Genomic DNA, 115,343 nt, shown 5'->3' with positions numbered 1-115,343 from the left:
CACATGCCGACACGAATGCCGCCCCGCGGCGCTCGTCGGGCGTGTCCGTCAACTGAGCCAGCACCAGCGTGGTGTTGGCCTCGTCCTGCCCGTGTGTACCCGACCAGCGAGCCGACAGCACCCCGGGCATCGCGTTGAGTGCATCGATCTCGATTCCGGAATCGTCTGCAACACAAGGCAATCCGGTGGCCGCGGCTCCGTCGCGAGCCTTGGCCAGCGCGTTGTCCTCGAAGGTCGCTCCGGTCTCGGGTGCCTCAGGGAAGGGAGGCACCTCGTCGAGACCGATCAACTCGATGCCGACGAGGCCGGCAGCGTCGAGAACTCGCCGCAGTTCACGCAACTTCTTCGCGTTGCGACTCGCGACCAGGAGCTTGGTATCAGGCACCGAATTTCTTCTTCGATCCCGCGGCGGCCGGCTCGGGCAGATCCCCCGGGTACGGCAGCGCCAGAGCTTCCTTCTGAACCTCGAACAACTTCTCGATGCCGACGAACGCGGAGTCGAGCAACTTGTCGAGTGTGGTGCGCGGGAAGGTCGCGCCTTCTCCGGTGCCTTGGATTTCCACCAGGGTGCCGGTGTCGGTGGCGACCACGTTCATGTCGACCTCGGCGCGCGAATCCTCTTCGTACGGCAGGTCGAGACGTACCCGTCCGTCGACGACGCCGACGCTGACCGCGGCGATCATGCACGAAATCGGCTGCGGATCGGCCAGGCGCCCCGCTGCCCGTAGGTAGGTGACGGCGTCGTTGAGCGCGACGAACGCTCCGGTGACGGCAGCAGTTCGGGTGCCGCCGTCCGCCTGGAGTACGTCGCAGTCGAGTGCGATGGTGTTCTCACCGATGGCGGCCAGATCGATGCAGGCACGCAGTGAACGTCCGACCAAGCGAGAGATCTCCTGGGTACGGCCGCCGACCTTGCCCTTGACGGACTCGCGGCCGTTGCGGGTATGCGTCGCCGCCGGCAGCATCGCGTATTCGGCGGTGAGCCAACCGAGGCCGGATCCCTTTCGCCAACGCGGCACGCCCTCCTCGACGCTGGCCGTGCACATCACCCTCGTATTGCCGAACTCGACCAGCACCGACCCTGCCGGATGGCTGGTGAATCCACGGGTGATCTTGATGTTGCGGAGCTCGTCGTCCGCCCTGCCGTCTTCTCGTCTGGACACGACTCGAAGCCTAGCGCGTCCTCAGACGGTGAATACGTCCCCCGGAAGAACGGCATGCACCGGTCCACTGAACTCCGCTTTGGCCTCGGCTATGACGTCCTCGCGAGACGTCCACGGCGGAATGTGAGTGAGCAGCAATTCTCCGACCCCGGCCTCGCGAGCGATTCGGCCGGCCTCGGTTCCGGACAGATGCACGCCCTCGGGTCGCTCGGGACTGTCGGTCCACGAAGCCTCGCACAGGAACACATCGGCTCCGTGCGCCAGATCCCGCACCGCCTGACACATTCCCGTGTCGCCGCTGTACGTGAAGGTGCGGCCCTCCCCGGTGGTGATCCGCATGCCGTACGACTCCGGCGGATGGAACACCTGCCGCGTCAGAATCGACAGCTTGCCGAACTCCACGGTGCGGCCGTCCACCCAGCGTCGCAGGTCGATCGTGTCGGACATGTCGTCGATCTGCCCGCCGCACTCGGCCGAGGCGACTCCGAGTCGAAACGCCGTGTCCTTAGGCCCGTAGACGATCGCTCGACCTTCCGGCGGGTTCGGATGGTAGCGACGCCACACCAGCAGACCAGGAACATCGAGGCAGTGATCGGCGTGCAGATGTGAGAGCAGAACACTCACATCCCCCGGGTCGGCGTAACGCTGCAACGCCCCGAGCACGCCGGGACCGAAGTCGAGAACGACCGGAGCGGTCTCCTCTTCTTCCAGCAAGTAGCCCGACGCGGGTGAATCGGGTCCGGACACGCTGCCCGAACATCCCAGGACGGTAATTCGCATGAAAGCCATGCTGCCACGCCGAGAGCATCACCAGAAACGTTCGGGCAGTATTCACAGCGCGAGTCGGCGAAATTCACCAGCGACGACAGGTGTGTCAGCAGTTACCTCGCACCTACGGAGTGAGCCGATCGAGCGATTTCGCGCGCGACCTCTCGGCGCGCGCATCGGCCGACAACAGTCGAGCGGCGATGACTCCGCCCACCGCACCGAACAGATGTCCCTGCCACGAGATGTTCGGATCACTCGGGAGCACGCCCCACAGGGCGCTGCCGTACAGCACGAACACCACCACACCGATCGCGAGTTGCCCGAGCTTGCGCGTGAAGAAGCCGCGCACCAACAGGTACGCGATGAACCCGAAGATCAGAATCGACGCGCCGATCGTGTTCGTGTACGAGCCAGCGGTGAGCCAGGTACCGAAGCCGCCGACCACCCAGATGATCCCGGTGGCAGCCAGACCGCGCGCCATACCGGACAGCAACACCAGAAACCCGAGCACGACGATCGGCACGGTGTTCGCGATCAGATGCTGCCAGTCGTCGTGCAGCACGGGCGCGAACAGAATGCCCCACAACCCCTCTACCGAGCGGGCCTGGATCCCACTGCGTTCGAGCCTCGACCCGCTGGCCACATCGATGATCTCGATGATCCACAGCAGAGCGGTGAATGCCCCGACGTAGACGGCGGCCTGCATCCAGACCGGCCGCTCACGCTTGCCGGGAAGCTTGCCGATATCACTCATGATCGCCTCCAACCTCGGTTCCTCCACGGTACCGGTCAGGGACGGGTCGAGACCTGCCCTCAGGTGCGCGACGCGGCGAACGCCGACGGGAAGATCTGGCGGTAGGTAGGGATGCCGGCCACCGAGGTGGCGTCGAGCAGAGCACGCACGATGGCCCGCTCGACGACGATCGCCGCGGCTTCGGTGACCGCGGCCAGCACCGGAAGCTCCGCCGAGAACGCGGCGGGGACCGAGGACTCGGCAGTGACGGCTCTGGTGCCCGTGGACACGGCAAAGATCGTGTCGCCGTCGAGGGGCGAGTGCGCAGGCCGGATGGCCCGAGCAAGACCGTCGTGACCCGCGACGGCAATCCTCTTGCACGACGCCGACGACAGTGTCGCGTCGGTGGCGACCACACCGATCGTGGTGTTCAGGGCAGTGCCCTTGGGTTCGAGCGCCGAGGCGGTCCACACCTCGTTGACGTCGGGCTTGCGCATGCCGAACGCTGCGGGCCCGAGTGTGCCGGTGCCCCACAACAATCCGGTGCGGGGGTCGAATCCCGCGCCTACAGGATTGGCGACCATCAGCGCCGCGACCGTCACCCCGTCGGCCGGACCGCCTTCGATCACCGTGCTCGCTGTGCCCACGCCGCCCTTGAGCACTCCAGCACGAGCACCGACTCCTGCTCCGACCGATCCCGTCGCGAATTCGGCCGCCGCTGCTGCCGCCGCGAGATAGCCGAACTCCGAGGTCGGACGCACCGTCCACTCACCGACCGGAAGATCGAAGATCACCGCAGCCGGCACGATCGGAACGACGTGATCGGGACTGCCCATCGGAATGCCCTGACCGTGCTCTTCCAGCCATCGCATGACGCCGTCTGCGGCCGCGAGCCCGTACGCACTGCCCGCGGTCAGCAGGATCGCGTTGACGTGCTGAACGGAATGGCTCGGATCGAGCAGGTCGGTCTCGCGCGTTCCCGGCCCGCCGCCGCGGACGTCGACTGCGGCCGTCGCTCCACCGAGTGCACGCACCACGGTGGCACCGGTAGCCGAGCCGGATCCCATCGTGACGTCGTCGTCGAGTTCGTGATGGTGACCGACCAGAAGACCTGCCACGTCGGTCAGAGAGTCCCGCGGTCCGGGGTTGGAGAAGGCTGCGGTCACGCGCGCGTCCTAGGGAATGAGGACCTGTACGAGTGAATCCTGCATCCAGGTCAGCCAGTGGTACACATCGAGATGCGGAGCGCGAGGATCACCCTCGTCGAGGACGTCCGGTGTGTCCGCACTGATCCCCAGCGTCGTGCCGAGCGCCAGCCTCACGTCGTTGAGGCCGGTCAACCACGCATCCGCTTGCTCCTGGGTCAGCACGATCTTGCCACCGGATTCGGGAAGCGTGGCCAGGATGATCGATCCGGCCGCCAACTTCTCGTCGATGATCTCGGGCTCGTGGAGGCCACGCAGAGCGCCGTTGAGGTCGGTCGGATCCTCCTCGTCGCGGCTGGGATCGGCGCGGTGGAAGTCGGGAAGCAGCCGTGCCAGCGCGGCATCGTCGGGCGGAGTGTTGTGGCCGGTACGCAGACCGGTCAGCGCGGCCAGCTCGTCGGTGGGGGCAGCGGCGGATCGGTCGCGCAGCAGTCCCAGTACCGAGCCGACGAGAGACCGAAGCACTGCCGCCTCACGCGCGTCGATCTCGGATTTGATCTTGACCCCGGACAGCGAATTCCGTCTCGTCCACGTGCGCACTGTTGCTGATGTCCTTCTCTGACGTAGAGGTGGTGAGCTACTACTTGTCCTGCTGCATCGTGGCCCACAGACCAGCCGCATGCAGGCGTCGAACATCGTTCTCCATCGCGTCGCGCTCGCCGCTCGACACAACGGCTTTGCCCTCGGAGTGCACCTGCATCATCAGCTCGGTGGCCTTGGCCTTGCTGTAGCCGAAGAGCTTCTGGAACACGTAGGTCACGTAGTGCATCAGGTTGACCGGGTCGTCCCACACGATCGTGACCCATGGAGTGTCGTGTGACTCGTCGGCAGCAACGGCCTCGGTCTGGGCCGGAACCGCCTGCGGTGACGCTGCGACAACATCACCTGCCGAGACGCCGTCCACGGGCAGAAGCGTTCCATCCACCGTCAACCAAGGCATGTCCACAGGGTACGGCGTGTCGGGCCAGCGTCACACGCTCGCCCCTGCGCTCGTAGTGTGGGCGAGGTGAGCAACGACGCGACCACAGATCACGCGATTTTCACCGACGACGTCAGTACCGCGCTGCTGACCGATCAGTACGAGTACACGATGCTGTCGGCCGCTCTGGCCAGCGGTAACGCAGATCGTGTCTGCAGCTTCGAGGTCTTTGCGCGACGGCTGCCTGCGGGCCGCCGGTACGGAGTTCTCGCGGGAACCGGCCGCATCCTCGACGCCATCGCGCGCTTTCGTTTCGGCCCGGACGAGCTACGCATCGTGGCCGAATTTCTCGACGCCGACACAGTCGAGTGGCTGCGCAACTACCGATTCACCGGCGATATCGACGGCTACCGCGAGGGCGAGCTGTACTTCCCCGGCTCCCCCGTTCTGACCGTCCGCGGCACCTTCGCCGAGTGCGTCGTCCTCGAAACGCTCGTGCTCTCGATCCTCAATCACGACAGTGCGATCGCCTCCGCGGCTGCACGGATGGTGGCGTCAGCGAAGTCCAGGCCGATCATCGAGATGGGATCGCGTCGAACCCACGAGGAAGCGGCCGTCGCCGCATCGCGCGCGGCGTACCTCGCCGGGTTCACCGCGACGTCCAATCTCGAAGCCGTCCGCCGGCACGGCGTCCCCGGAGCCGGCACATCGGCTCACGCATTCACCCTGCTGCACACCACCGTCGACGGCCCGGACGAACGATCCGCGTTCGCGGCTCAGGTTCGCGCACTGGGCGTGAGCACCACCCTGCTCGTCGACACCTACGACATCACTCAGGGCGTTGCCAACGCCATCGAGGTGGCCGGGCCCGAACTCGGCGGTGTGCGCATCGACTCCGGCGACCTCGGTGTGCTCGCCCGGCAGGTGCGCGACCAACTGGACGCCCTGGGAGCGCCGAAGACCAGGATCGTCGTCTCGGGTGACCTCGACGAGTACGCCATCGCCGCACTGCGGGCCGAACCAGTGGACTCCTACGGCGTCGGCACGTCTCTGGTCACCGGTTCCGGTGCCCCGACTGCCGGCATGGTCTACAAGCTAGTCACCGTCGACGGCATCCCTGTCGCCAAGCGCAGCAGTCACAAGGAATCGCGTGGTGGCACCAAGGCGGCGGTACGAACGGCGCGCAGCACCGGCACCGCCGTCGAGGAGATCGTGCACCCCTTCGACTCTCCCCCGACCATCGGCGACGATCTGACGGTGGAGACGTTGACCACGCCGTTGGTCCGCGGCGGCGAGCGCGTCCCCGGCCTGCCGACGCTGGCCGACGGCCGTGAACTACTGGCCGGGCGCCTGGTCAGCCTCCCGTGGGAGGGCCTGAAACTGTCCCAGGGCGAACCGGCGATACCCACCCGCTTCGTCGAAGGTTAGGGGCGGTGTCGATGCCGAACCCGGTGGGCAATCGGCAGTAGTCTTCTTCGGTGCCGTCGAAGACCGAGTTGCCAACCGTTCCCGCTCTATTGCAGGTCGCGGTGCACTCACTGGGCGGCAAGGAACGCAGCAATCAGCTGACGATGGCCTCGGCGGTGGCGCACTCGATCGATACCGGTGAGCATCTCGCGGTGCAGGCAGGCACCGGTACCGGAAAGTCCCTCGCCTATCTGGTCCCGAGCATCAGGCACGCGGTCGAATCCGGAAAGACCGTCATCGTTTCCACGGCCACCATCGCGCTGCAGCGGCAGTTGGTCGATCGCGACCTGCCGCGCCTGTCCGACGCACTGACCGAGGCTCTGGGCCGACGACCGAAGTTCGCGATCCTCAAGGGACGCAACAACTATTTGTGCATGAACAAGATCCACACCGGTGCCGCGCAGGAGGCACCGGATGCAGAACTGTTCGACCCGTTCGCGGTCTCGCGGATGGGCCGAGAGGTGGTGCGGCTGACCAAGTGGTCGTCCGAGACCGAGACCGGCGACCGCGACGACGTCGTGCCCGGAGTCAGCGATCAGGCTTGGCGCCAGGTCAGCGTCACCGCGCGCGAATGCCTCGGCAAGTCCCGCTGCCCCGTCGGCGAGGATTGCTTCGCCGAGCGCGCCCGCACCGAGGCTGCCCAGGTCGACGTCGTGGTGACCAATCACGCGCTGCTCGCGATCGATGCGATCACCGGCATCCAGATCCTGCCCGAGCACGACGTCGTGGTCGTCGACGAGGCTCACGAACTGGTCGATCGAGTGACGGGCGTTGCAACAGAGGAGCTGTCGGCAGCAACCGTCACCGCTGCCGCTCGCCGGAGCGCGAAGTTGATCGAAGAAGAGACGGTGGACCAGCTCGAAGGTGCAGCCGAGAACTGGGCCGCGATTCTCGACGAGCTGCCCCCGGGTCGCTGGCAATCTCTGCCCGACGGCGTCGGGCCGGCCCTCGCATCCATCCGCGACGCCGCCTGGGCAGTGCGCACCGCGATCGGCCCCAACAAGCAGGGCATGGCGGCCAGCGATCCCGAGGCTGCCGCGGCTCGCAGCGCCGCACTCGTCGCGGTCGACGAGGTGCACGACAGCGCCGTTCGAGTTCTCACGGCCTTCGACGAACCCGATCCGGCCAAACGCAGGGACGTCGTCTGGCACGCGGTCGACGATTTCCGCGGCAACGTCAAACGCACGGTCCGTATCGCCCCGCTCTCGGTCGGCGGACTGCTCCGAGCGCGCCTGTTCGCCGAGTCCACCGTGGTACTGACGTCGGCAACCTTGACCGTCGGCGGGTCGTTCGACGGGTTGGCCGTCAACTGGGGCCTGCCTGCGGAGACGCCGTCCCGCAGCGATACCGCGATGGCCTCGGGAGTGGAACCGCCGTCCGATACCGGGTCGATCCGGTGGAACTCGCTCGACGTCGGGTCGCCGTTCGATCATGCCCGCGCCGGCATCATGTACATCGCCAAGCATCTGTCTCCGCCCGGACGCGACGGCCTCTCCAAGTCCTACCTCGACGAAATCGAGTCTCTGGTCAGCGCCGCCGGAGGACGCACACTCGGACTCTTCTCGTCGATGCGTGCCGCCAAGGCCGCCGCGGAGGAAATGCGCGAGCGACTCGATACGCCGATCCTGTGCCAGGGCGACGATTCCACCGGCGCACTGGTGCAGAAGTTCGCCGACGACGAGGCCACCTCCCTGTTCGGGACGTTGTCGCTGTGGCAGGGAGTGGATGTGCCGGGCCCGTCGCTCAGTCTGGTGATTCTGGATCGGATTCCGTTTCCGCGGCCCGACGATCCGCTGCTCGTAGCCCGTCAGCAGGCCGTCGAATCCCGCGGCGGCAACGGGTTTCTCGCTGTCGCCGCCAACCATGCCGCCCTGCTGCTCGCGCAGGGCGTCGGCCGGTTGCTCCGCAGCGTGGACGACAAAGGCGTTGTCGCCGTACTCGATTCACGTCTCGCCACCGCCCGCTACGGCGGTTACCTCCGAGCCTCGTTGCCTCCGTTCTGGGAGACCTCGGACCCGGAGGTGGTGCGCAAGGCGCTCACCCGGCTGGCGGGAAAGTAGCGCCACTACCGCTACGGAGTCGAGACCAATCCGAGCTCGGCATCCGAGGCCAGGCCGTCGTGATGCGGCAGCACCCGCACGGTGTATCCCACTGCGCCGCTGTGCGGCAGCGTGCTCTCGCCGGCATAGACGTGCTCGCCGCCCTCCGTGCCCACGTGTGTCATGGGCGTCGCCGAGATGTCGGTGAGGTTCTCCTCGTCATCGGCGCGACCGACCACCGCCTGCACCACGACGTCCGCCGCGTCCAAGCCGCCGAGATCGACGTTCGCGCGCAACGACAGTTCCGCACCGATCACCGGAGTATCCGGTAGCCCTTCACTGTCGACGCGGGTGACTTTCACTGCGCCCCAAGCTTGTTCTACGCGGCGACGGTACGACGCCACGTCCGTGGCACCGCGGTGACCGTCGGCCGACGCCGCGCGAGCGGACTCGGCAGCAGGCGCGTAGTAGCCGAGCGTGTAGTCCTGAACCATCCTCGACGCCAACACCTTCGGGCCCAGCTGCTCGAGGGTGTGCCGCACCATTTCGATCCATCGACCGGGCACGCCGTCCTCGCCGCGGTCGTAGAACTTGGGCAGCACAGCCTGTTCGAGCAGCTCGTACAGAGCAGCTGCTTCGAGATCGTCCCGTCGATTGTCGTCGGTGACACCATCGGCCGTCGGGATGGCCCAGCCGTTCTCGCCGTCGTACATCTCGTCCCACCAGCCGTCGCGGATCGAGAGGTTGAGGCCGCCGTTGAGTGCCGATTTCATGCCAGAGGTGCCACACGCTTCGAGCGGCCGCAGCGGATTGTTCAGCCATACATCGCATCCCCAGTACAGGAAGCGCGCCATGGACATGTCGTAGTCGGGCAGGAACACGATGCGGTGCCGCACGTCGGCTTGATCGGCGAATCTGACGATCTGCTGAATGAGCGCCTTTCCGCCGTCGTCGGCGGGATGCGACTTGCCTGCGACCACGAGTTGGACCGGTCGTTCCGGGTCCAGCAACATCGCCCGCAGTCGCTCGGGTTCGCGCAGCATCAGAGTCAGTCGCTTGTACGTCGGTACGCGTCGAGCGAACCCGACGGTCAGCACGTTCGGATCGAAAACACTTGCAGTCCAATTGATCTCGGCTTGCGTGGAACCGCGTTCGAGTGCCGACCGCCGCACTCGGCGGCGTACCTCGTCCACCAACTGCGCACGCAGAGCGTTACGTGTGGACCACACGCGCTCCGAGGACATCTCCCCCTCCTGTGCCCATTCCCGAGCAGACCACGTCGGGGCATGGACGCCGTTGGTGACCGATCCGATCGGCACCTCGGACGCATCGAATCCCGGCCACAGACCGTTGAACATCTCGCGGCTGACGATGCCGTGGAGTTTCGACACACCGTTGGCTCGTTGGCCGAGCCGCAATCCCATGTGCGCCATGTTGAACACCGAGGCGTCGCTCTCGCCGCCGAGGGCGAGGATTCGATCCATCGGCAATCCCGGTAGCAGCGCCGAGTCCGCACCGCCGTCCGCACTTCCGAAGTAGTGCCGCACCAGATCGGCCGGAAACCGGTCGATTCCGGCGGGGACAGGGGTGTGGGTGGTGAAGACGGTGCCGGCCCGCACCGCAGCCAGCGCCGCGTCGAAATCCAGGGTTCCCGAGGTGACGAGTTCGCGGATGCGTTCGACGCCCAAGAAGCCGGCGTGGCCCTCGTTCATGTGGAACACCTCGGGGTCGGGCAGTCCGTGTGCACGGGTGTAGGCCCGGATCGCTCGTACTCCGCCGATACCGGCGAGGATCTCCTGCTTGATGCGGTGATCCTGGTCGCCGCCGTACAACCGGTCGGTCACCCCGCGCAGCTCGGGATCGTTGTCGGCGATGTCGGAGTCGAGCAACAACAGCGGGACGCGCCCCACCTGGGCGATCCACACACGCGCCCGAAGAACGCGAGATCCCGGCATCGACACGTGGATCAGCACCGGAGAATCGCCGTCGTCGGTGAGCAACCGCAGCGGCAGACCGTGCGGGTCGAGGGACGGATAGCGTTCGGCCTGCCAGCCGTCGGCAGTCAGCGACTGGCGGAAATACCCCGAGCGATAGAGCAGGCCGACACCGATCAACGGCAGGCCCAGGTCGGAGGCCTCCTTGAGGTGGTCCCCGGCCAAGATGCCGAGCCCGCCCGAGTAGTTCGGCAGCACTTCGGTGACACCGAACTCCATGGAGAAATACCCTATGCCCGACGGCAGAGCCCGCCCCTTCGACAGCGCGTTCTGGTACCAGAGCGGACGGGCGAGGTAGTCGTGCAGATCCGCCTCGGCGGCGTCCAGCTCGGCCAGAAAACGCTCGTCGGCCGCGAGTTCCTCGAGCCGCGCGGGTGCGACGGCTCCCAGTACGGCCACCGGATCACGCTCGAGTTCGGTCCACAACAGTGGATCGATGTGCTCGAACAGATCCTGCGTCGCCGAGTGCCACGACCACCTGAGGTTTGTCGAGAGCTCGGCGAGGGCATTCAAGCGGGCGGGAAGATGGGCTCGGACGGTGAATCGGCGCAAAGCTTTCACAGGATCGAACCCTACCCACGGACACCTGTGTCGATGGGCGGCTTACACGAAATCTGCACCGCGGTGCCCGTCGCGGGCAGTATGCGTCGGCGCACGCGCCATCTGCATTGCTGCATTACGGTTGACGAATAGAAGCACACCAATATCAGTTCGATCAGAGGTTGCGCCCGCGCAGCCATACCTCTAGCGAAGAATGGAGTGTGAAGTGACAGGTCGACTTGGTATCGACAATGTCCTTCCAGATACGACGACCGGGAAGTACCCCGCGAAAGCGGTGGTGGGCGAGACGTTTCCAGTCTCCGCCGACGTCTGGCGCGAGGGTCACGACGCGGTGGCCGCGACACTGTCGGTGCGCGGACCGGGAGGCAAACTCGAACGCATCCCGATGACACCGGGCCGCGAACCCGACACGTTCGACGCGGTGTTCGTCCCCTCTCGGCCGGGCTACTGGATCTGCCGCATCGAAGCGTGGAGCGATCCGATCAGCACCTGGCGGCATGCCGTGGAAGCCAAGCTCGGAGTGGGCCAGAGCGCGCACGAACTCGCGAACGATCTGGAGATCGGGGCGCGCCTGTTCCTGCGCGCCGCCACCGGGGTTCCTGCCGAAAGCAGGCAACTGTTGGCCGACGTCGCTGCCGCGCTTCGCGACACCGACCGACCGCTACCGGCCCGAGTGTCGTCGGCGTTCGCGTCGTCGGTCGCCGAACTGCTGTTCGCGCACCCGCTGCGCGAGCTGGTGACCCGCTCGCGCGCGGTCAACATCTGGGTCGATCGCAATCTCGCTCTCAACGGTGCCTGGTACGAGTTCTTCCCTCGATCGACCGGCGGGTGGAACGAGGACGGATCGCCGCGGCACGGCACGTTCGCAACGTCGATCGAGCAGTTGCCCCGCATCCAGCGGATGGGATTCGACATCGTCTATCTGCCGCCGATCCACCCGATCGGCACGATCAATCGCAAGGGTCCGAACAACACGTTGACTCCGGGCCCCGAGGACGTCGGGTCGCCGTGGGCGATCGGATCCAAGGACGGCGGGCACGACGCCATTCATCCCGAATTGGGAACCGAGGACGACTTCCGCGCCTTCGTCGCCGCCGCACAGGAGCACAACTTGGAAGTGGCACTCGACCTCGCCCTCCAGGCCGCACCCGATCATCCTTGGGCTGCAACACATTCCGAGTGGTTCACCGTGCTGCCGGACGGCACGATCGCGTATGCCGAAAACCCTCCGAAGAAGTATCAGGACATCTACCCGGTCAACTTCGACAACGACCGACGCGGCATCTACGAAGAGGTACTGCGCGTGGTCCGGTATTGGATCTCGCTGGGGGTCAAGGTCTTCCGAGTCGACAACCCACACACCAAGCCACCGGACTTCTGGGAATGGCTCATCGCCGAGGTCAAGAAGACCGACCCGGACGTGCTGTTCCTCGCCGAGGCCTTCACCCGTCCGGTTCGCATGTACGGGTTGGCGCAGCGCGGGTTCACCCAGTCGTACACGTACTTCACCTGGCGTACCGCCAAGTGGGAGCTGACCGAGTTCGCGGAGGAACATGCCCGGCGCGCCGACGACGCGCGGCCCAACCTGTTCGTCAACACCCCGGACATCCTGCACGAGAGCCTGCAGCACGGCGGACCCGGAATGTTCGCTCTGCGAGCAGCTCTCGCGGCGACGATGGCTCCCACCTGGGGCGTCTACTCCGGCTACGAGCTGTTCGAGCACCAGGCCGTGCGTGAGGGCAGCGAGGAGTACCTGGACTCGGAGAAGTACCAGTTGCGTCCGCGCGACTTCGAGGGTGCACTCGCCCGAGGCGAGTCGCTCGAGCCCTGGATCACCACGCTGAACGCGATCAGGCGTGCGCATCCGGCGCTGCAGCAACTTCGCAACATCCACTTCCACACGATCGACAACGAAGCGTTGATCGGGTACTCGAAGTTCGACCCGCAGACCGGCGACTCGGTTCTGGTGGTGATCAACCTCAACCCGTTCGGAGCCGAGGAAGGCACCATCCATCTGGACATGCCTGCCCTCGGCCACGACTGGCAGGACACCCTCACGATCAAGGACGAGGTGAGCGGCGTTCATTACGACTGGGGCCACACCAACTTCGTCCGACTCGAGCCCTGGACGTCGGTGGCGCACATCTTCACGCTCCCCCACATTCCCTACCCGGCACGAATCGAACTGGCCTACCGCGGCAACCGAAAGTGAGTGGATTCAACGTGACCAAGAATCCGACGACGCCCGAAGACACCGTCGCAGCCCCGTCCGACAACGATCTGGAACTCATCGCGGCGGGTCGGCACTACAACCCGCATTCCGTTCTCGGTGCCCATCCGGTACCCGGCGGAACGGCCATCCGAGCGCTCAAGCCCGACGCCGAGAAGGTCGTCGCCCGAGTCGGCGGTGTCGACCACGAGCTGACTCACGTCGCGCACGGGGTCTTCTCGGCGCTGCTGCCGTTCGAGGACCTGATCGACTATCGGCTCGTCGTGACGTGGCCCGGCGGGCACGTCTCCGAATCCGCCGACGGATACCGGTTCCTCCCCACTCTCGGCGAGCTCGACCTACATCTGTTCGGTGAGGGTCGGCACGAGCGGCTGTGGGACATCCTCGGCGCGCATCAGCAGTCGTACGCGACACCGGACGGTCCAGTGGTCGGCACCTCGTTCGCAGTGTGGGCCCCCGCAGCGCAGGGCGTCACCCTCGTCGGCGACTTCGACGGCTGGACCGGCCGCAGCTGGCCCATGCGAGTACTTGGCTCGACCGGTGTGTGGGAGCTCTTCGTTCCCGACATCGCGCCGGGTGCGTTGTACAAGTTCCGCGTTCACGGTGCCGACGGTTCGGTCAAGGACAAGGCAGACCCGATGGCCTTTGCCACCGAGGTTCCGCCGTCGACCGCATCGGTCGTCACCGCGTCGTCGTACACGTGGAACGACGAGAAGTGGCTCGACACCAGGGCCGGAATCGAGCCAACGCAGGCACCGATGAGTGTCTACGAGATCCACCTGGCGTCGTGGCGACCGGGCCTGGGTTACCGCGAACTGGCCGAGCAATTGGCCGAGTACATCACCGAAACCGGCTTCACCCACGTCGAGCTCCTCCCGGTCGCCGAGCACCCCTTCGGCGGGTCCTGGGGCTACCAGGTGACGTCCTACTACGCACCCACATCACGGTTCGGCAGCCCCGACGATTTCCGCTACTTCGTCGACCACCTGCACAGCGCCGGAATCGGCGTCATCGTCGACTGGGTGCCTGCGCACTTCCCCAAGGACGAGTGGGCCCTCGCTCGATTCGACGGCGGCCCGCTCTACGAACACGGCGACCCACAGCGCGGCGAGCAACTCGACTGGGGCACACTTGTTTTCGACTTCGGCCGCCGAGAGGTGCGCAACTTCCTGGTCGCGAACGCGCTGTACTGGATCGACGAGTTCCACATCGACGGCCTCCGTGTCGACGCCGTGGCATCGATGCTGTACCTGGATTACTCCCGCCCCGAGGGCGGTTGGTCGCCGAACATCTACGGCGGCCGGGAGAACCTCGAGGCCGTCACGTTCCTGCAGGAGATGAACGCGACGGTGCACAAGAAGCACCGCGGCGTCGTCACCGTGGCCGAGGAGTCGACGGCGTGGCCCGGCGTCACCCGCCCGACGAACGTCGGCGGACTCGGCTTCAACATGAAGTGGAACATGGGCTGGATGCACGACACCCTGGGATTCCTCGGGCGTGATCCGATCCATCGCAGCTACCACCACCACGAGATCACCTTCTCCCTCGTCTACGCGTGGAGCGAGAACTACCTGCTCCCCATCAGCCACGACGAGGTGGTGCACGGCAAGGGGACGCTGTGGACTCGGATGCCCGGTGACGACTACACCAAGGCTGCAGGGCTGCGCGGCATGCTCGCCTACATGTGGGCGCACCCGGGCAAGCAACTGCTGTTCATGGGCCAGGAGTTCGGCCAGACCCGTGAATGGTCCGAAGAACGCGGCCTCGACTGGTACCAGATCGACGAGGAGCCCCTGCACAACGGCATCAAATCCCTTGTCTCCGATCTGAACTCGACGTACAAGTCGCATCCGGCACTGTGGACACTCGACACCTCGCCGAGCGGGTACTCGTGGATCGACGCCAACGACACCGAGAACAACGTGCTGAGCTTTCTGCGGTACGGGTCCGACGGTTCGGTCATCGCGTGTATTTTCAACTTCTCCGGTTCCGAGCACGGCAGCTATCGTGTGGGACTACCGGAACCCGGCCGTTGGATCGAGATCCTGAACACCGATGCAACGGAATACGGCGGCTCCGGAATGGGCAACCTGGGTGAAGTGACGGCAACATCGCACTCGTGGCACGGTCGACCGGCGTCAGGCCAGGTTGCACTTCCCGCCAACGGGGCGATCTGGATAAAACTGGAGCGATAGATGAGTGGCGGCCGCACACCCCGACTACTGGCCGCGGCCGCCACTGCAGGACTCCTTCTCCTCGCCTCGTGCGCGCAGACTGTCGGCGGTAACGCCGTGTCCATCTACGAGAACCCGTTCACTGTCGCCGGACTCCCGGTCACGAGCGGACCGAGCGGGCCACGACCGGGTGTCCCCGATTCGACGATCGAGGTCGAGAACGCCGAGGGCACCGACTCCGATATCCTCGCCACCAACGCGATCGACGACATTCAACAGTTCTGGGCCCAGCAATACCCGGCCCTCTTCAAGGGCTCGTTCACACCGATCTCGAACGTGGTCTCGTGGGACGCGTCCGAGGACGAGGGATCCGGCGTCAGGTTCTGCGGAGACCGAACCGGTGGTGTCCCCAATGCCGCGTATTGCACGCGCGACGACTCGATCGGGTGGGATCGCACCATTCTGCTTCCTGCTCTGGTCGACGCATTCGGACCGATGTCGGTGGTGATGGTGATCGCCCACGAATACGGTCATGCCATCCAGCATCAATCGGGACTTGTCGGTGACGACACACCGACTATCGTGGCCGAGCAACAGGCCGACTGTTTTGCCGGCGCGTTCATTCGCCATGTCGCAGAGGACGATTCGCCGCACTTCACCATCAATACCTCCGACGGACTCAACGGCGTTCTCGCCGCGACCGTCGCCGTGCGCGATGTCGATCCCAACGATCCGGAATCGGTGCACGGCTCTGCCTTCGAGCGCGTCACGGCTGTGCAGATCGGCTTCACCGACGGTGCCGGGGCATGCACGAGCATCGACGAGGCCGAAATCGACTCGCGTCGAGCATCGTTGCCGCAGAAGTTCGATGATCCCGATGACTCGGGTGAACTACCGGTCACCGAGGACTCCCTCGACGCCTTCACTCGATCCTTCGAGCAGGTGCTGCCCGTCGCAGCTCCCCCGGCCGTCGACTACTCCGGTTCGGACGTCGGATGCGCCGACGCCGAAGCCACTGCGCCGGTGTCGTACTGCCCCTCGACCAATACCATCGGCGTCGACGTCGAGGCCCTGGCCGAAGTCGGCCAGCCCGAGACCCCGCAGCGCGGAGACATATTGCCGCTCAACGTCTCCGGTGACTACAGCGCGTACATGCTGTTCGCCTCCCGCTACACGCTCGCGGTGCAGAAGGAAGCCGGCCAGACCCTCGACGACCCGCAGACCGCTCTGCGTTCGGCGTGCCTGTCCGGGGTCATCACCTCGGCGATGAGCGCCGAGAACGGTTCGACGGGCCTCGAAGTCTTTCTTTCCCCCGGCGATCTCGACGAGGCGGTGTCTGGCCTACTCAGCGACGGACTCGCAGCCAGCGACGTCAACGGAACGACGCTGCCATCCGGATTCTCCCGAGTCGACGCCTTCCGCTCGGGAGTTCTCGGCGGCAAGGAGCTGTGCGACTCGCGCTACAGCTGAGGAACTCAGTACAGAGCGGACGCGAGCTTGCGCCGCGCGGACACCACCAGCGGATCGGCCGCGTCGAACAACTCGAACAGCTCGAGAAGTCGAGTGCGCAGTGCGGTCCGGTCGTCGCCCGCACTGATCTTGATGCCGTCGATCAATCGAGCGAAAGCCTGTTCCGGCTGCTGAGCAGCCATCTCGGCGTCCGCGGCCTCGATCCGGGCCTGCACGTTCGCGGGATCGGCGTCGGCGATCTCGATGGCGTCAGGTGCAATATTCTGCACCCGAGCCAAGAACCTGACCTGACGCAGCGCCGCGACGGCGTCGGTGTTCTTCGGTTCGGCGTCGATGATCGCCTGGTATGCGGCCGCCGCCTTGTCGAAGTCGCCCTCGTCGATGGCTTCCTCGGCAGCGACGATTCTGGGGTCCTCGATCTCGGGTTCCGGTTCTGCAGCAGCCGCCCCGGGAGGCCCGGTGAGCTTTCCTGCAGTCGCCTGCTCGACGGCCTGCAGCCACTGACGCAGCTGCTCGTCCGACTGAGTTCCTTGGAAGTCGGCCAGCGGCTGACCGGCCGCAACGGCAACCACCGTCGGAATCGCTTGCACACCGAACGCTTGCGCGATCTGTGGATTGGAATCGACGTCGACGCGGGCCAGCACCCACGTGCCGCCTGCCTCGACGGCCAGTTGGCCGAGCTGTCGCGTCAACGCCTGCGATTGCGGGGAGCGGGCCGAACCGAGATCGACGATCACCGGGACCTGAGTGGATCGTTGCAGAACCTCGGCCTCGAATGTCGCCGCGGTCACGTCCACGATCGGTGCGAGTCCCCCGGATTCACCGGCGGGCTGGGCCGCGGGAGCAGGTGCCGGACGGTCCTTGAGAACGGACAGGTCGACAGCACCGGCGATCGAGGCGGGGACGGCAGCTGACGGGCGGACGGGAGGACGGGAACCGGGTCGAGTCACGTCCTACAGTTTGTCACTAACCCGATGCGCCATCCACTGGCGGGACGTTCGTTGTCGACGCGTTCACTCGGGCCGTCGGTACGCTGAGCTCCCCCAGACGTCCTGTGCGCACAGCCCAGCGCTCGAAGATCACACTTCCCAACGGCGGGATGCTGGCCAACAGCCCCAAGACGATGGTCTTCGGTTCCCATTTGAACTCACGTGCTGCAACAATGACCATGACCAGAAAGAGCACGAATACCGCGCCGTGGGCCATACCCGGGTATCGAACCGCCCCGTCGTTCGTGGGCGTGGGGATCCATTTGAATCCCATCGAGATCAGCAAAGCGATCCACGTCACAGCCTCGACGAACGCAATAAAGCGGAAGCGTTTTGCTGTGCTGCTCAGGTCGAAGAAGTTGGTCATGCCAACCATTGTGCCCGGTTTGCTACGACAGAACGTAGTGGCTCTGGTCTCACTCCCGACCAGAGCCACCGCGGTCCTACTTCTTCGGTACTCGAACGATGAGGGCGTCGCCCTGTCCACCGCCGCCGCACAGTGCGGCTGCGCCGACTCCGCCGCCGCGTCGCTGCAGCTCGAGGGCCAAGTGCAATGCGATGCGGGCACCGGACATGCCGAGGGGATGTCCGATGGAGATCGCGCCACCGTTGACGTTCACGATCTCCGGATCGATGCCGAGCTCGCGTGTCGAGGCGATTCCGACCGCCGCGAACGCCTCGTTGATCTCGACGACGTCGAGGTCCTTCGGATCGATGCCGTCCTTCTCGCACGCCTTCGCGATCGCCCGGGCCGGCTGCGACTGCAGCGTGGAGTCGGGACCGGCCACCACTCCGTGGGCACCGATCTCGGCGAGCCAGGTCAAACCGAGCGACTCGGCCTTTTCCTTGCTCATCACGACGACGGCGGCAGCACCGTCGGAAATCTGCGACGCCGATCCCGCGGTGACGGTTCCGGCCTTGTCGAAGGCGGGTCGAAGTTTGCCGAGTGAATCGACCGTGGTGTCGGCGCGGATGCCTTCGTCTTCCGTGACTTGGATCGGATCGCCCTTGCGCTGCGGAACGGACACGGCGACAACCTCGTTGTCGAATACGCCGTTCTTCCAGGCGGCTGCGGCTTTCTGATGCGACGCAGCAGCGAAAGCGTCTTGCTCCTCGCGGCTGATGGCCTCGGCACTCTGGTTCCGCTGCTCGGTGAGTGCGCCCATGGCCTGGTCGGTGAAGATGTCGTACAAACCGTCGTACGCGAGGTGATCACGCATCGTGACATCGCCGTACTTGAACCCGGCGCGCGACTTCTCGAGCATGTGCGGAGCCTGGGTCATCGACTCCTGCCCACCGGCGACGACGATCTCGAACTCGCCTGCGCGAATGAGCTGATCGGCCAGCGCGATGGCGTCGACGCCGGACAGACACACTTTGTTGATCGTCAGTGCAGGCACGGTCATCGGAATGCCGGCGGCAACGGCGGCCTGACGGGCCGGAATCTGGCCGGCTCCGGCGGTCAGAACCTGTCCCATGATGACGTAGTCGACCTGATCCGGCGCAACACCGGCCTTCTCGAGGGCACCCTTGATGGCGATTCCGCCGAGGTCCGATCCCGAGAAGTCCTTGAGTGCGCCCGAGAAGCGCCCGACGGGCGTACGAGCACCGGCAACGATGACTGTTGTGGTCACGATTTCCTCCGAAAGTGTGAAGACGGCCTTGTCGAGATCAACGCTCCGACGCCCCCTACCGATACCGGCCGGGCGGAGCACCGAAACGCAGCTGGCGCTAACGTCATGGCCATGACCTCCAGCACGCAGTCTTACACGGGAGCCCCGCTGCGCTCCGACCTGGTGACGGCTATCGACCACGTGGGTGTTGCGGTGCCCGATCTCGACGCCGCCATCGCCTGGTACACCGACCACCTCGGCATGGTCGCCGTGCACGAGGAGATCAACGAAGAACAGGGCGTTCGCGAGGCGATGCTCTCGTTCCCCGGTGCCGGAGAGAAGTCCGCTGCACTGCAGTTGCTCGCCCCGATCGACGAGTCGTCCACCATCGCCAAGTTCATCGGACGCAACGGACCGGGACTTCAGCAGTTGGCGTACCGCGTCACCGATATCGAGGAGATCTCGACCGAGTTGCGCGCCCGCGGCGTTCGGCTGCTGTACGACGCCCCGCGCCGGGGCACTGCCAATTCTCGGATCAACTTCGTCCATCCCAAGGACGCCGGTGGCGTGCTCATCGAACTTGTCGAGCCGAATCCCGACGCGCACTGATCGAACTCTGTGAACGAGCCGTATGGCTCTCTACTTGACTCACCGGTAAATTGACGGCCATGGCCATCGATCATGAGCGCACTTCCACGGTGCAACTTCCCTTTTCCATCGTCCGGAAGGGGTTCGATCGCGACGAAGTCACCAACTACTTCGAGCGGTTCGACGCCGAGCTCCGGCTGACGACCGCTGATCGTGATGCGGCCGCAGCCCAGGCTCGTGATCTGGCCAAGCAACTCGACGACGCGCGTGACGAGATCGACGAACTGCGCAAGGACATCGATCGCCTGTCGGTTCCTCCCACCACAGCGGAGGGTATGAGTGATCGCATCTCGCGCATGCTGAGGTTGGCCTCGGACGAGGCATCCGAGGTACGCGCCAAGGCGCACTCGGAGTCCGAGGAAATGATTTCGGTTGCGCAGCAAGAGAGTGCGCGACTGCGAGGACGGCATGAGTCACTGGTGGCCGAACTCGAAGAGCGCCGGACGGCGCTCGAGACCGAGCACCAGCAGACCATGGCGCAGGCGCGCACCGAGGCGGCCCGGGTGGTCGAGGCCGCGCAGGCCGAGCGCGACAAGCTGGCCGCCGAGTCCGAGGCCAAGCGCGCCAAGGTTCAGGAAGATTTCGAGATCACGATGGCCGAGCGCCGCACCAAGGTGCTGACCGCGCTCGAAGAACTCGAAGCGTCGAGCAAGGCCGATGCTGCCCGCCGCATCGAGGAGGCAACCACCGAGGCTGCTCGACGGCTTCAATCCGCCAGCGAACAAGCCGAACGGCGGATCGCCCACTCCAAGGAACTGGCCGAGGAGTTGCGTGTGCTGCGCAGCCGCGTACTCGCCCAGCTGCTCGGAATCCGTGGACAGCTCGATTCGGTTCCGGCCATGCTCGCCTCGGTCAACCGCGAGAGCGAACTGCTCGACAATCCCGACCCGACGGCAATCCTCAAGAAGGAAGAAGAGAAGGCAGCCGCGAAGGCCGAGGACGAGAAGGAATCGGCCGACTCGGCGTCCTGACTTCGCAATACACGCTGGGCCTCCCCCGCTACGACCACCTGCGGGTGAGGCCTCGCGTGTTTCGGCCGCTCCAACATCCGGTGTGCCAATGTCTACGGTTGTCCGCGCCCCCGAAATCGTCCGACGGCCACGCGACGATATGCGCGACGCCCGGCCGCACCTCGTGATCGCAGCCGGGACAGCGATACGTCTTGACCGCCTTGGCACCCGGGATCATCCGCGTCGTGTATGTGTCTCCATCCGGACCGACCTCGACCCGGTTGCCACCCAGTACCGAGTCGGTTGCCGGACCGAGATCACTCGGGCCGCTCCGATTCGGTCGGCGGGGTTGGTTACGACGGGGCACCCGTCCAGTGTAGAGAACAGGCCGATTCGTGCCGACAGTCGTCAGAAAAGACGGAACTCGGTGCTGTCGGTTCCCCGTAGGACGTCGTAGTCGAGTGTGAGACAACGAATGCCGCGGTCGGTGGCCAGCGTCTTCGCCTGCGGCTTGATGACCTGGGCAGCGAAGACTCCGCTCACCGGGGCCAGCAGCGGATCACGATTGAGAAGCTCCAGGTACCGGGTCAACTGCTCGACGCCGTCGATCTCACCACGTCGCTTGATCTCGACGGCCACTGTTCCGCCATCAGCGTTGCGGCACAGCAGATCCACCGGTCCGATAGCCGTCATGTATTCGCGTCGGACGAGGGTGTATCCGTCCCCCAAGGTGCTGACGTGCTCGGCCAACAACTCCTGAAGATGGGCCTCCACACCGTCTTTCACCAAACCTGGGTCTATGCCCAGCTCGTGACTCGAGTCGAGCTCGACGTCGTCGATGGTGATCCGAAGTTCTTCGCCCGCCTTGTTGGTGACGACCCATTTGATCGTCTCGTCTTCGGTGGTCTCGACCATCCAACACGGCGGAGACATCCAGTTGAGCGGCTTGTACGCGCGGTCGTCCGCATGCACGCTGACCGATCCGTCGGACTTCACGAGCAACAGACGGCGAGCCGACGGAAGGTGTGCGGTGAGACGGCCGACGTAGTCGACTTGGCAACGAGCAATAACTAAACGCACTCGACCACCATAAGGCAGGCTCCCCGTTAGTCTGTGACGACCATGCCGCAATTGAGACGATCTGCCGCTCCCCTGGGTTCCCGACTGCTCGGCGACACCTCCGAGTCCCCGCGCCGACGACGGGTTCGCATCCAGCTGTTGTTGACGGTCTTCCTCATCCTGTCGAACCTGATCGGCGCCGTCATCGTCGGTGTGTTGATCAGCGTTGTCGTGCCGGGACCGAACGTGCTCGATCCGAGCAAGTACTGGTGGGTCAACTACATCGTCGTACCGGTCTACGTGTTCGTGGCATTCGTCGTCGGTGCCGTCTGGGGCACCACGCACGCACTGCGAAGCTTGCGGTGGGCAATCGAAGACCGTCAACCCAGCCGCGAGGAGCAGGTCGCGACACTCGCAATGCCCTGGCGACTGACGCGAATCCAGATTCTGCTCTGGATCGGAGCCTTGCTGCTGCTCCCCACGATCGACGGGATCATCGACTCGGCGTCGATTCCCAAGGTTGCGTTCACCATCGCCGCAGGTGGCACCGTCGTCTGTGCGTTCAGCTACCTACTCAGTGAGTTTGCGCTTCGTCCCGCTGCCGCTCGGGCCCTCGAAGCCGGTGATCCTCGACGAATTCGTATTGCAGGCGTCATGGGCCGCTCCATCCTGTCGTGGCTACTGGGAACGGGCGTCCCGGTCAGCGGCTTGATGATCATCGCGATCTTCCGCTTCATCAACCCCGAAACCACATCGACTCAGTTGGCCATCTCCATCCTCGCGTTGGGTGGCATCACCATCGTGTTCGGACTCGCGTTGACCGTGCTGGGCGGCTTCGCGACCACATCCCCCATCAACAACGTGCGTGCGGGTATGGCCGAGGTGGAGAAGGGCAACATGGACGTCCGCCTTGCGGTGTACGACGGCACCGAACTCGGCGAGCTGCAGAGTGGCTTCAACCGCATGGCCGACGGTGTGCGCGATCGAGAGAAGATCCGTGATCTGTTCGGCAGACACGTCGGACACGAAGTTGCCGAGAAGGCGTTGCAGTCCGAGAGCGAACTCGGCGGCCAAGAACGCGATATCGCAGTGTTCTTCATCGACCTCGTGGGATCGACGGAGCTGGCGGCATCCCGGCCCCCTACCGAGGTCGTGGACCTACTCAACCGATTCTTCGCAGTCGTGGTCGACGAGGTGGACGAGCACGGCGGCTTCATCAACAAGTTCGAGGGAGACGCAGCGCTCGCTATCTTCGGGGCCCCGAACGAAATTTCCGACCACTGCGGCTCGGCACTGGCTGCAGCACGGGCAATTGCTCGACGGTTGTTGGTGGAAGTGCCCGAATGCAGCGCCGCTGTCGGCGTCGCTGCCGGACGGGCGGTTGCCGGCAACGTCGGTGCAAAGTCCAGATTCGAGTACACCGTTATCGGAGACCCGGTGAACGAAGCCGCTCGTCTCTCCGAACTGGCAAAGAATTCGCCCGGAGCCATCCTCGCGTCCAAGACTGCCGTCGACGGCGCTGCTGACGAGGAAGCACATCGTTGGGAATTCGGTGATGCAGTCACCCTTCGCGGACGGTCTGCGGAAACAGTTCTCGCAAATCCGAAGGACGTCAAGGTCGCGGAGGATCAGCCCGAAGCCGTTCGCGCCTGACCCGATCGTTGGGCTCAGTAGGTGTAGTGCCCTGCGTCCCTGCCGTTTTCATCACTGACGACTCGGCCGTCTTTTGCCCGGTCCCCCTCGCAAACGCGCTCGCGTTTGTCGAACGCTCACGAAATCGCTGACGATTCTGCGCGCGCCTCGCCAAGGCGAGCGCGTCTGCAGAATCCAGGTGTTGCGTAAGCCCGCGAACCTCGATCGCCACGCTTCGATAGCAGGACTCGACTTGTTGGGGTTCAGTCCGGTTCGGCGGCCCGCAAACGCGCGCGCATTTGTCAGGTGCGCGCAGTCTGGTGACGCTGTTCTGCTCGCGTCTCGCAAACGCGCACGCGTTTGTGACCAGGGTTGGCACCGACAAGTCAGCCGGCCGACCCGGCTGGGCATCGCCGATTCCCTTTGTCTACGGGAAATGCGCTTGCGTGTGCGAGGGAGGTGACAGTAAAAGGTCGGCGGCCGGCACTATTGGAGGCAACCAGCGGTGCTGACACCTCTGGATTATGCGAATGCGCGTGCGTTTGTCAGGTGCGCGCAGTCTGGTGTCGCTGTTCTGCTCGCGTCTGGCGAGTGCGCTCGCGTGTGCGACCCGGGTGGGGGCGAGACGCGCGGCCGCATCGCAATGATGGGACCTGCGGTGCAGATGTCGGAGCCCTGGAATTCAGGAATACCGACGACGGGCAAGGCCACGAATACTGTTGTGACAGTAGGTGGTTTCGAATGCAGACAACCCCCGACCGTGATGGTCGGGGGTTGTCTGATTCAAGTTGTGTTCGGCGGTGTCCTACTCTCCCACACCCTGTCGAGTGCAGTACCATCGGCGCTGGAGGGCTTAGCTTCCGGGTTCGGAATGGGACCGGGCGTTTCCCCTCCGCTATGGCCGCCGTAACTCTGCGAAACAGTTACACACGGAACACAACGGTCGTCACTGATGTCCACTGATCGCGGTTCGGTGAACGATGTTGGTTCATTCAATTGTGGGTACATCCTGAAACGTGTGTTGTTTCAGATATTGCACAGTGGACGCGTAGCTTCTTCGTGGTAAGTCCTCGGCCTATTAGTACCAGTCACCTGCATACATTGCTGTACTTCCAGTTCTGGCCTATCAACCCGGTGGTCTGCCGGGGGCCTTACCCCCTCGAGGGGGTGAGAAACCTCATCTTGGAACAGGCTTCCCGCTTAGATGCTTTCAGCGGTTATCCCTTCCGAACGTAGCCAACCAGCGGTGCTCCTGGTGGAACAACTGGCACACCAGAGGTTCGTCCGTCCCGGTCCTCTCGTACTAGGGACAGCCTTCCTCAAGTTTCTTACGCGCGCGGCGGATAGAGACCGAACTGTCTCACGACGTTCTAAACCCAGCTCGCGTGCCGCTTTAATGGGCGAACAGCCCAACCCTTGGGACCTACTCCAGCCCCAGGATGCGACGAGCCGACATCGAGGTGCCAAACCATCCCGTCGATATGGACTCTTGGGGAAGATCAGCCTGTTATCCCCGGGGTACCTTTTATCCGTTGAGCGACACCGCTTCCACTTGCCGGTGCCGGATCACTAGTCCCGACTTTCGTCCCTGCTCGACTTGTCAGTCTCACAGTCAAGCTCCCTTGTGCACTTGCACTCGACACCTGATTGCCAACCAGGCTGAGGGAACCTTTGGGCGCCTCCGTTACATTTTAGGAGGCAACCGCCCCAGTTAAACTACCCACCAGGCACTGTCCCTGAACCAGATCATGGTCCGAGGTTGAGGTATCCAATACGATCAGAGTGGTATTTCAACAACGACTCCACAGTAACTGGCGTCACCGCTTCACAGTCTCCCACCTATCCTACACAAACCGAACCGAACACCAATACCAAGCTGTAGTGAAGGTCCCGGGGTCTTTTCGTCCTGCCGCGCGTAACGAGCATCTTTACTCGTAATGCAATTTCGCCGAGTCTATGGTTGAGACAGCTGAGAAGTCGTTACGCCATTCGTGCAGGTCGGAACTTACCCGACAAGGAATTTCGCTACCTTAGGATGGTTATAGTTACCACCGCCGTTTACTGGGGCTTAAATTCTCAGCTTCGCCATTGCTGGCTAACCGGTCCTCTTAACCTTCCAGCACCGGGCAGGCGTCAGTCCGTATACATCGTCTTACGACTTCGCACGGACCTGTGTTTTTAGTAAACAGTCGCTTCTCACTGGTCTCTGCGGCCCACACCAGCTCAGGAAGCAAGTTCCATCACCGGCAGGGGCCCCCCTTCTCCCGAAGTTACGGGGGCATTTTGCCGAGTTCCTTAACCATAGTTATCTCGATCGCCTTAGTATTCTCTACCTGACCACCTGTGTCGGTTTGGGGTACGGGCCGTGTAACAACTCACTAGAGGCTTTTCTCGGCAGCATAGGATCACTGAATTCGCCTCAATCGGCTACGCATCACCTCTCAGGCTGTGTGAACGGCGGATTTGCCTACCGTTCGCCCTACAGGCTTACACCAGTACAACCACTGACTGGCCCAGCTACCTTCCTGCGTCACCCCATCGCTTGGCTACTACCAGATCAGGTCCCACGCATCCACCACACCCCTCACTCTCGAAAGAGATCGGTAACGTGGATTCAGGGTGGTTAGTATCACTGATTCACCATGGGCGCGGTTACACGGGTACGGGAATATCAACCCGTTGTCCATCGGCTACGCCTGTCGGCCTCGTCTTAGGTCCCGACTCACCCTGGGCGGATTAACCTGGCCCAGGAACCCTTGGTCATTCGGCGGACGAGTTTCTCACTCGTCTTTCGCTACTCATGCCTGCATTCTCACTCGCGCAGCCTCCACACCTGGATCACTCCGATGCTTCCATGGCTGCACGACGCTCCCCTACCCACCCACACACCTGGCTGAACCCTCGCAAGGATTCAGCGGGCTATTGTGTGAGTGCCGCAGCTTCGGTGGTGTACTTGAGCCCCGCTACATTGTCGGCGCAGGATCACTTGACCAGTGAGCTATTACGCACTCTTTCAAGGGTGGCTGCTTCTAAGCCAACCTCCTGGTTGTCTTCGCGACCCCACATCCTTTTCCACTTAGTACACGCTTAGGGACCTTAGCTGGCGATCTGGGCTGTTTCCCTCTCGACTACGAACCTTATCGCCCGCAGTCTCACTGCCACGCTCTCACTCACCGGCATTCGGAGTTTGGCTGATTTCGGTAAGCTTGTAGGCCCCCTAGACCATCCAGTAGCTCTACCTCCGGTGAGAAACACGTGACGCTGCACCTAAATGCATTTCGGGGAGAACCAGCTATCACGGAGTTTGATTGGCCTTTCACCCCTACCCACAACTCATCCCCTCAGTTTTCAACCTAAGTGGGTTCGGTCCTCCACGACGTCTTACCGTCGCTTCAACCTGGCCATGGGTAGATCACTCCGCTTCGGGTCTAGAACACGCCACTACACCACTAACGTGGATACGCCCTATTCGGACTCGCTTTCGCTACGGCTACCCCACACGGGTTAACCTCGCGACATGCCACTAACTCGCAGGCTCATTCTTCAAAAGGCACGCCATCACCAGCAACAGTAAACTGTTCACCAGCTTTGACGGATTGTAAGCGCACGGTTTCAGGTACTATTTCACTCCCCTCCCGGGGTACTTTTCACCTTTCCCTCACGGTACTAGTCCGCTATCGGTCACCAGGGAGTATTCAGGCTTATCGGGTGGTCCCGACAGATTCACAGCAGATTTCACGGGCCCGCTGCTACTTGGGTATCCACAACGACAGTTGCAATGTTTTCGTCTACGGGACTCTCACCCTCTACGACAGGCCGTTCCAGACCACTTCGACTAACACCACAATTTCTCACTGTCGGCCGATCCGGCAGAATCGACAATGCAAACCCCACAACCCTCCATACGCAACCCCTGCCGGGTATCACACGCACAAAGTTTGGCCTCATCCGCTTTCGCTCGCCACTACTCACGGAATCACTATTGTTTTCTCTTCCTGTGGGTACTGAGATGTTTCACTTCCCCACGTTCCCTCCACACACCCTATATATTCAGGTGCAGGTAACACGACATCACTCGTGCTGGGTTTCCCCATTCGGACACCCTCGGATCACAGCTCGGTTGACAGCTCCCCGAGGCTTATCGCAGCCTCCTACGTCCTTCATCGGCTCCTGGTGCCAAGGCATCCACCGTACGCTCTTCATTACTTACAACAAAGATGCTCGCGTCCACTGTGCAATTCTCAAACAACACACACACCCTCACGTCAACGCCGCCACCAAACAGTCACCACCACAAGCGAACTCGCAGCAACAACCCGGTATGAACAACCGTGAAAGCCTGTATATGTCTTGCCTAGAAAGAAACACTCGCGTGTTCTCTCAGGACCCAACAGTGCATCGATATAGTCCCTGCCGGCGAAACATGGTTTCGCGTTCTACAGGATCTGATTGTCAGTGTTCCACCCGTGAGCACCGCCGGATGACGTATGCATCCGAAACGGTTTCTGTCTCACTCCCCCGCTACCTGTGTAGCGGTCCGAGCGAGAAGAGGCTCCTTAGAAAGGAGGTGATCCAGCCGCACCTTCCGGTACGGCTACCTTGTTACGACTTCGTCCCAATCGCCGATCCCACCTTCGACGGCTCCCTCCACAAGGGTTAGGCCACCGGCTTCGGGTGTTACCGACTTTCATGACGTGACGGGCGGTGTGTACAAGGCCCGGGAACGTATTCACCGCAGCGTTGCTGATCTGCGATTACTAGCGACTCCGACTTCACGGGGTCGAGTTGCAGACCCCGATCCGAACTGAGACCAGCTTTAAGGGATTCGCTCCACCTCACGGTCTCGCAGCCCTCTGTACTGGCCATTGTAGCATGTGTGAAGCCCTGGACATAAGGGGCATGATGACTTGACGTCGTCCCCACCTTCCTCCGAGTTGACCCCGGCAGTCTCTTACGAGTCCCCGCCATAACGCGCTGGCAACATAAGACAAGGGTTGCGCTCGTTGCGGGACTTAACCCAACATCTCACGACACGAGCTGACGACAGCCATGCACCACCTGTACACCGACCACAAGGGGGACCGTATCTCTACGGTTTTCCGGTGTATGTCAAACCCAGGTAAGGTTCTTCGCGTTGCATCGAATTAATCCACATGCTCCGCCGCTTGTGCGGGCCCCCGTCAATTCCTTTGAGTTTTAGCCTTGCGGCCGTACTCCCCAGGCGGGGCGCTTAATGCGTTAGCTACGGCACAGATCCCGTGGAAGGAACCCACACCTAGCGCCCACCGTTTACGGCGTGGACTACCAGGGTATCTAATCCTGTTTGCTACCCACGCTTTCGTTCCTCAGCGTCAGTTGTTTCCCAGAGACCCGCCTTCGCCACCGGTGTTCCTCCTGATATCTGCGCATTTCACCGCTACACCAGGAATTCCAGTCTCCCCTGAAACACTCAAGTCTGCCCGTATCGCCTGCAAGCCCGAAGTTGAGCCCCGGGTTTTCACAAACGACGCGACAAACCGCCTACGAACTCTTTACGCCCAGTAATTCCGGACAACGCTCGCACCCTACGTATTACCGCGGCTGCTGGCACGTAGTTAGCCGGTGCTTCTTCTGCAGGTACCGTCACTCACGCTTCGTCCCTGCTGAAAGAGGTTTACAACCCGAAGGCCTTCATCCCTCACGCGGCGTCGCTGCATCAGGCTTCCGCCCATTGTGCAATATTCCCCACTGCTGCCTCCCGTAGGAGTCTGGGCCGTGTCTCAGTCCCAGTGTGGCCGGTCACCCTCTCAGGTCGGCTACCCGTCGTCGCCTTGGTAGGCCATTACCCCACCAACAAGCTGATAGGCCGCGGGCCCATCCTGCACCGATAAATCTTTCCACCACAACACATGCATGCTGTGGTCATATCCGGTATTAGACCCAGTTTCCCAAGCTTATCCCAGAGTGCAGGGCAGATCACCCACGTGTTACTCACCCGTTCGCCGCTCGTGTACCCCGAAAGGCCTTACCGCTCGACTTGCATGTGTTAAGCACGCCGCCAGCGTTCGTCCTGAGCCAGGATCAAACTCTCCGTAAAAGACCTGCGAAACAATAACCCCCGAAGAGGCTGCGAATCAGTCAAAGACATCAAGTCAAATCACTAGCAAATAAACTCAACTAGCATTTTCAAACAACACCCGACAACAACCACCACAAGCGGATAATTGATACATCGAATGCTTTCACCAAACAAAAATTCGGCACTGACATTCATCGACACACTGTTGAGTTCTCAAAGAACACGCACACACTCGAACCCCACGAACACACAGTCCGAAGGCCTCAAGGGCAACTGTTCCAGCCTATCCCAGCTTGGTCTCGGACACAAGGCCCGACTCTTGGGGGATGAAACCTGCCGAGCCACACGTCCAACCTCGTATCCCTGTCCGTGAAGACCGGGTCGGTGTCCGTCGCTCTGACTCGACAAAAGTTACGCCACCAACCCCACGCGTGCAAATCGGCTGGTGGATCGAGGTGTTGCGGACATCTGTGCAGGTCCGAGCCCATGCGCGCTCCACCCTGCTCGTTACGGCCGCCATACCTTGCCGTGTGACGCCCACCATATTTGCAGGAAATACCGGTAATGCGGGTTTCAGGGCCGACACAACGCGAAGACATGATCGGGCAGCGCAAGGAGTGGTTCCACGTCTTCGGCACGTACTGCACGCCCGACGCTTTCACCGATGGGAACGACACCCGCCCACACTCCCCCGGCTGCAATGTCGGAGTCGTCGTCGACCGGTCCGCCGGCACGTGCCTTCACCGAGGCCTCGTACAGCGGAAGCGCCAGCACGCTGGTCGCTGCGAGTTCTTTTTTCGTATGCGCACGCAGGTGTGCACTTCTACCGGGAACGACCTGATCGACTATTGCGTCCAAAGCGCGGATTCGCTCCTGCTCGTCCTCCACTCGACGCGGCCGCCCAACCACGACCGCACTTCGATAGTTCATCGAGTGGTGGAACGCAGATCGAGCCAGAACCAACCCGTCGACGACGGTGACCGTCACGCAGATGTCCTGCGCCGAAGCCTCGATCAGGCTGCGAGAGGCCACCGAGCCGTGCAGGTACAGAGTTCCGGCCCTGTCCGGGCCGTCCGGATCCACGCCGAACACGGTCGGAAGCACACGCGGCACGCTGTCCACCACCACTCCCAGATGGCAGAGCCGAGCCGAGCTGAGAACGTCCAGCAGTGCCGATCGCTCAGCTCGAGCGCGCTGCCGACCACGGATCACCGTGGTTCTGTGCGTCGGGGACAGGAGTGCGTCGTCGGTTGTCATGATTACAGGATTCCGCTCGGTTGGCTCACTGTCATGGTCCAATAGATAGTGACTTTGCTAGGCCACTTATCTCCCTGGGCAGGTGACGCACGATGACATTGCCGCCGAATTCGCTGTCGATCACGGTCGATCGCGCCGACCGTCGTACGTTGCCCGTTCAGGTAGCCGACGGTATCCGCGCGGCCATCGATCGCGGCGAGCTTGGGCCGGGCGCCCGATTGCCCAGTACCAGAGCGCTTTCCGCCGAAGTGGGCTTGGCTCGCGCAGTGGTGGAGAAGGCGTACGAGCAGCTCGTGGCCGAAGGTTGGCTCGATGCACGTCGCGGATCCGGCAATTACGTCCGAGATGTTCCGCATGCCGTCAGATCACGCCGAAGCCCGCGCCGAGCACAAGAAGACCCACCGGTTGCTCAGCACATTTCACTCCGACCCGGAATACCGTGGACTCCTCCTCGTGCGTCCGAAGCGTGGAAGCGGGCCTGGCGAGATGTGGGCGCGTCGCCCCCGCCCGGCGACTACCCCGATCCGGCCGGTTTGCTCGACCTGAGAACACGCATCGCGGATCTGCTGGGCCGTGCACGCGGACTGCACACCGGCGCGGATTCGATCGTCGTGACCACGGGAAGCATTCACGGCCTCGACCTTGCACTGGGTGCCCTCTCAGCGAACGTAGGTGTCGAACATGTTCTTGCACTGGAGAATCCGGGATACCGATCTGCCGCCGCCCTCGCGACGCATCGCGGGTGGTCCGTTCACGATGTCTCCGTCGACCGTGAGGGCCTAGTGGTCGAAGAACTCGAATCTGTACCTCCGAGGGCCCCTGCCGTTTACGTCACCCCCTCACACCAATACCCCACCGGCGGGCTCATGCCCATCGGTCGCAGGCGCGCACTGGCGGACTGGGCACGGAGCACCGGATCGACCATCATCGAAGACGACTACGATTCCGAATTCCGTTACGGCATAGCGCCTTTGCCTACAGTCACCGAGCTCGTTCCGGACCGCGCCGTCTACTTGGGAACCGTATCGAAGACGTTGGGCGCCGGCGTGCGACTCGGATGGATGGTGGCTCCCCCGTCGATGGTCGAGCGCATCACCGAAACACGTCGCGCAATCGGCGACTACCCATCGGTGCCCATCCAGCACGCCATGAGCTCACTGTTACGCGACGGCGAATGGGACCGATCCGTACGCACCGCCCGTCGGATCTATCGGGCACGTGACCGCGTCGTGGCCGCCGCGCTCTCTCGATTCGGCGAGCTTCGGGGTGTCGGTGCCGGGCTGCATACAGTTCTCGTGCTCGACACCGAGGTGGCGCGCGACGTCGCGGCCGACTGCGCAGCGAACGGGGTCGACCTGCCCACCCTCGAGCACTCGACGCGGTCGCCGACCACCGAGGGTGGGATCGTCGTCGGCTACGGCTCGGTGGCGGACGATCGATTCGATCGGGCGCTGCGTGTGCTGGTCAACGCCCTCGACAAGAGACTGGTCAGCTGACCCGCTCGATGCTCCCTCCGAGAGCAGTCAGATTTTCCACGAATCGTGGATAGCCCCTGTCGATGTGGTAAACGTCGTGCACCTCGGTCGTTCCATCGGCTACCAGACCGGCAAGCACCAGCCCGGCCCCGGCCCGAATGTCGGACGACCACACCGGTGCACTGGACAGCTGCGGCACACCGCGCACCACAGCATGGTGGCCATCGGTACGAGCGTCAGCGCCCAGTCGGATCATTTCCTCGACGAACCGGAAGCGCGCCTCGAACACGTTCTCGGTGATCATCGACGTCCCGTCGGCGACGGTCGCAAGCCCGATTGCCATCGGTTGTAGATCCGTGGGAAACCCGGGGTACGGCAACGTCGCGAAGTTCACCGCTCGTGGCCGTTCGCGCTGGACGACGCGAAAGCCGTCCGGCTCGCTGGTCACCTCGGCACCGGCAGACCGCAGCTTGTCCAACACGAGTGACAGGTGCTTGGGGTTGACGCCCCGCACGCGGACATCCCCTCGCGTCATGGCAGCGGCAATCCCCCACGTAGCAGCCACGATCCGATCGCCGATGACCCGATGAGTGGTCGGCTTCAGCGCGCTGACTCCGCGAATGGTGAGCGTCGACGTGCCGGCACCCCGGACGTCGGCCCCCATCTCGTTGAGCATGTTGCACACATCGACGATGTCCGGTTCGCGTGCCGCGTTGTCGATCACGGTCTCACCGGTGGCGAGCACTGCCGCCATCAAGATGTTCTCGGTCGCTCCTACGGACGGGAAAGCCAACCGGATATTCGCGCCGCGCAACTCATCGGCTTCGGCGACGACGCATCCGTGCTGAATTTCGCTGCGTGCTCCCAGCAGCTGCAGGCCGGACTGGTGCATGTCGAGGGGTCGTGAACCGATGGCGTCACCACCCGGCAGGGCTACGACAGCCCTTTTACATCGCGCCACCAGCGGGCCCAACACGCACACCGATGCTCGGAATTGACGAACGGCAGCAAAATCGGCGTGATACTTGGGCATGGCCGGGGTGGTGATGTGAACGACCGAACCCTCGAGGTCGACCTCACAGCCGAGCCCACGCAGCACCTCTGCCATCAACGGCACATCCAGGATGTCGGGGCAATTGGTGATCGTGCTGGTGCCTTCGGCAAGCAGCGCGGCCGCCATCAGTTTGAGGACGCTGTTCTTCGCGCCGCCGACCGCCACCTCACCGACGAGGCGGTTACCACCGTTGACCAAGAAACGTTCGCTCACTTCGACAGCGTAGCCAGCGGCACCGACCGACACCCGCGCGGTACCGTAGCCGGCATGGCCGTCCATCTCACCCGCATTTACACCAGAACCGGCGACGACGGGACCACTGGACTGAGTGACTTTTCCCGGGTCTCCAAGAACGACGAACGCCTGATTGCGTACGCAGACTGCGACGAGACCAACGCGAGCCTCGGAGTGGTTCTGGCACTGGGCAACCCGTCCGAATCTGTGCATGCGGTGATCCGAACCATCCAGAGCGACCTGTTCGACGCCGGGGCCGACCTCTCGACGCCCGTCGTCGACGATCCGGAATATCCACCGTTGAGGATCGATCAGAGTTATGTCGACCGCCTCGAGGCCTGGTGCGACGAATTCAACGACGAATTGCCCGCGTTGACGTCGTTCATCCTGCCGGGCGGAACACCATTGGGCGCACTGCTCCACGTGTCGCGAACAGTGGCCCGACGCGCTGAACGATCGGCATGGGCTGCAGTGCAGGCAAGCCCGGAGTCGACCAGCGCGCTCCCGGCGAAATACCTCAATCGGCTCTCGGACCTGTTGTTCATTCTGAGTCGGTACGCCAATCCCGAGGGCGACGTTCAGTGGGTACCGGGGTCGAGTCGGACGACCAGCGAACCTGCTACCGACGAGAGCTGATCACGCCGCCGGCCGTCTGCGACGCGAGCGGCCGGACGGTCGGGATTCGACCCAGGACAGAAATGCGGTCAAAGCGCTTCTGTCGAGCGCGATCTCGAAATTCTTGCCGCTGTCCGTCAATTCCAGAACAGCGATGTCCGGAGTCATGATGTCGAACTCGGTGTCCTGCGGTGCACGCCGATCACCCACGTGAATATCTTGTCTGCCCAGACGGTGATCAGGTCCCGGGCGCAGACTCGACAGCTTGAAGAACACCAGAGTGTTGTCGCCGTACCGAATGATGCCGTGGCGCCATCCGCTACCACCATCGGACGGGAGCACCCGCATGATCGCCGCCGTACCTCCGCGGCGAAGAACCATCAGACGATACGCAAAAGCCGCGACGAGCCCTGCGAGCAGCACAACCAGAATGATCAGAGCAATCAGTCCGGTGTGCATCGCAGGTCTCGTCGCGGCTTCTCGTGAACCTAGGACCGCTCGACAGCGCGGATACGTCCCTTGGCCACCGCAATGGCCTCGAGGTCGTCGCCGTTCTCTGCCACTACGGACCGTGCCGCTTCCACATCGATGTCGTCGGCGAAATCAGCCGACTCCGCCAGCACGGTCACCGTCTTGCCCGTCACCGACAGAAATCCACCGTGGACGGCGGCGATGATCTTTTCGCCGTCGGTCGTCGTGATCGACACCGTGCCCGCCTCGACCAACTGGCCGAGGACAGGCTCGTGGCCGGCCATGATGCCGATTTCACCTTCGGTGGTCTGAGCACTGACGATGGTCGCGGTGCCGGACCAGAGTTTCTGCTCCACAGCGACCAGAGAGACCTCCATGCCGCTCTTCTCGGAAGAAGTCACGTCGGTCTACTTTCCGGCCATCTTCTTCGCGGCTGCCTCGACATCGTCGAGACCGCCACAGCTGTTGAAGGCCTGCTCGGGAAGGTGGTCGTACTCACCCTTGGTGACCTTGTCGAACGCCTCGATGGTGTCGGAGAGCGACACGACCGAACCGGCCTCACCGGTGAACTTCTCGGCGACGATGAAGTTCTGGCCGAGGAACTTCTGGAGGCGGCGTGCGCGACCGACCAGAACCTTGTCCTCTTCCTGAAGCTCGTCCATACCGAGGATGGCGATGATGTCCTGCAGTTCCTTGTACTTCTGCAGAATCCGCTTGACCTCGTTGGCGACGCGGAAGTGCTCCGCACCGACGATGCCGGGCTCGAGGATGCGGGAGGTGGAGCTCAGCGGGTCCACAGCGGGGTAGATACCCATCTGCGAGATCGGACGCGAGAGCTCGGTCGTCGCATCGAGGTGCGCGAACGTCGTTGCCGGTGCCGGGTCGGTGTAGTCGTCGGCGGGAACGTAGATCGCCTGCAGCGAGGTGATCGAGCGTCCGCGGGTCGAGGTGATGCGCTCCTGGAGCTCACCCATCTCGTCCGCCAGCGTGGGCTGGTAGCCCACGGCCGAGGGCATACGACCGAGAAGGGTCGACACCTCCGAACCTGCCTGCGTGAACCGGAAGATGTTGTCGATGAAGAGCAACACGTCCTGGCCCTGCACATCGCGGAAGTACTCCGCCATGGTCAGTGCAGACAGAGCGACGCGCATACGCGTGCCCGGCGGCTCGTCCATCTGGCCGAAGACGAGGGCGGTGTCCTGGAGGACGCCCATCTCTTCCATCTCGAGGTGAAGGTCGGTGCCCTCACGAGTGCGCTCGCCGACGCCTGCGAACACCGAGGTGCCCGAGAACTCACGTGCGATACGGGTGATCATTTCCTGGATCAGCACGGTCTTGCCAACACCGGCACCACCGAACAGTCCGATCTTGCCGCCCTTGACGTACGGGGTGAGAAGGTCGATGACCTTGATACCGGTCTCGAGGATCTCGGTCTTGCCCTCGAGCTGGTCGAAGGCTGGGGGCTTGCGGTGGATGCCCCACTGCTCGCCGTCGCGGCCGAGTCCGGGGGTGTCCAAGCAGTCACCGAGGGCGTTGAAGACGTGGCCCTTGACGACGTCGCCGACGGGAACCGAGATCGGCTTGCCCGAGTCGACGACAGCGGTGCCGCGGACGAGGCCGTCGGTCGGCTGCATCGAAATGGTGCGAACCAAGTTGTCGCCGAGGTGCTGTGCCACCTCGAGCGTCAGGGTCTTGGCCACGGTCGGCAGAGTGATCTCTGCGTTGAGGGCGTTGAACAGTGCGGGAATCGAGCCGCGCGGGAACTCGACGTCCACAACGGGGCCGATGACCCGAACGACACGGCCGGACTGAGTGTCCGCTCCGCTCGCGTTCTCTTGGGCTACTGCTGCGGTCATTGCTTAGTCACTTCCTGCGCTGTCGGCCAACGCGTTGGCGCCACCGACGATTTCGCTGATTTCCTGGGTGATCTGGGCCTGCCGAGCCTGGTTGGCCTGACGGCTCAGGGTCTCGACCAATTCGTTCGCGTTGTCCGTCGCTGCCTTCATGGCGGTACGACGCGCCGCGGACTCCGACGCTGCTGCATCGAGCAACGACGCGTAGATCCTGGTGCTGATGTACTTGGGCAGCAGCGCCGAGAGCAGAGTGCCTGCCTCCGGCTCGAACTCGTACTGTGCCTGCACATCTGCGGTCGGCGAGTCGGTCAATGCGTCCGCACCCATCTCGAATTCCTCGTCTGTGTACGAGATTTCGAGTGGTGCCATCCGGCGAACCTCGGGCTTCTGCGTCAGCATCGACACGAAGCGGGTGTAGACGATGTGCAACTCGTCCACGCCCTCGACGGTGCCTTCGCCGTTGGGAGCGTCGACCTCGGTGCCCGAGCCCGCCATGAACAGCTCGACCAGATGCTTACTGGCCTTCGCCGCGTCGGCGTAGCCGGGTTCCTGGGAGAAGCCGGTCCAGGCACCCTTCACGTCCCGCTCGCGGAATGTGTAGTAGCCCAGGCCTTTTGCGCCGAGCACGTAGATGACCGGATCCTTGCCCTCGGAGCGGAGGAGCTGGAACAGCTCCTCCGCTTCCTTGAGGACGTTGGAGTTGTAGCCACCGCACATACCGCGGTCACTGGTCACGACCAGAACTGCGGCACGCTTGGGCTCGGGTCGCTCGTTGAGCAACGGGTGATCGAGCGAACTCGATGCACTGGCCAATGCGGAGAGCACCTTGGTGATCTCTTCCGCGTACGGCTTCGATGCGGCAACGCGGGCCTGCGCCTTGGTGATTCGCGATGTTGCGATCAACTCTTGTGCTTTGGTGATCTTCTTCGTCGAGTTGACCGACTTGATGCGGGAGCGAAGCTCGAGAATGCTTGCCATCTAGCTGTTCACGCTCCCTTCTGTGCTCGTCTTGTCACCTGTCATCGCCGGCCTACTTGCTGACTGTCTTGCGGGTGACGTTGACCTGCTCCTGGCTGACCTCGTCGGCATTCAGAGTGTCTGCCTCGGCCTCGTTGACGACGCGGTTGCCGTCCGAGTCCACGAAGCCGGCCTTGAACTTCTCGGTCGCTTCGGTCAGTGCCTTCTGGTTGTCGTCGTCGAGAGCCTTGCCACCGGCAATGCTGTCGTAGACGCCGCTGGCGTTGCGGTGCAGATCCTCGAGCAGCTCGGTCTCGAAGCGGCGAACGTCGCCGACCGGGACGGAGTCGTACGTGCCCTGTCCGGCGAGCCAGATCGACACGATCTGATCCTCGACGGCGACCGGTGCGTACTGATCCTGCTTGAGCAGCTCCACCAGGCGAGCGCCGCGCTCGAGCTGAGCCTTGGAGGCCGCATCGAGGTCGGAAGCGAACGCGGAGAAGGCTTCGAGCTCACGGAACTGAGCGAGCTCGAGGCGAAGGGATCCGGAGACCTTCTTCATGCCCTTGGTCTGCGCAGCACCGCCGACTCGGGAAACCGAGATACCCACGTTGATAGCGGGACGGACACCCTTGTTGAAGAGGTCCGACTCCAGGAAGACCTGGCCGTCGGTGATGGAGATGACGTTGGTCGGGATGTACGCCGAGACGTCGTTGGCCTTGGTCTCGATGATCGGCAGAGCCGTCAACGATCCGCCACCGAGCTCGTCGGACAGCTTTGCCGAGCGCTCCAGCAGACGGGAGTGCAAGTAGAAGACGTCACCGGGGTATGCCTCGCGGCCCGGCGGACGACGCAGCAGCAGTGAGATGGCGCGGTATGCCTCGGCCTGCTTGGTCAGATCGTCGAACACGATGAGGACGTGCTTGCCCTGGTACATCCAGTGCTGGCCGATGGCCGAGCCGGTGTACGGAGCGAGCCACTTGAAGCCGGCCGAATCGGACGCGGGGGCCGCGACGATGGTTGTGTATTCGAGTGCGCCCTGCTCTTCGAGCGCAGCCTTGACGCCTGCGATCGTGGAGCCCTTCTGGCCGATGGCGACGTAGATGCAGCGAACCTGCTTCTTCTCGTCGCCGCTCTCCCAGTTGGCCTTCTGGTTCAGGATCGCGTCGATGCAGACGGCCGTCTTGCCGGTCTTGCGGTCGCCGATGATGAGCTGGCGCTGGCCACGGCCGATCGGGGTCATGGCGTCGATGGCCTTGATGCCGGTCTGCAGCGGCTCCTCGACGGGCTGACGCTCGAGCACCGAGGCAGCCTGCAGCTCGAGGGCGCGGGTCTCGGAGGACTCGATGTCGCCGAGGCCGTCGATGGGCTTGCCCAGGGGGTCCACGACGCGGCCGAGGTAGCCGTCGCCCACGGGGACCGACAGCACGTCTCCGGTGCGCTTGACTTCCTGGCCTTCTTCGATGTGCTCGTAGTCACCGAGGATGACGGCACCGATTTCGGTGGCATCCAGGTTCAGCGCGACACCGAGGACTCCGCCGGGGAATTCCAGGAGTTCGTTGGACATCGCCGACGGCAATCCGGACACGTGAGCGATTCCGTCGCTCGTGTCCGTAACCGTGCCGACCTCCTCGCGGGAAGACTCCGGTGAGTAGCTCGCGGTGAAGTTATCGATCGCGCTACGGATCTCGTCGGAGGAGATCGTCAGCTCCGCCATAGTGTTTCCTGCTCTTCCTTCGAATGATCGCGGTATGAAAAGCCTCGAATGCCGAGGCGATTCGTCTCGTTACTGTGTCCGTGTCGGACTATTTGAGCGTCTTTCGCAATGCAGCGAGGCGGCCTGCCCCGCTACCGTCGATGACCTCGTCGCCGATACGAACGACAAGTCCGCTGAGCAGTTCGGTATCGACCTCTACGTGCACCGTGACCTGCTTGCCGTACGTGCGGGTCAAGGTTGCGGTCAGCTTCTCGAGCTGACTGTCGCTCAGTGGGGCTGCGCTGCGTACGTGTGCAACCGCACGGTCACGCTGTTCGGCGGCCAGATCTGCCAGTCCGTTCAGCACGTCCGCGGGGGCCGCCTTGCGGGGACGCGTCACAGCCTGAACTGCGAGCGCCTCGGTGACTGCCGTGACCTTGCCGTACAGCAGACGACCGAGCAGTTCGCGCTTGGCCTGCGACGGCTTCGAGCGATCCGACAGGGCCTGCTCGAGCTGCGGGTTGCCGGCCACGATGCGTCCCAGTCGGAACAACTCGTCCTCGACCGTGTCCAGCTGATCCTGATCGGCCGCAGCGCGGAGCAGAGCTTCGCGTCCCAGCTCGACCAGAGAGTTCAGCAGGTCGCGGGCGTTGGACCAACTTTCGCCGGCAGCGGCCTTGACGATCGTTGCCGTTGCACTCGACACCTGGCCGGAGAAGACCTCTCCGGCCAGATCGCTTCGCCGAACGCCCTCGACCGACGAGTCGGCAAGAGCGGTACGCAACGTGCGCTGCGCGTCGAGAGTCTCGACGACGGCGAACAACTCGGCACCGGTCTGAGCAGCGACAGCTGTTGCCTCGCCATCCGACGCGGACCCCAGAGCTTCGTGGGCAACCGACCGCGTACGGGCGAGTGACTCACGAGAAGTTGCGTACATGGTTCGACTCACTTTCCGGATGCGGAGTCCGCGGTGACGGAATCCAGCTCGTTGAGGAAGCGATCGATCGAACTGGAACGCTTCGCGTCGTCGGACAGCTGCTCTCCGATGACCTTCTCCGCGAGTTCGACGGCCGTGCGTCCCAGATCTCCACGAAGTTCGGTGACGATCTGCTGACGCTGAGCAACGAGCTGATTGTGGCCTGCGGCCACGATCCGGTCGCTTTCCTCCTGCGCCTTTTCCTTCATCTCGGCAAGAATGGCCTGCCCCTGGGTACGCGCTTCCTCGCGGATCTGCGCGGCCTCGGAACGTGCGTCGGCCAGCTGAGCGTGGTACTGCTCGAGAGCAGCCTTGGCCTCGGCCTGCGCCTGCTCGGCCTTCTTGATTCCGCCTTCGATGAGCTCGGAACGCTCGGCGAGGACCGTCTGGAAACGCGGTACGACGTACTTCCAGAACAGGAAGCCGATGATCACGACACAGACGATCGACCAAACGATGTCGTATGTTGCGGGCAACAGTGGGTTCGGGGATTCCTCCCCTTCAGCCCCTGCTGCGAGCAGCGTTATCGCGTTTGTCATCGCGCTCTCAGAGAATGAAGCCGGCGACGAGGCCGATCAGGGCGAGGGACTCGGTGAATGCAATGCCGAGGAACATCGTCGTACGGAGCTGACCGGCCAGCTCGGGCTGGCGAGCGGTGGCTTCCATGTTCTTGGCGACGACCAGGCCGAGGCCGATGCCACCACCGATCGCTGCGAGGCCGTAGCCGATGGCGCCGTATCCGCTGGCGGTGATTTCCTGCGCCTGGGCCAGAACTTCAAGGCTCATTCGGTTTTCCGTTCCCTTTCTTCGGTCCACATCCGGGTGTCGGAGGTGGCGGTGTAGCTAGTTCGGTCTGTTGGTCGGTCAGTGCGAGTCGGCGTGCAGCGACAGATCGATGTAGATCGCCGTCAGCAGCGCGAAGATGTACGCCTGCAGGAAGATCACCAGCATCTCGAACATCGTGAACAAGAAGCCCATGATGAGCGAGGGTGCGGCGAAGATCTTCAGGCCAGCGGAGGCCTCGAAGAGGAAGAACTGCGTGGCGCTGAAGAACAGCACGAGCATGATGTGGCCGGCGAGCATATTGGCCAGCAGACGCACGGTCAGCGTGAACGGGCGGAGCACGAAGTTCGAGATGAACTCGAGCGGAATCAGCAGCACGTGCATGGCCGGCGGGATGCCGGGGATGACGATCGTGCCCTTGACGAACTTGCCGACGCCGAACTTCTTCACACCGGCGTAGACGAACGCGATGTACGCGACCGCGGCCAGCACGATGGGCAGGCCGATCCTGGCGTTGGACGAGATGTTCAGGAACGGAATGACCGCACTGGCGTTCACCGCCAGCACCGTGAAGAAGATCGTCATGATGACGGGCAGGAAGCGACGTCCCTGTTCCTTGCCGAGCACGTCCTCCGCGACGTGGATCCGAACGAAGTCGAGAGCGATCTCGGCAACGTTCTGAATTCCACGAGGCACGATCTTGGGGCTGCGCAGAGCGATCAGCATGAACACGATCAGCAGCGCCGACATCAGGATGCGGATGAGCATCAGTCGGTCGAGCTCGAACGGGGTTCCCTCGAACAGCACCGCGGGAGGAAAGAAATCGGATAGTGACGGCGGATGGAACTCCGCAGCCAGGTTGGTGACGCTCAGCGGTCTCTCCCGTGTTCGGGCCGCAGCCGGGTGACGACTGCGGTTCGATCGGACAATGACGATCTATCAAGTCGACGAAAATCGGCTCGCAATCGTCAGAGGCTGAGGCCCGGTCTTCATCGGCCAAGCGTCTGTCGGGTGTCGGCGACTCACGTCGACTCGGCAACTCTCAGGGCGGAACCTTACGTTGCCGAAGTCGGTGACTCCGGGCCTACTGTAAGGAAGCTCACGCTGACTGCTACCTGCGGGGGTCCAGTCCGGGGAAAAAGTCTCTTTTGTCCCGGTCTTGCCCACCGCTTGATGCAAACTTTATCAACAGAACTACGACGTTGTGTAGGCGGGCCTCAGCTTAACCGATTACGACAGCTTGTCGTACTACCGGTTGTCGGTGTGGTCGGCGGCGGGAACACTGTCGACGTAGGCGACTTTGGTCTTGACGACCCCGAATACCTCGGCCCCGAGCACGACCACCAGCGCCCCCAGGATCGTCAGCCCCAACGAGTAGCGGTTGTAGAACTCGGCATCCTTGAGCGCGACCAGCACAATCAGCGCGATGACCATCTTGACCAGCCAGCCACCGAGCAACAGCGCCCCGACGGCCGAGGCCGGAAAACGTGTGGTGAGAGCAACCGACAGCGCCGTCGTGATGACAAAACCCCCGCCGATGGCCACTCCGATCAATGATCCCCACAGGCCGGGCGTGCCGGCCGCAGCCACCGAGATCCCGACGCTCACCACCGTCAGCACCACCAGGCCGATCAGTCCGTATCGGACGGCGGCGCGAAGCGGCGCGAATTGATCGGGCATGGACTGCGGAGTGAAGGTCACAGTTGTCGAGAGTAGCCGGGGCACGACGGGAAACAGAGGACGGGATCAGCTGCCTCGTCGTGCGCTTCGACGTACCGGCCCACGCGATCGATCCACCCGCAAGGTAGGGACAGCAGTGACCACCAGTGCGAACACCAGACCGGCGGCGACCAGAAGCACCACGATCCGCCGATCGAGCAGGGAAGATCCGACCGCCCCGAAGGCGAGCACACCGACCCACAGGTAGATCACCAGCACCACCCGTCGATGCGAGTGACCGATTTGCAGAAGTCGATGATGCAAATGCATCTTGTCGGGACTGAACGGGCTTCGTCCGGCCCGGGTGCGACGGATGACGGCCAACAGCAGATCGAGTATCGGGATGAGCATCACGGCACCGACCAACAGAAGTGGCGACAACAGGCCCAGCAGATCGCGCGGACCGTAAGCCGTCAACGGGATCCGCCCCGAGGCACTCGTCGAGATCGTGGCCAGCGTCAGCCCGATGAGCATGGAGCCCGAATCACCCATGAAGATGCGCGCGGGCTGGAAGTTGTGCGGCAGAAATCCCAGGCATGCACCGGCCAGCGCGGCGGCGATCAGCGCCGGCGGGTAGACGCCCACATCGCCGCCCTGCTCTTGCAACAGCCCCACCGAGAAAATGCAGATCGCCACCGAGGAAATGAGCCCGAGACCGGCGGCCAACCCGTCGAGACCGTCGACGAAATTCATGGCGTTGACGATCACGACGGTGATCAGAACCGTCACGAGTCCGGCTTGCAGTTGATCGAGAACCAGGGTGCTGCCCGGCTGACCGGGTTCGCCTCCCCAGGGCTGATACAGCACGACCCAGCTGACACCCATGATCACCAGCACGCCTGCTGCCGTCACCTGCCCGACGAACTTGGTCAGGGCATCCAGGCCCCAGCGGTCGTCGATGACACCGACCAGCACGATCACGAACCCGGCAACAAGCGCGGCCGGTATGTCGCGGTTGTAGGCCACGTCGAAACCCCGGGCCAGGGCCGGCAGCTGCGACGCGAACAGCAGGGCGGCGAGCATGCCCACGTAGATGCCCACTCCCCCGAGCCTCGGGGTGGCCTGCACGTGGACGTCACGATCGCGGGGAATGGCAACCGCACCGAATTTGATCGCCGCCACTCGTACTCCACCGGTGGCGAAGAACGTGACGACGGCAGCAGTGAGAAAGACCAGCAGTAGCTCCCGAATGGGAACGCCTGCCCCCAGATTCGACTGAGCCAGCAACTCGACGCTCATGCGGCACGGACGGGCATGTCAGGACGCTCCCGGGACCAGGCTTTCGGCGGTGACACCGAGAACCTCGGCAATCTTCTCGGTGGGAATGGCACCGACCCGCAGAATTCGTGCGCGGTCGCTCGTCAGATCCACGATGGTCGACGCCACCGCGTGATCTGCCGGTCCCCCGTCGAGGTAGACCGCCGCCGACCCACCCAGCTGCTCCCGTGCCTCTGTCACCGTGGTGGCAGGCGGGCTTCCCGAGATGTTGGCACTGGACACCGCGAGCGGGCCGACCTCACGCAGCAACTCGAGCGCGACCGGATGCAGCGGCATACGCAACATGACCGTGCCCTGGGCATCGCCCAGATCCCACGCCAGCGACGGCGCCTGCTGGACGACGATGCTCAACGCGCCGGGCCAGAACGCGCGAATCAGATCTCGGGTGCGCGGCCGGACACTCTGGACCAGGCCGTCGATGGTGTTCCACGAGCCGACGAGCACGGGCACGGGCATATCGCGTCCCCTGCCCTTGGCGCGCAGCAGATCTGTGACTGCGCTGCCGTCGAACGCATCGGCGGCGATCCCGTACAGGGTGTCGGTGGGCATCACCACGAGTCGGCCGGACTTGAGGGCACCGCGGGCCGCGGTCAATCCCGCAGCGCGCGCATCGGCTTCACTGCAGTCGTAAACGGTACTCACGGTGCCCATCCTTCCACTTGCGGCAACGAAGTGATGTCAGGTGCCGCTCCAGCCGTCAGGCAGAGGCAGGGTGCGCCCGTGTGGCGACGACGAACCTGGGTCTTCCTGCCAGGTCCGGATGCGCGATGACCTCGGTGAACACCCGTCTCCGGGACAGCAGAGCCGCCACCTCGTCGCCGTTGGAGTCGTCGTGCTCGATCGCGACGCCGCCGCCGACTCGAAGCCAACGGGCGATGTTGCCGACCATCGGCTCGATCACCGACAGTCCGTCGGCACCGCCGAAAAGGGCCATGTGCGGATCGTGATCGATCACTTCGGGATCGAGTTGTGCGCCTTCCGGGACGTAGGGCGGGTTCGCGACGATCATGTCGACCGTGCCGTCGAGTTCGATCAACACATCACGTGCCGTGACGTCGCCGTGGTGCAGGGTGATCGGGGTATCACCCTCACCGCTGCGCAGATCGGCATTACGCCTCGCCCACGCCAAGGCCGACGGATCCAGCTCGACGGCATGCACGACGGCGTCCGGCCGAGCGTTGGCGATCGCCAGCGCCAGCGCACCCGAACCCGTGCAGAGGTCGAGAATCACAGGCGGATGGCGGTCCACATTTTCGAGGAACGCGAGAGCCCAAGCCAACAGCAGCTCGGTCTCCGGACGCGGCACGAAGACACCCGGGCCCACTTCCACGTCGATGTTGCCCAGCGAGGTCTTACCCGTGATGTATTGCAGCGGAATACGTTTCGCGCGCTGCTCGATGGTCCGGAAGTACGCCTCGACGAGCTCTGGTTCGACGAGGGGAACAAGACCGAGACGGCCACGTTCCACACCGACGAGGTGCGCGGCAAGGAGTTCTGCATCGACACGTGGACTCGGCACACCGGCCGCCTCCAGCATCGATGTTGCTTCGAGGATGGCTAGGCGTAGCGGCTTGCGGCTCACCCGTTCAGACTGCCACGAAGCTCCGACCACTCACTCACACGCGTCCCAGTAACTCCGACTTCTTGGAGAAGAACTCGTCGTCGGTGAGGAAGCCCTTCGCGTGCAATCCGGCGAGAGCCTCGATCGCAGCGGTGATCTCGGAGATGTCGACGCCGACCTGGTTACCCCCGGACCCGGACTGGTTCGAGGCCTGCGGAGCCGAAGACTGCGGTGACGAAGACTGCTGTGACGAGGACTGTTGCGGGTAGGCCTGCGGTGCGGACTGGTTCTGCGAGTTCGTTCCGCTCGATTGCTGGTCCACTCGAGGCAGACTTCCTGCACTGAACGTGCCGTACTGGCTGGTGAATTCCAGCGACCCCGGTCCGCCGCCCTGCTGTTGCTGCACTCCCCCGATGGAGTGGTCCAGCGTGTCGTACACAGCCAGTTCCCCGCCCACGAGCACCGCGAGACGTCGGGAGCCCGGAAACACCGCGTACTGCGACCCGTTCTGGCCGCCGCTCGAACTCGGTGAACCCAGATCCGATGGCCACCACGAACCGGACCCGAACGAGTTACCACCGAACGAACCACCCGCGGCCTCTCGCGGCGGATACACCTGATGCTGCGACAACACCGCAGACAGATCACGACACAGGCCGTCGACCCGGCTCTTTAGCCCGTGATCGAACATGTTGCCCACCATGGTCATTCCGCCGCGCATCCACTGTCCGCTGCCACCGAGCTCGGGAATGTTGAATTGCGCCATGGAGCCGCGGCCGTTGTTGACGGCGTCGAGCATGGTGCGGACCGCGTCGGTCGAGATGCCGTAGCGAGACGACAGTTCGGTGACGGCGTTCTCGCCTGCGGGTGTCAAGGCCTGGTTCATTCTGCTGTGCCTCTCGGGGCTCTCGTGCGGGGTCGAACCTGGAAGCAAGGGTATCGCACCGAGCGATGGACCGGCCGATCGAAATCCGAAAGGCTTTGTGCCCCAACTACTCTGCTTGCATACGAGCGTCGCGGTCCGCCTTGGCCAGCGCGTCGAGCAACGCATCCATCTCTCCGTCGAGCAGGGCGTCGAGGTTGTGCGCCTTGAAGCCGATGCGGTGATCGGTGATGCGGTTCTCGGGGTAGTTGTAGGTTCTGATCCGCTCCGAGCGGTCGACGGTACGCACCTGGCTGGCTCGTCCGGCCGAGGCCTCTTCGTTGGCTGCTTCCTCTGCGGCCGCCTGGAGGCGAGCTGCGAGAACCTGCATGGCACGTGCCTTGTTCTGCAGCTGCGAACGTTCGTTCTGGCAGGTCACGACGATGCCGGTCGGAAGGTGCGTGAGCCGAACCGCGGAGTCGGTGGTGTTGACGCCCTGGCCGCCCTTGCCGGACGAGCGGTAGACATCGATACGCAGATCGGTTTCGTCGATCTGGACTTCTTCGACCTCGTCGGGTTCGGGATAGACCAGGATCCCGGCCGCGGAAGTATGCACGCGTCCCTGAGATTCGGTGACCGGCACTCGCTGCACCCGGTGCACGCCACCCTCGAATTTCAGACGCGCCCACACGCCGTCGAGCGGGTCCTTGGTCTTGATCGACAGGGTCGCGTCCTTGTATCCACCCAGGTCGGATACGTTCGCGTCGAGTACCTCCACCCGCCAGCCACGGCGTTCTGCGTAGCGCACGTACATCCGCGCGAGATCGGCTGCGAAGAGCGCCGATTCCTCGCCGCCCTCACCCGACTTGACCTCCATCACGATGTCGTCGCCGTCGTGCGGGTCGCGTGGCGCGAGCAGGTCGGTGAGGGTCTGCTCCAGGTGCAGCACTGTCGCCTCGAGCTCGGGGATCTCTGCTGCGAACGACGAATCGTCGGCAGCGAGCTCACGTGCGGCTTCGAGGTCGTCCTGAGCGGCGGTCAACTTGGTGTGCGCAGACATGATCGGTGCCAGTTCGGCGAACCTCTTGCCGGCTCTACGTGCCGCCGACGGGTCGTTGTGCAGCGCTGGGTCGGCGAGTTGCTGCTCGAGCCCGGAGTGTTCGGCAAGGATGTCGTCGATGGCCGAAGGCTTCACTGTTCTCGCCATGGGGATGACTCACTCTCGAACGCGGGTGCAACTGGGTGTGGACACAAAAAAGCCGACGCCCGTCCTGTGAATCACAGGACGGGCGTCGGCGGAACAGCTAGCTGTCTGCGTCGGCCTTCTTGCCGGCGCGCTTGCCGTAACGAGCCTCGAAGCGTGCGACGCGGCCGCCGGTGTCGAGAATCTTCTGCTTGCCGGTGTAGAAGGGGTGGCACTGCGAGCAGACCTCGACGCTGATGCGCTCTTTGTCGGTGGTGCTTCGGGTCTCGAAAGTATTTCCGCAACCACAGACGACTGTCGTCAGTGTGTAGTCGGGGTGAATTCCTGCCTTCATGGTGTCCTTACCGTTCTTTGTAATGGTCGCCGGGTCGCCTTCGCCGATCGAAGACGTGAACCGGAACCGGACTCGGCCGTTGATTATGCCAGAGCGTGCATCCGCCCTGCTAATCGTCGGTACTTCTGCGCCGACAGATGCTTACAACGCACGCACCTGCCGGCTTGTTCCCCGGGTGAAAGATCCGGGGAACAACCGATCAGTCGTTGTTGCCGCCGGGTGCCGTCTTCGAGACTTCCATCAGGAACTCGAGGTTGTTCTTACTCTTCTTCAGTCGATCGACCAGCAGGTCGATGGCCTGGTGGGAGTCGAGTCCGGACAACACGCGTCGCAACTTGTGCACCACTGCCGCCTCGTCGGGAGCAAGAAGCAGTTCGTCGTGGCGGGTGCTGGACGGGTTGATGTCGACGGCCGGGAACACGCGCCGCTCCGCGATCTTTCGATCGAGCTTGAGCTCGGCGTTACCGGTGCCCTTGAACTCCTCGAAGATCACGGTGTCGCCGGTGGATCCGGTCTCGACCATGGCCGTGGCGATGATCGTCAGCGATCCACCGTGCTCGATGTTTCGAGCCGCACCGAGGAACCGCTTCGGCGGATACAGCGCGGTCGAGTCGACACCACCGGACAGGATTCGTCCCGAAGCCGGCGAGCTGTTGTTGTACGCACGTCCCAGACGGGTGATCGAGTCGAGCAGAACCACCACGTCCTGTCCGGCTTCGACCAGGCGCTTGGCCCGTTCGATCGCCAACTCCGCAACGGCGGTGTGATCGCCCGGCGGCCGGTCGAACGTCGATGCGATGACCTCGCCCTTGACGCTGCGCTGCATGTCCGTAACTTCTTCGGGACGCTCGTCGACGAGGATGACCATCAGGTAGCACTCGGGATTGTTGATGGCGATCGCGTTGGCAATAGCCTGCAGAACGCTGGTTTTGCCTGCCTTCGGCGGGCTGACGATGAGCGCACGCTGGCCCTTGCCGATCGGCATCACCAGGTCGATGATGCGCGTGGTGAGGATGTTCTGCTGGGTCTCGAGACGCAGACGCTGGTTGGGGTACAGCGGGGTGAGTTTGCCGAATTCCGGACGCTTGCGGGCAGCCTCGACCTCTCCCCCGTTGACGGTGTCCAATCGCACGAGCGGGTTGAACTTCTGCCGCTGGCTCGACTGCTCGCCTTCGCGTGCCACTCGAACTGCGCCGGTGACGGCATCGCCGCGACGAAGACCGTTCTTGCGGACGAGGTTCATCGACACGTAGACGTCGTTCGGTCCGGCCAGGTAGCCCGAGGTGCGGACGAACGCGTAGTTGTCGAGAACGTCGAGGATGCCGGCTACCGGCTGAAGAACATCGTCCTCACGAATCTCGGTGTCGCGCTCGCGTCCGCCGCCGCCGCCGTCGTTGCCCTCGCCACGATCGCGTCCACGACGCCGCTCACGGAACCGACGACCCCGACGACCCCGGCCTTCGCCCTCGTCGTCCTGATTGTTGTCGCGGTTGTCGCGAGGACCGTTGTTTCGCTCCTCGTTGCGGCCATCGTTGCGGTTGTCGTTGCGACCATCGCCCTGATTGCGGTTACGGCCGTTGCGATCGGACTGATTGCGACCACCGTTGTCACGGTTGGAGTTGTCCCGATCACCCTGGTTGCGATCACCCTGGTTGCGGTCGTTCTGGTTGCGGTCGTTCTGGTTGCGGTTGCCGTTGTCCCGGCTGCCGTTCTCGCGGGTGGCCGTGTCGCGGTCGCCCTGATTACGGCTTCCGTTGTCACGGGCCCCGTTGTCTCGGTTGCCGTCGGCGTCACGCTGTTCCCGGTCGGATCCGTCCTGACGGTTCCGCTCGCCGCGACTGCGTCGCGGCCGCTCGGGGGCGGCGTTGTCGCCCTCGTCCTGCTTTTCGCTCGACGCGGTGTCCGCGGAGGAAGTGGTTGCTGCGGTCTCGGATCCAGCCGAGTTGTCGCTGTCATCCAGCGGGAGCTGATCGGGTGCACCTGCGCGGCGACCTGCTGCTCGACGGCCACGTGCGCGACGACCGGTTTCGGGCGCCGAGTCTGCCGCGTCGACCGACTGCGTCGCCGAGGCGTCGGCAGTCGACACCTCGGGTGCCGGTGCGGCCTCTGCTGCAGGTCGATCTTCGACGGTGGGTGTCGACGCAGCGGCGCGGCGCGTCTTGGGTGCGTCGGACTTGGGTGCGTCGGACTTGGCCGACTTCGCCGAAGCAGCACCCGATTGATGCTCGGAAATGGCTGCGATCAGGTCGCCCTTGCGCATACCGGAGATGCTCTTGATGCCGAGTTCGCCAGCGAGGCTGCGTAGCTCGGTGAGAACCATTCCGGACAGGCCTGCACGTCGGCGTGACGTTTCGGGCGCAGAGATAAGTTCCGTATCGGTCACGGAGGTCCTTTCCTTCCCTCGCTCGCTCGATGCGCAGCCGAGGGTTCGTTCCGCAGTTCGACGTTCTGCCGAACTCGGATATTGCCGTTCATGTTCGACGCACTCCGTCGACGACACCATCGATCCGAGACCGCAGAGAACCACGGGAAGGATCGAGTCAGGAGCGTCACATCACTCGGACGTTTGAATCCCCCGAATACAGCGACCTGATTGCCCTGACGAAACCGGCGTCTGAAGCGCACGATGTACGGACAGGGTTCACCATAGCGCCGTTGTCCCCACTCGGCAAGAACCCTACCCGGCGTTTGTCACGCGACGGTCACTCCGTCGGCTACCTCCAGGTCGAGTACCCGCCACCCCTCGGCGGTTGCGGCGTCGCGCAGATCCGTCGGAAACTCTTCGGTGCACAACGCCATGACGGTCGGTCCCGCCCCTGAGACCACGGCCGCGATCGATCGGGCGCGCAGAGTCGCGATCCAGCGCGTGGTGTCGGGCAGCGCTTGGGCCCGCTGTCCTTGATGAAGCAGATCTTCCGTCGCCGACATCAGCAGATCCGGACGCTGAGTCAGCGCCACCACCACGAGAGCACTCCGACTCACGTTGAAGGCCGCATCACGATGGGGCACCAACTCGGGCAACAGACCCCGCGTGTGCGAGGTCGACGAGCGCTCCGACGGCACGAGCACGACGACCCTGATGGTCGGATGCACATCGAGCCTCACGGCCGCGTACTTCCGCGCCGTCACACTGGCATTGGGCGGTTCGCTCCACGACACGACGGCTCCGCCGAGGCAGCTCGCCGACGCGTTGTCGGGATGCCCCTCGAATTCCGACGACAACTGAACGAGCTGGCTCTCCGACAGTGCGCTGGACGGATCGACTTTCGCAGCGAGCGCGTTGGCCGCTGCGAGGCCCCCGACCACAGCCGACGCCGACGAACCGAGACCTCTCGAATGAGGAATTGCGTTGCGGCAGTGGACATCCAGACCGTCGGCCCACACTCCGGCAGCTTCGAGCCCTCGCTCGATGGCGCGCACCACCAGATGCGTCGGCCCCCACGGGACATCCGCCGAGCCCTCGCCGTCGACATGAATCCTCAGCCCCGACGCCGTGGTCGTGACCTCGATTTCATCGTAGAGCCCCAGAGCGATTCCGAGAGTGTCGAATCCGGGTCCGATGTTGGCACTGGACGCCGGAACGCGCGCGGTCACCGTGAGCCCGATCGGAAGTGTCGTCGTCATAGCCGGAGATTCCGTCAACTCAGGCCAGCTCGAGCGCAGCCGCGACAGCGACGGGATCGACCGAAATCGGTTCTACGACAGGCATACCCGACAACGCGGTGTCGGGATCCTTGAGACCGTTACCGGTCACCGTGCAGACGACGGTCAGGCCCGGCTCCAGCCAGCCTTCTTTTCGAGCCGCCAACAGTCCGGCGACGCTGGCCGCGGAGGCCGGTTCGACGAACACGCCCTCTGTCTTCGCGATCAAGCGGTATGCCTCGAGGATCTCCTCGTCGGTCGCTGCGCGGAATGCTCCGTTCGATTCCTCCTTGGCATTGACGGCACCGTTCCAGGATGCGGGTGAGCCGATCCGGATTGCGGTGGCGATCGTTTCCGGGTCCTTCACCGGCGCACCGTGAACCAGAGGAGCGGCACCCGCGGCCTGGACTCCGAGCATCCGCGGCTTGCGCGTGGTGAGACCGTCACGGAAGTACTCCGAGTAACCGCGCCAGTACGCGGTGATGTTGCCTGCGTTGCCGACCGGCAGAGCGTGGATGTCCGGCGCGTCGCCGAGGGCGTCGCAGATCTCGAAGGCCGCGGTCTTCTGGCCTTCGATGCGGACGGGATTGACGGAGTTGACCAGACCGATGGTCGGGAACTCGGCCGTGGTCTTGCGGGCCAGTTCGAGGCAATCGTCGAAGTTGCCCTGTACCTGAATGATCTTGGCTCCGTGCATGACTGCCTGAGCGAGCTTGCCCATGGCGATCTTGCCCTGCGGAACCAGTACGGCACAGCTCATTCCGGCCTTTGCCGCATAGGCCGCAGCAGAAGCAGAGGTGTTGCCGGTCGAGGCGCAGAGCACGGCCTCTTGGCCCCTTGCGAGCGCGTCGGTGACGGCCATGGTCATTCCGCGGTCTTTGAAGGAGCCGGTGGGATTGAGCCCTTCGACCTTGAGATGCACTGTGCAGCCGGTCAATTCGGACAGATGTCCGGCGGGCAGCAGCGGAGTTCCGCCCTCGCGCAACGTGACGGTCTTCCAGTCCGGACCGATCGCCAGACGCGAGCGGTATGCCTCGATCAGACCGGGCCAGGGGGTGTGGACGCTCATACGGTGGTGCCTTCCAATCGGAGAACGCTTGCGACGTGGACGACCACATCGAGCTGCTCGAGCGATGCAACGGTTTCGGACAATGCGGAGTCGGCCGCGAGGTGGGTGACGACGACGAGCCTGGCTCCGTCACCCGAGCCCTGCTGACGCACGGTGGAGATGCTGACGTCCCGCTTGGAGAACTCGGCCGCCACGGTGGCCAGGACGCCGGGCTTGTCCGCGACCTGCATGCTGACGTAGTAACGAGTGAGGATGTCACCCATCGGGGCCACCTTGAGCTTGGCGTACTTGGATTCGAGTGGGCCCCGCCCCCCGTAGAACTTGTTGCGCGCGGCCATCACCAGATCGCCCAGCACTGCGGACGCAGTCGGTGCACCGCCTGCGCCCTGCCCGTAGAACATCAGGCGGCCGGCAGCCTCGGCTTCGACGACCACGGCGTTGAACGCACCGTTGACCGATGCCAACGGGTGGTTCAGCGGAACGAGCGCGGGGTAGACCCGAGCGGAGATTCGCTCCTTGCCCTTGGGCGTGACGATCCGCTCGCAGATGGCCAGCAGCTTGATGGTGCAGTCCAGGGATTTTGCGGTTTCGAGATCGTCCGAGGTGATCTTGCTGATGCCCTCGCGGTAGACGTCACCGGCCGTGACCCGGGTGTGGAATGCGATGGACGCCAGGATGGCGGCCTTCGAGGCCGCGTCGTAGCCCTCGACGTCGGCGGTCGGGTCGGCTTCGGCGTAGCCCAAACGCCCCGCCTCGGCAAGGGTTTCGGCGTAGTCCGCTCCCGTCTCGTCCATAGCGGAGAGAATGAAGTTGGTCGTACCGTTGACGATGCCGGCAACCTTGTTCACGCGGTCGCCCGCAAGGGACTGCATCAGTGGACGAACCACCGGGATTGCTCCGGCCACGGCCGCCTCGAAATACAGGTCGGCACGCGACTTCTCGGCAGCGTCCGCGAGTTCGCCGGTGTACTCGGCCAGGAGGGCCTTGTTCGCAGTGATGACGGACTTGCCCTTCTCGAGGGCAGAGAGCACGAGCTTGCGGGGAATGTCGATGCCGCCGAGCACCTCGACGACGATGTCGACATCGTCGCGGCCGACCAGCTCCGCCGGATCGTCGGTGAGCAGCTCGGTGGGCACTCCACGATCGCCGTCTACCCGACGCACCGCGATGCCCCGAATCTCCAGCGGCGCACCGATTCTCGCTTCGAAGTCCTCGGCATTCTCGGTGAGGATCCGAACGACCTCGCTGCCGACGTTTCCGAGTCCGAGTACGGCGACGCCTATCGGCTTCGATGTCATGGCTGAACCTCCAAGCTGAGCAGATCTTCGATGGTTTCCCGCCGTAGGACCAGGCGCGCTCGCCCGTCCTTGACTGCGACCACTGCGGGCCGCGTCAGCAGGTTGTAGCGACTGGACATGGAGTAGCAGTAGGCCCCGGTGGCCGCTACCGCGAGCAGGTCACCGGGCCCGACGTCCGCCGGCATCCATGTGTTCTTGATGACGATGTCGCCGCTCTCGCAATGCTTTCCGACCACTCGCGCCAGAACGGCTGGAGCCTCGCTGGTTCGCGAAACCAATCGGCAGTCGTACTCCGCCTGATACAGCGAGGTGCGAATGTTGTCGCTCATTCCTCCGTCGACGCTGATGTAGCGTCTGCGCGTCGCCTTGTCGACGGTGACATCCTTGATGGTGCCCACCTCGTACAGCGTGACGGTGCCCGGTCCGGCAATGGCACGGCCGGGTTCGACGGCGATCGTCGGAACCGGCAATCCCACCGCGGCAGATTCGGTCTCCACGATGGCGGTCAACTTCGCTGCGAGCTGCTCCACCGGTGGCGGGTCGTCACTGGCGACGTACGAAATGCCCATGCCGCCACCGAGATCCAGAGTCGAGATCTGTGCGGTTTTTTCGACACCGAACTCCGAGACGATGTCTCGGAGCAGGCCGATGACCTTGTGCGCGGCCAGCTCGAAGCCGTCGACCTCGAAGATCTGCGATCCGATGTGGCTGTGCAGTCCCACGAGGCGAAGGTTGTCGGCAGCGAACACGCGGCGAACCGCGTCGAGTGCCGAACCGTCGGCGAGCGAGAAGCCGAACTTCTGGTCCTCGTGCGCCGTGGCGATGAACTCGTGCGTATGCGCTTCCACGCCGACGGTGATGCGGATCAGAACGTCCTGGACCACACCGGCCGCGCCGGCAACGTCGTCGAGACGGTCGATCTCGATGTTGGAGTCGAGAACCACGTGCTCGACGCCCGCGCGCACGCCCGCCTCGAGCTCGGCGACCGATTTGTTGTTGCCGTGCATGGCAATTCGGTTCGCCGGAAAACCTGCGGCCAGCGCGATAGCCAACTCCCCGCCGGAACAGATGTCAAGCGACAGCCCTTCGTCGGCGACCCAACGCGCGATCTCGCCGCAGAGAAATGCCTTGGAGGCGTAGTGCACTCGTTCGGGCGCTCCGAAAGCGGCTGCCATTTCGCGGCAACGCGAACGGAAGTCGTCCTCGTCGATGACGAACAGTGGCGTCCCGTACTGCTCCGCGAGTTCGGTGACCGATACTCCGGCGAGACGAACCGTTCCGTCGTCACCGCGCTCGGCATTACGGGGCCACACCTGATCGGGCAACGTGGTCATCTCGGACGCGTCTACCGGGCGATGGGATGTCGACTGTTTCGCCGGTGCATCGGCATGCTTGGGCCCGGCCGGATGTGCGCTCACATGCGCTCCGGTGCGCTGACCCCGAGCAGTTCGAGGCCGTTGGCCAGGACCTGCCGGGTCGCGTTCCCCAACGCCAGTCGTGCGGTGTTCACAGGTCCGGGCTCCTCGTCTCCTTGTGGAAGTACTCGACACGCACCGTAGAAACGGTGATAAGCACCCGCCAACTCTTCGAGGTAGCGGGCAATCCGGTGTGGCTCACGCAGTTCGGCGGCGCTGGCCACCACTCGGGGGTACTCGCCGATCGTCCTGATCAGCTCGCCTTCCTGCTCGTGCGTGAGCAGGCTCAGATCCGGTTGGTCCGCAACGATTCCCAGTTCGGCGGCATTTCGCGCGAGCGAGGCCAGCCGGGCATGGGCGTACTGGACGTAGTACACCGGGTTCTCGTTGCTGGCGCTCGCCCACAGGGCCAGATCGATGTCGATGCTGGAGTCGACGGACGACCGAATCATCACGTACCGGGAGGCGTCGACGCCGATGGCGTCGACCAGGTCGTCGAGCGTGATGACGGTACCGGCTCGCTTGCTCATCTTCACGGCAACGCCGTCGCGAACGAGGTTGACCATCTGTCCGATGAGGACCTCGACGGTCGCGGGGTCGTCTCCGAACGCCGCCGCGGCGGCCTTGAGCCGTCCGATGTATCCGTGGTGGTCTGCTCCGAGCATGTAGATGCACAGGTCGAAGCCGCGCTGCCGCTTGTTCTGGAAGTAGGCGATGTCGCCGGCGATGTAGGCAGCGTTGCCGTCGCTCTTGATGACGACGCGATCCTTGTCGTCACCGAAGTCGGTGGACCGGAGCCACCAGGCCCCGTCCTCCTCGTAGAGGCTCCCCGAGGTCTTGAGGTACTCGACCGACTTGTCGACGGCTCCGGACTCGAACAGCGAGTTCTCGTGGAAGTAGACGTCGAAATCGACACCGAACTCGTGCAGGTTCGCCTTGATCCGATCGAACATCAACTCGGTGCCGATGGACCGGAACGCCTCTTCCTGCGCCTCGGTGTCCAGCGCGAGCGCATCGGGTCGCTCGGCGAGCACGTGCGCTGCGATCTCGGCGATGTATTCGCCCGCGTAGCCGTTGTCGGGTGCAGGCTCACCCTTCGCAGCGGCGATGAGCGAGTGCGTGAAGCGCGCGATCTGAGCGCCGTGGTCGTTGAAGAAGTACTCGCGGGTGACCTCCGCGCCGTGGGCGGTCAAGATCCGACCGAGCGCGTCGCCGACGGCGGCCCACCGGGTTCCACCGAGGTGCACCGGACCTGTCGGGTTGGCCGAGACGAACTCGAGGTCGACCTTCTTGCCTGCCATCGACGATCCGTTGCCGAACGACGCGCCTGCCGCGAGTACCCGGGCAACGATCTCGCCCTGCGCGGCGGCGGCCAGCCTGATGTTCAGGAATCCGGGGCCTGCAACGTCGGCGCTGTCGATCGCGGCCTCGGCCGCGAGAGCTTCGGCGAGCCAGCCGGCGAAGTCGCGTGGATTGGCACCGGCCTTCTTCGCGACCTGCAGAGCCACGTTGGTCGCGTAGTCGCCGTGCTCGGGGTTACGGGGACGCTCGACGGTCAGCTTCGCAGGTAGAACGGATGCGTCCAGGCCGCGGTCGGCGAGCACCTTCGCGGCGGTCGCGTGGAGCAGTTCGGCAAGATCGGCAGGAGTCACAGGTAGCTATCCTATTGGCTGGTGTGCGGCGTACTCGCATCCACTGCCCGTCCGATCGCGGGCCCACCCGGCCGAAGCGCTCGTTGCAGGCCCTGAGCACGCTCTCAGGCAGAGAACGTACAGTAAGGGCGCTCTGCGCGGACGGTCCTTGGTCACCGCCGTCACCAGCAGATACGCACGACCAGCGACACCGACCACCACCTTTCCTCGACTGAGAGAGCAACTACAGCGATGCCAACGGGTCCCGACAAAGGCAGTCAGAACAAGTCGGCTGCGAAGGCAGACAAAGCCATCAACGCAGCCAACAAGAAGTCAGCTCGCAAGAAGAAGGGCGGCGTGCCTGCTGCCAAGGGCAGGCAGATTCCCTGGCTGACGGTTGCCGGTGTCGTAGTGGTTGTCGGCCTCGTCGCAGGACTGGGAATCAATCTGTATCCGAAGTACCAGGATCGAGCCGAGGCGCAGAAGTTTGCGCCCAGCGAGTCCAACCAGGATCCGTCGACGGGCATCGAGGGCGTGACGGTCCAGGAATATCCCGCAGCTCTGCACGTCGCGCGCACGCAGCGGGTCGCCTACGACCAGTCGCCGCCGTTCGGCGGGCCGCACGACGCCGTGTGGGCCACCTGCACGGGAATCGTCTATCCCGAGGCCATTCGCACCGAGAATGCCGTGCACTCCCTCGAACACGGAGCCGTCTGGGTCACCTACAACCCCGACGACCTGAACGAAGACCAGGTCCAGTCGCTGGCCGATCGCGTCGACGGTGAAACCCAGATGATGATGTCGCCCTACCCCGGTCTGGACACCCCTGTTTCGCTGCAGTCCTGGGGCCACCAGCTCAAGCTGGACAGCGTGGACGACGCACGCATCGGCCAGTTCATCTCTGCGCTGCGCCTGAACCGCTTCGCCTACCCGGAGGTCGGTGCCAGCTGCGCATCGGTGCCCACCACCTCGGGCGACGGCAGCGACGGCTTCGATCCGGACAACCCGCCACTGTTCGACGCCTCGGCACCCGGAGCGGACGCCGTTCCGATGGACGGTGCAGGTATCACCCCCGACACCAGTGAGACCAGTGGGACCGGCGGACTGCCCGGTGGAGCGCAGCTACCCAGCGAACTTCAGGTTCCCGCGAGCTGATGACCGAATCGACAGTCGACTCGACCACCGGCCCATCCGCGACCAAGCCGAGCCAGCGCACTGCGCTGGTTGTCTTGGCGCTGATCGCCGTTCTCGCGATCGGTTTCGCGCTGGGCTTTCTGGTGCAGAGTCCGTTCCGTGACGGTGACAACTCGCCTGCCGCGGACTCGGTCGATGTCGGTTTCGCACAGGACATGACCGTGCACCACAACCAGGCAATCGAGATGGCCGCGGTGGCATTGACCAATGCTCCCGATCAGGCCGTCAAGAACCTGGCGTTCGACATGCTCACCTCGCAGCAGAATCAGGTCGGCCAGATGCAGGGCTGGTTGGCTCTGTGGGACCGCGCACCGATATCGACCGACGGCTACATGACCTGGATGACGGCCGACGACTCGGACGGCCACTCCATGGGTGGGATGTCGATGGAACCGGGGTCCTCCGATCCCACCAAGGCAATGCCCGGCATGGCCAGTTCCGCGGAGCTCGCAGCGCTTCGGCAGGCAACGGGCACGGACGTCGACGTGATGTTTCTTCAGCTCATGCTGCGCCACCACGAGGGCGGTCTGGCCATGATGGAATACGCCCAGACTCATGCGCAGTCGCCTGCCGTGATCAACCTGGCGAAATCCATGGTGGCTACCCAGACCAGCGAATCGACGTTGATGAAGCAGATGCTTGCCGCGAAGGGTGCGCAGCCGCTGCCCGAGGGGTGATTTCGGCTCCGGTCACGTATGCGCTAGTCTTTCGTACAGCCCAACAGGCACGCCGGCCGAAGCCGGTGCGCCCCCGTAGCTCAGGGGATAGAGCGTTCGCCTCCGGAGCGAAAGGCCGCAGGTTCGAATCCTGCCGGGGGCACACATCTTTCACGCATGTCACCGCAGCCCTGTGACTGCTCGAACGAGACGGTGGACTTCGATGTCCGAGGATCTCCCCCACATCGACACGGTCGTCGACGACCTGTACTCGCTGGCTCCTGCCGATTTCGTGTCGCACCGTTCGGCGTACGTCGCCCGGTTCAAGAAGGCCGGAGACAAGTCCGGAGCCACTCGCATCGGCGGACTCCGTAAGCCCACTGTCGTGGCCTGGTTGGTGAACACACTCGCTCGTCAGGACGAATCGGCCCTCGCGGAACTGTTCGAGCTCGGCGAGCAGCTCGAACGAGCTCAGCAGCGGGGCGATGGCCACCGACTGCGCGAGTTGTCCACTGCTCGAAGCACTTCGATACGCGCACTGACAGAACAAGCCATCTCTTCGGGACACGAACTCGGAGTGACCGTCGGTGACAATGCTGCTCGCGAGATCGCCAACACCCTGAACGCGGCGATGGCCGATCCCGAGATTCGCGACCGCGTGCGGGCGGGCCGAACCGTCACGGCCGAAACCTACAGCGGCTTCGGGCCGGCGCTGCTTTCTCTCGTTCCCGACCCACCCGACCCACCCGACGACGAGACCGAGACCGAGACCGAGACCGACGGTGTTTCGGACACTGCCGATGACGCACCCGAGTCCGATCCCGAGGACTCCTCCGAAGCCGATCAGCTGCGCGAGGCCGAACACGATCGACTGGTCGCCGAACTGGACGCTGCCGAAACCGCGTTCGATGCCGCGCGCGATGCGGCCGAAACTGCTGACTCCGATACAGAACGTGCCGCGTCCGAACGACGCAGCGCCACAAAGGAAGTCGAGAGGCTCGAAGCCGAGCTGGACGCCGCCAGAGCCGAAGCGAAGGCGGCGCGGGCAGCGGAGAGAACAAGCGTCGAGCAGGCCGAATCGACAGCGGAGGCTCTCGAGGCGGCCCGGGCACGCGTGGCCGAAGCCCGGGCGGCCCTCGAAGCACAGAGCTGACCTACCCTGGCGGCATGACCACACGCTGGCAAGCCGAGAATTCAGCCGACGATTCCAAGCGGTACATCGAGCGCTTCGACCGCCTGGCCGAACGCGGCGTGGATCTGCACGGTGAGGCCCGTATGGTCGACGCGTTGGTCTCCCCCGCGTCGAGCATTCTCGATGCCGGATGCGGTACCGGCCGACTCGGTGCCGAACTGGCTCGCCGCGGACACCGGGTGACCGCAGTGGATCTAGACCCTGTTCTCGCCGAGGCCGCGCGAGCACACCCCGAACTCGACGTCCACGTCGCCGACCTGACGACGCTGAATCTCGGACGAACATTCGACGCAGCAGTCGCGGCAGGCAACGTACTCGTCTACATGGATCCGGGCACCGAACGGGAAGCGCTGGAACGTATCTGGGCTCACCTGGCCGACGGCGGGGTGTTCGTCACAGGCTTCGCCACCGATCGGGAGTACACGGTCGACATGCTCGACGAGGATCTGGCGGCGGTCGGCTTCGTCGTCGAGCATCGTTTCGCGACCTGGGACCTACGGCCCTGGCGCGACGACGCGGACTGGGCTGTGACCGTGGCTCGAAAGCCAGCGCTGCTGGCCTGACACGACATCGATCGGGACCGACCGTTGCCGGCCGGTCCCGATCTTCGAGCGAGCGACGGGATTCGAACCCGTGTGAACGGCTTTGCAGACCGGTGCCTAGCCACTCGGCCACACCCGCATCACCGATGACGATGCCGTATCGGCCGACCGACAACCACGGTTGCGATCATCGTGATTCGAACGCCGAAGGGTTGATTCGGATGCGCCGGGGAAGACTGTCGCTCATGAAGGAACACATGGCCAAGTTGCGGGAGTCGTTCTGGTTCATTCCCGCAGTCCTGGGAGTCTTTGCGCTCCTACTCGCGCAAGCACTCGTCAGCCTCGACCGCTACCTACTCGACGCCCGAGTGGATCTGACGGGTTCGCTGCTCTATCACGTCGGGGCCAGTGGCAGCCGGGATATTCTCGGCGCGATCGGCGGCTCGATGTTGGGTGTGGCCGCGACGTCGTTCTCCATCACCATCTCCGTACTCGCCACTGCCAGTTCGTCGTACGGCCCCCGCCTGGTGCGCAACTTCATGGCCGACCGGGGAAATCAGGTGGTACTCGGCATCTTCGGGGCAACGTTCCTGTACTCGCTGATGGTCCTGCGCTCGATCCGATCGATCGAATCCGATGGTTCGGTGTTCGTCCCCGACATTGCCGTCAACGTTGCCGTGGCGCTCGCGGTCGTCGACGTCGGTGTACTCGTCTACTTCATCCATCACATCGCCCAGTCCATCCAGGTTGCGACGCTGTCCGCCCGGGTCCGCGACGAGCTTTCCGAGTCCGTCGACTCGCTGTATCCACTGGAGCAACCCGACGACGCGGCGTCGGCAGACGGAATTTCCAAGCCACCCGTCTACACAACGGTTCTCGCCGAGGAATCCGGAGTGATCATCGACATCGACGAGGACGCACTGCTGGGCATCGCGGCCGACAGCAGCACCATGGTCGAGATTCATCGAGCACCCGGTGATCATGTCGTCGCCGGTGAACCGCTCGCAGACATCCTCGCCGATCGATCGGCCGACATATCCGAGGACGCGATCGGACGAGTACGAGGATCGTTCGACATCGGCACCAGCCGAACACCCCGGCACGACATAGCCTTCGCCGTCGAGCAGATGACCGAAATGGCGGTGCGCGCGCTGTCCACCGGGGTCAACGACCCGTACACGGCACGCAACGCCATCGACGATCTCTCGGTCGGACTCGTGGCGGTAGTTCAGCGCCCAGTGCCCTGCCGTGCACGGCGCGACTCCGACGGCACCGTGCGACTGATCATTCGCCGCGTGGCCGTCTCGTCGCTGATCGACCACGCGCTCGATGCAGTGCGCATCTACGGGACCGGCAGTCCCATGGTGGTCCAGGCCGGAATCCGCCTCGCCGAAAGAGTCGGCCGTGCCGCGCGCTCCACCGACGATGTCGACTCCGTGTTGGCGCAACTGAGTCTGCTGGACGCAGCCCTGACCGCCGACGAGACCGACAACGCGCGCACAGCCGATGCCCGCGAGCAGATTTCACGGACCCGAGCAGCGATCACCGATCGAGTGCCACTCGCCGTACTTCGCACCGTCATTCGGTAGACGCACGAACCGGACACCGTGGGAGGATGGTATGTATGCCAGCACCTTCGCCGCTTCCCCTCGACCCCATTGCAGAGGCCCACCGTCAGTGGACCAAGCACGGGTGGTCCGATGCCGCCGACGGTATGGCCGCTGTCACCTCGCTCATGCGCGCTCAGCAGATCATGCTGGCCCGGGTCGAGGAAGCGTTGAAGCCGACGGGACTGACCTTTTCACGGTACGAACTGCTGACGTTGTTGACGTTCACCAAGAACGGCGCGCTACCGATGGCGAAAGCCAGTGCTCGACTGCAGGTGCACCCCACCAGTGTGACCAATGCGGTGGACCGCCTCGAATCCGTCGGATACGTGCGCCGCATTCCCCACCCCAGCGATCGACGCACCACCTTGGTCGAAATCACCGAGCAGGGGCGCACGTTGGCGGTCGAAGCCACCGAGCGCCTGAACACGCTGGTATTCGCCAAGCCCGGGCTCGCGCGTGACAAGCTGATGGCCCTGGTCCGGATCCTTGCGGAACTGCGTTCGGATGCAGGCGATTTCGACAGTGATGACATCACCACATCGTTTCGACAATGATCGTGACTCGTCACAAGTAAATGGAACACCCGTACCGTTCGTGGTGAAATGGCACTGCGCGCAGGGCGAGGCGGATCTGTCGAAGGGCGGGGCGGGTGCTGGTGTTGGGGGTCGGAGCGGGTGCACACGGTGCACGTGCAATTCTGACGTATCTGGACAGTCCACATCGCACACCGATCGTGTCGAGAACGGTGCGCCGCGCGCCCGGCCAGCCCTTGGCCACGACGATCGCCACCGGAGTCGACGCTATCCATTCCATCGCAGCGACAATGTCGCTGCCAGTGCAGTTCTCGGCCATCGCGTACCGGGTGGCCACCGATCCCGGCTCGGTCGCAACCCGCGGCACCGCCCGCACGGCGTCACTCGTACCGGAAACCGCTGCGCAAGTGCGCTATCTGCGTTTCATCGGGCTGGTACCGAACCACGGGGTCACCGCCCTGTGCGACATCGGTAGCACCGGAACCACAGTCACCGTCGTCGATCTCGCGTCGTCCCGGACCCTGATGACGCGGCGTACCGCCACGTTCTGCGGAGACGATCTCGATCACTCGGTTCGTCGATTGCTCTCCGCCAACGGGGTTCGCCTCGGAATCGATGCCAGCCGATCCATCAAGGAGCAACTGAGCGTCGACTCCGTCGTCAGCACGGCGGATCCGTCCGGAACCGCGCGCCACGTGCTGACGCGGCGCGACTTCGACGATCTGATTGCCGGCCCCGTACGGTATGCGGGCATGCTCGTCGAGCAGACGATCCAATTGTCCGGGGCCAGACCGCAGTCCATCGTCGTGGTCGGCGGCGGCGCGAACATCACCTCGATTGCGCGGTCGCTGGAGCTGCGGACCGGTCTGCCCACCCTGGTGCCGTCGATGCCCGAATTGGTGTCGGCCCGCGGTGCCGCCCTCCTGTCTCCCGACAGGTAGGGCGGACCTGGGAGTGGAGCCTGCGGAACGACCCAGAAGATGAGCTAGCGGTGCCGGAAACTGGGCGTGCGCTTCTCGATGAAAGCCGACATGCCTTCCTTCTGGTCCTCGGTTGCGAAGGCAGAATGGAACACCCGGCGCTCGAACAGAACGCCTTCGCTCAAACTCGACTCGAACGATCGGTTCACCGCTTCCTTTGCCATCATGGCGATCGGGAGCGACATTTCGGCGATGGTGGTCGCGGTCGCGATGGCGTCGTCGAGGAGGCCCGCGGCCGGCACGATGCGCGAGACCAGCCCCGCGCGCTCGGCTTCGTCGACCTTCATGTTGCGACCGGTCAGACACATCTCCATGGCCTTGGCCTTGCCCACCGCACGCGTCAACCGCTGTGACCCGCCGATCCCCGGAATGACGCCCAGTTTGATCTCGGGTTGCCCGAATACCGCTGTGTCCGAAGCAATCAGCACATCGCACAGCATGGCGAGCTCGCATCCACCGCCGAGTGCATAGCCGGACACCGCCGCGATCAACGGCGTCCGCGCCGATGCCAATCGGTCCCACGCCGCGAAGAAGTCGTCGAGGTAGACGTCCATGTACGACTTCGGCTGCATCTCCTTGATGTCGGCGCCGGCCGCGAAAGCTCGCTCGGATCCGGTGATCAGAATGGCACCGATCCCGGAGTCTGCATCGAGTTCCTCGACCACCGAGACGACCTCACGCATCAACTGGGAGTTGAGCGCGTTCAACGCCTTCGGGCGGTTGAGCGTGATGATGCCGACGCGTCCTCGACGCTCGAGCAGGATGGTCTCGTACTCGGTCACTGGCCGGCTCCGTTCGAGCGTTCGCGGATGTCGTTGATGATGCCGGAGAAGTCCACGTCGGTTCCCCCGCCGGACGTTTCCTTGAACCGCGCGTAGAGTTCGGCTGCGCGCAGGCCGAGCACTCCCTCGACCCCGTTGTCGCGCAGTGCATTCGCAGCCAGACCCAGGTCCTTGTCCATGAGCGCCGCAGCGAATCCGGGCTTGTACTCGTTGTTTGCCGGGCTCGTCGGAACAGGCCCGGGCACCGGGCAGTTGGTGGTGAGCGCCCAACATTGACCGGACGCAGTCGACGCCACGTCGAACAGTGCCTGGTTGCTCAGGCCGAGCTTCTCCCCCAGCACGAAGGCCTCGCTGATCGCGATCATCGACACTCCGAGGATCATGTTGTTGCAGATCTTGGCGGCCTGGCCGTTGCCCGCTGCGCCGCAGTGCACCACTTTACGGCCCATGACGTCGAGAACTGCTGCGGCAGAGGAGAAGTCTTCCTCCGAACCGCCCACCATGAAGGTCAACGTTCCCGCGGCCGCTCCCCCGACACCGCCGGACACCGGCGCGTCGAGACTGCGATGACCGGCCTCGCGCACCAGCGTGTGCGCGGCGTGGGCGTCGGCGACGTCGATGGTCGAGGAATCGATGAACAACGTTCCCGGTGCGGCCGCGGGCAGCAGGTCGGCATACAGCCCGAGGACGAGCCTGCCGTTGGGCAGCATCGTGATGACGATGTCGGCATCTGCGACCGCAGCGACTGCCGACTCCACCACAGTGACGCCGTCTTTCGCTGCTTGTTCGAGCGCCGCAGGCACCAGGTCGAAGCCTTGCACGGTGTAGCCGGCCGCAGCCAGATTGGCGGCCATCGGTCCGCCCATGTGCCCGAGACCGATGAAGCCGATCGTTTTCTCGCTCATGACTGCTCACCTTCTGTGTGTGCTCGGGCCAGGCCGAGTTCGGCGTCCCCCAGGGGCGCGAAGTATCGGTCTATGTCCTCGGCTGTGACGTCCGCCGATGTGGCCGGCTGCCACTGCGGATTGCGATCCTTCTCGACTACCTGCGCACGGATGCCCTCCACCAGATCGTGACTGCTCAGCGACGCGACCGACACGCGGTACTCCTCGTTCAGCACGGCCTCGAGCGAGGGCAGCGTCGCAGCCCGACGCAGAGACCGCAGTGTCACCGCGAGCGACACCGGCGACTTGGACGCGATGTCCTTGCTTGCCTGCTGCGCCTCCGGTACCGGGCTGGCGGCCAGGGCGTCGACGATGCCTTGCACATCGTCGCCCGCATAGCATTCGTCGATCCAGTCCTGTTGAGCGGCGATTGCAGACTCCGGCGCAGGCTCGCTGAACGTCGCAACGGCCTCGCCGACGCTGACGGATTCGAGAGCCGCGTAGAACTTCTCGAGGTTCTCCGACGGAACGTAATGGTCGGCGAATCCAACCGCGATGGCGTCGGCCGCGTTCATTCGTGCCGTGGTGAGCGCGAAGTGGGTGCCGATCTCGCCGGGTGCGCGCGAGAGCAGGTACGTGCCACCGACATCGGGGACGAAGCCGATGCCCACTTCGGGCATCGCGATCTTGGAACGCTCGGTCACGATGCGAGTGTTCGCGTGCGCCGACAGTCCTACTCCTCCGCCCATGACGATGCCGTCCATGATCGCGACGAAGGGCTTCGGGAATCGGGCGATCGCGGCATTGAGCACGTACTCGTCGCGCCAGAAGTCCTTACTGCCGCTACCGCCGTCTTTGGCGTCGTGGTAGATCGAGACGATATCGCCACCGGCGCACAGCCCCCGTTCACCGGCACCGGTCAACAGGACGGTGTCGACGGTGTCGTCGGTTGCCCACTGCGCCAGCGTCGGAGCGATCTGTTGCACCATCGCGTGCGAGAGGGCGTTGATGGCTTTCGGGCGATTGAGAGTGATGCGACCGATCCCGCCGGACACCTCGAGGAGAACGTCACTCATGCCGCACCCACGATCGAACGAGCAACGACGACGCGCATGATCTCGTTGGTACCTTCCAGAATCTGGTGGACCCGGAGGTCGCGGACGATTTTCTCGACACCGTACTCGGCGAGGTAACCGTATCCGCCGAGCAGCTGCAGCGCGCCGTTGGCGACCTCGAATCCGGTATCGGTGCCGAAACGCTTGGCCATCGCGCACATTTCGACCTTGTCGGCTGCGTCGTTCTGCAACCCGTCCGCAGCTCGCCACAGCAGGGTTCTGGCGGCTTCGAGCTCGGTCTTGAAATCCGCCAACCGAAACTGCAGGGCCTGCGAGTCGAGCAACCTGGCACCGAATGCATTGCGGTCGGCGAGGTAGGCCACGGCCTTGTCGAGAGCGGACTGTGCGCCGCCGATCGAGCACGCGGCGATGTTGATGCGTCCGCCGTTGAGCCCGTTCATCGCGATACGAAATCCGTCGCCCTCCCCGCCGAGCAGATTCTCGGCCGGAACGCGGGCACCCTCGAAGATCACCTGGCGGGTGGGTTGAGCGTTCCACCCCATCTTCTTCTCGTTCGCTCCGAACGACAGTCCTGCAGTGTCCTTCGGCACGATGAACGCCGAGATGCCGCGGGGACCCGGCTCTCCGGTGCGGGCCATGACGACGTACACCTCGGAAGTGCCTGCGCCGGAGATGAACTGCTTGACGCCGTCCAGCACGTACTCGTCACCGTCGCGGACGGCTTTGGTACCGAGCTTTGCCGCATCGGATCCAGCGCCGGGTTCGGTGAGGCAGTAACTACCCAATCGATCCATCGAGCACAGTCCCGGGAGCCAGCGCTGCCGTTGCTCGTCGTTTCCGTAGGTGTCGACCATCCACGCAACCATGTTGTGGATGGAGATGTACGCCGCGATGGACGGGTCACCGGTGGCGAGTTGCTCGAAAATTCGTACGGCGTCGACTCGGGTCAAGCCCGATCCACCCACATCCTCGCGAATGTAGATGCCACCCATCCCGAGTCCGGCGGCCTTACGCAGAACGTCCACCGGGAAATGCTTCTGCTGATCCCACTCGACGGCGTTCGGTGCGAGGAACTCGTCCGCGAAGTCGCGAGCTGTGTCGTTGATGGCACGCTCGTCCTCGTTCAACGTGAACATGGCCGATCAGTCCATGTTCGGAATGACGAAGTGATTCTGCGCAGCTGCTTCCTTGGTGCCCGACGGCCAACGCTGGGTGACGGTCTTGGTCTTGGTGTAGAAGCGGATCGAGTCCGGTCCGTGCTGGTTCAGATCGCCGAATCCCGAACGCTTCCAACCACCGAACGTGTGGTACGCGATCGGCACCGGAATCGGCACGTTGACGCCGACCATGCCGACCTGGACGCGGGAGCAGAAGTCGCGAGCGGTGTCGCCGTCGCGGGTGAAGATCGAGACGCCGTTGCCGTACTCGTGCTCGGTGGGCAGGCGCAGCGCATCCTCGTAGTCCTTCGCGCGGACGACGATCAGTACGGGTCCGAAGATCTCTTCCTTGTAGATCCGCATGTCGGTGGTCACCTTGTCGAACAGTGTTGCGCCCGCGAAGAATCCGTTCTCGTGTCCGGCCAGGCTGAAACCGCGCCCGTCCACGACCAGTTCGGCACCCTCGTCCACGCCGATCTGGGTGTAGTCGTTGACTCGCTTCAAGGCATCGCTGCCCACGAGCGGGCCGAAATCCGCGTTCTCGTCGTCGCTGCGGCCGATCTTCAGCTTCGCCACTCGCTCGGTGAGTTTGGCGACGAGCGCATCTGCGGTCTCCTCGCCGACCGGGACCGCGACGGAAATCGCCATGCAGCGCTCGCCTGCCGAACCGTACGCGGCTCCGAGCAGTGCATCGGCCACCTCGTCGAGATCGGCATCGGGCATCACCAGGGCGTGGTTCTTGGCTCCGCCGAAGCACTGTGCGCGCTTGCCCTGCTGGGCTGCGGTCTCGTAGATGTACTGGGCGATGGGGGTCGAGCCGACGAAACCGATGGCCTTGACCCGATCGTCGGTGAGCAGCACGTCGACAGCATCCTTGCCGCCGTTGACGACGTTGAACACGCCCGGCGGGAGTCCTGCCTCGAGGAACAGCTCGGCGAGCTTGAGCGGCACGGACGGGTCCCGCTCGGAGGGCTTGAGGATGAACGCGTTACCGCAGGCGATGGCCGGGCCTGCCTTCCACAGCGGAATCATCGCGGGGAAGTTGAACGGGGTGATGCCTGCGACGACGCCGAGCGGCTGACGCATCGAGTAGACGTCGATGCCGCCACCGGCCCCCTCGGTGTACTCACCCTTGAGCAGATGTGGGACGCCGACGGCGAATTCGACGACCTCGACGCCACGCTGGATGTCGCCCTTGGCATCGGCGATCGTCTTGCCGTGCTCGGAGGACAACAGACGCGCGAGCTCATCCATGTCGCGAGTGACCAATGCGAGGAATTTCATCAGCACGCGTGCGCGTCGCTGCGGGTTCCACGTTGCCCACTCACGTTGGGCCTGTTCGGCGTCGGCGATGGCAGCCTCGACCTCGGACACATCGGCGAGGGGGACACGAGCCTGCACCTCGCCGGTATTCGGATCGAAGACATCCCCGAATTTTCCGGAGGTTCCGGCTACGTGCTTGCCGCCGATGAAGTGTGTGAGTTCGCGAGCCATGGAATCAGTCCGTCCTCGAGCCTGGAAATTGAAGTACGCCCATCCTATAGTCGGATGTCCACGTAAGTCCAGATTCCGTCACATTCGGTCGTAGAACTGCCTCAGATCAGCGCACGCTCGGCTGACCTCCGCCTCGTTGGACCCGTCGGCGCGGAAAACTCGACGCAGGATCAACGGGTCGAGGTCGTCCATCGCGGGTGCGAACGTCACCTGGGGAAGGTCGGGGAAGGACGCACGATCAGCGAACCAGTCGTCGGCATCGAACTCGTCGCCTCCGTCGCCTACGCCCTCGATCAGCTGGTCGAGATCTACTCCGCGCAGCGTCAGGATGGTGGCCGCGGACGCGTCGATGTGTTCGGCTGCGATGTACATCAGAGCCGCCGCGTGCTTGCACGGCCACCCGTCGTCGGGGCACGTGCAATCGAAATCGAGCTGGCCCTTGTCGTGTGGCAGCAACATCGAAGCCAATGCCTGCGGAATGGCATTCGACGCCAGTTCGGCAAGCATCCCGGGATTCGATCGCACCCGATCGACTAGCGCGGCCACCTCTCCGGAGGTCAGCGGTTCGACGGTGACCGAGGCCGAGAACGGCTCGAGTTGGCTGCCCTGCACCTCGCCGTAGATCTGCCCACGTTCGACGCCGAGAGTGAGAACCTGCCCCTGACGCGCGTACGTTCTCCCCCGCGCGATACGACCCGGATCGGCCAGGTCCTCCATTGCAGCGACGAAGTGCCTACCCCACCACGTCTGCCCGAAGGCCCCTCGCTTGTTCCGAGACTCGATGCCGCCCTTTGCTTGTCGACGCTTGCCGTACTGCGAGAAGTCGACCATCACTCACCCACCGCATCTTCGCTGAGCCGGAACAGCTCCTGCAGTTCCGCGGTGTCCATTTCGGTCACCCAGCTCTCCCCGGTGCCCACCGCCAGATCTGCCAGGCCCTGCTTCGAGACGAGCATCGAGTCGATTCGTTCCTCCACGGTGCCGACGCACAAGAGTTTGCGCACCTCGACGTTCTTACGCTGCCCGATGCGGAAGGCCCGGTCTGTCGCCTGGTTCTCGACCGCCGGATTCCACCAACGGTCCAGGTGCACAACATGATTGGCGGCTGTGAGATTCAGTCCGGTACCACCCGCCTTGAGTGAGAGCATCATGATCGGCGGGCCGTCGTCGCTCTGAAATCTTTCCACCATCGCATCGCGCTTGGTCTTGCTCACTCCGCCGTGCAGGAACGGCACTTCGGCTCCGAAACGATCAGCGAAATACGGCGCAACGAGCTCGCCGAACTCCCTGAACTGCGTGAACAACAACACCTTTTCGTTGTCGCCCAGAATCGAATCGAGCATGTCCTCGACCAGCCCGATCTTGCCGGACCGGTGCTGACCTTTCTTGAGCACCGACGAGCCGTCGGACAGGAAATGGGCCGGGTGATTGCACACCTGCTTGAGTCGAGTGAGTGCGGACAACACCGCGCCCTTGCGTTTCATACCCTTCGCATCGGAGATCTGCGCCATCATCTCGTCGACGACCGCCTTGTACAGCGCAGCCTGCTCGGCGGTGAGGTTGGCGCGCACTGTCATCTCGTTCTTCTCGGGCAGATCCGAGATGACCGTCGGATCGGTCTTGACGCGTCGCAGAATGAACGGCGACGTGATCGCCCGCAGACGTGAGACGGCGTTCTCGTCGTTCTCGCGCTCGATGGGTACCGAGAATCGCTTACGGAAATCGGACGGCCTTCCCAGCATTCCCGGATTGGCGAAATCGAGAATGGATCTGAGCTCGTCGAGACGGTTCTCCACGGGCGTACCGGTGAGAGCCAACTTGTGTTCCGCCGGGATGGCGAGCGCCGCTTTCGCTTGAACGGTGCCGGCGTTCTTGATGTGCTGCGCCTCGTCGAGCACCACGCGCCGCCACGTCTGTTCCGAGAGCTGCGCGCGGTCCTTGGCCATCAGCGCATAGGTGGTGACGATCAGGTCGTGCTGGGCGATCTCTCGGTCGAGCTCGTCGCCCTTCGACCGAGCCGGGCCGTGGTGCACGAGGACCCGCAGTGCAGGCGTGAACTTCGCAGCCTCACGTTGCCAGTTGCCGACCACCGACATCGGAGCCACCAGCAGTGTCGGCTTCGGATGTTGTTCGTGGGCAAGGAGTGTGAGCACTTGCAATGTTTTGCCCAGACCCATGTCGTCGGCGAGTACCGCTCCGAGACCGAGCCGACTCATGAATGCGAGCCAGTCGAGTCCTCGCTGCTGGTAGGGCCGGAGCACTGCGTTCACGCCATCGGGCACGGGGATTTTCTCCGGTACCGCGCCGGGCTCGAGCAGCGTGGCCGCCCAGCCGGTGGCGCGGATGTCCTGGACCGGGGCCGGTGGTGGATCGGCCAGGGTCATCTCGCGCATCAGCGTGCTCAACGCGGTTCCGTCGCCGTGATGCTCTGCGACGTACTTCGCGGCCCGTGCGAGCTGACCGCCGTCGGCCAACACCCACTGACCCCGAAGCCGAACGAGATCGCCCTTGGACACGGCGAGTCTGTTCATTTCCGCTTCGGTGAGCACCATGTCGCCCAGTTGGAGCTGCCAGTCGTAGGAGACCAACTCGTCCATGCCGACCGCGCGATCAGCAGCCGCTTTGGTCACCGCCGGTGACTCGACGCGCAACCTCATCGACGGGTCCAGCCGGGTCCATGCACGCGGGAGCAACACCGTCGTTCCCGTGGCCTGCAGCGCCGTCGCACCGTGTTCGACCAGATCGATGACGACCGAGGTGGGGAGCAGCAGATCCAGGGTGCCTTCCTGCGAGGGCAGATCACGCAGCCTCGGGTACGCGGCGACTGCGTCACCGAGTTTGCGCACGGCGATCGACAGCAACGTGGCATCGACCTTGCGGCTCATCGGCACCGGACGCGGCGCTTCGCCGTCTGCCCGCAAACACACCTGCAGGGTCCACATCGATTCCGCCGACTCGTCGACGATGCCATGGGCCACAGCGACTTCGGGGCCGTCGACCTCGTCGTCATCGGGTTCGAGCAGGCGCAACACCAGGGACGGTTCGTCTACGGTCAGGCTTGCCCGCCACTTCTCCAACAGGGTCGAGATCTGTTGAGTGCCATCGCTGTACGGGTCGTCCCGAATCAGAGCGGACAGCAGCGGATGTTCCGAGTCGGGTCTGCCCAGAAGCGATCTGACGATCGGATCGGTGAGCTCGTCGACCATGTCGTCGAGAATCTTCCTGGGTCGCTCGTTCGCTCGCTGCACCGACGGCATCGACACGGCGAGTTCGCTGAGCCAGGCTCGCTGACGCTCACCGCCGACCAGACGCCACCGTGGCCACCACTGCCCGTCGATCAATTTGAGCGCAGGAACGACCCGCCCACCGCGGACCCAACGTTCGATTCCACGGGTGACGTGCGCCAGAAAACGTAAGTCCCCGGAGATCAGCGCGTGGTGGGATGGCGTTCGCAGCAGCAGGTCTGCCGCGTCGTGCGGCGCGAGCGCGACGGCCGGAATCTGCACCGGAGCTTCGGCGATCGCAGTGTGTCCAGGGGTCGGAAACGACACCGCAGCACGATGCCGAAACGTGCGGGTGAGTACCTGCGCATGAGCCGAGGGCAGGTCGGGTTCGTCGCCGGTGGTGATCTCGTCGTCCCACAGCATCAGCCCGGCACCGGGAGACCACAGACCGTGCAACATCGGTCCATCCAACCAGGACGCACCGACATCACCTCGGTGAGGCAGGCCGACGAGGCTGCTCGACGCGGTGCCGATCGGTTCGAGAATAGGGCACAGTGGTCACATGATCGCGTACGGCTTCAGCGAATACGGCGGACCCGAAACCGAGTCCCTCCTCGAGTTACCCGTTGCCGAGCCCGGACCGGGCCAGATTCTCGTCGCGGTGCACGCGGCCGGGGTGAATCCCGCGGATTGGAAGGTGCGGAAGGGCACCCGCAAAGACACGGTGCAGATCACTCTGCCGGCAGTGCTCGGGCGGGAAGCGTCGGGCACCGTCGTGGATGTCGGCACCGGTGTGACCGACTTTTCGGTGGGCGACCACGTCTTCGGGGCAACCGCGTCGGGACACGGCGGCTACGCGCAGTACACCGTGTTCAATGCGTCGAGCACGGCTCACAAGCCCGAGACGGTCTCCTGGGCCGCGGCGGCCACTCTGCCGGTCGCGGCGGGAACCGCGTACGACGCGCTACGCCAGTTGGCCACGAGTGCCGGCGATACCGTTCTCGTGCTGGGCGCGGGTGGCGGTGTGGGTTCGGCGGTACTGCAACTCGCTCGGGCGGACGGAATCGCCATCGTGGCAGTGGCGAGCGCGGGCAAACGGGAATGGATCGAGAGCCTCGGTGCCCGGTTCGTCGAATCCGGCAGTGACATCTCCGTCGCGGTAACCCGGCCGGTGCACGCCATCGTCGATCTCGTCGGCGGAGAGACGTTGCGTGCGGCGGCGACCGCCGTCGGGTCGGGGACACCGATCGTGAGCGTCGCAGACCCGGTGCTGGCGTCCGAATGGGGTGGTTCGGGAGTCGATCGCGATCGCACTACCGCTGCGTTCGCACGTCTGGCAGACCTGACCGCGTCGGGCGTGCTGAACCCCCGTGTCGACCATGTGTTCCCGCTCGAGCGCGCAGGTGAGGCCCTCGCCCTGGTCGAGAACGGGCACGTGGCCGGCAAGGTTGTCGTCGAAGTCCGCTGAATTCGCCCTGGCAGCCGAATTCCGCAAGTGTGTCGGTACCGTCCGACACACTGCTGCCGCGAAGGCCGACTGCGGGAGAACGACGATGGGGCGTGTGTGAGAAGACTGTGGGTAGCGGCGGCGCTGGTGGTCGCCGCGGTGGTGATGGCGGCTTTCGGATCGTGCGACCGATCCGTCATCCCCGGCTTCTCCCCGGCCGCGCCCGCACCTGGCAGCCCCACCCGGGTGCAGATCGAGCAATTGCTGGAACAGGTTCGAGTGGTCGCCGCGCGGCCCGACGCCCTCGGGTACGAGCGTGGATGCAAGAGCGGCGAAGGCTGCGTGTTCGGACCCGCCTGGACCGACGATTACGACGGGCCGGGCGGCCACGACGGTTGCGGAACTCGCGACAACGTACTGGCGCTGTCGATGACGGAGATCGAGTTCCGCGCAGGCACCCGCGACTGCGTGGTCCTGTCGGGTTCGCTCGCAGACCCGTATTCCGGTGAGCGGTTACAGTTCACCAAATCCGACGCCGGGAAGATTCAGATCGACCACGTCTATCCCCTGTCGGCTGCCTGGGACATGGGCGCGAACACGTGGTTGCCCGACAAGCGCATTCGGTTCGCCAACGACATCGCCTTCAATCTGCTGGCGGTCAACGGAGCCGACAACCAGACCAAGAGCGACAAGACACCGTCGCAGTGGATGCCGCCCAATCCGGCGTACCACTGCTTCTACGCGGGCAAGTACCTCACGGTGGCCGCGCAGTACGAGCTACCGATCACCGAGGCCGATCGGGGTGCTCTGGTTTCGGTCGCGTCGACGTGCCAAGAGTAGTGTCGAGCCAATGTCAACGGCACCGTCGCGCAGCTTTCTCAACCGTGAGACCCAGCTCTGCATGTCTCTGTCCGGCCGACCGAGCAACTTCGGAACACGCTTCCACAATTATCTGTACGACGAGTTGGCCCTGAACTTCGTCTACAAGGCCTTCACCACCACCGATCTTGCCGCCGCCGTGGGTGGCGTTCGCGCGCTTGGTATTCGAGGCTGCGCCGTCTCCATGCCGTTCAAGGAAGATGTCATCGAACTGGTCGACGTGATGCACGAATCGGCGAGCGCCATCGAATCCGTCAACACCATCGTCAACGAGGACGGCGTTCTGCACGCTTACAACACGGACTACCAGGCCGTAGCGAACCTGTTGGCGACCCATTCCGTGTCGCCCGATTTCTCCGTGGCCGTCACCGGCAGCGGCGGCATGGCGAAGGCTGTCGTTGCAGCACTACGAGATTCGGGTTTCACCCGCGGCACCGTCGTCGCCCGTAACGCGAGCACCGGCCCGGCCCTTGCCGAGACCTACGGCTACGAATGGTCTGCCGAGGCAGTGGCCGCAGATCTGTTGGTGAACGTCACCCCGCTCGGCATGGCCGGGGGTCCCGGAGCCGATTCCACACCGTTCACCGCCGAACAGATCGGCGCGGCGCAGGCCGTGTTCGACGTGGTCGCCATGCCGTCGGAGACGCCGCTGATCGTGGCAGCACGAGCGGCGAACAAGCCCGTGATCACCGGTGCCGAGGTCGTCGCCCTGCAAGCGGCGGAGCAATTCGTTCTCTACACCGGGGTTCGGCCGTCGGACGAGCAGATTGCCCGCGCATCGGAGTTCGCCCGCAGTTGATTCACACCCGCAGTTGATTCACAAGTGTTGCCACCCAGGCTTGTTGGCGTAGGCGTATCGGTAGTACTCCGCCAGAGCCAGGGACGACGCCGCAGCGTCGTCCACCAGCACGCTCACGTGAGGGTGCCACTGAATCACCGACGCCGGGCAGTGTGCCGACAACGGCCCCTCGACAGCCGCAGCCACCGCTTCTGCCTTCGACTCGCCCGTCGCGATCAAGACGAGGTGACGCGCTTCGTCGATGGTGCCGAGGCCCTGCGTCAGTACGTGATGTGGCACGTCCTCGGGCGAGTCGAAGAAGCGCGCATTGTCGGTACGGGTCTGTTCGGTCAGCGTCTTCACCCGGGTCCTCGACCGCAACGAAGACCCGGGCTCGTTGAAGCCGATATGCCCGTCTGTCCCGATTCCCAGGATCTGAACATCGATGCCGCCCGCCTCCGCAATCGCCGCGTCGTACCGCTGCGCCTCCGCTGCGATGTCGTGCGCTTCGCCGTCGGGCGAGAACACCGCGGCGTCGTCCAGATCGACGTGGTCGACGAAGTTCTCGCGAATGAACGAAAAGTACGACTGTTCGGCACTTCTCGCGAGACCGATGTACTCGTCGAGCAGAAACGCTCGACAGTGCGAGAAAGACAGTCCCTCGTCGCGATGACGTCTCGCCAATTCGCGATAGGTGCCCACCGGCGTCGATCCGGTTGCCAGGCCCAATATGGGGGTTGATACGTGGGTTGTCCGAACTGTGCGCTCGACGATGTCGGCGGCCGTTCGATCCACCGCGTCCACTCCGTCGAGGATCACTATCTCCATCTAGCTGTCCTCCTCTATCGCGATTCCGCCCCTGATGACCTGCACCGGCTCGAATGTCGCGTCGACCACCAACACGTCGGCTCGCATTCCCTGCTGTAACCGGCCGATATCCGTACCCAGACCGATCAACGCCGCCGGTGTCGACGACCCCGCCCGCACTGCCTCGACCAACGACACACCGGCGTCCTGCACGGCCCGGCGCACCAGGTCCAATACCGTCGCGGTGCCACCCGCGATCGGTGCTGTCTCGGGATCGGTGTCACGAGACAATCGTGCGACCGAGTGATGGACGGTCACGTCCAGTGGCCCGAGTCGATAGCGGCCATCCGACATACCGGCGGCGGCCATCGCGTCGGACACCAGCGCGATCTGCGCACCACCGACGAGATCGAACACCGTGCGCACCGTCTCGTCGGCGAGATGCACTCCGTCTCCGATCAATTCGAGCACCATGCCTCCGCGCGCAGCGGATGCCAAGCATTCACTCACCGGCCCCGGTGCTCGGTGGTGCCAGGTCGGCATTCCGTTGAACAGGTGCGTGGCCGTGATGGGCCCGCTCCCCAGCGTGTCGATACCCCTGCGGGTGGTGAGAGCGTCAGCGTCCGTGTGTCCGATGCTCGGCACGATGCCGTTCTCTCTCAGCATCTCCGCAACGGCCGCGAACCCGTCGACCTCGGGTGCGAGAGTCATCGACCGGACCGCTCCTCTGCCCGCGCCGATGATGTCCGCCAGCAGACCCGGATCACCGCAGCGGAGCGAGGCCGGATCCTGTGCGCCGCAACGGGCGACCGACAGAAACGGACCCTCGATGTGCACCCCGGCGATGTCACCGGATTCGTACAGATCGGCCAGCAGCGACGTCTGGCCGATCAGCCGTTCGGGCGGTGCCGACACCAGAGAGGCAAGCATCGTCGTGGTGCCGCGGGAGCGGTGATGCCGCACCGCCGTCATCAGATCGGCGGCTGCGGAATCGGGGAACGACGCCCCCGCACCGCCGTGGCAATGCACATCGACCAGACCCGGCAGGATCGTCGAATCGGATTGCGGTAGTGCATCTCCCGCCCAGTGCCGGGTCGGTCCTACCCACGAGATCCGATCTCCCGCCAGTGCGACCACACCGTCCTCGATCACCTCCTCGCCGGTGACGACCCGCCCTCGCAACGTCGTGGAGTGCTCGGTCATGCCTGTGTCGGTTCGGCCACCACATCGTCCTCACGGCCGGGAGTGCGCAGGTTCCACTTCTTGATGACGAAGCTGAACAGGAAGTAGTAGATCACCGCGTACACGAGACCGATGGGGATCAGTAGCCATGCCTTGGTGGCGATTCCGTAGTTCAGCAGGTAGTCGATGCCACCGGCGGAGAAGAAGAATCCGTCGTGTATTCCGAGGGCATTGGTCAGCGCCATCGAGGTTCCGGTCAGGACTGCGTGAATGATGTAGAGCGGCCAGGCGACGAACATGAACGAGTACTCGAGCGGCTCGGTGATTCCGGTGACGAAGGCAGTCAGGCCGGTGGACAACATGATTCCACCGACGATCTTCTTCTGCGACGGCTTGGCATTGCGGTAGATCGCGAATGCCGCAGCGGGAAGTGCGAACATCATGATCGGGAAGAATCCGGTCATGAACACTCCAGCGGAGGGGTCGCCGGCGAAGAACCGGTTGAGGTCGCCGCGCACCAGCTGCCCGCTCGCATCCTGGTAGTCGCCGACGAGGAACCAGACCACGGAATTCAGAATGTGGTGCAGTCCGGTCGGAATCAGCATGCGGTTGGCGAAACCGTAGATGCCGCTGCCCACCACACTGTGGTCGGCGACGGTATTGCCGACCCAGTTGAGCGCACTGTAGAAGAGCGGGTAGACGAACGACATGACAACGGCGACAACAAGACCGGTGATCGCTGTCAGGATCGGCACAAGCCGGCGGCCGCTGAAGAAGCCGAGATAATCGGGCAACTTCTGACGGTAGAACCGCTGCCAGAGGATTGCCGAGAGCAGACCGATGACGATGCCCGCGAGAACACCGTAATCGATCACTGCCGGGTCACCGTTGGCATCGACCTTCCCGTCGAGCACCACCGGTGACATCGCCGTGAAGACACCGTTCATCACCATGTATCCGACGACCGCAGCGAGCGCTGTCGAGCCGTCCGACTTCTTGGCCCAGCCGATCGCGATACCGACGGCGAAGATCAAGGGAAGCCAGGTGAACACAGCCTGACCAGCGGCCGAGATGACCGCGGCGGCGGTCTCCAGCGCGCTGAATCTGCCCAGCAAGTCGTCTTGGCCGAGCCGCAGCAAGATTCCTGCAGCAGGCAGAACGGCAATGGGAAGCATGAGACTGCGACCGAACCGTTGCAGCCCGGCCAATGAACGGGAGTCCTTCTTCGGCTCGGTATCGACCGAGTCCGTGTTCTTCGGGGTCATGGCGACCTTCTCTTCGAGGCTGGTCCGTGAGGGTGGATTTCGCTGTTGTGACCGACTGCCATCAGGGGTACTGTCCGGTCATTACCAGTTGTAGTTTGACCAGGTGGCAAGCTCGTGTCAACCCAGACTTGTGATCCAACCGACAGGATCGCAGCCGAGAAGAGAGTAGGAACAGAACATGTCCAAGGCGGACGCGATCGTGAAGGGCCTCGGCGGTGCTGACAACATCGTCGAGATCGAAGCGTGCATCACCCGGCTTCGCACCGAAGTGAAGGACGGCTCGTTGGTCGACGAGGCTGCACTCAAAGCGGCGGGTGCCCACGGGGTGTTCCACAAGGGCACTGCCGTTCAGGTCATCGTCGGCCCCGAAGCGGATACGCTCGCAGAAGATATCGAAGACATTCTGTGAACGACGCCACCCTGATCCTCAGCCCTGTTGCCGGCCAAGTGATCTCGCTTGGCGAGGTGCCCGATCCGGTGTTCTCCGCGCAGATGGTGGGTTCCGGTGTTGCACTGCGGCCGGCCGCGAGCGACGGTCCCGTCGAGGTTCGTTCTCCGGTCGCGGGCAAGATACTCAAGCTTCATCCGCACGCGTTCGTCGTCTTCACCGACGACAAGGCGGGCGTACTGGTGCACATCGGTATCGACACCGTGAAGATGAAAGGTGAAGGCTTCGATCTCGTTGCAGCCGAGGGAGATCGAGTGCAGGCGGGCGATCTCGTCGTCACCTACGACCCTGCCGCGATCGCAGCAGCGGGTTACTCCGATGTGGTGCCCGTCGTCCTGATGGACTCGAAACCGGATTCGATCACGAGCGCGCACATCGGCACCGACGTGGCGACGGGTGATCCCCTGTTCGAGCTGCCCTGATCTCACCGACGCGGCGTGGTGCGTCGCCGCCCTTCCACCTCCATCGACAGCTGGTATCGATCGCATCGGTACCAGCTTTCCGTGTGTTCGAGGGGCTCGTCACCGCTGAAGGAGACTCGGTCGAAATACAGCACCGGCGCACCACGCTTGGTGCCCAGCAGGGTCGCCGTATCACTGTCGGCCGCGGTCGCTTTGACGGTCGGTTCGGCCCGGTCGATGGTCAAGCCGTAGTAGGTGTGCACGGCCTCGTACACGGACCTGCTCAGATCGTGTTCGATCAGGCCGGGAAGCAAAGCCGCACGAAACCATCCGTCGTCGACGCTCACCGGCTCCGCGTCGGCCAATCGAAGGCGCTTGACGTGGTAGGTCTGCTCCCCGACGGCCAGGCCGAGGGCACGAACGGTTGCCGCCGAGGGGTTTTCGAGTCGCGCAAAGAGCACAACCGTCGTCGGTGTCAGTCCCTGCGCGCGCATCTCCTCCGAGAACGACGCCAGATGCAGACGAGATTGCACGGTCCGGCTGGCCACGAACGTGCCTTTGCCACGCACGCGCACCAGATGGCCATCGTTGACGAGTTGCCCGATCGCTTCCCTGACGGTGATACGGCTGACGCCGTAGTCCTCCATCAGCTTGCGTTCGCTCGGCATCAAGTCGCCCGGCTGAAGCTCCTTGGTGCAGCGGTGCAACAGAATTGCGCGCAACTGTTCGTGTTTCGGGACCTGACTGTCCCTCAGATGTACGGGCATCACCACTGCGCCGGCCTTTCGGTCAATCGCCGAGCCAGCGGTACGGACTGGTCCGGTCCAACCGAAGACTACGCGACGTCGGTACCACCTCGACAGCATTCCGCTACCCGAGGAACATCGCGGCCTTCGTCCGCTGGGAAAGGATGCGACAGACCGCGGCCCACCGTGCATGATCGACACTCGTGACCGCTGCCGATTCCGCCTACGGACCGACTCCACTCTCGACTCCCATCAGTGCCGGAATCGTGGCCTCACTGGTGGGCTTCACGAGCTCCTTCGCCGTCGTGCTGACCGGCCTGCGTGCGGTCGGTGCCACCCCGGCAGAGGCGGCGTCCGGATTGTCGGCGCTGTGCGTGACGCAGGCACTGGGCATGATGTGGCTGGCCCGCAGATACCGACAGCCCATCACCTTGGCGTGGTCGACGCCCGGTGCGGCGCTGCTGGCCGGAACCGGCGTCGTGGCGGGAGGGTGGCCCGCCGCCGTCGGCGCGTTCGTCACGGTCGGGATTCTGATCGTCCTGACGGACCTGTGGCCCAGACTGGGTGCGCTGGTCTCGAGAATTCCAGTACCTCTTGCCCAAGCAATGTTGGCCGGGGTTCTTCTACCCCTGTGCTCGGCACCGGTGGCCGCGTTCGCCGACTCCCCCGCGCTGATAGCGCCGGTGGCGGTCGTCTGGCTCGTCGTTCTCCGATTCAGCACCCGCTGGGCAGTGCCCGCAGCGTTCGTTGCAGCGGCCGCTGTCATCGCCGCAGACTTGATCGGCAGCGGCACCTCGATCGCGGCGTCCGATCTCGTTCCCGGAATCGACTGGACGGTTCCGCACTGGACCTGGCAGGCCACGATAGGGATCGCGGTGCCGCTGTACATCGTCACAATGGCGTCGCAGAACATTCCTGGCACCACGGTCATGGCGTCGTTCGGATTCCGAATCCCGTGGCGTGCGTCGATGACGGTCACCGGCACCGGCACCGCCCTGGGTGCATTCGCCGGCGGCCACACGATCAATCTCGCCGCGATCAGTGCGGCGCTGTCGGCCAATCCCGGCGCACATCCGGATCCGAAGCGGCGATGGATCGCGGCGTTCTCCGTCGGTTGCTCGTATCTGGTGCTCGCGCTGCTGGCCACGGCTCTGGCTACTCTGGTGGCCGCAGCACCTGCCGGAGTGGTGGAAACCGTTGCCGGACTTGCGCTGCTGGGGACACTCGCGGCGTCCCTGTTCGGGGCGCTCGAACATGCGGCGGACCGCGAAGCGACCGTTCTGACGTTCCTCGTCGCCGCATCCGGCCTGACGTTCGCAGGAATCGGGTCCGCCTTCTGGGCCTTGGTCGTCGGGCTCGTCGTGCGGGCGATCCTGCGGCGGCAGTCCCCGATCGCTACTGCGCCCGAGGAGACTGGCTAGTGTCTCGTTCATGGCGGATCAGGTGAACGAAAGTGCGGAGTTGTCTCGTGCGTCGGATTTTCCGGCATTGTGGCCGGTGCCGACGCGGTGGGACGACAACGACCATTACGGCCACGTCAACAACGTCACCTACTACGCGTATTTCGATACTGCCGTCAACGGCTGGTTGATGGAGACGACGGGTGTGGACATTCGAGAACTCCCGGCGATCGGCGTGGTGGCGGAAACGTCGTGTCGTTACCTGTCCGAGTTGAGTTTTCCGGATCGCCTTCAGGTCGGCCTGGCCGTCGAGAAGTTGGGTACCCGCAGCATCGTGTATTCGCTCGCGCTGTTCCGGGAAGCCGAAGACGATGCGCTGGAACTGGCAGCCCGGGGTCGTTTCGTGCACGTCTACGTCGACGGCGTCACGCGCAGACCTGTCGCGATCCCACCCGAGATCGAAAGCGCAGCACGCACTCTGGTGATCGGAACCTCGACGAGCTGACGGTCCTACAGGCCGATCTCGTCGGCGGTGTTCACCGCACGGGTGACGATGTCGTCGATGAGAGTCGTGGTGGGCCCGCCCGCGATCGCTCTGTTTCGTGAGTCCGCTTCCATTCGTCGCATGACGCCTTCGGCGATGATCGCGAGCTTCCACAGCGCCAACACCTGCCAGAATCCGACGTCGGAGACATCGCGCCCCGTGTTCTGAGCGTACGACTCGACGAGCTCGGCCCTGGTGGGGAATCCGGGCAGAGTCGACGCCATGAACGGGCCCGCGACCCCGTCGTCGGCTTGCGGCCAGTAGGCCAGCAGTCCGCCGAGGTCGGCCAGCGGATCCCCGAGTGTGCACAGTTCCCAGTCGACGACCGCAGCGACTCGACCGTCGTCGCGGGCGGTGATGACGTTGCTGAGGTGGAAATCTCCGTGCACCAAAGTCACTTCGTGCTGCTGCGGAATGCCGGCTGCGAGTCGGGCCGCGAGAGAATCGATGCCAGGTACGCCCCTGGTGCGCGAGGACTCCCATTGCTTGGTCCATCGGGCGAGTTGACGAGCGGCGTAGGGCTTGTGGCTTGCCAGGTCGGCCAGACCTGACGACTCGAGATCGACGCGGTGAATATCGGCGAGCGCGACGGTCAGCCCGAGCCCGACTCGGCGACGGTGGTCGATGTCGAGTTGCTCGGCCACCGCGACCGAATCGACCACAACACCGTCCACGAAGCTCATCAGCACCAGAGGAACATCGGAGAACGACGAATCCTCGGTCACCGCAATCATTTTCGGAACCGGCACCGCAGTGTTCTGCAAACCCGAAAGAATTCGATGTTCGCGCACCACATCGTGCGCCGAGGCCAGCAGGTGTCCGAGCGGAGGCCGACGAAGAACCCAGGCGGACCCTCCCGCGTCACGCACCTCGAACGTGAGATTCGACTGCCCGTTTCCGATTCGACGATAGGTCAGAGGGGACGTAGCGCCGATTCCCAATCCTGCGATCCAGGTCGACACCGCATCTTCGTCCAGTCCCACTGCGCCCATCCAGTGCCCTCATTTCGCTGCGCGACGAAAGATCGTCGACTGCCGTCATCCAATCGGATGATCGTAGCGAAGCGCAGCCCTTTCGAGGGCCGAGACACCGAGAGTCAGCTGGCGCGTTCGAAGGCCGAGATCAGCGCCGGCGTAGCGACAGCGGCTGCAGGCACCGACGCGCCGTGACGCCTGACGGCGATCTCGTCCACTTCACCGACAAGCAAAGCAACCAGCGCGTCCGGCTCCGCGTTCCAGACCGAGGAAATATTGCGCACCTCGGCGGGGGCGAAGAGTCCACTGCTGGCCAACGCATGGATCCACTCGGTCACGGCGTCGGCGGTAGGCTCGGGCATGACGGACCGATCGAGAGAGTCCGCTTGGAACTCGTTGCAAAAGAACGCGCGGACCATATCGAGCTGTCCCTGAGACATTGCGGTCATGTTCTTCTCCTTCGAGTTTTCGGCGTCCGATACGTGGCGATACCCGCATTCGACGGGTACTCGAGACCGTGTTCGGATCGTTATCAAGTTGCCTGTAACGGCGGAACACGGTTTTCCGATGCGGCTGAAACTACGCTCTTTTGATCGGTCTCGCCCTAGGTGAGCTGGACTATGTGACTATCGTCACACAGATCTACCCATCCAATCAACGTCTTGCAACGAAGTCATAGTTCGCGTTACGAATTACTGTGACCGGGGACAATGGACGGAACTTTGCCCAGGTAGACGACCCGAGGCCGCACAGAGCGCCGGAGTAGATCGTCGAGAAACGGACATATGCCCGAGGCGAAGCCCGAGCCGGATACAGGCTCGGACACTGCTCCAGCGCGCGAAAACATTCTTCTCACCCGCATTGAGGCCATTCTGCCTACCTGCAGCAGGTTCGAGCGAGCCCGTCCTCGACGGGTGACCGACATCGAGTCCTGAAGTGGTGCTGTGATCGAAACGTTACCGCCAAACCATCAGGGCGTTCTCGAGTTCCTCACACGCGGCGTTCAGGCTGATCGGGCACTGTGGCTGTCATGTCACCGTCGAGCCTCGAGCGCGGACCGATCCAAGCATCCCGTCGAACAGGAAGCACCGCAGCACTCGGCGGTATCTCGGCACATCTGCGCCGACGAGCGATCGCTACGCGAGCGGCGGTGTCGGGTTTCTCGGCAAGCGCTCTACTGGTGCTGATGATCTCGAAGCCGCAGGTGCCATCGCCTGCGTCTGCGGATACGTCGCCGGTCGCAGCACTGGCCACCACCGCGCTCGATGCGATCGACGTGACCACGGTGTTGATTGCCGTCGCCGTCCTCGCTGCGGTCGCGCTGCTACGGAAACTGCCGTACGGAATCGGGGTGGTGATCGCCTGCACCATCGGAGCGGTGGTGACCGGCGAGCTCGCTCGTGAAGTCGCTGGAGCGTCCGTCTCGTCCACCGCGCTTCCCTACGGCCAGCTCGTTGCGACGGCAGCATTGCTCGGTGCCGCGTCCATGGTGGCCTCCACAGCGTGGCGACCCGTGGTGCTCGGTCTGGGTAGCGCGGCGACACTCGCGGTGACAGCGGCGGCCCTGATGACCGGAGCTGCATCGATCGTCGGGATCGTGAGCGCACTGCTGGTCGTCTTCGTGTGGTGGCCTGCATGCTCGATCGTCATGCTTTACTCCCCCGATGCCGCTGCTCGCGAGGCGCGCAACCCGCTGGATACGGCAGCGCTGGCCGTCCAACGCAAGATGGGACGCTTCCGTTGACATCGAGAACCGATGCCTGAAGCGTCCCATCTTGCTCGGGGGCGGAGGTCGTAGCTAGAGAGCCTTGAGCTCCTCGGTCACCTCCGAGACCGACTTCTTTGCGTCACCGAACAACATCGACGTGCCCTCGGCGAAGAACAGAGGGTTCTCGATGCCCGCGAATCCGGACGACATCGATCGCTTGAGAACGATGACCGACTTCGACTGATCGACGTTCAGGATCGGCATCCCGTGAATCGGGCTCGACGGGTCGTTGCGCGCCGCGGGATTGGTCACGTCGTTCGCGCCGATGACCAACGTGACGTCGGTGCGGGAGAACTCGTCGTTGATGTCGTCCATTTCCTTCATCGCGTCGTACGCGACGTCGGCCTCGGCGAGCAACACGTTCATGTGCCCCGGCATGCGACCGGCGACGGGGTGAATGGCGTACTTGACCTCGACGCCCTTCGACTCGAGCAACTTGGCCATGTCCTTGACCGCGTGCTGCGCCTGCGCAACGGCCAGACCGTATCCGGGCACGACGATGACCTGGTTGGCGTAGGCCATCTGGATCGCCGCGTCGGCTGCGGACGTTGCCTTGACCGTTCCGCCGCTTGCACCGGCCGGACCGGCAGCAGCATCGCCGCCGCCGAATCCACCGGCGACGATCGCCGGGATGGAACGGTTCATCGCCTTGGCCATGAGGTTGGTCAAGATCGTGCCGGAAGCACCGACGATCATGCCGGCGACGATCATTGCCGTGTTGTTCAGCGCCAGACCGGCGGCCGCTGCCGACAAGCCCGTCAGAGCGTTGAGTAGCGAGATGACCACCGGCATGTCCGCGCCGCCGATCGGCAGCACCACTGTCAGGCCGAGGATGCCCGCGAGCACCAGAACCGCGACGATCCACCACTGCGATACCCCGCCACCCGGAGTGGCGTTGATGCCGATGACCACAGCAGCGGCAACCGCACCGATGAGCAGCAGGGCATTGAGCGGCTGCTGCAACTTGCCGATGGTGATGGGCGAGCCGGGCAGAGTTTCCTGCAGCTTGAGGAATGCGATGAGCGAGCCCCAGAACGAGATCGAACCGATGATCGCCGCGAACAGCGAGCCGATGACGATGTGCACCGTCGGCGATTCACCGTGGTTGAAGTGCGAGAATCCGGACGTGTCGAGGAACTCGGCCCACGCGATCAATGCGACAGTGCCACCGCCGACGCCGTTGAACAGCGCCACCAGCTGCGGCATCGCAGTCATCTTCACCTTGCGTGCCGGCGGGATTCCGAGCGCGACGCCGACGACGAGTCCGACGATGATCAGGATCCAGTTCTCGGTGTCGCGAATGGAGATGAGCGTCGCCACGACGGCAACGAACATGCCGACTGCAGCGATCTGGTTGCCACGCACGGCGGTCTTCGGACCGGTCAGACCCATCAGGCCGTAGATGAACATGCCGAAGGCGACGATGTAGAGAATGTTGACGAGATTGTCCATCAGGAGTCAGCACCCTTCGAGGTCTCGGCAGGCACCGGCTTGGACTTGAACATGCCGAGCATGCGGTCGGTGACCACGAATCCACCGATGACGTTGACCGTTCCGAACACCAGCGCGACGAACAGAATGACCTGCAGGCCGATCGAGGGGTCCTCGACCTTCCCGAGTACGACGAGGGCACCGAGCACGACGATGCCGTGGATGGCGTTGGTTCCCGACATCAATGGGGTGTGCAAGGTGTTGGGCACCTTGGAAATCACCGCGAAGCCGACGAACCCGGAGAGAACCAGGATCGCGATGTTCGCGAGCAGCGGGGTGTACATCAGTTCTCCTTCTCACGTGTCACGCAGGCACCGGCAAGGACCTCGTCCGAAAAATCGGGGGCGAGCTTGCCGTCGACCAACATGAGTTCGAGCAATGCCGAGATGTTCTTCGAGTACAGCTCGCTGGCGTGCTCGGGCATCGAGGCCGGGAGGTTCAACGGGGAGCAGATGGTGACGTCGTGCTTGACGACGGTCTGGCCGGGCTCGGTGAGTTCACAGTTTCCGCCCGTCTCGCCGGCAAGGTCGACGACGACACTGCCGGGCTTCATCCCTTCGACAGCGGCGGCGGTGACCAGGCGGGGCGCGGGTCGGCCGGGTACCAGTGCAGTGGTGATGACCACGTCGAAGCCCTTGATGGCTTCTTCGAGCGCTTTCTGCTGCTGCACACGCTCGTCTTCGGTCAGCTCACGGGCGTACCCGCCCTCGCCGGCTGCGTCGATCCCGAGATCGAGCCACTGTGCGCCGACGGATCGAACCTGATCTGCCACCTCCGGACGCACGTCGTACCCGGTCGGTCGGCCGCCGAGACGCTTGGCGGTAGCCAATGCCTGCAGACCCGCCACCCCGACTCCGAGTACCAGCACGGTCGCGGGCTTGACGGTGCCCGCGGCGGTGGTCAACATCGGGAAGAATCTGGTCGATTCCGAGGCCGCCAACAGCACGGCCTTGTAGCCCGCAACGTTGGCCTGCGAGGACAGCGCGTCCATCACCTGGGCGCGAGAGATACGGGGAATCGCTTCCACGGCGAAGGCCTGCACGCCTGCAGCCTTCAATGCGCCGATGCTGTTCTCCGCGTTACGCGGTGCCAGGAATCCGATGAGCGTCGAACCGGACGTCAGCTTGGCGATCTCGGCATCGGACGGCGGCGCGACCTTGACGACGACATCCGCCGACCATGGATCACCGATCGTCGCTCCGGCGGCAACGTACAGCTCGTCCGGAATCAGAGCGCCGAGACCGGCACCCGATTCCACGACGATCTCGACGCCCTTGCCCGTCAGGGACGCAACGATCTTGGGCACCAGAGCGACACGACGCTCGCCCTCCCCCGATTCCCGAACCACACCGACGACTGTCGTGGATCCCGAACCCTTCTCAGTGCTCTGCGTTGTATCCAAATCTCCGTCTTCCTGCGTTGAATGGTGTCCACATGTCGGCCAACGGCCCCGAACTTGCGACGAGTGGACGAACCCATGCGACAAGGCACAAGGTCCCTGATAGTAGCCAGAGGAAACAGACCGCGGGTAGCCCGGAACATTGTCCGATTCGTTCTGAATCGAGTCCGTTCGACATTCCCCGACTACGGGACGCGCATTTGTGTTGCACGTCACACTGGCCTATCGCTGATGATCGGACCCTACAGTGACATCCGTGGAATCTTGCATCTTCTGTGCCATCGTCGCGGGTGACGCGCCCGCGCACCGCGTGTTCGAGAACGACCACACCGTCGCCTTCCTCGACATTCGGCCGATCAGTCGTGGTCACCTCCTCGTCGTTCCGCGCGAGCACGCCACCGACCTGAACTCGAGCCATCCGGACGCGGCCGCCGAGGTGTTTCGCGTCGGGCACACCCTGGCGCGCGCGGTGCGGCACTCGGACCTGCGCGCCGATGGAGCGAACCTTGTGATCAACGACGGCAAGGCTGCCTTCCAGACGGTCTTTCATCTGCACCTTCACGTAGTGCCGAGGTGGCACCGTGATCGACTGCGGTTCGCGGCCGGATTCGTCACGCGTCGCCTGCGCAAGCCCGATCGAGTCGCGGACGCCGTCCGCGTCGGGCTGACTCGGCTGGACGGAGAACCGCCGGCGTGAAACTGTTCCTGTCGTCGTACCGATTCGGCGGCCACTCCGCCGCCTTCGTCCAACTCACCGGGCCGCCCTCCGGTCTCGCCGTCATCGCGAACGCGTCGGACGCGTGGCCCGCCGCGGCCCGCGAATCCTCGCTCCGCAGCGAATTCGGCCCGCTGCGCGCTCTCGGGTATCGACCGGTAGAGGTGGATCTACGCGAATACGCGGGTCGGCCGGCAGCGTTCGAGCGTGCCCTCGACGGATTCGGTGCGGTGTGGGTGCGCGGCGGCAACACGTTCGTCCTGCGCGCCCAGCTCGCCCGCTCGGGCGCAGACGACATTCTGAGCGAGCGTGTTCGCGGGAACTCCATCGCCTACGGCGGTTACAGCGCGGGTGCGTGCGTGGCGGCTCCGTCACTGATCGGAATCGAGGACGCGGACGACCCCGACGAGGTTCGACCCGTCACTGGTATCGATACGGTATGGGACGGACTGAACCTGGTCGACTTCTCGATCGTCCCCCACCTGAATTCCGTTCTGGACGAAAATGATTCGGGATGGGCTACGCTGCAACGCCTGCGCCGCGATGGCGTGTGCTGTCACGGTCTGACCGACGAACAGGCCATCGTTGTCGATGATTCGGGGACACGGATTCTGGGTGGCTGAACGCCGATCAACCCAGACGGGCCAGTGGAGCCAGCCGGTCGAGTGACGACCAGGCCAGGGAGCATCGTCGTGCGGTCATCTCGTCGGCGTCGAGGACGAGCATGTCGAACAACTGGCGCGGTGCCGCCCGCCACGAGTCCGCAATGTGCGACACGGTGGCTTTCTCGAACAGCCCGGAGTGCGCCAAGGCCTGGACCCACTCGTCGATTTCACCTCGATGGATCCGCTCGATGGTGTCGTATTCGACTCCGCCACCGAGGAATTCGTACGAGAACATCGCCGCCACGTAGTTCCAGGAGTCACTTCCGGGATCGATCATGGTGCAGCCTCCTTGTCGACTCGCGTCACATGGGGCGCGAGGTTCGCTGCGCTGGACGCTAGCGTGGCGAACTACAAGATTGCGTGTCGACGACGCATCGATCTGGTAACGCCTGAGGCTGGTGTTACTGATGTGACTGCGAATTCTTGATCCCATCCCCCATCCGCGCATTATTTCCGCCCGTGACAGACTCAAGTGGCGACGGTCACATTTTCGACGTGAGGAGAACCGGATGTCGGTGACGACGGATGCAGATGCCCGACTGACCGAACTCGAATCCCTGCTTCCTGCCGGTGCCGTGGTCACCGACCCGGACATCACCGAGGGATACCGACGCGATTGGGCCAAGGACCCCGACGCAGGTACCCCGCTGGCCGTTGTGCGCGCTCAGTCGACCGAGGACGTTCGTGCCGTCATGCGCTGGGCCACCGAACACAACGTGGCGGTCGTTCCGCGCGGTGCCGGTTCCGGATTGTCCGGCGGTGCCACCGCTGTCGACGGCGGAATCGTGCTCACCACGGAGTTGATGCGCGAGATCACCGTCGATCCGGTGACCCGTATCGCCGTCGTACAACCCGGGCTGCTCAACGCCGAAGTCAAGAAGGCAGTCGCCGAACACGGCCTGTGGTACCCACCGGATCCGTCGTCGTTCGAGATGTGTTCCATCGGCGGCAATGCGGCCACCAACGCCGGCGGGCTGTGCTGCGTCAAGTACGGCGTCACCACCGACTACGTTCTCGGACTCGAGGTCGTCCTGGCCGACGGAACTGCCGTCCGACTCGGCGGACCACGCTTGAAAGATGTTGCCGGACTGTCACTTGCGAAGCTCTTCGTCGGATCCGAGGGCACCCTGGGCATCATCACCGAGATCACCCTGCGACTGATCCCGGCACAACCTCCGGCCAGCACCGTGGTTGCCTCGTTCGCGTCGGTGCACGATGCGACGACTGCGATTCTGGCCATCACCCGTACCTTGCGGCCGTCGATGCTCGAATTCATGGACCGCGCGTCCATCGGTGCCGTCGAGGACGCCATGAACATGGGACTCGACCGCGAGGCAGCTGCGATGCTCATCGCTCGGTCCGACTCACCAGGTGCCGATCGGGGGCGCGAAATCGAAATCATGGCGGCCGCGTGCACCGAGGCCGGTGCCTCGGATGTCTTCACCACCGACGACCCCGACGAGGGTGAGGCCTTCGCTGCCGCACGGCGATTCGCCATTCCCGCGGTCGAACGACTCGGCAGCCTGCTGCTCGAGGATGTCGGTGTTCCGCTGCCTGCCCTCCCGGCCCTCGTCGATGGAATAGCCGAACTGTCCGCGAAGTACGACGTACTGGTCGCCGTCATCGCGCACGCCGGAGACGGCAATACCCATCCGCTGATCGTCTTCGACCCCGAGGACGCCGACATGACCCGCCGAGCCAACGTCGCCTTCGGAGCGATCATGGATCTCGCAATTTCGTTGGGCGGCACCATCACCGGAGAACACGGCGTCGGTCGTCTCAAGAAGGCCTGGCTGCCCGATCAAGTCGGAGAAGACGTCATGGAACTGACCCGCCGCATCAAGACTGCTCTCGACCCGGCGGGCATCCTCAACCCGGGTGCTGTGCTCTGAGCAGAGCGGCTGGCGCCGCACGTGCACGGAACCTCGTAGTCTGGGTCGAGTTTCCGCGCACGACCTGGGTTCAAACGGTGAACCCGTCCGCCACGGTCAGTACCTCGTCGAGGATTTCCAGTCCCTGACGAATTTCGTCCTCGGACGTCGTCAGCGGCGGCGCGATCTGGAGTCGATTTCCGGCGACGAAGGGCCACAGACCCCGTGACTTCGCCGCGGCGGTCACTGTGCCCATTGCCGCCGCATCCTTGCCCGACGCGGCGAAGGGCACCAGCGGCTCTCGGGTCGTGCCGTCCTTGACCAGCTCGACGGCCCAGAAGAATCCCTTTCCGCGCACCTCGCCCACGCTCGGATGAGATTCGGCCAGCTTGGACAGCCCCGCACCGAGTACGTCCTCGCCGACGTGACGCACGTGCGGGAGGATCTTGTCGCGCTCGAACACTCCGATCGATGCCACGCCCGCGGCGCACCCGAGCACGTGGCCGGAGTAGGTCAATCCGCCCGGATAGGCTTTGTGGTCGAACTGCGAGGCGATCTTCTCCGAGATCACGACCCCGCCGAGGGGCACGTATCCGGAGTTGACGCCCTTGGCGAACGTGATCAGATCCGGTGTCACATCCCAGGCCTGGCATGCGAACCATTCGCCGATTCGCCCGAAGCCGACCATCACTTCGTCGGCGATGTAGACGATCCCGTACTTGTCGCACAACGCCCGAACGCCGGCCAGATATCCGGGCGGCGGGATCAGCACACCGTTGGTGCCGACGACCGATTCCAGGATCAGTCCGGCGATGTTCTGCGCACCTTCGAGCACGATGACCTGTTCGAGGTGTGCGAGTGCTGCGGCCGTCTCCTCTTCGGGAGTCGTTGTGCCCCAGGGCGATCGGTACGGATACGGCCCGAAGAATCGTACGACGTCGACATTGGTCGGCTCGGTGCCCCATCGCCGCGGCTCACCGGTGAGACCGATCGCGACCCCGGTTCCTCCGTGATACGACCGATACGCGGCAAGCATCTTCGTACGCCCGGTGTGCTGTCGCGCCAGCCGCACCGCATGCTCGACGGCCTCTGCGCCTCCGGTCGTGAAGAACACCCGGTTCAGATCACCCGGGGCGCGTTCGGCGATCAGCGCGGCGAGTTCACTGCGTTTGTTGTTGGCTACGGTCGGAGAAATAGTGGTCAGCACCTGGGCTTGTTCGACGATGGCGGCCACCACGTCGGGGTGCTGATGCCCGAGATTGACGTTGACCAATTGGGAAGAAAAGTCCAGATATCGCTTGCCCTTGTCGTCCCAGAACCACGACCCCTCGGCACCCTCGACGGTGATCGGGTTCAGTTCGGCCTGCGCCGACCAGGAGTAGAACACGTGATCCATCTACTTGCCGCCTTCCTCCAGTGTGACCTCCATCGGAGCGTACGACTCTCCGGTGACGTCCACACCGTCGGCCTTCAACAAATCCAATGCCTTGCCGACGTACTCGTTGGTATAGGCCCCGGCATCGGGATCAGCGGTGAGCACCGTCGAGCCCTCGGCGTTCTTCGTGGTCTTCGCGATATCCACGGTTTGCTGCCAGGCGGCCTCGTCGATCATCCCGATGCCGTCACCCGACGGCCAGATCAGTTTGTTGACTTCGTTGACCTGCCAGAGCTGATGGCTCGCGCCGAGTGTGGACCCCGCAGCGACGGTGATGTCGCGGCACTTCTCGACGTTGTCTCGGCAGAAGATCCAGCCCTTCAGCGAGGCCGCCAAGAATTTGACGGTCTGATCCTGGTAGGCCTCGTCGGAGAGCTTGTCGGTATTGGCCCAGATCGCGTCCTGCAACATGGCGACCCCGTCGTCGTTCCAGTTCAGAGACGTGAAATCGTCTGCGGTGTACAGCGCTCCGGTTGCAGGGTTCACGGTCTCGAGCAGCTGGGCGTACTCGTTGTACGACATCGCTTGGGCGGCAGCAATATCGCCGGAAAGTAGACCGTTCATGTCGAACTGCTGCTGCACCAACGTCACGTCGGATGGACTCACCCCGGCCTGGGTCATGCCTGCGAACAACTCGAATTCGTTGCCGTAGCCCCAGTTTCCGACGGTCTTGCCGCGAAGGTCGGCGGGTGAGGCGATGTTCTGATCCTTGAACGAGACCTGCAACGTGCCGGATTTCTGGTAGATCTGAGCGACGTCGGTGATGCCCGCCCCGGCCTCGCGGGAAGCGAGCGCTTTCGGGACCCAGGCAACGGCATAGTCGGCCTGTCCCTGCGCCAGCACGGTCTGCGGAACGATATCCGTTCCGCCGTCCAATATTTCGACGTTCAGTCCCTGCTCGGCGTAGAAGCCCTGATCGACGGCCGCCAGATAGCCCGCGAACTGGCCCTGTTTGAACCACTGCAATTGCAGCTTGATCGTGGTGTTCCCGTCGCCACCGGCATCGGTTTCGGTCGTGGTGGTGGTGCTGCAGGCCGAGGCGACTACCGCCAGTGCCATGACGACGGCCAGCAGGCGTCGGGGGGTTCGAGTGATCTTCACGTTCGACTTCTCCTAGGTACGACGGCGGGACACGAGCTTCTCGAGCAAGAGAACGACCAGAAAGAAGAGCAACCCGACTGCGATGGCACCCACGACGTAGGCCCATGCCCGGGGGTAAGCGGTGTTCGACGCGGCGGAGGTGATCCGCGACCCCAAACCGTTCTGCAGTCCACCGAAGTACTCGCAGATGATGGCAGCAATGACAGCATTCGGAGCCGCAACCCGCAACCCGGTGAAGATGTGTGGCACCGCGGACGGGAGGCGAACGATGCGTGTGAACTGCCAGCCGCCGACCGCATACGACGTCATCAGGTCCTGATGCACCGGTGATACCTGACGGAGTCCTTTTGCCGCACTGACGAATACCGGGAAGAACACGACGATGGTCACGACGAGGCGGCGGGGTAGATCGGTGGTCGAGGAGAACATCGAGTTGAACACCGGAGCGAGGGCGACGATGGGGACCGCTGCGGCACCCGCCGCCAGCGGAGTGAGAAGCTCGTCGACGATGCGAAGGCGAACGGCCACCATCGCTGCGGCAAGACCGAGGACCGATCCTGCGATCAATCCCACCAACGCATTGGTTCCGGTTGCCACACTCGCCGATCCGATGTTGCCGACGTTACGAGCGAATTGTTCGGCAATCGCACTCGGTGAGGGAAGGAGGAACGACGGTACCCCGGCAACGACGGTCAGCAGCTGCCACAACCCGAGCAGGACAACGCCGAACACCACCGGCGGCAGCCAGACTTTCATCGGAGATCCGCACCGCGAATTATGCGCCCGTGCAGCGCATCCCGAACCGAGGTGATGGCAGCGAAGAAACCCGTCGATTCACGTGGATCACCGTCGGAGTCGAAGGTGTCGATCGTGAGCGTGTCCACGATCCGCCCCGGCCTGGGCGACATCACGACCACTCGATCGGACAGATACACCGCTTCGGAAATGGAGTGGGTCACGAACACCACCGCAGCGCTGGACTCCTCGGCTATGCGCAACAGATCGTTCTGCATCTTCTCGCGCGTCATCTCGTCGAGAGCGCCGAACGGTTCGTCCATCAGTAACAGTCCCGGTGTTCGGGCCAATGCACGAGCGATCGCCACGCGTTGCTGCATGCCGCCCGACAACTGGCTGGGAAAGCTGTCGGCAAAATCGGTGAGTCCCACGAGTTCGAGCAGTTCGCGTACCCGTTCCGCGCGTTCTCGTTTGGACACCTTGTGCAGCTCGAGCGGCAATGCAACGTTCGACTGCACAGTTCGCCAGTCGAGCAGCCCTGCCTGCTGAAATGCGATGCCGTACTTCTGTTCGACACGAGCTTGCCGCGCCGTCAGACCGAACACCGACACCGCACCGGAGGTGGGTTGCTCGAGATCTGCGATGACGCGAAGCAGCGTCGACTTGCCGCAGCCGGAAGGGCCGATCAGGGAGACGAATTCGCCGGGAGCGATCGACAGCGACACATTGTCGAGCGCTGTCACTCCCCCATCGAACGTCTTGCCGACGCTCTCGACGTGAACGGCATGCACGGTCATGAATCCGCCCTTCGCGCAGGAGTACGGCCCGCATATCGACCCAGAGCGATATCGAGCAGGGCCACCAATCCGGAGACCACGAGTCCGAGCACCGCCGCACCCAGAACAGCTGCGTACAGACGAGAGGCGTCACCTGTCGCCTGTTGCGAGAACACGATGATCTGCCTGCCGATCCCGCCGGTGGTTCCGGTCGAGATCTCGGCAACGACAGCACCGATCACAGCGGCAGCGGCAGCCAGCCGCAGAGACGGGATCAGGTGCGGCACCGAGGCCGGGAGCCGTAGCCGCAGAAGCGTGGTCCACCATCCGGCCGCGTAACTGTGCATCAGATCCAGGGATGCCCGGTCGGGTGCACGTAGGCCGCGCAGCATCCCCACCGCCACCGGGAAGAACGCGAGATACGACGCGATGACGGTGATGCTCGTCCACGGCTGCCAGGCGTACCCGCCGATGGCGATCTTCCCGCCCCAACCGGCGACGAGCGGTGCCAGCGCAATCAGCGGCACCGTCTGGGAGACGATCACGTAGGGCAAGACGGACCGCTCCACCCACACGAATCGTTGCATGGCCACAGCCAGCACCAGTCCGACCACCGCCCCCAGAACGAATCCGAGCACCGCAAGACCGAAAGTGAACAGTCCGCTGGAGACGATCGCTGCGCCGACACTGCGTGCCCCGGCGACGTTCACCTCCGGCTCGGTCAGCGCCGCCAGCACCGACCACACATGCGGCAGAGCGCCGTCGTCGGTGCGCGGCAACACCCGCACACCGCCGACACTCACGCCGTTTTCGGGGACGAGCACTTTCACCAGCTCCCACAGCACCAGAAGCAACACGACTGCTGCCACCGCCATGACCGGACGACGAAGCCCTCGCGCCGAGCGGACGGGAGTAGGAGCTACCACCGCCGCCTGATCGAGAACACCGGTCACGACGTAGCCGTCACGGACGTGCGGATCTGCGGAATGATGCTCTCTCCGTACGCTTCCAGCGTCGCAGCCTTGGCATCGTGCTGGAGGTAGACCGAGAACTGGTCGACGCCGAGTGCCTCCAGCTCCTTCAGCTTGGCGATGTGATCGGCCGGGGTGCCGAGCAGGCAGAACCTGTCGATCACCTCATTCGGAACGAATTCTGCGTGCGAGTTTCCTGCTCGACCGTGCTCGTTGTAGTCGTACCCGGTACGCGCTGCGATGTAGTCGGTGAGCGCCTGTGGAACCCCGCCGCCATCGCCGCCGTAACGCGAGACGATATCGGCGACATGGTTACCGACCATCCCACCGAACCACCGACATTGGTCGCGGGCATGTTCGAGGCCGGCCTCGGTACCGTCGGTGACGTAGGCGGGCGCTGCCACGCAGATCGAGATCGAATCCGGATCGCGGCCCGCCTGCTCGGCCGCGGCACGCACTCGACCGATCGTCCAGGCAGCAATATCCGGATCGGCCAACTGCAGGATGAAGCCGTCCGCTACCTGCCCGGTGAGCTCGAGGGCTTTGGGTCCGTACGCCGCCACCCACACCTCCAGCCTCGAGTGCTCTGCCCACGGGAACTGCACTGTCGTCTCACCGACCCGGGCACTGCGCCCGTTCGCAAGACTGCCGATCACCTCGATCGACTCGCGAAGCGCAGCAAGCGTTGTCGGCTTACCGCCGAGAGCGCGAACCGCGGAATCGCCACGGCCGATACCGCACACCGTGCGATTGCCGAACATGTCGTTGAGCGTCGCGAACGTCGATGCCGTCACCGTCCAATCGCGCGTAGCCGGATTGGTGACCATCGGGCCCACTGTCACGCGCCTCGTCGCGGCCAGAATCTGGCTGTAGATGACGTACGGCTCCTGCCACAGCAAGTGCGAATCGAAAGTCCATACGTGCGAAAACCCATGTGTCTCGGCCTGCCTGGCCAGATCGATCACACGGGACGCCGGCGGATTGCACTGCAGCACTACCCCGATGTCCATGGCTCAGATCAGATTCTGTGACAGATCGCGGCGGACGAAGCGGCCGTGTCCCGCAGTGCCGGAATAGGATCCGCCATCGACGATGATTCGCCCGCGAGAGATCACAGTGTCCACGTGGCCGTCGATCTCGAAACCCTCGTACGCGGAGTAGTCCATGTTCATGTGATGGGTCTTCTCGACTCCGATGCTGGTGTGCCCGTTCGGATCGTAGATCACGATGTCGGCATCGGCTCCGGGGCTGATGACGCCCTTCTTCGGGTACATCCCGAACATCCGGGCCGGGGTGGTGCAACAGACGTCCACCCACTTCTCCAGGGTGATCTTCCCGCTCTTCACACCCTGGAACATCAAATCGATCCGATGCTCCACCGACCCGATTCCGTTGGGAATCTTGGAGAAATCGCCGATACCCATCTCCTTCTGGTCCTTCATACAGAACGGGCAGTGGTCGGTACTGACGGTCGCCACGTCACCGGTGCGCAGGTAGCGCCACAGTTCGTCCTGATGCCCCTCGGCCCGCGACCGCAGAGGCGTCGAGCAGACCCACTTGGCCCCCTCGAAACCCGGCGCACCGAGTTGTTCTTCCAACGACAGATAGAGATACTGCGGACACGTCTCGGCAAACACGTTCTGCCCGTTGCCCCGAGCCTGCGCAATCTGCTCGAGAGCCTGCTTGGCCGAGACGTGCACGACGTACAGCGGCGCGCCGGTGACGTCGGCCAGCATGATGGCTCGGTGCGTCGCCTCTTCCTCCAGCTGCCACGGCCGCGACGTGCCGTGGAAGTACGGAGCCGTGTCTCCGCGGGCGATCGACTGCGCCACGAGGACGTCGATGGCAATGCCGTTCTCCGCGTGCATCATCAGCAGTGCACCCGTTTCGGCCGCAGACTGCATGGCGCGCAATATCTTGCCGTCGTCGGAGTAGAACACGCCCGGGTACGCCATGAAGAGCTTGAAGCTGGTTACACCCTCGGAGACCAACTCGCTCATCGCTTTCAGGGAATCGTCGGTGACGTCGCCGATGATCTGATGAAACCCGTAGTCGACGGCGCACTTTCCCGCCGCTTTCTCGTGCCACTGCGCCAGAGTGTCCTGTACGCGCTGGCCGGGAGTCTGGATCGCGAAGTCCACGATGGTGGTCGTACCACCCCAGGCCGCTGCGCGCGTTCCGGTTTCGAAGGTGTCGGATGCGAACGTGCCCCCGAACGGCATCTCCATGTGGGTGTGCCCGTCGACCCCGCCCGGAATCACGTACTTGCCGGTGGCATCGACCACGACGTCTGCCGAGGTCTTCAGGTCCGCGGCCAGTGACACCGAGCCCGGAGCCAGCACCGCGACGATGGTCTCACCGTCGATGAGCACATCCAATTCCTGTGCGCCGGTGGTGGATACCACGATTCCACCGTGCACGAAGGTGGTGGCCATCAGGGTTGCACCAGTGGACCGTAGGCGTCGGGTCTGCGGTCACGATAGAAGGCCCATCGGTCGCGGACCACCTTGATCAAGTCCATGTCCAGGTCTCGAACGATGATCTCGGACTCGGAATCCGACGCTACCTCGCCGACGAATTTGCCCTCGGGGTCCACGAAGTAGCTGGTCCCGTAGAAATCGTCGTCACCGTATTCGGATTCGATTCCGACGCGGTTGATCGCGCCCACGTAGTACTCGTTCGCTACGGCAGATGCGGGTTGCTCGAGCTTCCACAGGTAGTTCGACAGGCCGCGCGAGGTAGCCGAGGGATTGAAGACGATCTCGGCACCGGCAAGGCCCAACGCCCGCCAACCTTCGGGAAAGTGCCTGTCGTAACAGATGTACACACCGATTCGGCCTACCGCGGTGTCGAACACCGGCCACCCCAGGTTTCCGGGTCGGAAGTAGAACTTCTCCCAGAATCCGTTGACATGGGGAATGTGGTGCTTTCGATACTTGCCGAGATAGGTGCCGTCGGCGTCCACCACGGCGGCGGTGTTGTAGAGAAGGCCGGGCTGCTCCTGCTCGTACACCGGCAGAATCATCACGATGCCGAGTTCTTTGGCCAATGCGGCGAAGCGGTCGACGGTGGGCCCGGGTACCGATTCGGCGTATTCGTAGAATTTTGCATCCTGCAATTGGCAGAAGTACGGACCGTAGAAAAGTTCTTGGAAACAGACGACTTTCGCGCCTTGCTCGGCGGCGGACCGAGCAAACCCCTCGTGTGCCGCGATCATCGATTCTTTGTCACCGGTCCACTTGCTTTGGACCAGTGCAGCTCGAACTGTGGACATCATTGGCACTCCATCTCTCGCTGGCTTGCACCCTCAAGATATTTTGCGCCGTGTTACGGGATCGTTCGTGCGGTTTCGTACGTATTAATCGTCGGCGGTGCGCAGAGGTGGGATGCTGGTCAGTTGGACTTCGGCAGCAGCGCTCGAACAGCGTCGATGGTGTCGGCGGTCGCCAGGTTCTTGTCGGGTCGGTACCGCACCACTCGCGCGAATCGCAGAGCAACGCCGCCCGGGTAGCGCGAGCTGACCTGCGCGCCGTCGAGCTCGATCTCGACGATCAGTTCGGGGCGCAGGTACACGGTGTGCTCGTCGCGCTCTCGCTCATGTTCGGGGAATTCGTCGGTCTGCCATTGCAACAGAACGTCGGTCAGGCCCTTGAACGTCTTGCCGACCATGATCGGGTCACCGCCGTCGGGATCGCGAGCTCCGAGGTGCAGATTCGACAGGTAACCCGTGCGGCGGCCGTACCCCCACTCGGCTCCGAGGACGACAAGGTCGAGGGTGTGCTCGGGTTTGACCTTCTGCCAGCTCTTTCCGCGGCGGCCTGCGGCATACGGTGCACCGAGAGCTTTGAGCATGACCCCCTCGTGCCCGGCGTCGAGTGCAGCGTCGAAGTGGGCCGCTGCTTCGTCCGCATCGGGCCGAACGGCACTGGGAATTCGGTGCCCCGGTGCTACCCGGTCCAGTGCGGCCAGGCGCTGCTCCAGCGGGGCATCGAGCAGGTCCACACCGTCGAGGTGCAGGCAGTCGAAGAAGTAAGGCTGCAGCAGGAGCTCGTGTGCGCTCTCGGCACCGAACCGACTCATCGTTTCCTGGAAAGGCCTGGGGCGCCCGCTGTCGTCGAGCGCGAGGGTCTCCCCGTCCAGGACCACGGAATCGCACGGCAGCGCGAGAACGAGTTCCACCAACTCGGGCACGCTCGCAGTGATGTCGCGCAGAGTTCGCGTGTAGATGCTCACGTCGGTTCCGGAACGGTGCACTTGAATACGAGCGCCGTCGAGCTTGTATTCGACGGTGACGTCTCCGTTCAGTTGCTCCCACGCCGCGCGAAGAGATTCTGCGGGCGAGGCCAGCATCGGGCGGACCGGGCGTCCCACCTCGAGCCGGAACGCGTCCAGCGCCTCGACGCCACCGGTGATCGCGGCAACCGCGGTGGCGGACAGGCGTCCCGAGAGCATGAATGCGCGACGCACCGGAGCCTGCGGAAGGCTCGTGGCGGCAGCGACAGCGTCGACCATGATCCCCTCGAGCGCCCCCTGCCGAAGTTCACCGGTGACGAGCCTGATCAGGAACTGACGCTCCTCGGCGGTGCAGCGCGAGAACAGGTCCGTCAACAGCGACACTCGCCGCGCAGCCGATCCCGCACCCGACGTCGATGCGACCGCGGAGATCGCATCGTCGACGTCGGTGACCGTCAACGTCGAGGCCTCGGCGGAGGTGACGTCGAGATCGGCCAGAGTGCGCCAGCCGACTCCTATTCGCCCCTGCCGCAACTCCCCCGACAACCACGACACAGCGGGTTCGATGTCACCGGCCTCCGCCTCGGCGAGCAGTGCGCTCAGCTGCTCGATCTTGACCTTGCGCGAGCGCGTCGCGGCCACGGCACGGGAGGCTTCGACAATCCTGGACATCAACACTCACCGAACATAACTGCAGCCACCGACAGGCTGCTGACATCCAATTGTTACCGGTGAGACTCCTGCGGCTGGTGTTCTTGCTGTTACGTTCGATTCATGCCTGTGGAGCGACCAAAGGCAGGGCGACGTGTCAGCTGAATCCCAGCACACGGTCGCCCCAGGCAGCGCGCATGTCGCCGTCGGGGTCCTCGACAAGGGCGTCGGACGTGTCGATCACCAATGTCCATCGCGTTTTCTCGGTGTACGGAGCCCAATGCTTGGACGCGTCCAGCGCAGCGGGTACGCCGTACCGCGCGAAAGCGAGCCACCGTCTCTGCATACGCGCCGCCACCGCCATCGCCGGTTTACGGCCGCCGAGCCAGAACGTGGGGTCTCGGTTCAGCGTCCCGAAGTTGCCGAATACGTACGGCAGTTCGGTCGCGTGTCCGGCACCCACGCGAGCGGCCTTGAGCATCGGCGTCGCGTGATCGAATCGGTACATCCACGTCGGCGAGTGCCTGCTGTGCGCGTCGGCGATCCACATGCTCGGCATGACGAATCCCGCATCACGCGACATAGCTTGTGCGCCGGCCGGTTTGTCCCTGTCCGGGTACGCCGCCATGATCTCGGCGACGCGATAAGCCGGCAGATCGGCGTGATCGTGTGCAATGGCCCGGAACATCTCCGAGACGGTGTCGGAGGTGATCGGCATCAGCGGGGACTTCATGAACCGAAAGATCGACGGCTCGTCGTGGTTGGTGCCGATGATCAGTGGGATCTTGTGCGAGAGGCCCTTCTGGAACGCCGCCACCGGGTAACGCGGAACGATATCCCCATCCACGACCGGCGAAAGACCCAGTGTTCCAGGAACTCTCGTGGGAATTTCGTAGCAGAGCGTGTCCCCCGCAGTGACCAACCTGCTGAAATGCATTTCGAACAATTCGCCGATGTCTTCCCGGGCGACACCCACCAGTTCCAGGAATCTCGACGCCACTGCGGCGCCTCGATCGGGGCCGTACACCGACGTCGCAGGAGCACTCTGCACGATCGCTTGCTGAAACAGGCCCTCGGCCTTCGGAGACGTCATCAACGTGGTGACCGATGCACCCCCGGAGGATTCACCGAACAGAGTGACTCGATCGGGATCGCCGCCGAACGCGGCGATGCATTCGCGCACCCATTCGAGTGCTGCGATCTGGTCTCGCAGTCCGAGATTGGTCTCGAAGGTGTGCTCGTCGGTGGAGAACGACGAGAGGTCGAGGAACCCGAAGGCACCGAGGCGGAAGTTGACGGTCACCACCACCACGTCACCGTTCTCGCTCAGATTCCGCCCGTCGTACACCCGCTGAGCGGACGATCCGAGCGAGTACGCGCCGCCGTGGATCCACACGAGTACCGGACGTTGCTCTCCATCGGGCCGGGGTGCCCACACGTTGAGCGTGAGGCAGTCCTCGGAGATCGACAGCGACGGATCGATCGGCACCGGACTGTCGCGACCCTGTGGTGCCATCGCGCCGAACTCGAGACCGTCGAGCACTCCGGTCCACGGCTGCAGCGGCCGCGGCGATCGGAACCTGAGCTTCCCCACGGGCGGTGTCGCGTAGGGAATACCCCTCCACGCCACGATCGGCGATGCGTCGACGGCGACCGGATAGCCGAGGACGTCGCCGTACGGCGTGCTCACACACACGGTGGAGTCGGACGCGGTGGAGTCGGATGCGTTGCCCATCGAGCCTCCTGTTCGGTCGCTGCCCAACGTACCAACATCATCCCTGGGCTCGGCGACGCTATGTTCGGCGACGACGCCCCCGAGCGAAGGAATCGACGATGAGAAGAATCGGATGTGCCGCAGCGGCAGTCGTGGCGGTCGGCCTACTGGCCGCCTGTGGTTCCGGTGGAGGCGACGGGCCGATGGCGACGATCGTCACCGACCGCCCCACCCCGATCACCGCGCTTCCGAGCACGCCCCGCAGTACGCCGTCATCCACACCTGCTGCCACGACGCCGCCGACGTCCACCACGGCAACGCCGACGAGTTCGGCAGCGGCTCAGGCCAATTCGACGGACTACGCCGGCAAAGCACCTGGCTGGTACTACTTTTCGAGCCCCAGCGGAAAATTCGAGTGCGGTATTGCTGTGCTGAACACCTCGATCGCCGGTTGTCACGGTTCGCTACCCGACTCGGCACCGAAGGTTCCCGGCAGTGGCGCTTCGGGGACTGCTGTGAAACCCAACGCAGTGCAACTGATTGCCGGATCACCGGCGAAGTTCGAGAGTCTGGGCGATCCCAAGTTCCATCGTTTCGACGGCCCCGCGGCGGCGCTGCCGTACGGCGAGGTGCTCACCATCCCTGGAAGCGGCTCGACCAACGGCCTGCAGTGCAGCATCGACGAGCAGGCCGGGGTGACCTGTACCGATCAGGTCGGTCACGGATTCACCGTCTCGGCCGAGGATTTCGACCTTCGCTGACGGTCTCGTTCGCTCGGCAAATTACCAGGCGTAATGTCCGGGGACGGTACGACAATCCCTGCCGTACGGTCTCCCCAGCGGCCGACGCCCGTGCGCGCGGCCGGAAGGTGCGTCACTCATGAATCAGACCTCGGACCGCCACACAGCGAAGGTCATCGGCGTCAGCGTCGCCGCTGCTGTGGGCGGATTCCTGTTCGGTTTCGACAGCTCGGTCATCAACGGAGCCGTCGACTCGATCGAAGATCACTTCCTCCTCGGCTCGTTCACCACCGGATTCGTGGTCGCGATCGCCCTGATCGGATGCGCAGTGGGTGCCTGGTTCGCCGGCAGCCTCGCAGACCGTTGGGGACGCAAGAAGGTGATGCTGCTGGGCTCGGCCCTGTTCGTGATTTCCTCGATCGGTTCCGGATTGGCGTTCAGCGTCCCCGATCTCATGCTCTGGCGAGTACTGGGCGGGCTGGGCATCGGCATCGCCTCGGTGATCGCGCCTGCGTACATTGCCGAGATCGCTCCGGCCAAGTGGCGGGGAGCCCTTGCTTCGCTACAGCAATTGGCCATCACCATCGGCATTTTCGCCGCCCTGCTGTCCGACGCGCTTCTCGCGGGGGCTGCCGACGGGGCGTCCAACGACCTGTGGTTCGGCGCCGAAGCATGGCGCTGGATGTTTCTCGTCGGCGTCGTTCCCGCACTGGTGTACGGGCTGCTGGCAACACTGATCCCGGAGTCCCCGCGCTACCTGGTGGGTCAGCATCTCGACGACGAAGCAGCGCGAGTGCTCGCCGAGATCACCGGAGAACTGCACCCCGACGAGCGCGTTCACGAGATCAGGCTCACGCTGCGCAAGGAGTCGCGTTCGTCGTTCGCCGATATCCGCGGGCCGAAGTTCGGCCTGCAACCGATCGTCTGGGTCGGCATCACGATGGCCGTGCTGCAGCAGCTCGTGGGCATCAACGCGATCTTCTACTACTCGACGACGCTGTGGCGCTCGGTCGGCTTCAGTGAGGATCAGTCGTTCACCACGTCGGTCATCACCGCAGTGATCAACGTGGTCATGACGTTCGTGGCGATCCTGTTCGTGGACCGCATCGGCCGGCGCAAGCTGTTGTTGGCGGGTTCGCTCGGCATGTTCGTCGGGCTGGTCATGGCATCCGTGGCCTTCTCGCAGTCGATCGGCAGCGGCGACGACGTCACGCTGCCCGCTCCGTGGGGTGCCATCGCGCTGATCGGCGCCAACCTCTTCGTCATCTTCTTCGCGTCGACCTGGGGTCCGATCATGTGGGTCATGCTCGGCGAGATGTTCCCCAACCGCATGCGCGCCATGGCCCTCGGAATCGGCACCGCAGCCAATTGGATCGCCAATTTCGCTGTGACGCTTGCCTTCCCGCCACTGACGTCGTCGGTGGGCCTGTGGGTCATCTACGCCGGCTTCGCAGTGTTCGCCGCCTTGTCGTTCTTCTTCGTCAAGGCCAAGATCACGGAGACCAAGGGCATGGAACTCGAAGACATGCTGGGGTGAGCCGAGGACCGCAGATACAGGGGCGGCGGCATCGGCACCGGGTGACCGGTGTTACTGTCGCTTCGTTCTGACACGGGGTGTGTCCGCCGATGCGGATGCTGAGATCAAACCCGCCGAACCTGATGCAGGTAATACTGACGAAGGGATGTCAAGGCGATGACGCCTGTTGTATCTGCGGACCCGGTCCGCTTCACCGATCTCCTCTGGGATGCCTCCGCGGACATTCGACGCGAGATCGACAATCTGGAATTCCTACGGCTGCTCGGTGCCGGGACGCTTCCGCTCGACGCGTTCCGTCGGTACCTCGAGCAGGATTCGCTCTATCTGAGCGGGTACGTGAAGTCGTTGTCCTTGCTGGCAGCACACGCACCGAACCCGCTCGCCGGGGCATTCTGGGCGAGCGCCGCCGCGAGCGCCATGGACGAGGCGTCGTCGCACGAGGCTATGCTGACCGGGGGTTCTCTCCCCTCGTCGACGGCTACGCCGGAGCCATCACCCGAGTGCCTGGGCTACACCTCGTATCTGATCGCGACCGCAGCAACCGAGCCGTATCCCGTGGCAGCTGCTGCGGTGCTGCCGTGCTTCTGGATCTACGCCGATGTCGGCCGCTCTCTCGCCGCGGCAGCGAAGGCGGTTCTCGATCGCGATCCCGATCACCCCTATGCGCGATGGGTGGCTGCCTACGACGCGCCTGAATTCCATGCCATCGTCGACGCTGCGAAGACGTTCGTGGACGACGCCGCTGCGGCCGCGACGCCAGATCAACGCGAGCAGATGATCGACGCCTTCGTCGTCGCGTCGAGATACGAATTGATGTTCTGGGACAGCGCTTTACATCCCACTCCGTGGCCTTCGGCCGAGAGTGCGGTGTACGCATGAGAACCACTCGAATCCTCGCCACGCTTGCAGCGGCGGTCGTGGCGACCACCGGACTGGCGGGATGCTCGGAATCGACCGACTCCGACACCATCCGGTTCGCCCTCGACTGGACCCCGAACACCAATCACACCGGCCTCTACGTGGCCCTGCAGGAAGGCTACTTCGCCGACGCCGGGTTGAACGTGGAAGTTCTGCCCTACAACAACACTGCAGCGGACACCCTCGTCGATGCCGGAAACGCCGAGTTCGGCATCAGCACACAGAGCTCGGGGGTGTTCGCCACGTCGGCGGGCGCCCAGACCGTATCCGTTCTCGCACCGCTGCAGCATTGGGCAACCGGCATCGGAGTTCGCGCAGATCGAGACGACATCCCGAGCCCGAAGGCACTCGATGGCAAGGTCTACGCCGGCTTCGGCGAATCCGGCGAGCAAGCCGGACTTCAGCAGGTCATCAAGAACGACGGTGGCACAGGCGAATACGAGACCGTAGTACTGGGAACCTCGGCATACGAGGCGGTGTATTCCGGTACCGCGGACTTCACCGTCTCCTACTTCGCGTGGGAGGGGATCGAAGCCGAACACAGCGGAACCCCGATGAAGTACTTCGACTACACCGACTACGGATTTCCCGACGCCTATGCCCTCACCATCAGTGGCAACGAACCCTGGCTCGCTGCCCACCCGGACGAGGCGAAGAAATTCGTCCAGGCCCTGCAACGCGGGTACCAACTCGCTGCCGACGATCCAGACAGAGCTGCCCAGGACCTGATCGACGCCAACCCCGGAACCTTCACGGACGAGTCGCTCGTTTTCGAGAGCCAGGAAATGCTCGCGGCGAAGTACATGAAGGATCCCTCCGGCGAGGTCGGAAGACAGAGCCTCGACAAGTGGACGGCGTACTCGAAGTTCCTGTACGAGAGCGGCGTACTGGCCGATCAGAACGGCGCCCCGCTGACGACGGAGCCGGACTGGTCGACCTACTTCACCAATGACTATCTCGGCGATCGATAAGCCGGTCACCGCTGAGCGAGACACGTTCTCGTTCAGCGGGATCCGAGCCTCTGTTCGCTGGGCATGGCCCGCGGTCACGGTCGTCGCCGCCCTGATAGCCGCATGGCAGGTCTACGTCCAGGTCAGCGGTATCCGCCCGCAGGTGCTGCCATCGCCCGGTCGCGTCGTCGTGCAGGGTTGGGCGCAGCGTGATGCGATCATCGAGAACGCGTCCGCGACCGTGCAGGTGACGCTCGTCGGTTTCGCGGTCTCCTTGGCTTTCGCCTGGATACTGGCTGTTGCGGTGGATTTCTCGCCCTGGCTCCGGCGCGCGTTCGTTCCACTCTTCGTCGTGTCGCAGACACTGCCGATCATTGCGATCGCACCGTTGCTGATCATCTGGTTCGGCTTCGGTTTGCTCCCCAAGGTTTTGGTGATCGCTCTGGCCACGTTCTTCCCGATGGCCATCGGGCTCATCGAGGGCTTCGCGGCAGCCGATCGCGATGCTCGATCTCTTCTGGTGAGCATGGGTGCCTCACGCTGGCAACAGTTTCGGTACGTACGGCTACCGTCGGCTCTCCCCCGGTTCTTCACCTCGTTGCGCATCGGCATCACGTACGCCGTCGTCGGGGCGATCTTCGCCGAATACGCCGGAGCCAGTGCAGGGCTCGGCATCTACATGAGCCAACAGAAGAACTCGTTCCGAACCGATCTGGTCCTGGCCGCAGTGGCCGTCACAGCCGTGATCAGTGTGGTCCTCTTCGTCTCCACGTTCGTGGTGGAACGATTGGTTGCTCCGTGGGCTCGCCACGGATCGGCGGGACTACATGTCTGACCCGATCACCACCGACAACTGCATCGACGTTCGCGGACTGACCAAATCGTTCGGCGACAAGCTTGTGCTCGACGGCGTTTCGTTCGGAGCGCAGCCGGGCGAGTTCATCTCGATCATCGGACCGAGTGGATCCGGCAAGAGCACGGTGTTCAACATGCTGGCAGAGCTGGACCGACCCGATTCCGGCACGGTGAACGTGCCGCCGTGTGCCTACATGCCGCAAAAGGATCTGTTGTTTCCCTGGCGATCCGTGCTGGACAACACGACTCTCGGACTCGAAGTGCAGGGCGTCGCAAAGAAGGAAGCGCGGGCGCGGGCGCGGGAGCTGTTCCCGGTGTTCGGCCTCGACGGCTACGAGTCGGCCAGGCCGTCCGAGCTCTCGGGCGGCATGCGCCAGCGAGCGGCGCTACTGCGCACGGTGGTGCAGGGTCGGTCGGTGCTGCTGCTCGACGAACCGTTCGGAGCGCTGGACTCGTTGACCCGAAGTGACATGCAGTCCTGGTTGCAGCAGGTCTGGTCGGAGTTTCGATGGACGGTGCTGATGATCACGCACGACATCCGTGAGGCGGTCTACCTCTCCGATCGGGTCGTGGTTCTCTCCCCCAGGCCGGCCCATGTACGACGGCAGGTCGAGGTGCCCCTGCCCCGCCCACGCGGACTGGAGATCGTGACGACACCTCAGTTCGCTGCGGTGGAGAAGCAGCTGATGGATGTTCTGCTGAGCGCACCCTGACCTGCCCGGCGCGCGTTCGGTCGACGCAGGGCTCAGTCGACGCAGGGAATGCCGCCGTCACTGTGGACGCCCTCGTCTGGTGCCGCGGGCAGATCCTCGGTCGTATCCGGTGGGGCGATCGCGAGTGGCGGTGGTCCCGTCGTCGGGGCCGGTGCCTCGGTGATCGACGGTGTGGGCACCGGCGGGTTGCCGATCAACCGCGCGGCCTCGGCCCTGATGGAGTCGACGTCGACGAGATTGACGTCCTGACCGTTGATCGTCTCGTAGCCCATGATCGGCAGCGTGTAGAAATCGATGTCGCCCTGCATGACCGCACCGGCTTGCCCGGCGAGCGTCATCGGATCCAACGACGCGTCGATGACGATGTCGTTCTTGGTTCCCGCCACCAGCGCTCGTAGTTCGCCGATGTTCGCGAGAACACCGGAGGAGCTGAGCTTGGCCATCACCCCGGCAACAAAAGCCTGCTGCCGTTTGGTCCGATCGAGGTCGCCGTTGTCGAGGCCATGACGTTGCCGTACGAAGGACAGTGCCTGCGAGGCGCTCAGTTCTTGAGCGCCGGCTGGAAAGTTCGCCCCCGAATAGTTGTCGTCGACGGGATTGTTCAAGCACACCTGGATGGGGCCGACGGCCGTCGCCACGTCGTAGAAGCCCAGTAGGTTCACTTCGGCGAAATGGTCGATCGGTACGTCGAGCAGGTTGCGAACCGCAGTCAACGTCGATCGCCGACCTGCCTCTCTCGCTCGCCGTTCACGCTCGGCCGGATCGGTGACGCCCTCGTCGAGCAACTTCGTATCGGCGTCGGCCTTGGCAAGGCCGTACGCCTCCTTGATCTTTCGCTTGCCGTACCCGGGGACGTCGACGTAGTCGTCACGAGGTATCGACAACGCGGTCGCACGTCCGCCATCGGCCGGAAGATGGACCAGCAACAGCGTATTGGTGTTGTAGCCGCCGACATCGCTGTCTCCCGCGTGCAGTTCATCGGTGACGAACTCGGCGGGCAGGTCGTTTCCGTCCATGTCCTTGCGACTGTCGAGGCCGATCAACAGGATGTTGGTGTCCTGGCCGTTGCCGCTCGGATCGTTGTTCGCGATACCGTCGAGAGCGTCGGAAGTGGTCAGTCCGGTGGTCGCCTCGCGGTAGACCGCGAACCCGATGCCACTCACCGCAACCGAGGCGACCGCAGCAGTGGCAACGACGACCCGTCCGATCCGAAGCGCGAGCGCACGATGACGCGACGCTGTGTGGATACGATGCCGACCCGATCCGCGGTTGCCGCGGGTGGTGTCGTTGACTGGGCCGTTCGGTAGCACCTCGCCAGGCTACTCGGGTCCTACCTGGGCAACGCCCCGCCCAATTGCAGAGCGAGTCCCTCGACGGCGACGAACGCAGCCTCGAGACTGGCCTGCGCCTGCGGAATCCGGGGTGCCAGCGCCGGCACTCGTGTGGCAAGCGTCAGATCGATCGGGACGAAGTGGACGTCCATCCCGAGCGCGACCCCGAGAACCTGCCGCAACTGGGCCGTGGTGTGGTCAGCCGACGCGCCGTCGGTACCGGGGGTGTAGTCGTTACCGCGGCTGGTCACCACAACAGCAGGTTTGCCGACGAGGGGAGCCGTATCGCCGTCGAACGGGACGGTGATGCCGGGAACGTGTACGTAGTCGATCCACGCCTTCAAGGTCGACGGGATCGACCAGTTGTACATCGGTGCGCCGATGAGCACCACGTCCGCCGAGATCAGTTCTTCGATCAGCTCGATCTGCAGCGCCTCGGCGGATGCCTCCACATGTTCGTCGGCTGCGCGCAAGTGTGGTGCCCAGTGCAGCGCCGAAGTGGGCAGGTGCGGCAGCGGATTCAGATGCAGGTCTCGATGGATCACGGAGTGGTCGGTGCCGATCGAATGCCAGCCGTCCGAGAAGCGGGACGTCACCTGACGGCTGACCGAACGAACCGGGTCGGCGGACGAATCGAGATGCAACAACTGCGGCACTGAAACACTCCTTGTGAGTCGGGTGCCTCGACCCTATGCGTACTGTCCGCTCCTATCCTGGTCGAATGGACTTCCGATTCGTCATGCCTGCTCTCGCCTCGCGCTCGGCCACACAACTTGCGGCCGTCGTACACAAGCGAACGGGTACGGACGTTGACGTCAGAATCGGAGATTCGGCGGTGCCACTCGACGACGCGGCACGCGGTGCAGTCCTCGAACTCCTCACCCAGCTGGCCACCGGCCGAGCAGTGGCAATCGGAACGGTGGACGAGTTACTCACGACCTCGCAGGCCGCGGCAGTACTCGGGGTCTCCGATACCTATGTCAGACGGTTGGCCGATGCGGGCGATCTATCTATCGAGATGCGCGGAACCCATCGACGATTCAGGCTCGAAGATCTTCTGCGGCAGCGCGATCGGTTCAGGTGACATCGCCCTGGGCCATCAGCCGGCCTCACGCTCGTTGTGCTCGGACTGGACGGTCATCAGATCGCGAAACGCCTGTCCGGCGGCCATCCACAGTTGTTCGGAGTCGATGTAGTCGACTCCACGGATCTCGACGTCACCCAGGTACGCTCCGACGTCCACCGACAACATTCCGATGACGGACGACACGTCGGCGTCGAGGTACGCGGATTGAGTGTTCTGCAGCTCGCGAAACTGGGCCGAGAAGAACTCGGCTGGGATTCTTCGATCGACGAACTGCGCGATGAGGAACAGGAAACGGGACGCGTGGGCTGTGCCTGACCGGTAGGAATGCTCCATGGTGAATACCTCTCCCCACGGTCGACAGCACCCCTCGCACTGTCGACCGTTGAGCTCGCTGATACTCCGATTTCGATGTACGAACGAACTCTCGAACATCGATTCGACCCAGTGGCTAAAACAGGGAGCTCGTCCTACCAGCGCTAGATTAATCCGACCCTTGGCCCGTTTAAGGCCGATGGAACAATTTGGTGAGGAATCACAACGAAGCCCGTCCGGCCTGCCGTTCTCTACTGAAACGATCCCAGCGGAGCGCGATCCGGAGTGTCCAACTGCCAGAACTGCCAGCCGTCGCGCTCTTCGACATCTCCGCTGATATGGGTGGCGACGGCACTGGCCGCGACCGACGGGTTGTCGAATCGTCGACCCTCCATCGGCCCGGCAGTGATCTCCAGTCGCTGGGTCTCGGGGTCGTAGCGGCCGCTCAGTCGATAGCCCTCGCAATCGGCGACGACTCGCACACGGTTGTCGACGACTTCTTCCTCCACGGCGGCTTTCGCCGATTTGCGGGGTGTCTTCACCCGTGGGGTACGAACCCACGTCTGCTCGGGACCGACATCGAGCGTGGTGTCCAACGTGGAACTCAGCCCCAACAGGTCCCACCGCTCACTGCCATGCGCCACCCGGTCCACCGCGATCGCGTGATGCCCGGTTCTGGTACGAAGAGGCGAATCCTGAACCCACAGATCGACTTCTCCGCGAATATCGGTCGCCATCTCTTCCGAGGACACCATGTAGAAGCGCGGCTCTTCGTTCGCAAGGTCGACGAACACCCAATACGACGATCCGGTGTCGTCGCTCTCGAGCGACTCGTCTTGCCTGCGAGCCTTCCAGTCCCCGGTCACCTTCGATCGCACTCGAACGATGCACGAGGACTTCCCGTCCATGGACCAGACCTGCACGGGGTTACGGCGAGACGTGGTCAGCCGCTCCGCACGTCCACCGCGCTGAGCGACGGTTCGAATGAATGCCTTGATTCCCCGGTCGGATGTGTCTTCCACGGATTGCCACCTTCAGCCTCGAGAGCGCCCCGTACTTATGAAGAGCGGTGTTGCGACGGGTGGCGCTTGCACGACTCGGTTTCCCTCACCCTACTGCTTCTACCCACGCTCGAGTAACCGCCGAACACCCCGTCGGACGAGTGCCGGTTACGGTGGACAGAGCGAATTCGGCCAGGAGGTACCACCATGCAGGTGACGATCACCCACGACACTGCCGACAACCGGTTCGAGATCCACGTCGACTCTCAGCTGGCCGGCTACTCGGAGTACCTCGAATCCGACGGCGTCAGAACGTTCCATCACACCGTCACGCTCCCTCGATTTCGCGGCCGAGGACTCGCAGCCACACTCACCGAGCACGCACTCGACGACACCAGCACGCAGGGACTCCGGGTGGTCCCTGCGTGCTGGTTCGTCCGCGACTTCATCGAGGCGGCGGGCGATCGATATTCCGATCTGGTCGAACATTGAGCCTCAGCTCATGGACGAGGACGTCCCGACGCGAAGGTGGGACTCGGAAGTCGAAACATCGCCGTCGTTGGATGACCCTTCGTCGACAACCCCAACATCTCGCGAGTTCCCTTCGCTAGCAGACGGTTCCGATGCCCTTTCCGCCGCGACACGACGCCGCTCGTAGTTCCGGACACCACGCTCCACGCGTTGTCGATGTTCGTTCAAGATTTGTTCGTAGTGGTACATCTGTTCTCCTACAACAAGTATGGATGCCGAACGCAGAGATGTTCTGCGCGGCGGAGAATTCGAAGGGTGTCACATCACCTTCGGACCGAAGCTCTACTCAGAGAGCGTAATTGGCAATAATCGCAAACCGAGTGCAGACGACTCGTCGGCTTGCGTACTTCGATTCTGCTGCCATTGTCCACCTCCACGGTCTCTACGATGTGCCTGTGTCATGATCATGCACGGCCTGAGCCACGAACTCCACCGAATTAATTCATCCGGTAGCGGGGACTGGGCAATTGTCCCGAATGTCATTGCACGATAGATGATTTCGAGTGGACATACAGGTCCGTGCGCACTCAGCCACACGTCGATGCTGCCGGCGTGCGATCTGAGCAGAGGAGCTTCGACGCTGCCGAAGGCACAACCGTCGGATCGAACGTGTGCGGGTGGTCGCAGCTGCATGTGCGCGCGCGTGTGTCAGATGCGTGGGGATCGGTCAGTGATCTGGATGCGATTGTGCGTGCGACTGGCGGCTGCGCGCACGTTCGTGCGGTGCGGAAGCCCTACGCCGTCAGCGGTGTGGACCGAGGCTGTGCGTGTCTCATATGTCCCCGGACTCGACAATGCCTGTCGTGCGTGCAGCGGTGCACGGAACACTCGGGAGGACCGGTCGATCTGCGCGGGGCTTACGGCAGATGCGTGCTCATTGGTCAGATTCGCGGGATTGGCGTTCATCGGTGTGGCGAACCTGCACGCGTCTGGCGAATGCGCTCGCGTTTGTCAGACGCATACGAATTCGTTGACGATTCCGCTCGCGCCTGACAAACGCGAACGCGTTTGCTGAACTCCTTCGCTGGGTTAGCCGGCGGCGTCTCGATCTGTTCGCTCCGATATGCAGTCTTCGGACACCGCACACAATCGTGAGACATGGATGTTCGACGCCCTGGGAATCGGATGGGAGATCGCACTCTAATGCGTTGTGGGGGTGATGGTTTCGAATGCAGACAACCCCCGACCGTGATGGTCGGGGGTTGTCTGGTTCAAGTTGTGTTCGGCGGTGTCCTACTCTCCCACACCCTGTCGAGTGCAGTACCATCGGCGCTGGAGGGCTTAGCTTCCGGGTTCGGAATGGGACCGGGCGTTTCCCCTCCGCTATGGCCGCCGTAACTCTGCGAAACAGTGTCACGAGCGGTCTCAGTCGGAGAACACGTCCCCCACGTGCTGTCGGGGTGGTGTTTCGTCGTGGACCTGTATTCGATTGTGCTTGCTGAACAACTCGTGTGTTGTTTCAGATATTGCACAGTGGACGCGTAGCTTCTTCGTGGTAAGTCCTCGGCCTATTAGTACCAGTCACCTGCATACATTGCTGTACTTCCAGTTCTGGCCTATCAACCCGGTGGTCTGCCGGGGGCCTTACCCCCTCGAGGGGGTGAGAAACCTCATCTTGGAACAGGCTTCCCGCTTAGATGCTTTCAGCGGTTATCCCTTCCGAACGTAGCCAACCAGCGGTGCTCCTGGTGGAACAACTGGCACACCAGAGGTTCGTCCGTCCCGGTCCTCTCGTACTAGGGACAGCCTTCCTCAAGTTTCTTACGCGCGCGGCGGATAGAGACCGAACTGTCTCACGACGTTCTAAACCCAGCTCGCGTGCCGCTTTAATGGGCGAACAGCCCAACCCTTGGGACCTACTCCAGCCCCAGGATGCGACGAGCCGACATCGAGGTGCCAAACCATCCCGTCGATATGGACTCTTGGGGAAGATCAGCCTGTTATCCCCGGGGTACCTTTTATCCGTTGAGCGACACCGCTTCCACTTGCCGGTGCCGGATCACTAGTCCCGACTTTCGTCCCTGCTCGACTTGTCAGTCTCACAGTCAAGCTCCCTTGTGCACTTGCACTCGACACCTGATTGCCAACCAGGCTGAGGGAACCTTTGGGCGCCTCCGTTACATTTTAGGAGGCAACCGCCCCAGTTAAACTACCCACCAGGCACTGTCCCTGAACCAGATCATGGTCCGAGGTTGAGGTATCCAATACGATCAGAGTGGTATTTCAACAACGACTCCACAGTAACTGGCGTCACCGCTTCACAGTCTCCCACCTATCCTACACAAACCGAACCGAACACCAATACCAAGCTGTAGTGAAGGTCCCGGGGTCTTTTCGTCCTGCCGCGCGTAACGAGCATCTTTACTCGTAATGCAATTTCGCCGAGTCTATGGTTGAGACAGCTGAGAAGTCGTTACGCCATTCGTGCAGGTCGGAACTTACCCGACAAGGAATTTCGCTACCTTAGGATGGTTATAGTTACCACCGCCGTTTACTGGGGCTTAAATTCTCAGCTTCGCCATTGCTGGCTAACCGGTCCTCTTAACCTTCCAGCACCGGGCAGGCGTCAGTCCGTATACATCGTCTTACGAC

Annotated in this window: 104 protein-coding genes, 2 tRNA genes, 5 rRNA genes and 1 riboswitch (2 of these 112 running past the window's edge); of the genes, 37 read left to right on the top strand and 74 right to left on the bottom strand. The window is 63.8% G+C overall.

Annotation, left to right across the window (positions count from 1 at the left end; translation table 11 throughout):
* The 7 genes from rdgB to clpS all read right to left on the bottom strand — a co-directional run.
* Window positions 1-385, bottom strand: the 5' portion of a protein-coding gene (gene rdgB / locus BH93_RS10255; protein ID WP_037177150.1) for an RdgB/HAM1 family non-canonical purine NTP pyrophosphatase. It extends 230 nt beyond the left edge of the window; only the first 385 of its 615 coding nucleotides appear in the window; the start codon lies at window positions 383-385; its stop codon lies off the left edge, out of view.
* Complete coding sequence (rph, locus tag BH93_RS10250) at window positions 378-1,163, bottom strand: ribonuclease PH (protein WP_032375961.1); 786 nt, start codon at window positions 1,161-1,163, stop codon at window positions 378-380. The genes rdgB and rph overlap by 8 nt, the downstream gene beginning before the upstream one ends.
* A gap of 21 nt (window positions 1,164-1,184) precedes the next feature.
* On the bottom strand, window positions 1,185-1,943 hold the full coding sequence (locus tag BH93_RS10245) for a cyclic nucleotide-degrading phosphodiesterase (RefSeq protein ID WP_176457261.1): 759 nt from the start codon (window positions 1,941-1,943) through the stop codon (window positions 1,185-1,187).
* A gap of 112 nt (window positions 1,944-2,055) precedes the next feature.
* A complete protein-coding gene (locus BH93_RS10240) occupies window positions 2,056-2,637 on the bottom strand; it encodes a rhomboid family intramembrane serine protease (protein ID WP_371832098.1) in 582 nt (193 codons plus the stop codon).
* Between the two features lie 107 nt (window positions 2,638-2,744).
* Window positions 2,745-3,830 (bottom strand): P1 family peptidase, encoded by a 1,086-nt coding sequence (locus BH93_RS10235; protein ID WP_037177148.1) that lies wholly within the window; start codon window positions 3,828-3,830, stop codon window positions 2,745-2,747.
* Between the two features lie 9 nt (window positions 3,831-3,839).
* The gene (gene aosR, locus BH93_RS10230) at window positions 3,840-4,409 is read right to left on the bottom strand and encodes an oxidative stress transcriptional regulator AosR (protein WP_032375959.1); all 570 of its coding nucleotides are present in this window, start codon (window positions 4,407-4,409) and stop codon (window positions 3,840-3,842) included.
* Window positions 4,410-4,449: 40 nt separating this feature from the next.
* On the bottom strand, window positions 4,450-4,809 hold the full coding sequence (gene clpS / locus BH93_RS10225; protein ID WP_170944785.1) for an ATP-dependent Clp protease adapter ClpS: 360 nt from the start codon (window positions 4,807-4,809) through the stop codon (window positions 4,450-4,452).
* A 150-nt stretch (window positions 4,810-4,959) separates the two neighbouring features.
* Here clpS and BH93_RS10220 point away from each other — a divergent pair, with 150 nt between their 5' ends.
* Complete coding sequence (locus tag BH93_RS10220; protein WP_242459225.1) at window positions 4,960-6,216, top strand: nicotinate phosphoribosyltransferase; 1,257 nt, start codon at window positions 4,960-4,962, stop codon at window positions 6,214-6,216.
* A 50-nt stretch (window positions 6,217-6,266) separates the two neighbouring features.
* Entirely contained in the window at window positions 6,267-8,315 is a 2,049-nt protein-coding gene (locus BH93_RS10215) for an ATP-dependent DNA helicase (protein WP_037177147.1), read from the top strand.
* Between the two features lie 11 nt (window positions 8,316-8,326).
* Here BH93_RS10215 and glgP read toward each other — a convergent pair whose 3' ends face one another.
* The gene (gene glgP, locus BH93_RS10210; protein WP_037177146.1) at window positions 8,327-10,849 is read right to left on the bottom strand and encodes an alpha-glucan family phosphorylase; all 2,523 of its coding nucleotides are present in this window, start codon (window positions 10,847-10,849) and stop codon (window positions 8,327-8,329) included.
* A 205-nt stretch (window positions 10,850-11,054) separates the two neighbouring features.
* Between glgP and BH93_RS10205 the strand changes: the two genes are divergently transcribed.
* Genes BH93_RS10205 through BH93_RS10195 form a run of 3 tightly spaced genes read left to right on the top strand, consistent with a single transcriptional unit; the run spans window position 11,055 to window position 16,723 of the window.
* Entirely contained in the window at window positions 11,055-13,061 is a 2,007-nt protein-coding gene (locus BH93_RS10205; RefSeq protein WP_037177145.1) for an alpha-1,4-glucan--maltose-1-phosphate maltosyltransferase, read from the top strand.
* An 11-nt stretch (window positions 13,062-13,072) separates the two neighbouring features.
* Entirely contained in the window at window positions 13,073-15,274 is a 2,202-nt protein-coding gene (gene glgB / locus BH93_RS10200; RefSeq protein WP_037177769.1) for a 1,4-alpha-glucan branching protein GlgB, read from the top strand.
* Complete coding sequence (locus tag BH93_RS10195) at window positions 15,275-16,723, top strand: metallopeptidase (RefSeq protein WP_037177144.1); 1,449 nt, start codon at window positions 15,275-15,277, stop codon at window positions 16,721-16,723.
* 5 nt (window positions 16,724-16,728) lie between these two features.
* Here the strand turns inward: BH93_RS10195 and BH93_RS10190 are convergent, their stop codons facing one another.
* The 3 genes from BH93_RS10190 to BH93_RS10180 form a co-directional block, all read right to left on the bottom strand.
* Complete coding sequence (locus BH93_RS10190) at window positions 16,729-17,616, bottom strand: tetratricopeptide repeat protein (protein WP_037177767.1); 888 nt, start codon at window positions 17,614-17,616, stop codon at window positions 16,729-16,731.
* A 73-nt stretch (window positions 17,617-17,689) separates the two neighbouring features.
* Window positions 17,690-18,088 (bottom strand): DUF3817 domain-containing protein, encoded by a 399-nt coding sequence (locus BH93_RS10185; RefSeq protein ID WP_197914590.1) that lies wholly within the window; start codon window positions 18,086-18,088, stop codon window positions 17,690-17,692.
* Window positions 18,089-18,155: 67 nt separating this feature from the next.
* Window positions 18,156-19,346, bottom strand: a complete 1,191-nt coding sequence (locus BH93_RS10180) for an acetyl-CoA C-acetyltransferase (protein ID WP_037177142.1) — start codon at window positions 19,344-19,346, stop codon at window positions 18,156-18,158.
* A gap of 105 nt (window positions 19,347-19,451) precedes the next feature.
* Between BH93_RS10180 and mce the strand changes: the two genes are divergently transcribed.
* Together mce and BH93_RS10170 are read left to right on the top strand one after the other, a co-directional pair.
* Window positions 19,452-19,934 carry a methylmalonyl-CoA epimerase gene (gene mce / locus BH93_RS10175; RefSeq protein WP_371832089.1) on the top strand — a complete coding sequence of 161 codons (483 nt, stop codon included), beginning with the start codon at window positions 19,452-19,454 and terminating at the stop codon, window positions 19,932-19,934.
* A 59-nt stretch (window positions 19,935-19,993) separates the two neighbouring features.
* Entirely contained in the window at window positions 19,994-20,944 is a 951-nt protein-coding gene (locus BH93_RS10170; RefSeq protein ID WP_032375953.1) for a hypothetical protein, read from the top strand.
* A gap of 28 nt (window positions 20,945-20,972) precedes the next feature.
* Here BH93_RS10170 and BH93_RS27925 read toward each other — a convergent pair whose 3' ends face one another.
* Together BH93_RS27925 and nucS are read right to left on the bottom strand one after the other, a co-directional pair.
* Window positions 20,973-21,290: a hypothetical protein gene (locus tag BH93_RS27925; protein ID WP_032375952.1), complete on the bottom strand. Its 318-nt coding sequence runs from the start codon at window positions 21,288-21,290 to the stop codon at window positions 20,973-20,975.
* 41 nt (window positions 21,291-21,331) lie between these two features.
* The gene (gene nucS, locus BH93_RS10165; RefSeq protein WP_037177141.1) at window positions 21,332-22,003 is read right to left on the bottom strand and encodes an endonuclease NucS; all 672 of its coding nucleotides are present in this window, start codon (window positions 22,001-22,003) and stop codon (window positions 21,332-21,334) included.
* Between the two features lie 42 nt (window positions 22,004-22,045).
* Here nucS and BH93_RS10160 point away from each other — a divergent pair, with 42 nt between their 5' ends.
* Window positions 22,046-23,635 (top strand): adenylate/guanylate cyclase domain-containing protein, encoded by a 1,590-nt coding sequence (locus BH93_RS10160; RefSeq protein ID WP_037177761.1) that lies wholly within the window; start codon window positions 22,046-22,048, stop codon window positions 23,633-23,635.
* Between the two features lie 771 nt (window positions 23,636-24,406).
* On the opposite strand, the gene rrf (BH93_RS10155) is transcribed toward BH93_RS10160, so the two are convergent.
* The 4 genes from rrf (BH93_RS10155) to BH93_RS10140 all read right to left on the bottom strand — a co-directional run bounded on the left by rrf (BH93_RS10155) (window position 24,407) and on the right by BH93_RS10140 (window position 30,929).
* Window positions 24,407-24,523, bottom strand: a 5S ribosomal RNA gene (gene rrf / locus BH93_RS10155).
* A gap of 149 nt (window positions 24,524-24,672) precedes the next feature.
* Window positions 24,673-27,826 (bottom strand): 23S ribosomal RNA (locus tag BH93_RS10150).
* 348 nt (window positions 27,827-28,174) lie between these two features.
* Window positions 28,175-29,690: ribosomal RNA gene (locus BH93_RS10145) — 16S ribosomal RNA — on the bottom strand.
* The 16S, 23S and 5S rRNA genes sit together here, the layout of an rRNA operon.
* A gap of 555 nt (window positions 29,691-30,245) precedes the next feature.
* Window positions 30,246-30,929, bottom strand: a complete 684-nt coding sequence (locus tag BH93_RS10140) for a pyridoxamine 5'-phosphate oxidase family protein (RefSeq protein WP_037177722.1) — start codon at window positions 30,927-30,929, stop codon at window positions 30,246-30,248.
* 92 nt (window positions 30,930-31,021) lie between these two features.
* Here BH93_RS10140 and pdxR point away from each other — a divergent pair, with 92 nt between their 5' ends.
* Window positions 31,022-32,425, top strand: a complete 1,404-nt coding sequence (gene pdxR / locus BH93_RS10135; RefSeq protein WP_242459176.1) for a MocR-like pyridoxine biosynthesis transcription factor PdxR — start codon at window positions 31,022-31,024, stop codon at window positions 32,423-32,425.
* Here the strand turns inward: pdxR and murA are convergent.
* Window positions 32,418-33,671 (bottom strand): UDP-N-acetylglucosamine 1-carboxyvinyltransferase, encoded by a 1,254-nt coding sequence (gene murA, locus BH93_RS10130; RefSeq protein WP_032379489.1) that lies wholly within the window; start codon window positions 33,669-33,671, stop codon window positions 32,418-32,420. The genes pdxR and murA overlap by 8 nt on opposite strands.
* 54 nt (window positions 33,672-33,725) lie before the next feature.
* Between murA and BH93_RS10125 the strand changes: the two genes are divergently transcribed.
* Entirely contained in the window at window positions 33,726-34,328 is a 603-nt protein-coding gene (locus BH93_RS10125; protein ID WP_037177718.1) for a cob(I)yrinic acid a,c-diamide adenosyltransferase, read from the top strand.
* Here the strand turns inward: BH93_RS10125 and BH93_RS10120 are convergent, their stop codons facing one another.
* The 22 genes from BH93_RS10120 to argS all read right to left on the bottom strand — a co-directional run bounded on the left by BH93_RS10120 (window position 34,329) and on the right by argS (window position 57,077).
* Window positions 34,329-34,766: a DUF2550 domain-containing protein gene (locus BH93_RS10120; protein ID WP_037177716.1), complete on the bottom strand. Its 438-nt coding sequence runs from the start codon at window positions 34,764-34,766 to the stop codon at window positions 34,329-34,331.
* A 29-nt stretch (window positions 34,767-34,795) separates the two neighbouring features.
* A complete protein-coding gene (locus BH93_RS10115) occupies window positions 34,796-35,155 on the bottom strand; it encodes a F0F1 ATP synthase subunit epsilon (protein ID WP_032378882.1) in 360 nt (119 codons plus the stop codon).
* A gap of 30 nt (window positions 35,156-35,185) precedes the next feature.
* Complete coding sequence (gene atpD / locus BH93_RS10110) at window positions 35,186-36,634, bottom strand: F0F1 ATP synthase subunit beta (RefSeq protein ID WP_027497899.1); 1,449 nt, start codon at window positions 36,632-36,634, stop codon at window positions 35,186-35,188.
* 3 nt (window positions 36,635-36,637) lie between these two features.
* Window positions 36,638-37,609, bottom strand: a complete 972-nt coding sequence (locus BH93_RS10105) for a F0F1 ATP synthase subunit gamma (RefSeq protein WP_037177714.1) — start codon at window positions 37,607-37,609, stop codon at window positions 36,638-36,640.
* Window positions 37,610-37,661: 52 nt separating this feature from the next.
* On the bottom strand, window positions 37,662-39,305 hold the full coding sequence (atpA, locus tag BH93_RS10100) for a F0F1 ATP synthase subunit alpha (RefSeq protein ID WP_032378884.1): 1,644 nt from the start codon (window positions 39,303-39,305) through the stop codon (window positions 37,662-37,664).
* An 88-nt stretch (window positions 39,306-39,393) separates the two neighbouring features.
* A complete protein-coding gene (locus tag BH93_RS10095) occupies window positions 39,394-40,221 on the bottom strand; it encodes a F0F1 ATP synthase subunit delta (RefSeq protein WP_032378885.1) in 828 nt (275 codons plus the stop codon).
* A gap of 8 nt (window positions 40,222-40,229) precedes the next feature.
* Complete coding sequence (locus BH93_RS10090; RefSeq protein ID WP_032378886.1) at window positions 40,230-40,799, bottom strand: F0F1 ATP synthase subunit B; 570 nt, start codon at window positions 40,797-40,799, stop codon at window positions 40,230-40,232.
* A gap of 7 nt (window positions 40,800-40,806) precedes the next feature.
* Entirely contained in the window at window positions 40,807-41,046 is a 240-nt protein-coding gene (locus tag BH93_RS10085) for an ATP synthase F0 subunit C (protein WP_008715092.1), read from the bottom strand.
* Between the two features lie 78 nt (window positions 41,047-41,124).
* Window positions 41,125-41,850 (bottom strand): F0F1 ATP synthase subunit A, encoded by a 726-nt coding sequence (atpB, locus tag BH93_RS10080; protein WP_032378887.1) that lies wholly within the window; start codon window positions 41,848-41,850, stop codon window positions 41,125-41,127.
* A gap of 441 nt (window positions 41,851-42,291) precedes the next feature.
* Window positions 42,292-42,723, bottom strand: a complete 432-nt coding sequence (locus tag BH93_RS10070; protein ID WP_052065953.1) for a hypothetical protein — start codon at window positions 42,721-42,723, stop codon at window positions 42,292-42,294.
* Between the two features lie 66 nt (window positions 42,724-42,789).
* Window positions 42,790-44,001, bottom strand: coding sequence for a glycosyltransferase family 4 protein (locus BH93_RS10065; protein ID WP_032378889.1), 1,212 nt, complete (start codon window positions 43,999-44,001; stop codon window positions 42,790-42,792).
* A gap of 18 nt (window positions 44,002-44,019) precedes the next feature.
* Complete coding sequence (locus tag BH93_RS10060) at window positions 44,020-44,682, bottom strand: L-threonylcarbamoyladenylate synthase (protein ID WP_032379490.1); 663 nt, start codon at window positions 44,680-44,682, stop codon at window positions 44,020-44,022.
* A gap of 55 nt (window positions 44,683-44,737) precedes the next feature.
* Entirely contained in the window at window positions 44,738-45,622 is an 885-nt protein-coding gene (gene prmC, locus BH93_RS10055) for a peptide chain release factor N(5)-glutamine methyltransferase (RefSeq protein WP_052058751.1), read from the bottom strand.
* Window positions 45,623-45,656: 34 nt separating this feature from the next.
* Window positions 45,657-46,487, bottom strand: coding sequence for an SHOCT domain-containing protein (locus BH93_RS10050; RefSeq protein ID WP_037177712.1), 831 nt, complete (start codon window positions 46,485-46,487; stop codon window positions 45,657-45,659).
* Window positions 46,488-46,593: 106 nt separating this feature from the next.
* Window positions 46,594-47,670, bottom strand: a complete 1,077-nt coding sequence (prfA, locus tag BH93_RS10045; protein WP_032378891.1) for a peptide chain release factor 1 — start codon at window positions 47,668-47,670, stop codon at window positions 46,594-46,596.
* Between the two features lie 97 nt (window positions 47,671-47,767).
* Window positions 47,768-48,001 carry a 50S ribosomal protein L31 gene (gene rpmE / locus BH93_RS10040; RefSeq protein ID WP_008715081.1) on the bottom strand — a complete coding sequence of 78 codons (234 nt, stop codon included), beginning with the start codon at window positions 47,999-48,001 and terminating at the stop codon, window positions 47,768-47,770.
* 199 nt (window positions 48,002-48,200) lie between these two features.
* Window positions 48,201-50,384, bottom strand: a complete 2,184-nt coding sequence (gene rho, locus BH93_RS10035; protein WP_155291134.1) for a transcription termination factor Rho — start codon at window positions 50,382-50,384, stop codon at window positions 48,201-48,203.
* Between the two features lie 308 nt (window positions 50,385-50,692).
* Window positions 50,693-51,625 (bottom strand): homoserine kinase, encoded by a 933-nt coding sequence (gene thrB, locus BH93_RS10030; protein WP_037177709.1) that lies wholly within the window; start codon window positions 51,623-51,625, stop codon window positions 50,693-50,695.
* Between the two features lie 19 nt (window positions 51,626-51,644).
* Window positions 51,645-52,712, bottom strand: coding sequence for a threonine synthase (gene thrC, locus BH93_RS10025; protein WP_027497914.1), 1,068 nt, complete (start codon window positions 52,710-52,712; stop codon window positions 51,645-51,647).
* The gene (locus BH93_RS10020) at window positions 52,709-54,010 is read right to left on the bottom strand and encodes a homoserine dehydrogenase (protein WP_032378893.1); all 1,302 of its coding nucleotides are present in this window, start codon (window positions 54,008-54,010) and stop codon (window positions 52,709-52,711) included. Before BH93_RS10020 ends, thrC begins: the two co-directional genes overlap by 4 nt.
* Entirely contained in the window at window positions 54,007-55,428 is a 1,422-nt protein-coding gene (lysA, locus tag BH93_RS10015; protein ID WP_037177706.1) for a diaminopimelate decarboxylase, read from the bottom strand. The genes BH93_RS10020 and lysA overlap by 4 nt, the downstream gene beginning before the upstream one ends.
* Window positions 55,425-57,077: an arginine--tRNA ligase gene (argS, locus tag BH93_RS10010; protein ID WP_037177703.1), complete on the bottom strand. Its 1,653-nt coding sequence runs from the start codon at window positions 57,075-57,077 to the stop codon at window positions 55,425-55,427. Before argS ends, lysA begins: the two co-directional genes overlap by 4 nt.
* A gap of 231 nt (window positions 57,078-57,308) precedes the next feature.
* On the opposite strand from argS, the gene BH93_RS10005 reads away from it, so the two are divergent.
* From BH93_RS10005 to BH93_RS09985, 5 genes are all read left to right on the top strand, one after another.
* Window positions 57,309-58,211: a DUF3105 domain-containing protein gene (locus tag BH93_RS10005; protein ID WP_032378896.1), complete on the top strand. Its 903-nt coding sequence runs from the start codon at window positions 57,309-57,311 to the stop codon at window positions 58,209-58,211.
* Window positions 58,211-58,927 (top strand): DUF305 domain-containing protein, encoded by a 717-nt coding sequence (locus BH93_RS10000; RefSeq protein ID WP_032378897.1) that lies wholly within the window; start codon window positions 58,211-58,213, stop codon window positions 58,925-58,927. Before BH93_RS10005 ends, BH93_RS10000 begins: the two co-directional genes overlap by 1 nt.
* Window positions 58,928-58,996: 69 nt before the next feature.
* A tRNA-Arg gene (locus BH93_RS09995) sits at window positions 58,997-59,069 on the top strand.
* 60 nt (window positions 59,070-59,129) lie between these two features.
* Window positions 59,130-60,059, top strand: coding sequence for a hypothetical protein (locus BH93_RS09990; RefSeq protein ID WP_052065900.1), 930 nt, complete (start codon window positions 59,130-59,132; stop codon window positions 60,057-60,059).
* A 14-nt stretch (window positions 60,060-60,073) separates the two neighbouring features.
* Window positions 60,074-60,661: a class I SAM-dependent DNA methyltransferase gene (locus BH93_RS09985; protein ID WP_037177700.1), complete on the top strand. Its 588-nt coding sequence runs from the start codon at window positions 60,074-60,076 to the stop codon at window positions 60,659-60,661.
* Window positions 60,662-60,708: 47 nt separating this feature from the next.
* Here the strand turns inward: BH93_RS09985 and BH93_RS09980 are convergent.
* Window positions 60,709-60,779: transfer RNA gene (locus tag BH93_RS09980), tRNA-Cys, on the bottom strand.
* Between the two features lie 106 nt (window positions 60,780-60,885).
* Here BH93_RS09980 and BH93_RS09975 point away from each other — a divergent pair.
* From BH93_RS09975 to BH93_RS09965, 3 genes are all read left to right on the top strand, one after another.
* A complete protein-coding gene (locus BH93_RS09975) occupies window positions 60,886-62,229 on the top strand; it encodes a DUF2254 domain-containing protein (RefSeq protein WP_052065948.1) in 1,344 nt (447 codons plus the stop codon).
* Window positions 62,230-62,264: 35 nt separating this feature from the next.
* Entirely contained in the window at window positions 62,265-62,804 is a 540-nt protein-coding gene (locus BH93_RS09970) for a MarR family winged helix-turn-helix transcriptional regulator (RefSeq protein WP_032378900.1), read from the top strand.
* A 95-nt stretch (window positions 62,805-62,899) separates the two neighbouring features.
* Window positions 62,900-63,724, top strand: a complete 825-nt coding sequence (locus tag BH93_RS09965; RefSeq protein WP_037177697.1) for a hypothetical protein — start codon at window positions 62,900-62,902, stop codon at window positions 63,722-63,724.
* Between the two features lie 44 nt (window positions 63,725-63,768).
* Here BH93_RS09965 and BH93_RS09960 read toward each other — a convergent pair whose 3' ends face one another.
* The 7 genes from BH93_RS09960 to BH93_RS09930 form a co-directional block, all read right to left on the bottom strand.
* Window positions 63,769-64,545, bottom strand: a complete 777-nt coding sequence (locus BH93_RS09960; RefSeq protein WP_037177694.1) for an enoyl-CoA hydratase — start codon at window positions 64,543-64,545, stop codon at window positions 63,769-63,771.
* The gene (mmsB, locus tag BH93_RS09955) at window positions 64,542-65,450 is read right to left on the bottom strand and encodes a 3-hydroxyisobutyrate dehydrogenase (protein ID WP_032402879.1); all 909 of its coding nucleotides are present in this window, start codon (window positions 65,448-65,450) and stop codon (window positions 64,542-64,544) included. Before mmsB ends, BH93_RS09960 begins: the two co-directional genes overlap by 4 nt.
* A complete protein-coding gene (locus tag BH93_RS09950; protein ID WP_037177691.1) occupies window positions 65,447-66,505 on the bottom strand; it encodes an enoyl-CoA hydratase/isomerase family protein in 1,059 nt (352 codons plus the stop codon). The genes mmsB and BH93_RS09950 overlap by 4 nt, the downstream gene beginning before the upstream one ends.
* Window positions 66,502-67,641, bottom strand: a complete 1,140-nt coding sequence (locus BH93_RS09945) for an isobutyryl-CoA dehydrogenase (RefSeq protein ID WP_037177688.1) — start codon at window positions 67,639-67,641, stop codon at window positions 66,502-66,504. The genes BH93_RS09950 and BH93_RS09945 overlap by 4 nt, the downstream gene beginning before the upstream one ends.
* Before the next feature lie 6 nt (window positions 67,642-67,647).
* A complete protein-coding gene (locus BH93_RS09940; RefSeq protein ID WP_032402882.1) occupies window positions 67,648-69,156 on the bottom strand; it encodes a CoA-acylating methylmalonate-semialdehyde dehydrogenase in 1,509 nt (502 codons plus the stop codon).
* A 78-nt stretch (window positions 69,157-69,234) separates the two neighbouring features.
* Entirely contained in the window at window positions 69,235-69,987 is a 753-nt protein-coding gene (locus tag BH93_RS09935; RefSeq protein WP_032378907.1) for an SWIM zinc finger family protein, read from the bottom strand.
* Complete coding sequence (locus tag BH93_RS09930; RefSeq protein ID WP_037177686.1) at window positions 69,987-72,839, bottom strand: DEAD/DEAH box helicase; 2,853 nt, start codon at window positions 72,837-72,839, stop codon at window positions 69,987-69,989. The genes BH93_RS09935 and BH93_RS09930 overlap by 1 nt, the downstream gene beginning before the upstream one ends.
* A gap of 103 nt (window positions 72,840-72,942) precedes the next feature.
* Here BH93_RS09930 and BH93_RS09925 point away from each other — a divergent pair, with 103 nt between their 5' ends.
* From BH93_RS09925 to BH93_RS09915, 3 genes are all read left to right on the top strand, one after another.
* Window positions 72,943-73,848 (top strand): NADP-dependent oxidoreductase, encoded by a 906-nt coding sequence (locus BH93_RS09925; protein WP_037177683.1) that lies wholly within the window; start codon window positions 72,943-72,945, stop codon window positions 73,846-73,848.
* Window positions 73,849-73,944: 96 nt separating this feature from the next.
* The gene (locus tag BH93_RS09920) at window positions 73,945-74,667 is read left to right on the top strand and encodes an HNH endonuclease family protein (RefSeq protein ID WP_037177681.1); all 723 of its coding nucleotides are present in this window, start codon (window positions 73,945-73,947) and stop codon (window positions 74,665-74,667) included.
* Between the two features lie 10 nt (window positions 74,668-74,677).
* Window positions 74,678-75,505 (top strand): shikimate 5-dehydrogenase, encoded by an 828-nt coding sequence (locus BH93_RS09915; protein ID WP_037177678.1) that lies wholly within the window; start codon window positions 74,678-74,680, stop codon window positions 75,503-75,505.
* Between the two features lie 18 nt (window positions 75,506-75,523).
* Here BH93_RS09915 and nagB read toward each other — a convergent pair whose 3' ends face one another.
* The 3 genes from nagB to BH93_RS09900 are packed head-to-tail and all read right to left on the bottom strand — an operon-like array spanning window position 75,524 to window position 78,738.
* Complete coding sequence (gene nagB / locus BH93_RS09910; RefSeq protein ID WP_037177676.1) at window positions 75,524-76,312, bottom strand: glucosamine-6-phosphate deaminase; 789 nt, start codon at window positions 76,310-76,312, stop codon at window positions 75,524-75,526.
* On the bottom strand, window positions 76,313-77,494 hold the full coding sequence (locus BH93_RS09905) for an N-acetylglucosamine-6-phosphate deacetylase (RefSeq protein ID WP_037177674.1): 1,182 nt from the start codon (window positions 77,492-77,494) through the stop codon (window positions 76,313-76,315).
* Window positions 77,491-78,738 (bottom strand): PTS transporter subunit EIIC, encoded by a 1,248-nt coding sequence (locus BH93_RS09900; protein ID WP_052065898.1) that lies wholly within the window; start codon window positions 78,736-78,738, stop codon window positions 77,491-77,493. Before BH93_RS09900 ends, BH93_RS09905 begins: the two co-directional genes overlap by 4 nt.
* 178 nt (window positions 78,739-78,916) lie before the next feature.
* On the opposite strand from BH93_RS09900, the gene BH93_RS09895 reads away from it, so the two are divergent.
* The gene (locus BH93_RS09895) at window positions 78,917-79,147 is read left to right on the top strand and encodes a glucose PTS transporter subunit EIIB (protein ID WP_032378914.1); all 231 of its coding nucleotides are present in this window, start codon (window positions 78,917-78,919) and stop codon (window positions 79,145-79,147) included.
* Complete coding sequence (locus tag BH93_RS09890) at window positions 79,144-79,608, top strand: PTS sugar transporter subunit IIA (RefSeq protein WP_032378915.1); 465 nt, start codon at window positions 79,144-79,146, stop codon at window positions 79,606-79,608. The genes BH93_RS09895 and BH93_RS09890 overlap by 4 nt, the downstream gene beginning before the upstream one ends.
* 2 nt (window positions 79,609-79,610) lie before the next feature.
* Here the strand turns inward: BH93_RS09890 and BH93_RS09885 are convergent, their stop codons facing one another.
* Complete coding sequence (locus BH93_RS09885) at window positions 79,611-80,357, bottom strand: GntR family transcriptional regulator (RefSeq protein ID WP_037178024.1); 747 nt, start codon at window positions 80,355-80,357, stop codon at window positions 79,611-79,613.
* A 179-nt stretch (window positions 80,358-80,536) separates the two neighbouring features.
* On the opposite strand from BH93_RS09885, the gene BH93_RS09880 reads away from it, so the two are divergent.
* Both BH93_RS09880 and BH93_RS09875 read left to right on the top strand, forming a co-directional pair.
* Entirely contained in the window at window positions 80,537-81,754 is a 1,218-nt protein-coding gene (locus BH93_RS09880) for a benzoate/H(+) symporter BenE family transporter (RefSeq protein ID WP_037177672.1), read from the top strand.
* A 10-nt stretch (window positions 81,755-81,764) separates the two neighbouring features.
* Window positions 81,765-82,238: an acyl-CoA thioesterase gene (locus BH93_RS09875; protein WP_037177671.1), complete on the top strand. Its 474-nt coding sequence runs from the start codon at window positions 81,765-81,767 to the stop codon at window positions 82,236-82,238.
* A 5-nt stretch (window positions 82,239-82,243) separates the two neighbouring features.
* On the opposite strand, the gene BH93_RS09870 is transcribed toward BH93_RS09875, so the two are convergent.
* Both BH93_RS09870 and BH93_RS09865 read right to left on the bottom strand, forming a co-directional pair.
* Window positions 82,244-83,269 (bottom strand): phosphotransferase family protein, encoded by a 1,026-nt coding sequence (locus BH93_RS09870; RefSeq protein WP_037177669.1) that lies wholly within the window; start codon window positions 83,267-83,269, stop codon window positions 82,244-82,246.
* Window positions 83,270-83,373: 104 nt separating this feature from the next.
* Entirely contained in the window at window positions 83,374-83,700 is a 327-nt protein-coding gene (locus tag BH93_RS09865; RefSeq protein ID WP_052070675.1) for a hypothetical protein, read from the bottom strand.
* Window positions 83,701-84,281: 581 nt separating this feature from the next.
* Here BH93_RS09865 and BH93_RS09860 point away from each other — a divergent pair.
* Window positions 84,282-84,995: a hypothetical protein gene (locus BH93_RS09860; protein WP_052065896.1), complete on the top strand. Its 714-nt coding sequence runs from the start codon at window positions 84,282-84,284 to the stop codon at window positions 84,993-84,995.
* Window positions 84,996-85,049: 54 nt separating this feature from the next.
* On the opposite strand, the gene BH93_RS09855 is transcribed toward BH93_RS09860, so the two are convergent.
* Genes BH93_RS09855 through BH93_RS09845 form a run of 3 tightly spaced genes read right to left on the bottom strand, consistent with a single transcriptional unit; the run spans window position 85,050 to window position 87,912 of the window.
* On the bottom strand, window positions 85,050-86,471 hold the full coding sequence (locus tag BH93_RS09855) for an NAD(P)(+) transhydrogenase (Re/Si-specific) subunit beta (RefSeq protein ID WP_037177667.1): 1,422 nt from the start codon (window positions 86,469-86,471) through the stop codon (window positions 85,050-85,052).
* Complete coding sequence (locus BH93_RS09850; RefSeq protein ID WP_032378920.1) at window positions 86,471-86,794, bottom strand: NAD(P) transhydrogenase subunit alpha; 324 nt, start codon at window positions 86,792-86,794, stop codon at window positions 86,471-86,473. Before BH93_RS09850 ends, BH93_RS09855 begins: the two co-directional genes overlap by 1 nt.
* Window positions 86,794-87,912 carry a Re/Si-specific NAD(P)(+) transhydrogenase subunit alpha gene (locus tag BH93_RS09845; protein WP_037177665.1) on the bottom strand — a complete coding sequence of 373 codons (1,119 nt, stop codon included), beginning with the start codon at window positions 87,910-87,912 and terminating at the stop codon, window positions 86,794-86,796. The genes BH93_RS09850 and BH93_RS09845 overlap by 1 nt, the downstream gene beginning before the upstream one ends.
* A gap of 253 nt (window positions 87,913-88,165) precedes the next feature.
* Between BH93_RS09845 and BH93_RS09840 the strand changes: the two genes are divergently transcribed.
* Window positions 88,166-88,606 (top strand): HIT family protein, encoded by a 441-nt coding sequence (locus BH93_RS09840; protein ID WP_037177662.1) that lies wholly within the window; start codon window positions 88,166-88,168, stop codon window positions 88,604-88,606.
* Window positions 88,603-89,247: a Type 1 glutamine amidotransferase-like domain-containing protein gene (locus BH93_RS09835; protein ID WP_037177659.1), complete on the top strand. Its 645-nt coding sequence runs from the start codon at window positions 88,603-88,605 to the stop codon at window positions 89,245-89,247. The genes BH93_RS09840 and BH93_RS09835 overlap by 4 nt, the downstream gene beginning before the upstream one ends.
* A gap of 7 nt (window positions 89,248-89,254) precedes the next feature.
* Here BH93_RS09835 and BH93_RS09830 read toward each other — a convergent pair whose 3' ends face one another.
* Window positions 89,255-89,566, bottom strand: a complete 312-nt coding sequence (locus tag BH93_RS09830) for a hypothetical protein (protein WP_032378924.1) — start codon at window positions 89,564-89,566, stop codon at window positions 89,255-89,257.
* A 232-nt stretch (window positions 89,567-89,798) separates the two neighbouring features.
* On the opposite strand from BH93_RS09830, the gene BH93_RS09825 reads away from it, so the two are divergent.
* The gene (locus tag BH93_RS09825) at window positions 89,799-91,181 is read left to right on the top strand and encodes an FAD-binding oxidoreductase (RefSeq protein WP_032378925.1); all 1,383 of its coding nucleotides are present in this window, start codon (window positions 89,799-89,801) and stop codon (window positions 91,179-91,181) included.
* 70 nt (window positions 91,182-91,251) lie between these two features.
* Here the strand turns inward: BH93_RS09825 and BH93_RS09820 are convergent, their stop codons facing one another.
* From BH93_RS09820 to BH93_RS09775, 10 genes are all read right to left on the bottom strand, one after another.
* Window positions 91,252-92,556 (bottom strand): aspartate aminotransferase family protein, encoded by a 1,305-nt coding sequence (locus BH93_RS09820; protein ID WP_037177656.1) that lies wholly within the window; start codon window positions 92,554-92,556, stop codon window positions 91,252-91,254.
* Window positions 92,557-93,696 carry an ABC transporter substrate-binding protein gene (locus BH93_RS09815; protein ID WP_037177654.1) on the bottom strand — a complete coding sequence of 380 codons (1,140 nt, stop codon included), beginning with the start codon at window positions 93,694-93,696 and terminating at the stop codon, window positions 92,557-92,559.
* Window positions 93,697-93,708: 12 nt separating this feature from the next.
* Window positions 93,709-94,452, bottom strand: coding sequence for an ABC transporter permease (locus BH93_RS09810; RefSeq protein ID WP_037177651.1), 744 nt, complete (start codon window positions 94,450-94,452; stop codon window positions 93,709-93,711).
* Window positions 94,449-95,228, bottom strand: coding sequence for an ABC transporter ATP-binding protein (locus BH93_RS09805; RefSeq protein ID WP_037177648.1), 780 nt, complete (start codon window positions 95,226-95,228; stop codon window positions 94,449-94,451). Before BH93_RS09805 ends, BH93_RS09810 begins: the two co-directional genes overlap by 4 nt.
* The gene (locus tag BH93_RS09800) at window positions 95,225-96,160 is read right to left on the bottom strand and encodes an ABC transporter permease (RefSeq protein WP_037177645.1); all 936 of its coding nucleotides are present in this window, start codon (window positions 96,158-96,160) and stop codon (window positions 95,225-95,227) included. Before BH93_RS09800 ends, BH93_RS09805 begins: the two co-directional genes overlap by 4 nt.
* Window positions 96,157-97,188 (bottom strand): TIGR03842 family LLM class F420-dependent oxidoreductase, encoded by a 1,032-nt coding sequence (locus BH93_RS09795; protein ID WP_037177643.1) that lies wholly within the window; start codon window positions 97,186-97,188, stop codon window positions 96,157-96,159. The genes BH93_RS09800 and BH93_RS09795 overlap by 4 nt, the downstream gene beginning before the upstream one ends.
* Window positions 97,189-97,191: 3 nt before the next feature.
* Window positions 97,192-98,613 carry a dihydropyrimidinase gene (gene hydA, locus BH93_RS09790; RefSeq protein ID WP_037177640.1) on the bottom strand — a complete coding sequence of 474 codons (1,422 nt, stop codon included), beginning with the start codon at window positions 98,611-98,613 and terminating at the stop codon, window positions 97,192-97,194.
* Window positions 98,613-99,452, bottom strand: coding sequence for a nitrilase-related carbon-nitrogen hydrolase (locus BH93_RS09785; protein WP_197914655.1), 840 nt, complete (start codon window positions 99,450-99,452; stop codon window positions 98,613-98,615). Before BH93_RS09785 ends, hydA begins: the two co-directional genes overlap by 1 nt.
* Before the next feature lie 119 nt (window positions 99,453-99,571).
* Window positions 99,572-101,089, bottom strand: coding sequence for an ATP-dependent DNA ligase (locus BH93_RS09780; protein ID WP_037177638.1), 1,518 nt, complete (start codon window positions 101,087-101,089; stop codon window positions 99,572-99,574).
* Window positions 101,090-101,219: 130 nt separating this feature from the next.
* On the bottom strand, window positions 101,220-102,797 hold the full coding sequence (locus tag BH93_RS09775) for a carboxylesterase/lipase family protein (RefSeq protein WP_037177637.1): 1,578 nt from the start codon (window positions 102,795-102,797) through the stop codon (window positions 101,220-101,222).
* 98 nt (window positions 102,798-102,895) lie between these two features.
* Here BH93_RS09775 and BH93_RS27920 point away from each other — a divergent pair, with 98 nt between their 5' ends.
* The 6 genes from BH93_RS27920 to BH93_RS09745 all read left to right on the top strand — a co-directional run bounded on the left by BH93_RS27920 (window position 102,896) and on the right by BH93_RS09745 (window position 108,489).
* Window positions 102,896-103,537 (top strand): hypothetical protein, encoded by a 642-nt coding sequence (locus tag BH93_RS27920; RefSeq protein WP_242459175.1) that lies wholly within the window; start codon window positions 102,896-102,898, stop codon window positions 103,535-103,537.
* Window positions 103,538-103,655: 118 nt separating this feature from the next.
* A complete protein-coding gene (locus tag BH93_RS09765; protein ID WP_032378936.1) occupies window positions 103,656-105,053 on the top strand; it encodes a sugar porter family MFS transporter in 1,398 nt (465 codons plus the stop codon).
* A 63-nt stretch (window positions 105,054-105,116) separates the two neighbouring features.
* Window positions 105,117-105,216, top strand: a riboswitch (TPP riboswitch).
* On the top strand, window positions 105,210-105,932 hold the full coding sequence (locus BH93_RS09760; protein WP_032378937.1) for a TenA family protein: 723 nt from the start codon (window positions 105,210-105,212) through the stop codon (window positions 105,930-105,932). (Overlaps the previous riboswitch by 7 nt.)
* A complete protein-coding gene (locus BH93_RS09755) occupies window positions 105,929-106,942 on the top strand; it encodes an ABC transporter substrate-binding protein (protein ID WP_037154609.1) in 1,014 nt (337 codons plus the stop codon). Before BH93_RS09760 ends, BH93_RS09755 begins: the two co-directional genes overlap by 4 nt.
* The gene (locus BH93_RS09750) at window positions 106,920-107,756 is read left to right on the top strand and encodes an ABC transporter permease (protein ID WP_037177635.1); all 837 of its coding nucleotides are present in this window, start codon (window positions 106,920-106,922) and stop codon (window positions 107,754-107,756) included. Before BH93_RS09755 ends, BH93_RS09750 begins: the two co-directional genes overlap by 23 nt.
* On the top strand, window positions 107,749-108,489 hold the full coding sequence (locus BH93_RS09745) for an ABC transporter ATP-binding protein (RefSeq protein WP_032378940.1): 741 nt from the start codon (window positions 107,749-107,751) through the stop codon (window positions 108,487-108,489). The genes BH93_RS09750 and BH93_RS09745 overlap by 8 nt, the downstream gene beginning before the upstream one ends.
* A gap of 32 nt (window positions 108,490-108,521) precedes the next feature.
* Here BH93_RS09745 and BH93_RS09740 read toward each other — a convergent pair whose 3' ends face one another.
* Together BH93_RS09740 and BH93_RS09735 are read right to left on the bottom strand one after the other, a co-directional pair.
* Window positions 108,522-109,799 carry an LCP family protein gene (locus BH93_RS09740; RefSeq protein WP_037177633.1) on the bottom strand — a complete coding sequence of 426 codons (1,278 nt, stop codon included), beginning with the start codon at window positions 109,797-109,799 and terminating at the stop codon, window positions 108,522-108,524.
* A 20-nt stretch (window positions 109,800-109,819) separates the two neighbouring features.
* Window positions 109,820-110,476 carry an FMN-dependent NADH-azoreductase gene (locus BH93_RS09735; RefSeq protein WP_052065895.1) on the bottom strand — a complete coding sequence of 219 codons (657 nt, stop codon included), beginning with the start codon at window positions 110,474-110,476 and terminating at the stop codon, window positions 109,820-109,822.
* A gap of 65 nt (window positions 110,477-110,541) precedes the next feature.
* On the opposite strand from BH93_RS09735, the gene BH93_RS09730 reads away from it, so the two are divergent.
* Window positions 110,542-110,904 (top strand): helix-turn-helix domain-containing protein, encoded by a 363-nt coding sequence (locus tag BH93_RS09730; RefSeq protein WP_037177631.1) that lies wholly within the window; start codon window positions 110,542-110,544, stop codon window positions 110,902-110,904.
* Window positions 110,905-110,919: 15 nt separating this feature from the next.
* On the opposite strand, the gene BH93_RS09725 is transcribed toward BH93_RS09730, so the two are convergent.
* Window positions 110,920-111,240, bottom strand: a complete 321-nt coding sequence (locus BH93_RS09725) for a hypothetical protein (RefSeq protein ID WP_037178015.1) — start codon at window positions 111,238-111,240, stop codon at window positions 110,920-110,922.
* Window positions 111,241-111,470: 230 nt separating this feature from the next.
* A complete protein-coding gene (locus BH93_RS09720; RefSeq protein WP_032378943.1) occupies window positions 111,471-112,241 on the bottom strand; it encodes a hypothetical protein in 771 nt (256 codons plus the stop codon).
* A 186-nt stretch (window positions 112,242-112,427) separates the two neighbouring features.
* Between BH93_RS09720 and BH93_RS09715 the strand changes: the two genes are divergently transcribed.
* Window positions 112,428-112,712, top strand: a complete 285-nt coding sequence (locus BH93_RS09715; RefSeq protein ID WP_037154620.1) for a GNAT family N-acetyltransferase — start codon at window positions 112,428-112,430, stop codon at window positions 112,710-112,712.
* Window positions 112,713-113,971: 1,259 nt separating this feature from the next.
* On the opposite strand, the gene rrf (BH93_RS09710) is transcribed toward BH93_RS09715, so the two are convergent.
* Window positions 113,972-114,088: ribosomal RNA gene (rrf, locus tag BH93_RS09710) — 5S ribosomal RNA — on the bottom strand.
* A gap of 154 nt (window positions 114,089-114,242) precedes the next feature.
* Window positions 114,243-115,343 (bottom strand): 23S ribosomal RNA (locus BH93_RS09705) (it continues 2,053 nt past the right edge of the window).

Source organism: Rhodococcoides fascians A25f (assembly GCF_000760935.2).
GTDB lineage: Bacteria > Actinomycetota > Actinomycetes > Mycobacteriales > Mycobacteriaceae > Rhodococcoides.
Note: the sequence above shows the minus strand (reverse complement) of the source record. Positions and strands in the feature narration are given on the sequence as shown.

What these genes read in the sequence shown, in the direction of transcription:
- BH93_RS10245 (WP_176457261.1), bottom strand. Translation starts at nt 1,943, where the DNA reads ATGCGAATTACCGTCCTGGGATGTTCGGGCAGCGTGTCCGGACCCGAT.
- BH93_RS10240 (WP_371832098.1), bottom strand. Translation starts at nt 2,637, where the DNA reads ATGCAGGCCGCCGTCTACGTCGGGGCATTCACCGCTCTGCTGTGGATC.
- clpS (WP_170944785.1), bottom strand. Translation starts at nt 4,809, where the DNA reads ATGCCTTGGTTGACGGTGGATGGAACGCTTCTGCCCGTGGACGGCGTC.
- BH93_RS10220 (WP_242459225.1), top strand. Translation starts at nt 4,960, where the DNA reads ATGCTGTCGGCCGCTCTGGCCAGCGGTAACGCAGATCGTGTCTGCAGC.
- BH93_RS10195 (WP_037177144.1), top strand. Translation starts at nt 15,275, where the DNA reads ATGAGTGGCGGCCGCACACCCCGACTACTGGCCGCGGCCGCCACTGCA.
- BH93_RS10185 (WP_197914590.1), bottom strand. Translation starts at nt 18,088, where the DNA reads ATGGTTGGCATGACCAACTTCTTCGACCTGAGCAGCACAGCAAAACGC.
- mce (WP_371832089.1), top strand. Translation starts at nt 19,452, where the DNA reads ATGGCCATGACCTCCAGCACGCAGTCTTACACGGGAGCCCCGCTGCGC.
- BH93_RS10170 (WP_032375953.1), top strand. Translation starts at nt 19,994, where the DNA reads ATGGCCATCGATCATGAGCGCACTTCCACGGTGCAACTTCCCTTTTCC.
- BH93_RS10160 (WP_037177761.1), top strand. Translation starts at nt 22,046, where the DNA reads ATGCCGCAATTGAGACGATCTGCCGCTCCCCTGGGTTCCCGACTGCTC.
- BH93_RS10140 (WP_037177722.1), bottom strand. Translation starts at nt 30,929, where the DNA reads ATGACAACCGACGACGCACTCCTGTCCCCGACGCACAGAACCACGGTG.
- pdxR (WP_242459176.1), top strand. Translation starts at nt 31,022, where the DNA reads ATGACATTGCCGCCGAATTCGCTGTCGATCACGGTCGATCGCGCCGAC.
- BH93_RS10125 (WP_037177718.1), top strand. Translation starts at nt 33,726, where the DNA reads ATGGCCGTCCATCTCACCCGCATTTACACCAGAACCGGCGACGACGGG.
- BH93_RS10120 (WP_037177716.1), bottom strand. Translation starts at nt 34,766, where the DNA reads ATGCACACCGGACTGATTGCTCTGATCATTCTGGTTGTGCTGCTCGCA.
- BH93_RS10115 (WP_032378882.1), bottom strand. Translation starts at nt 35,155, where the DNA reads ATGGAGGTCTCTCTGGTCGCTGTGGAGCAGAAACTCTGGTCCGGCACC.
- atpD (WP_027497899.1), bottom strand. Translation starts at nt 36,634, where the DNA reads ATGACCGCAGCAGTAGCCCAAGAGAACGCGAGCGGAGCGGACACTCAG.
- BH93_RS10105 (WP_037177714.1), bottom strand. Translation starts at nt 37,609, where the DNA reads ATGGCAAGCATTCTCGAGCTTCGCTCCCGCATCAAGTCGGTCAACTCG.
- atpA (WP_032378884.1), bottom strand. Translation starts at nt 39,305, where the DNA reads ATGGCGGAGCTGACGATCTCCTCCGACGAGATCCGTAGCGCGATCGAT.
- BH93_RS10095 (WP_032378885.1), bottom strand. Translation starts at nt 40,221, where the DNA reads ATGTACGCAACTTCTCGTGAGTCACTCGCCCGTACGCGGTCGGTTGCC.
- BH93_RS10090 (WP_032378886.1), bottom strand. Translation starts at nt 40,799, where the DNA reads ATGACAAACGCGATAACGCTGCTCGCAGCAGGGGCTGAAGGGGAGGAA.
- BH93_RS10085 (WP_008715092.1), bottom strand. Translation starts at nt 41,046, where the DNA reads ATGAGCCTTGAAGTTCTGGCCCAGGCGCAGGAAATCACCGCCAGCGGA.
- BH93_RS10070 (WP_052065953.1), bottom strand. Translation starts at nt 42,723, where the DNA reads ATGCCCGATCAATTCGCGCCGCTTCGCGCCGCCGTCCGATACGGACTG.
- BH93_RS10065 (WP_032378889.1), bottom strand. Translation starts at nt 44,001, where the DNA reads ATGAGCGTCGAGTTGCTGGCTCAGTCGAATCTGGGGGCAGGCGTTCCC.
- BH93_RS10050 (WP_037177712.1), bottom strand. Translation starts at nt 46,487, where the DNA reads ATGAACCAGGCCTTGACACCCGCAGGCGAGAACGCCGTCACCGAACTG.
- prfA (WP_032378891.1), bottom strand. Translation starts at nt 47,670, where the DNA reads ATGGCGAGAACAGTGAAGCCTTCGGCCATCGACGACATCCTTGCCGAA.
- rpmE (WP_008715081.1), bottom strand. Translation starts at nt 48,001, where the DNA reads ATGAAGGCAGGAATTCACCCCGACTACACACTGACGACAGTCGTCTGT.
- thrB (WP_037177709.1), bottom strand. Translation starts at nt 51,625, where the DNA reads ATGACGACGACACTTCCGATCGGGCTCACGGTGACCGCGCGCGTTCCG.
- thrC (WP_027497914.1), bottom strand. Translation starts at nt 52,712, where the DNA reads ATGAGCGTCCACACCCCCTGGCCCGGTCTGATCGAGGCATACCGCTCG.
- BH93_RS10020 (WP_032378893.1), bottom strand. Translation starts at nt 54,010, where the DNA reads ATGACATCGAAGCCGATAGGCGTCGCCGTACTCGGACTCGGAAACGTC.
- BH93_RS10005 (WP_032378896.1), top strand. Translation starts at nt 57,309, where the DNA reads ATGCCAACGGGTCCCGACAAAGGCAGTCAGAACAAGTCGGCTGCGAAG.
- BH93_RS10000 (WP_032378897.1), top strand. Translation starts at nt 58,211, where the DNA reads ATGACCGAATCGACAGTCGACTCGACCACCGGCCCATCCGCGACCAAG.
- BH93_RS09990 (WP_052065900.1), top strand. Translation starts at nt 59,130, where the DNA reads ATGTCCGAGGATCTCCCCCACATCGACACGGTCGTCGACGACCTGTAC.
- BH93_RS09985 (WP_037177700.1), top strand. Translation starts at nt 60,074, where the DNA reads ATGACCACACGCTGGCAAGCCGAGAATTCAGCCGACGATTCCAAGCGG.
- BH93_RS09975 (WP_052065948.1), top strand. Translation starts at nt 60,886, where the DNA reads ATGAAGGAACACATGGCCAAGTTGCGGGAGTCGTTCTGGTTCATTCCC.
- BH93_RS09970 (WP_032378900.1), top strand. Translation starts at nt 62,265, where the DNA reads ATGCCAGCACCTTCGCCGCTTCCCCTCGACCCCATTGCAGAGGCCCAC.
- mmsB (WP_032402879.1), bottom strand. Translation starts at nt 65,450, where the DNA reads ATGAGCGAGAAAACGATCGGCTTCATCGGTCTCGGGCACATGGGCGGA.
- BH93_RS09950 (WP_037177691.1), bottom strand. Translation starts at nt 66,505, where the DNA reads ATGAGTGACGTTCTCCTCGAGGTGTCCGGCGGGATCGGTCGCATCACT.
- BH93_RS09945 (WP_037177688.1), bottom strand. Translation starts at nt 67,641, where the DNA reads ATGTTCACGTTGAACGAGGACGAGCGTGCCATCAACGACACAGCTCGC.
- BH93_RS09940 (WP_032402882.1), bottom strand. Translation starts at nt 69,156, where the DNA reads ATGGCTCGCGAACTCACACACTTCATCGGCGGCAAGCACGTAGCCGGA.
- BH93_RS09935 (WP_032378907.1), bottom strand. Translation starts at nt 69,987, where the DNA reads ATGGTCGACTTCTCGCAGTACGGCAAGCGTCGACAAGCAAAGGGCGGC.
- BH93_RS09930 (WP_037177686.1), bottom strand. Translation starts at nt 72,839, where the DNA reads ATGTTGCACGGTCTGTGGTCTCCCGGTGCCGGGCTGATGCTGTGGGAC.
- BH93_RS09925 (WP_037177683.1), top strand. Translation starts at nt 72,943, where the DNA reads ATGATCGCGTACGGCTTCAGCGAATACGGCGGACCCGAAACCGAGTCC.
- BH93_RS09915 (WP_037177678.1), top strand. Translation starts at nt 74,678, where the DNA reads ATGTCAACGGCACCGTCGCGCAGCTTTCTCAACCGTGAGACCCAGCTC.
- nagB (WP_037177676.1), bottom strand. Translation starts at nt 76,312, where the DNA reads ATGGAGATAGTGATCCTCGACGGAGTGGACGCGGTGGATCGAACGGCC.
- BH93_RS09905 (WP_037177674.1), bottom strand. Translation starts at nt 77,494, where the DNA reads ATGACCGAGCACTCCACGACGTTGCGAGGGCGGGTCGTCACCGGCGAG.
- BH93_RS09900 (WP_052065898.1), bottom strand. Translation starts at nt 78,738, where the DNA reads ATGACCCCGAAGAACACGGACTCGGTCGATACCGAGCCGAAGAAGGAC.
- BH93_RS09895 (WP_032378914.1), top strand. Translation starts at nt 78,917, where the DNA reads ATGTCCAAGGCGGACGCGATCGTGAAGGGCCTCGGCGGTGCTGACAAC.
- BH93_RS09875 (WP_037177671.1), top strand. Translation starts at nt 81,765, where the DNA reads ATGGCGGATCAGGTGAACGAAAGTGCGGAGTTGTCTCGTGCGTCGGAT.
- BH93_RS09870 (WP_037177669.1), bottom strand. Translation starts at nt 83,269, where the DNA reads ATGGGCGCAGTGGGACTGGACGAAGATGCGGTGTCGACCTGGATCGCA.
- BH93_RS09865 (WP_052070675.1), bottom strand. Translation starts at nt 83,700, where the DNA reads ATGACCGCAATGTCTCAGGGACAGCTCGATATGGTCCGCGCGTTCTTT.
- BH93_RS09860 (WP_052065896.1), top strand. Translation starts at nt 84,282, where the DNA reads ATGTCACCGTCGAGCCTCGAGCGCGGACCGATCCAAGCATCCCGTCGA.
- BH93_RS09855 (WP_037177667.1), bottom strand. Translation starts at nt 86,471, where the DNA reads ATGGACAATCTCGTCAACATTCTCTACATCGTCGCCTTCGGCATGTTC.
- BH93_RS09850 (WP_032378920.1), bottom strand. Translation starts at nt 86,794, where the DNA reads ATGTACACCCCGCTGCTCGCGAACATCGCGATCCTGGTTCTCTCCGGG.
- BH93_RS09830 (WP_032378924.1), bottom strand. Translation starts at nt 89,566, where the DNA reads ATGATCGATCCCGGAAGTGACTCCTGGAACTACGTGGCGGCGATGTTC.
- BH93_RS09825 (WP_032378925.1), top strand. Translation starts at nt 89,799, where the DNA reads ATGTCGGTGACGACGGATGCAGATGCCCGACTGACCGAACTCGAATCC.
- BH93_RS09820 (WP_037177656.1), bottom strand. Translation starts at nt 92,556, where the DNA reads ATGGATCACGTGTTCTACTCCTGGTCGGCGCAGGCCGAACTGAACCCG.
- BH93_RS09810 (WP_037177651.1), bottom strand. Translation starts at nt 94,452, where the DNA reads ATGAAAGTCTGGCTGCCGCCGGTGGTGTTCGGCGTTGTCCTGCTCGGG.
- BH93_RS09805 (WP_037177648.1), bottom strand. Translation starts at nt 95,228, where the DNA reads ATGACCGTGCATGCCGTTCACGTCGAGAGCGTCGGCAAGACGTTCGAT.
- BH93_RS09795 (WP_037177643.1), bottom strand. Translation starts at nt 97,188, where the DNA reads ATGGACATCGGGGTAGTGCTGCAGTGCAATCCGCCGGCGTCCCGTGTG.
- hydA (WP_037177640.1), bottom strand. Translation starts at nt 98,613, where the DNA reads ATGGCCACCACCTTCGTGCACGGTGGAATCGTGGTATCCACCACCGGC.
- BH93_RS09785 (WP_197914655.1), bottom strand. Translation starts at nt 99,452, where the DNA reads ATGTCCACAGTTCGAGCTGCACTGGTCCAAAGCAAGTGGACCGGTGAC.
- BH93_RS09775 (WP_037177637.1), bottom strand. Translation starts at nt 102,797, where the DNA reads ATGGGCAACGCATCCGACTCCACCGCGTCCGACTCCACCGTGTGTGTG.
- BH93_RS27920 (WP_242459175.1), top strand. Translation starts at nt 102,896, where the DNA reads ATGAGAAGAATCGGATGTGCCGCAGCGGCAGTCGTGGCGGTCGGCCTA.
- BH93_RS09765 (WP_032378936.1), top strand. Translation starts at nt 103,656, where the DNA reads ATGAATCAGACCTCGGACCGCCACACAGCGAAGGTCATCGGCGTCAGC.
- BH93_RS09760 (WP_032378937.1), top strand. Translation starts at nt 105,210, where the DNA reads ATGACGCCTGTTGTATCTGCGGACCCGGTCCGCTTCACCGATCTCCTC.
- BH93_RS09755 (WP_037154609.1), top strand. Translation starts at nt 105,929, where the DNA reads ATGAGAACCACTCGAATCCTCGCCACGCTTGCAGCGGCGGTCGTGGCG.
- BH93_RS09750 (WP_037177635.1), top strand. Translation starts at nt 106,920, where the DNA reads ATGACTATCTCGGCGATCGATAAGCCGGTCACCGCTGAGCGAGACACG.
- BH93_RS09745 (WP_032378940.1), top strand. Translation starts at nt 107,749, where the DNA reads ATGTCTGACCCGATCACCACCGACAACTGCATCGACGTTCGCGGACTG.
- BH93_RS09730 (WP_037177631.1), top strand. Translation starts at nt 110,542, where the DNA reads ATGGACTTCCGATTCGTCATGCCTGCTCTCGCCTCGCGCTCGGCCACA.
- BH93_RS09725 (WP_037178015.1), bottom strand. Translation starts at nt 111,240, where the DNA reads ATGGAGCATTCCTACCGGTCAGGCACAGCCCACGCGTCCCGTTTCCTG.
- BH93_RS09715 (WP_037154620.1), top strand. Translation starts at nt 112,428, where the DNA reads ATGCAGGTGACGATCACCCACGACACTGCCGACAACCGGTTCGAGATC.